General features: G+C 65.0%; 108 protein-coding genes and 1 pseudogene (2 of these 109 cut by a window edge). 59 read left to right on the top strand and 50 right to left on the bottom strand.

Annotated elements, in window-relative coordinates; all coding sequences use genetic code 11:
* The 4 genes from pyrE to AB4099_RS12900 all read right to left on the bottom strand — a co-directional run.
* Positions 1–582 carry the 5' portion of an orotate phosphoribosyltransferase gene (pyrE, locus tag AB4099_RS12915; protein WP_113518167.1) on the bottom strand. Its footprint begins 3 nt before the window's first position, so 582 of the gene's 585 nt are visible here — the first part of the coding sequence; it begins with the start codon at positions 580–582; its stop codon lies beyond the left edge, outside the window.
* 216 nt (positions 583–798) lie between these two features.
* Positions 799–3,006 (bottom strand): RelA/SpoT family protein, encoded by a 2,208-nt coding sequence (locus tag AB4099_RS12910; protein ID WP_113518230.1) that lies wholly within the window; start codon positions 3,004–3,006, stop codon positions 799–801.
* A 148-nt stretch (positions 3,007–3,154) separates the two neighbouring features.
* Positions 3,155–3,547 carry a DNA-directed RNA polymerase subunit omega gene (gene rpoZ, locus AB4099_RS12905; RefSeq protein ID WP_069877018.1) on the bottom strand — a complete coding sequence of 131 codons (393 nt, stop codon included), beginning with the start codon at positions 3,545–3,547 and terminating at the stop codon, positions 3,155–3,157.
* A gap of 109 nt (positions 3,548–3,656) precedes the next feature.
* Positions 3,657–5,372: an ATP-binding protein gene (locus tag AB4099_RS12900; RefSeq protein WP_441478370.1), complete on the bottom strand. Its 1,716-nt coding sequence runs from the start codon at positions 5,370–5,372 to the stop codon at positions 3,657–3,659.
* A gap of 228 nt (positions 5,373–5,600) precedes the next feature.
* On the opposite strand from AB4099_RS12900, the gene AB4099_RS12895 reads away from it, so the two are divergent.
* The 3 genes from AB4099_RS12895 to AB4099_RS12885 are packed head-to-tail and all read left to right on the top strand — an operon-like array spanning position 5,601 to position 7,843.
* Entirely contained in the window at positions 5,601–6,353 is a 753-nt protein-coding gene (locus AB4099_RS12895; RefSeq protein WP_441478369.1) for a pyridoxine 5'-phosphate synthase, read from the top strand.
* A 9-nt stretch (positions 6,354–6,362) separates the two neighbouring features.
* Positions 6,363–6,767 (top strand): holo-ACP synthase, encoded by a 405-nt coding sequence (acpS, locus tag AB4099_RS12890; RefSeq protein ID WP_441478368.1) that lies wholly within the window; start codon positions 6,363–6,365, stop codon positions 6,765–6,767.
* A 14-nt stretch (positions 6,768–6,781) separates the two neighbouring features.
* Positions 6,782–7,843 carry a DUF2332 domain-containing protein gene (locus AB4099_RS12885; RefSeq protein WP_441478367.1) on the top strand — a complete coding sequence of 354 codons (1,062 nt, stop codon included), beginning with the start codon at positions 6,782–6,784 and terminating at the stop codon, positions 7,841–7,843.
* 103 nt (positions 7,844–7,946) lie between these two features.
* Here AB4099_RS12885 and aqpZ read toward each other — a convergent pair whose 3' ends face one another.
* The gene (gene aqpZ, locus AB4099_RS12880; protein WP_113518172.1) at positions 7,947–8,645 is read right to left on the bottom strand and encodes an aquaporin Z; all 699 of its coding nucleotides are present in this window, start codon (positions 8,643–8,645) and stop codon (positions 7,947–7,949) included.
* 334 nt (positions 8,646–8,979) lie between these two features.
* On the opposite strand from aqpZ, the gene lepB reads away from it, so the two are divergent.
* The 3 genes from lepB to era are packed head-to-tail and all read left to right on the top strand — an operon-like array spanning position 8,980 to position 11,379.
* On the top strand, positions 8,980–9,747 hold the full coding sequence (gene lepB, locus AB4099_RS12875) for a signal peptidase I (RefSeq protein WP_441478366.1): 768 nt from the start codon (positions 8,980–8,982) through the stop codon (positions 9,745–9,747).
* Positions 9,744–10,475, top strand: coding sequence for a ribonuclease III (rnc, locus tag AB4099_RS12870; RefSeq protein ID WP_441478365.1), 732 nt, complete (start codon positions 9,744–9,746; stop codon positions 10,473–10,475). The genes lepB and rnc overlap by 4 nt, the downstream gene beginning before the upstream one ends.
* Entirely contained in the window at positions 10,468–11,379 is a 912-nt protein-coding gene (gene era, locus AB4099_RS12865; RefSeq protein ID WP_113518175.1) for a GTPase Era, read from the top strand. The genes rnc and era overlap by 8 nt, the downstream gene beginning before the upstream one ends.
* Here era and AB4099_RS12860 read toward each other — a convergent pair.
* Positions 11,376–12,242, bottom strand: a complete 867-nt coding sequence (locus tag AB4099_RS12860; protein WP_441478364.1) for a LysR family transcriptional regulator — start codon at positions 12,240–12,242, stop codon at positions 11,376–11,378. The genes era and AB4099_RS12860 overlap by 4 nt on opposite strands.
* 115 nt (positions 12,243–12,357) lie before the next feature.
* Between AB4099_RS12860 and AB4099_RS12855 the strand changes: the two genes are divergently transcribed.
* The 4 genes from AB4099_RS12855 (at position 12,358) to AB4099_RS12840 (ending at position 17,978) form a co-directional block, all read left to right on the top strand.
* Positions 12,358–12,738, top strand: coding sequence for a tautomerase family protein (locus tag AB4099_RS12855; protein ID WP_441478363.1), 381 nt, complete (start codon positions 12,358–12,360; stop codon positions 12,736–12,738).
* 101 nt (positions 12,739–12,839) lie between these two features.
* The gene (gene recO, locus AB4099_RS12850; protein WP_113518178.1) at positions 12,840–13,568 is read left to right on the top strand and encodes a DNA repair protein RecO; all 729 of its coding nucleotides are present in this window, start codon (positions 12,840–12,842) and stop codon (positions 13,566–13,568) included.
* A gap of 122 nt (positions 13,569–13,690) precedes the next feature.
* A complete protein-coding gene (gene parC, locus AB4099_RS12845; RefSeq protein ID WP_441478362.1) occupies positions 13,691–15,937 on the top strand; it encodes a DNA topoisomerase IV subunit A in 2,247 nt (748 codons plus the stop codon).
* Positions 15,938–16,487: 550 nt separating this feature from the next.
* Positions 16,488–17,978 carry an amino acid permease gene (locus AB4099_RS12840; protein ID WP_441478464.1) on the top strand — a complete coding sequence of 497 codons (1,491 nt, stop codon included), beginning with the start codon at positions 16,488–16,490 and terminating at the stop codon, positions 17,976–17,978.
* Positions 17,979–18,238: 260 nt separating this feature from the next.
* On the opposite strand, the gene AB4099_RS12835 is transcribed toward AB4099_RS12840, so the two are convergent.
* From AB4099_RS12835 to hemB, 14 genes are all read right to left on the bottom strand, one after another.
* Positions 18,239–18,844: an outer membrane protein gene (locus AB4099_RS12835; RefSeq protein WP_441478361.1), complete on the bottom strand. Its 606-nt coding sequence runs from the start codon at positions 18,842–18,844 to the stop codon at positions 18,239–18,241.
* A gap of 204 nt (positions 18,845–19,048) precedes the next feature.
* A complete protein-coding gene (locus AB4099_RS12830; RefSeq protein WP_441478360.1) occupies positions 19,049–20,068 on the bottom strand; it encodes a DUF2336 domain-containing protein in 1,020 nt (339 codons plus the stop codon).
* A 160-nt stretch (positions 20,069–20,228) separates the two neighbouring features.
* Entirely contained in the window at positions 20,229–21,581 is a 1,353-nt protein-coding gene (locus tag AB4099_RS12825) for a PepSY-associated TM helix domain-containing protein (protein WP_441478359.1), read from the bottom strand.
* Between the two features lie 35 nt (positions 21,582–21,616).
* The gene (locus AB4099_RS12820; protein WP_441478358.1) at positions 21,617–22,138 is read right to left on the bottom strand and encodes a hypothetical protein; all 522 of its coding nucleotides are present in this window, start codon (positions 22,136–22,138) and stop codon (positions 21,617–21,619) included.
* 722 nt (positions 22,139–22,860) lie between these two features.
* The gene (locus AB4099_RS12815) at positions 22,861–23,730 is read right to left on the bottom strand and encodes a hypothetical protein (protein ID WP_441478357.1); all 870 of its coding nucleotides are present in this window, start codon (positions 23,728–23,730) and stop codon (positions 22,861–22,863) included.
* Positions 23,727–27,158 (bottom strand): hypothetical protein, encoded by a 3,432-nt coding sequence (locus AB4099_RS12810; RefSeq protein WP_441478356.1) that lies wholly within the window; start codon positions 27,156–27,158, stop codon positions 23,727–23,729. Before AB4099_RS12810 ends, AB4099_RS12815 begins: the two co-directional genes overlap by 4 nt.
* A 540-nt stretch (positions 27,159–27,698) precedes the next feature.
* Complete coding sequence (locus tag AB4099_RS12800) at positions 27,699–28,898, bottom strand: UxaA family hydrolase (protein WP_441478355.1); 1,200 nt, start codon at positions 28,896–28,898, stop codon at positions 27,699–27,701.
* Complete coding sequence (locus tag AB4099_RS12795; protein ID WP_113518183.1) at positions 28,895–29,212, bottom strand: UxaA family hydrolase; 318 nt, start codon at positions 29,210–29,212, stop codon at positions 28,895–28,897. The genes AB4099_RS12800 and AB4099_RS12795 overlap by 4 nt, the downstream gene beginning before the upstream one ends.
* A gap of 66 nt (positions 29,213–29,278) precedes the next feature.
* Positions 29,279–29,929 carry an RraA family protein gene (locus AB4099_RS12790; protein ID WP_244523334.1) on the bottom strand — a complete coding sequence of 217 codons (651 nt, stop codon included), beginning with the start codon at positions 29,927–29,929 and terminating at the stop codon, positions 29,279–29,281.
* Between the two features lie 141 nt (positions 29,930–30,070).
* The gene (locus AB4099_RS12785; protein WP_113518185.1) at positions 30,071–30,826 is read right to left on the bottom strand and encodes an arginyltransferase; all 756 of its coding nucleotides are present in this window, start codon (positions 30,824–30,826) and stop codon (positions 30,071–30,073) included.
* Positions 30,827–30,902: 76 nt separating this feature from the next.
* Complete coding sequence (locus AB4099_RS12780; protein WP_113518186.1) at positions 30,903–31,376, bottom strand: RDD family protein; 474 nt, start codon at positions 31,374–31,376, stop codon at positions 30,903–30,905.
* 68 nt (positions 31,377–31,444) lie between these two features.
* Positions 31,445–32,689 (bottom strand): threonine ammonia-lyase, encoded by a 1,245-nt coding sequence (locus AB4099_RS12775; RefSeq protein ID WP_113518187.1) that lies wholly within the window; start codon positions 32,687–32,689, stop codon positions 31,445–31,447.
* A gap of 14 nt (positions 32,690–32,703) precedes the next feature.
* Positions 32,704–34,035, bottom strand: coding sequence for a branched-chain amino acid ABC transporter permease (locus AB4099_RS12770; protein ID WP_113518188.1), 1,332 nt, complete (start codon positions 34,033–34,035; stop codon positions 32,704–32,706).
* An 81-nt stretch (positions 34,036–34,116) separates the two neighbouring features.
* Positions 34,117–35,190, bottom strand: coding sequence for a porphobilinogen synthase (gene hemB, locus AB4099_RS12765; RefSeq protein ID WP_113518189.1), 1,074 nt, complete (start codon positions 35,188–35,190; stop codon positions 34,117–34,119).
* A 181-nt stretch (positions 35,191–35,371) separates the two neighbouring features.
* Between hemB and AB4099_RS12760 the strand changes: the two genes are divergently transcribed.
* The 4 genes from AB4099_RS12760 to AB4099_RS12745 all read left to right on the top strand — a co-directional run bounded on the left by AB4099_RS12760 (position 35,372) and on the right by AB4099_RS12745 (position 39,272).
* Positions 35,372–36,427, top strand: a complete 1,056-nt coding sequence (locus AB4099_RS12760) for an enoyl-CoA hydratase/isomerase family protein (RefSeq protein WP_113518190.1) — start codon at positions 35,372–35,374, stop codon at positions 36,425–36,427.
* 3 nt (positions 36,428–36,430) lie between these two features.
* A complete protein-coding gene (locus AB4099_RS12755) occupies positions 36,431–36,889 on the top strand; it encodes a DUF6163 family protein (protein ID WP_162768425.1) in 459 nt (152 codons plus the stop codon).
* Between the two features lie 320 nt (positions 36,890–37,209).
* Positions 37,210–37,710: a transcriptional regulator LdtR gene (ldtR, locus tag AB4099_RS12750; protein WP_441478354.1), complete on the top strand. Its 501-nt coding sequence runs from the start codon at positions 37,210–37,212 to the stop codon at positions 37,708–37,710.
* A 320-nt stretch (positions 37,711–38,030) separates the two neighbouring features.
* Positions 38,031–39,272 (top strand): L,D-transpeptidase family protein, encoded by a 1,242-nt coding sequence (locus AB4099_RS12745; RefSeq protein WP_113518193.1) that lies wholly within the window; start codon positions 38,031–38,033, stop codon positions 39,270–39,272.
* Between the two features lie 111 nt (positions 39,273–39,383).
* Here the strand turns inward: AB4099_RS12745 and AB4099_RS12740 are convergent, their stop codons facing one another.
* Together AB4099_RS12740 and AB4099_RS12735 are read right to left on the bottom strand one after the other, a co-directional pair.
* Entirely contained in the window at positions 39,384–40,493 is a 1,110-nt protein-coding gene (locus AB4099_RS12740; protein WP_441478353.1) for an isocitrate/isopropylmalate dehydrogenase family protein, read from the bottom strand.
* A gap of 72 nt (positions 40,494–40,565) precedes the next feature.
* Positions 40,566–41,543 (bottom strand): Bug family tripartite tricarboxylate transporter substrate binding protein, encoded by a 978-nt coding sequence (locus AB4099_RS12735; protein ID WP_441478352.1) that lies wholly within the window; start codon positions 41,541–41,543, stop codon positions 40,566–40,568.
* A 173-nt stretch (positions 41,544–41,716) separates the two neighbouring features.
* Here AB4099_RS12735 and AB4099_RS12730 point away from each other — a divergent pair, with 173 nt between their 5' ends.
* On the top strand, positions 41,717–42,376 hold the full coding sequence (locus AB4099_RS12730; protein ID WP_441478351.1) for a GntR family transcriptional regulator: 660 nt from the start codon (positions 41,717–41,719) through the stop codon (positions 42,374–42,376).
* Positions 42,377–42,403: 27 nt separating this feature from the next.
* On the opposite strand, the gene nhaA is transcribed toward AB4099_RS12730, so the two are convergent.
* Positions 42,404–43,612, bottom strand: a complete 1,209-nt coding sequence (nhaA, locus tag AB4099_RS12725; protein ID WP_441478350.1) for a Na+/H+ antiporter NhaA — start codon at positions 43,610–43,612, stop codon at positions 42,404–42,406.
* Positions 43,613–43,827: 215 nt separating this feature from the next.
* On the opposite strand from nhaA, the gene glyA reads away from it, so the two are divergent.
* From glyA to AB4099_RS12670, 11 genes are all read left to right on the top strand, one after another.
* Positions 43,828–45,129, top strand: coding sequence for a serine hydroxymethyltransferase (gene glyA / locus AB4099_RS12720; protein ID WP_113518233.1), 1,302 nt, complete (start codon positions 43,828–43,830; stop codon positions 45,127–45,129).
* Between the two features lie 39 nt (positions 45,130–45,168).
* Complete coding sequence (gene nrdR, locus AB4099_RS12715; protein ID WP_113518197.1) at positions 45,169–45,666, top strand: transcriptional regulator NrdR; 498 nt, start codon at positions 45,169–45,171, stop codon at positions 45,664–45,666.
* Positions 45,659–46,789 (top strand): bifunctional diaminohydroxyphosphoribosylaminopyrimidine deaminase/5-amino-6-(5-phosphoribosylamino)uracil reductase RibD, encoded by a 1,131-nt coding sequence (ribD, locus tag AB4099_RS12710; protein ID WP_441478349.1) that lies wholly within the window; start codon positions 45,659–45,661, stop codon positions 46,787–46,789. Before nrdR ends, ribD begins: the two co-directional genes overlap by 8 nt.
* Positions 46,789–47,436, top strand: coding sequence for a riboflavin synthase (locus AB4099_RS12705; protein ID WP_441478348.1), 648 nt, complete (start codon positions 46,789–46,791; stop codon positions 47,434–47,436). The genes ribD and AB4099_RS12705 overlap by 1 nt, the downstream gene beginning before the upstream one ends.
* A 34-nt stretch (positions 47,437–47,470) precedes the next feature.
* The gene (gene ribH / locus AB4099_RS12700; protein WP_113518200.1) at positions 47,471–47,980 is read left to right on the top strand and encodes a 6,7-dimethyl-8-ribityllumazine synthase; all 510 of its coding nucleotides are present in this window, start codon (positions 47,471–47,473) and stop codon (positions 47,978–47,980) included.
* Complete coding sequence (gene nusB, locus AB4099_RS12695; RefSeq protein ID WP_441478347.1) at positions 47,977–48,444, top strand: transcription antitermination factor NusB; 468 nt, start codon at positions 47,977–47,979, stop codon at positions 48,442–48,444. Before ribH ends, nusB begins: the two co-directional genes overlap by 4 nt.
* 7 nt (positions 48,445–48,451) lie before the next feature.
* A complete protein-coding gene (gene thiL, locus AB4099_RS12690; protein WP_113518202.1) occupies positions 48,452–49,450 on the top strand; it encodes a thiamine-phosphate kinase in 999 nt (332 codons plus the stop codon).
* A 46-nt stretch (positions 49,451–49,496) separates the two neighbouring features.
* Positions 49,497–50,702 (top strand): MFS transporter, encoded by a 1,206-nt coding sequence (locus AB4099_RS12685; RefSeq protein WP_441478346.1) that lies wholly within the window; start codon positions 49,497–49,499, stop codon positions 50,700–50,702.
* 76 nt (positions 50,703–50,778) lie between these two features.
* Positions 50,779–51,576: a (S)-ureidoglycine aminohydrolase gene (gene allE, locus AB4099_RS12680; RefSeq protein ID WP_441478345.1), complete on the top strand. Its 798-nt coding sequence runs from the start codon at positions 50,779–50,781 to the stop codon at positions 51,574–51,576.
* Between the two features lie 251 nt (positions 51,577–51,827).
* Positions 51,828–53,984 carry a sodium-translocating pyrophosphatase gene (locus AB4099_RS12675; protein WP_113518204.1) on the top strand — a complete coding sequence of 719 codons (2,157 nt, stop codon included), beginning with the start codon at positions 51,828–51,830 and terminating at the stop codon, positions 53,982–53,984.
* A gap of 220 nt (positions 53,985–54,204) precedes the next feature.
* Positions 54,205–55,149 (top strand): DMT family transporter, encoded by a 945-nt coding sequence (locus tag AB4099_RS12670; RefSeq protein ID WP_441478344.1) that lies wholly within the window; start codon positions 54,205–54,207, stop codon positions 55,147–55,149.
* 82 nt (positions 55,150–55,231) lie between these two features.
* On the opposite strand, the gene AB4099_RS12665 is transcribed toward AB4099_RS12670, so the two are convergent.
* Positions 55,232–55,744, bottom strand: coding sequence for an outer membrane protein assembly factor BamE (locus AB4099_RS12665; RefSeq protein ID WP_113518206.1), 513 nt, complete (start codon positions 55,742–55,744; stop codon positions 55,232–55,234).
* 124 nt (positions 55,745–55,868) lie between these two features.
* Between AB4099_RS12665 and AB4099_RS12660 the strand changes: the two genes are divergently transcribed.
* The 6 genes from AB4099_RS12660 to AB4099_RS12635 all read left to right on the top strand — a co-directional run bounded on the left by AB4099_RS12660 (position 55,869) and on the right by AB4099_RS12635 (position 60,202).
* On the top strand, positions 55,869–56,414 hold the full coding sequence (locus AB4099_RS12660; RefSeq protein WP_441478343.1) for a ubiquinol-cytochrome C chaperone family protein: 546 nt from the start codon (positions 55,869–55,871) through the stop codon (positions 56,412–56,414).
* Positions 56,407–56,967: a YceD family protein gene (locus tag AB4099_RS12655; RefSeq protein WP_441478342.1), complete on the top strand. Its 561-nt coding sequence runs from the start codon at positions 56,407–56,409 to the stop codon at positions 56,965–56,967. The genes AB4099_RS12660 and AB4099_RS12655 overlap by 8 nt, the downstream gene beginning before the upstream one ends.
* 112 nt (positions 56,968–57,079) lie before the next feature.
* Complete coding sequence (gene plsX / locus AB4099_RS12650; protein ID WP_069876979.1) at positions 57,080–58,135, top strand: phosphate acyltransferase PlsX; 1,056 nt, start codon at positions 57,080–57,082, stop codon at positions 58,133–58,135.
* Positions 58,136–58,146: 11 nt separating this feature from the next.
* Positions 58,147–59,124 carry a beta-ketoacyl-ACP synthase III gene (locus AB4099_RS12645; RefSeq protein WP_441478341.1) on the top strand — a complete coding sequence of 326 codons (978 nt, stop codon included), beginning with the start codon at positions 58,147–58,149 and terminating at the stop codon, positions 59,122–59,124.
* A 188-nt stretch (positions 59,125–59,312) separates the two neighbouring features.
* Entirely contained in the window at positions 59,313–59,627 is a 315-nt protein-coding gene (locus AB4099_RS12640; protein ID WP_043239290.1) for an integration host factor subunit alpha, read from the top strand.
* On the top strand, positions 59,624–60,202 hold the full coding sequence (locus tag AB4099_RS12635) for a MerR family transcriptional regulator (RefSeq protein ID WP_441478340.1): 579 nt from the start codon (positions 59,624–59,626) through the stop codon (positions 60,200–60,202). The genes AB4099_RS12640 and AB4099_RS12635 overlap by 4 nt, the downstream gene beginning before the upstream one ends.
* Positions 60,203–60,253: 51 nt before the next feature.
* On the opposite strand, the gene AB4099_RS12630 is transcribed toward AB4099_RS12635, so the two are convergent.
* Entirely contained in the window at positions 60,254–60,697 is a 444-nt protein-coding gene (locus AB4099_RS12630) for a translation initiation factor 2 (RefSeq protein WP_441478339.1), read from the bottom strand.
* 340 nt (positions 60,698–61,037) lie between these two features.
* On the opposite strand from AB4099_RS12630, the gene sugE reads away from it, so the two are divergent.
* On the top strand, positions 61,038–61,352 hold the full coding sequence (gene sugE / locus AB4099_RS12625) for a quaternary ammonium compound efflux SMR transporter SugE (protein WP_069876975.1): 315 nt from the start codon (positions 61,038–61,040) through the stop codon (positions 61,350–61,352).
* A gap of 23 nt (positions 61,353–61,375) precedes the next feature.
* On the opposite strand, the gene AB4099_RS12620 is transcribed toward sugE, so the two are convergent.
* The 3 genes from AB4099_RS12620 to AB4099_RS12610 form a co-directional block, all read right to left on the bottom strand.
* A complete protein-coding gene (locus AB4099_RS12620) occupies positions 61,376–61,537 on the bottom strand; it encodes a hypothetical protein (protein WP_162768428.1) in 162 nt (53 codons plus the stop codon).
* A 57-nt stretch (positions 61,538–61,594) separates the two neighbouring features.
* Positions 61,595–62,527 carry a LysR family transcriptional regulator gene (locus tag AB4099_RS12615; RefSeq protein ID WP_113518212.1) on the bottom strand — a complete coding sequence of 311 codons (933 nt, stop codon included), beginning with the start codon at positions 62,525–62,527 and terminating at the stop codon, positions 61,595–61,597.
* 212 nt (positions 62,528–62,739) lie between these two features.
* Positions 62,740–63,165, bottom strand: a complete 426-nt coding sequence (locus AB4099_RS12610) for a DoxX family protein (RefSeq protein ID WP_113518213.1) — start codon at positions 63,163–63,165, stop codon at positions 62,740–62,742.
* A gap of 209 nt (positions 63,166–63,374) precedes the next feature.
* Here AB4099_RS12610 and AB4099_RS12605 point away from each other — a divergent pair, with 209 nt between their 5' ends.
* Both AB4099_RS12605 and AB4099_RS12600 read left to right on the top strand, forming a co-directional pair.
* Positions 63,375–64,307, top strand: coding sequence for a ring-cleaving dioxygenase (locus AB4099_RS12605; RefSeq protein ID WP_441478338.1), 933 nt, complete (start codon positions 63,375–63,377; stop codon positions 64,305–64,307).
* An 81-nt stretch (positions 64,308–64,388) separates the two neighbouring features.
* Entirely contained in the window at positions 64,389–65,012 is a 624-nt protein-coding gene (locus AB4099_RS12600) for an alpha/beta hydrolase (protein ID WP_441478337.1), read from the top strand.
* 158 nt (positions 65,013–65,170) lie between these two features.
* Here AB4099_RS12600 and AB4099_RS12595 read toward each other — a convergent pair whose 3' ends face one another.
* Both AB4099_RS12595 and AB4099_RS12590 read right to left on the bottom strand, forming a co-directional pair.
* Positions 65,171–65,395 (bottom strand): hypothetical protein, encoded by a 225-nt coding sequence (locus AB4099_RS12595; RefSeq protein WP_113518216.1) that lies wholly within the window; start codon positions 65,393–65,395, stop codon positions 65,171–65,173.
* Positions 65,396–65,487: 92 nt separating this feature from the next.
* On the bottom strand, positions 65,488–65,919 hold the full coding sequence (locus tag AB4099_RS12590) for an Lrp/AsnC family transcriptional regulator (RefSeq protein ID WP_113518217.1): 432 nt from the start codon (positions 65,917–65,919) through the stop codon (positions 65,488–65,490).
* Between the two features lie 74 nt (positions 65,920–65,993).
* On the opposite strand from AB4099_RS12590, the gene AB4099_RS12585 reads away from it, so the two are divergent.
* The 9 genes from AB4099_RS12585 to AB4099_RS12545 all read left to right on the top strand — a co-directional run bounded on the left by AB4099_RS12585 (position 65,994) and on the right by AB4099_RS12545 (position 77,244).
* Complete coding sequence (locus AB4099_RS12585) at positions 65,994–67,166, top strand: saccharopine dehydrogenase family protein (protein ID WP_441478463.1); 1,173 nt, start codon at positions 65,994–65,996, stop codon at positions 67,164–67,166.
* Between the two features lie 222 nt (positions 67,167–67,388).
* Entirely contained in the window at positions 67,389–68,861 is a 1,473-nt protein-coding gene (locus tag AB4099_RS12580) for a M81 family metallopeptidase (protein WP_441478336.1), read from the top strand.
* A 69-nt stretch (positions 68,862–68,930) separates the two neighbouring features.
* The gene (locus AB4099_RS12575; RefSeq protein WP_113518220.1) at positions 68,931–70,595 is read left to right on the top strand and encodes an amidohydrolase; all 1,665 of its coding nucleotides are present in this window, start codon (positions 68,931–68,933) and stop codon (positions 70,593–70,595) included.
* Between the two features lie 143 nt (positions 70,596–70,738).
* A complete protein-coding gene (locus tag AB4099_RS12570; protein WP_441478335.1) occupies positions 70,739–72,328 on the top strand; it encodes an ABC transporter substrate-binding protein in 1,590 nt (529 codons plus the stop codon).
* Positions 72,329–72,417: 89 nt separating this feature from the next.
* Positions 72,418–73,353, top strand: coding sequence for an ABC transporter permease (locus AB4099_RS12565; RefSeq protein WP_113518237.1), 936 nt, complete (start codon positions 72,418–72,420; stop codon positions 73,351–73,353).
* Between the two features lie 8 nt (positions 73,354–73,361).
* Positions 73,362–74,183 (top strand): ABC transporter permease, encoded by an 822-nt coding sequence (locus AB4099_RS12560; protein ID WP_441478334.1) that lies wholly within the window; start codon positions 73,362–73,364, stop codon positions 74,181–74,183.
* On the top strand, positions 74,180–75,160 hold the full coding sequence (locus tag AB4099_RS12555; protein WP_441478333.1) for an ABC transporter ATP-binding protein: 981 nt from the start codon (positions 74,180–74,182) through the stop codon (positions 75,158–75,160). The genes AB4099_RS12560 and AB4099_RS12555 overlap by 4 nt, the downstream gene beginning before the upstream one ends.
* Positions 75,153–76,148 carry an ABC transporter ATP-binding protein gene (locus AB4099_RS12550; RefSeq protein ID WP_441478332.1) on the top strand — a complete coding sequence of 332 codons (996 nt, stop codon included), beginning with the start codon at positions 75,153–75,155 and terminating at the stop codon, positions 76,146–76,148. The genes AB4099_RS12555 and AB4099_RS12550 overlap by 8 nt, the downstream gene beginning before the upstream one ends.
* Positions 76,149–76,251: 103 nt before the next feature.
* Positions 76,252–77,244 (top strand): succinylglutamate desuccinylase/aspartoacylase family protein, encoded by a 993-nt coding sequence (locus tag AB4099_RS12545; protein ID WP_441478331.1) that lies wholly within the window; start codon positions 76,252–76,254, stop codon positions 77,242–77,244.
* Between the two features lie 151 nt (positions 77,245–77,395).
* On the opposite strand, the gene AB4099_RS12540 is transcribed toward AB4099_RS12545, so the two are convergent.
* The 5 genes from AB4099_RS12540 to AB4099_RS12520 all read right to left on the bottom strand — a co-directional run bounded on the left by AB4099_RS12540 (position 77,396) and on the right by AB4099_RS12520 (position 80,152).
* Positions 77,396–77,740 carry a hypothetical protein gene (locus tag AB4099_RS12540; protein WP_441478330.1) on the bottom strand — a complete coding sequence of 115 codons (345 nt, stop codon included), beginning with the start codon at positions 77,738–77,740 and terminating at the stop codon, positions 77,396–77,398.
* A 191-nt stretch (positions 77,741–77,931) separates the two neighbouring features.
* Entirely contained in the window at positions 77,932–78,939 is a 1,008-nt protein-coding gene (locus AB4099_RS12535) for an ABC transporter substrate-binding protein (RefSeq protein WP_441478329.1), read from the bottom strand.
* A 167-nt stretch (positions 78,940–79,106) separates the two neighbouring features.
* Positions 79,107–79,283: a hypothetical protein gene (locus AB4099_RS12530; protein WP_162768430.1), complete on the bottom strand. Its 177-nt coding sequence runs from the start codon at positions 79,281–79,283 to the stop codon at positions 79,107–79,109.
* A gap of 3 nt (positions 79,284–79,286) precedes the next feature.
* A complete protein-coding gene (locus AB4099_RS12525; RefSeq protein WP_441478328.1) occupies positions 79,287–79,784 on the bottom strand; it encodes a hypothetical protein in 498 nt (165 codons plus the stop codon).
* Positions 79,785–79,837: 53 nt separating this feature from the next.
* Positions 79,838–80,152 (bottom strand): hypothetical protein, encoded by a 315-nt coding sequence (locus AB4099_RS12520; protein WP_441478327.1) that lies wholly within the window; start codon positions 80,150–80,152, stop codon positions 79,838–79,840.
* A gap of 325 nt (positions 80,153–80,477) precedes the next feature.
* On the opposite strand from AB4099_RS12520, the gene AB4099_RS12515 reads away from it, so the two are divergent.
* The 8 genes and pseudogenes from AB4099_RS12515 to AB4099_RS12480 all read left to right on the top strand — a co-directional run bounded on the left by AB4099_RS12515 (position 80,478) and on the right by AB4099_RS12480 (position 86,387).
* Entirely contained in the window at positions 80,478–80,723 is a 246-nt protein-coding gene (locus tag AB4099_RS12515) for a hypothetical protein (protein WP_113518228.1), read from the top strand.
* A 152-nt stretch (positions 80,724–80,875) separates the two neighbouring features.
* The gene (locus AB4099_RS12510; RefSeq protein ID WP_441478326.1) at positions 80,876–81,319 is read left to right on the top strand and encodes a hypothetical protein; all 444 of its coding nucleotides are present in this window, start codon (positions 80,876–80,878) and stop codon (positions 81,317–81,319) included.
* Entirely contained in the window at positions 81,316–81,624 is a 309-nt protein-coding gene (locus AB4099_RS12505; RefSeq protein ID WP_441478325.1) for a hypothetical protein, read from the top strand. Before AB4099_RS12510 ends, AB4099_RS12505 begins: the two co-directional genes overlap by 4 nt.
* Before the next feature lie 375 nt (positions 81,625–81,999).
* Entirely contained in the window at positions 82,000–83,364 is a 1,365-nt protein-coding gene (locus AB4099_RS12500) for an FRG domain-containing protein (protein WP_441478324.1), read from the top strand.
* A gap of 76 nt (positions 83,365–83,440) precedes the next feature.
* Positions 83,441–83,598 (top strand): annotated as a pseudogene (locus AB4099_RS12495) (aminotransferase); the annotation flags it as partial.
* A gap of 301 nt (positions 83,599–83,899) precedes the next feature.
* On the top strand, positions 83,900–84,541 hold the full coding sequence (locus tag AB4099_RS12490) for a hypothetical protein (RefSeq protein WP_441478323.1): 642 nt from the start codon (positions 83,900–83,902) through the stop codon (positions 84,539–84,541).
* Between the two features lie 461 nt (positions 84,542–85,002).
* Positions 85,003–85,839, top strand: a complete 837-nt coding sequence (locus AB4099_RS12485) for a DUF4145 domain-containing protein (RefSeq protein ID WP_441478322.1) — start codon at positions 85,003–85,005, stop codon at positions 85,837–85,839.
* Positions 85,840–86,069: 230 nt separating this feature from the next.
* On the top strand, positions 86,070–86,387 hold the full coding sequence (locus AB4099_RS12480) for a hypothetical protein (RefSeq protein WP_441478321.1): 318 nt from the start codon (positions 86,070–86,072) through the stop codon (positions 86,385–86,387).
* A gap of 5 nt (positions 86,388–86,392) precedes the next feature.
* Here the strand turns inward: AB4099_RS12480 and AB4099_RS12475 are convergent, their stop codons facing one another.
* Entirely contained in the window at positions 86,393–86,614 is a 222-nt protein-coding gene (locus tag AB4099_RS12475) for a hypothetical protein (protein WP_441478320.1), read from the bottom strand.
* A gap of 231 nt (positions 86,615–86,845) precedes the next feature.
* On the opposite strand from AB4099_RS12475, the gene AB4099_RS12470 reads away from it, so the two are divergent.
* The gene (locus AB4099_RS12470; protein WP_441478319.1) at positions 86,846–87,091 is read left to right on the top strand and encodes a hypothetical protein; all 246 of its coding nucleotides are present in this window, start codon (positions 86,846–86,848) and stop codon (positions 87,089–87,091) included.
* Positions 87,088–87,396, top strand: a complete 309-nt coding sequence (locus tag AB4099_RS12465; protein ID WP_441478318.1) for a hypothetical protein — start codon at positions 87,088–87,090, stop codon at positions 87,394–87,396. Before AB4099_RS12470 ends, AB4099_RS12465 begins: the two co-directional genes overlap by 4 nt.
* Positions 87,397–87,716: 320 nt before the next feature.
* On the opposite strand, the gene AB4099_RS12460 is transcribed toward AB4099_RS12465, so the two are convergent.
* Genes AB4099_RS12460 through AB4099_RS12445 form a run of 4 tightly spaced genes read right to left on the bottom strand, consistent with a single transcriptional unit; the run spans position 87,717 to position 93,339 of the window.
* Positions 87,717–88,544: a hypothetical protein gene (locus AB4099_RS12460; RefSeq protein ID WP_441478317.1), complete on the bottom strand. Its 828-nt coding sequence runs from the start codon at positions 88,542–88,544 to the stop codon at positions 87,717–87,719.
* Positions 88,541–89,638 (bottom strand): hypothetical protein, encoded by a 1,098-nt coding sequence (locus AB4099_RS12455; protein WP_441478316.1) that lies wholly within the window; start codon positions 89,636–89,638, stop codon positions 88,541–88,543. The genes AB4099_RS12460 and AB4099_RS12455 overlap by 4 nt, the downstream gene beginning before the upstream one ends.
* Positions 89,631–91,799: an ATP-binding protein gene (locus AB4099_RS12450; protein WP_441478315.1), complete on the bottom strand. Its 2,169-nt coding sequence runs from the start codon at positions 91,797–91,799 to the stop codon at positions 89,631–89,633. Before AB4099_RS12450 ends, AB4099_RS12455 begins: the two co-directional genes overlap by 8 nt.
* The gene (locus AB4099_RS12445; protein WP_441478314.1) at positions 91,792–93,339 is read right to left on the bottom strand and encodes an N-6 DNA methylase; all 1,548 of its coding nucleotides are present in this window, start codon (positions 93,337–93,339) and stop codon (positions 91,792–91,794) included. Before AB4099_RS12445 ends, AB4099_RS12450 begins: the two co-directional genes overlap by 8 nt.
* 228 nt (positions 93,340–93,567) lie before the next feature.
* Between AB4099_RS12445 and AB4099_RS12440 the strand changes: the two genes are divergently transcribed.
* From AB4099_RS12440 to AB4099_RS12425, 4 genes are all read left to right on the top strand, one after another.
* Positions 93,568–93,720, top strand: coding sequence for a hypothetical protein (locus AB4099_RS12440; protein WP_441478313.1), 153 nt, complete (start codon positions 93,568–93,570; stop codon positions 93,718–93,720).
* A gap of 121 nt (positions 93,721–93,841) precedes the next feature.
* A complete protein-coding gene (locus AB4099_RS12435; protein WP_441478312.1) occupies positions 93,842–96,664 on the top strand; it encodes a xanthine dehydrogenase family protein molybdopterin-binding subunit in 2,823 nt (940 codons plus the stop codon).
* A complete protein-coding gene (locus AB4099_RS12430) occupies positions 96,661–97,206 on the top strand; it encodes a (2Fe-2S)-binding protein (protein ID WP_441478311.1) in 546 nt (181 codons plus the stop codon). The genes AB4099_RS12435 and AB4099_RS12430 overlap by 4 nt, the downstream gene beginning before the upstream one ends.
* Before the next feature lie 5 nt (positions 97,207–97,211).
* Positions 97,212–98,489, top strand: coding sequence for a c-type cytochrome (locus tag AB4099_RS12425; RefSeq protein WP_441478310.1), 1,278 nt, complete (start codon positions 97,212–97,214; stop codon positions 98,487–98,489).
* A 243-nt stretch (positions 98,490–98,732) separates the two neighbouring features.
* On the opposite strand, the gene AB4099_RS12420 is transcribed toward AB4099_RS12425, so the two are convergent.
* From AB4099_RS12420 to AB4099_RS12410, 3 genes are read right to left on the bottom strand one after another with little or no spacing between them, the layout of a single operon-like run.
* A complete protein-coding gene (locus tag AB4099_RS12420) occupies positions 98,733–99,383 on the bottom strand; it encodes a TetR/AcrR family transcriptional regulator (RefSeq protein WP_441478309.1) in 651 nt (216 codons plus the stop codon).
* Between the two features lie 5 nt (positions 99,384–99,388).
* Positions 99,389–102,583: an efflux RND transporter permease subunit gene (locus AB4099_RS12415; RefSeq protein WP_441478308.1), complete on the bottom strand. Its 3,195-nt coding sequence runs from the start codon at positions 102,581–102,583 to the stop codon at positions 99,389–99,391.
* A 15-nt stretch (positions 102,584–102,598) separates the two neighbouring features.
* Complete coding sequence (locus AB4099_RS12410) at positions 102,599–103,708, bottom strand: efflux RND transporter periplasmic adaptor subunit (protein ID WP_441478307.1); 1,110 nt, start codon at positions 103,706–103,708, stop codon at positions 102,599–102,601.
* 428 nt (positions 103,709–104,136) lie between these two features.
* Here AB4099_RS12410 and AB4099_RS12405 point away from each other — a divergent pair, with 428 nt between their 5' ends.
* A complete protein-coding gene (locus AB4099_RS12405; protein WP_441478306.1) occupies positions 104,137–104,769 on the top strand; it encodes a LysE family translocator in 633 nt (210 codons plus the stop codon).
* A 71-nt stretch (positions 104,770–104,840) separates the two neighbouring features.
* Here the strand turns inward: AB4099_RS12405 and AB4099_RS12400 are convergent, their stop codons facing one another.
* The 7 genes from AB4099_RS12400 to AB4099_RS12370 all read right to left on the bottom strand — a co-directional run.
* Positions 104,841–105,848, bottom strand: a complete 1,008-nt coding sequence (locus tag AB4099_RS12400; RefSeq protein WP_441478305.1) for an ABC transporter substrate-binding protein — start codon at positions 105,846–105,848, stop codon at positions 104,841–104,843.
* Positions 105,849–105,933: 85 nt separating this feature from the next.
* The gene (locus tag AB4099_RS12395; RefSeq protein ID WP_113516447.1) at positions 105,934–107,574 is read right to left on the bottom strand and encodes an ABC transporter permease; all 1,641 of its coding nucleotides are present in this window, start codon (positions 107,572–107,574) and stop codon (positions 105,934–105,936) included.
* A complete protein-coding gene (locus AB4099_RS12390; protein ID WP_113516446.1) occupies positions 107,571–108,629 on the bottom strand; it encodes an ABC transporter ATP-binding protein in 1,059 nt (352 codons plus the stop codon). The genes AB4099_RS12395 and AB4099_RS12390 overlap by 4 nt, the downstream gene beginning before the upstream one ends.
* 57 nt (positions 108,630–108,686) lie before the next feature.
* The gene (locus AB4099_RS12385; RefSeq protein WP_441478304.1) at positions 108,687–109,511 is read right to left on the bottom strand and encodes an inositol monophosphatase family protein; all 825 of its coding nucleotides are present in this window, start codon (positions 109,509–109,511) and stop codon (positions 108,687–108,689) included.
* A gap of 246 nt (positions 109,512–109,757) precedes the next feature.
* The gene (locus AB4099_RS12380) at positions 109,758–110,759 is read right to left on the bottom strand and encodes a 4-hydroxyproline epimerase (RefSeq protein ID WP_441478303.1); all 1,002 of its coding nucleotides are present in this window, start codon (positions 110,757–110,759) and stop codon (positions 109,758–109,760) included.
* Between the two features lie 12 nt (positions 110,760–110,771).
* A complete protein-coding gene (locus tag AB4099_RS12375) occupies positions 110,772–112,013 on the bottom strand; it encodes an NAD(P)/FAD-dependent oxidoreductase (protein WP_441478302.1) in 1,242 nt (413 codons plus the stop codon).
* A gap of 87 nt (positions 112,014–112,100) precedes the next feature.
* Positions 112,101–112,649 carry the 3' portion of a dihydrodipicolinate synthase family protein gene (locus AB4099_RS12370; RefSeq protein WP_441478301.1) on the bottom strand. 414 nt of this gene lie beyond the right edge of the window, so 549 of the gene's 963 nt are visible here — the last part of the coding sequence; the start codon falls outside the window, past its right edge — the gene reads right to left on this strand; the stop codon is at positions 112,101–112,103.

The following is a 112,649-nucleotide window of genomic DNA, read 5'->3' as shown; positions in this document are numbered from 1 at the left end:
ACTGGCGAGCCCCCGGCTGCCCGGCTTGACTGCTGGGATGGCGGCAAGCTCGGGCGGTAGCGCGTCGGGGGCATAGGCCGGGATGTCGAGTGCGACGAGGCTGACCAGTCTGACGCCAAGATCGGCCTTGCCGGCTGAACGGTCGACCAGGCAGGCGGCGCCGAGAATCTGGCCCGGCTCACCGGCGATCGAGGCAAGGCATTCCCGCGAGGAGAGGCCGGTGGTGACGATGTCCTCGACCATCACCACGCGCGCGCCGGCGGGGATGGCAAAGCCGCGGCGCAGCTTGAACTGCCCATCCTCGCGTTCGACGAACACCGCCTTGGCCTTGAGGTGCCGTGCCGTTTCGTAGCCCGGCACGATGCCGCCCACCGCGGGTGAGACGACATAGTCGACCTTGCCGAATGTGGCTTCGATCTTGGCGGCAAGCGCCTTGCAGAGCCGCTCGGTGCGAACCGGATCCTGGAAGATGAACATCTTCTGCAGGAAAACCGGGCTGCGCAGTCCGGAAGACAGGATGAAATGACCCTCGAGCAATGCGCCGGCATCGCGGAATTCGGCCAGGACCTCGTCGTCGGTCATCGGTGCGCCTCGCAGATGGTGTGATCCCATTGCCTGCGACGGGCACAGGCGAGTGCTTTTGCGCCGGAACGGCCCGCGTTTCAAGCGCGGTCCCAAGCGGAGCTGTGGAAGGCTGCTCGCTCCTCGGCCGGGATCTCCCATCCGGCCCGGTGATCTCACCTTCCGTGATGGCATCGGCTTTCCCGAAAACCGCAATCCAGCGTTCAGGCCGATGCCTTAGCCGACGACGCGCTCGACCCGGCTGATCACCCGTTTCTCGCGCAGCTCGCTGATGATGGCGCTGAGATGCTTCAGGTCCCAGACCGTGAGATCGATGGTGACATCGGTGAAGTCCGGCGTCGGCCGCACCATCGTCACCGCATCGATATTGCCGTCATGCTCGGCGATCGTGGTGGTGATCTGCGCCAGCGAACCGGGCTCGTTGATCGAGTTGAGCGCGATGCGCGCCGGAAAGCGCTGGGGCGTCTTGTCGTCGAGGTCCCAGCGCACATCGAGCCAGCGATCGGGCTCGTTGTCGAAGGCCGCCAGGGAAGGCGACTGGATCGGGTAGATCGTCACACCTTCGCCCGGCGTCAGGATTCCGACGATGCGATCGCCCGGCACGGCACCGCCATTCGGCGCGAAGCGCACCGGCAGATCGCCGCCGAGGCCGCGGATCGGGATGGCATTGGCGCCCGGCGTCTCGCCGGGCAGCTTGAACTTGAGGTTGTCGCCCTTGCGCAGCTCGAACCAGCCCTTGCCGTTGCTTTCGCCACGGGCTTCGGGCGTGGACCGCTTCTCCGGCTCGAGATCGGGATAGACCGCCTTGACGACGTCGCCCGAGAACATCTCGCCGCGCCCGACAGCAGCGAACACGTCGTCGACGGCGGTGCGGGCCAGCCGCTTCAGCGCCGCCTTGAGCTTTTCGTCTGTGAAGACACGCTCGGCGCGCATGAAGGCGCGTTCGAGGATCTGGCGGCCAAGGCCGGCATATTGCTTGCGCACCGCCGCGCGCGTCGCCCTGCGGATCGCGGCGCGCGCCTTGCCGGTAACGACGAGCGATTCCCAGGCTGCGGGAGGCACCTGCCCGTCGGCGCGGGTGATCTCGACCTCGTCGCCATTCTGCAGCTCGGTGAGCAGCGGCGCGATGCGGCCATTGATCTTGGCGCCGACTGCGGTGTTGCCGACATCGGTATGGACCGCATAGGCGAAGTCGATCGGGGTCGCCCCGCGTGGCAGGGCGATCAGGCGGCCCTTGGGCGTGAAGCAGAAAACCTGGTCGTGGAAGAGCTCGAGCTTGGTGTGCTCCAGGAACTCTTCGGGATTGTCGCCTTCGGCGAGCAGGTCGACGGTGCGCCGCAGCCATTGATAGGCCCGGCTTTCATCGGCTGCGCCGGAGAGTTCCGTGGTCCGTCCGTCCTTGTAATGGGCATGGGCCGCGATGCCGTATTCGGCGATGCGGTCCATCTTGTCGGTGCGGATCTGCAGTTCGACGCGGCTATGGCCGGGGCCGACCACCGTGGTGTGGATCGAGCGATAGTCGTTCTGCTTCGGCGTCGAGATGTAGTCCTTGTAGCGCCCGGGAACCATCGGCCAGGTCGTGTGGACGATCCCGAGCACCCGGTAGCAATCCTCCAGCTGGTCGACGATGACCCGGAAGCCGAAAATATCCGAAAGCTGCTCGAAGGAGACCGATTTGCGCTCCATCTTGCGCCAGATCGAATAGGGACGCTTGCGGCGCCCGGCGACCTCGGCCTGGATGCCGCGCGCCGCCAGCTTCTCCTTGAGATCGATCTCGATCGCGCTGATCACGGAGCCTTCGCGCTCGGTCACCTCTTCCAGGCGCTTGGTGATGGTGGAATGGGCTTCCGGCTTGATATGGCGGAAAGCCAGTTCCTCCAGCTCCTCGCGCAGCTCCTGCATGCCCATGCGCCCGGCGAGCGGGGCATAGATCTCGGCCGTCTCCTCGGCGACGCGCAGCCGCTTCTCGGGTGGGACGAAATGCAGGGTGCGCATGTTGTGCAGCCGGTCGGCGAGCTTGACCAGGAGCACCCGGACATCTTCGGCGATGGCCAGCAGCAGCTTGCGGAAATTCTCGCCCTGCGCCGCCTTCTTCGAGACGAGGTCGAGCTTCTTGATCTTGGTCAGCCCGTCGACGAGCCGGCGGATATCCGGCCCGAACATGCTCTCGATCTCTTCGAGAGTGGCGGCCGTGTCCTCGACGGTGTCGTGCAGCACGGCGGCGACGATGGTCGCATCGTCCAGCTTGAGATCGGTGAGGATCGCCGCGACTTCGAGGGGATGTGCGAAGAAGGGGTCGCCCGAGGCGCGCTTCTGTGTGCCATGCGCGCGCATGGCATAGACATAAGCCCGGTTGAGCAGGTCTTCGTCGGTGTTCGGATTATAGCTCCGGACCCGGTCAACAAGCTCGTATTGCCGCATCATGCCCATGCGGGCCCCTGTAACGCCTGCCAAGAATTGCAAAGTTTCAATATCGGCACGGCGTTCCGGCGGAGCAAGGCGAATCTATGCAGGGTAGGCATGAAAAAGCCCGGCAATGCCGGGCTTTAGCGTGGACTGGTGAACGCTTTGATCAGTCTTCGTCGTCGGCGCTCTCGGTCGGCGGGACGAGGCCGTCGAGGCCGCGCAGCAGATCTTCCTCGCTCATGCGGTCGAACTGGACTTCCGAATCGGGCGTCGCTGCGCTGGACGGGCCGCTGGTCAGGAGCGGCACGGTCTCGGCCTCAGGCTCGTCGACCTCGACATGCTTCTGCAGCGAGTGGATCAGCTCTTCCTTCAAATCTTCGGGAGTGAGCTTCTCTTCGGCGATTTCGCGCAGCGCCACGACGGGGTTCTTGTCGTTGTCGCGGGGAACGAGAATCTGCGTGCCCGAAGCGATCATGCGGGCGCGGTGGCTGGCCAGCAGAACCAGCTCGAAGCGGTTCTCGACCTTGTCGATGCAGTCCTCAACGGTAACGCGAGCCATTGAACGGCTCCTTCTGATCTTGGCGATGCAGGGAAAGATTGATGTGAGCCGGCCATACAGGCAAAGCCGGGCGGATGCAAGATTTTGCTGAGCGCTCCAGGCTCAGGCCTTACCAGCCCTCGCCCTGCATCCGGCTGACCAGTTCGTCGAGCCTAGGCTCACGATGGGCCAGGCCGTCGAGGATCGATCCCCCGGCCATCGCGGGCAGCTCATGCGGCGCAAGCTCGGCAAAGCGCATGCGCATCGGCGTCGCCACGCCCTCGCCGAAGGCGATCGCCTCGCGATTGCCGATGGCCGAGAGGAAGCCGATCGTGCTCGCCGAGGCATCGGCAATGGCCGAGCGGATGATCTGCTGGTCGCGGTCATTGGCGAGCCGCATCGCAAAGATGGTCGAGCATTGCGAAAGGATCGTGGGGTCGAGTTCGCCCGGGCGCTGGGTCACGACGCCGAGATAGGCGCCGTATTTGCGGCCTTCCTTGGCGATGCGGGCGATGGCCTGCCGGGTCGGCGCGAAACCGAGCGACTGATCCGCCGGCACATAACGATGGGCTTCCTCGCAGAGCAGCAGCACCTCGTAGCCGCCATGGCTGAACATGGCGAGGTCGAAGGCGATGCGCGACAGCACGGAGGCGACAGAGTTGACGACATCGGCCGGCAGGCCTGCGAGCTGGAACACGCAGATCGGCCGGCCATGCTGCGGAATCCGGAAGATCTGGCCGATCACCTGGCCCATGCCGTCGATCATGTTCGCGCGTGCGAACATGAACTGGTAGCTCGGGTCGCCGTAGAGGGCTTCGAGGCGGACCTTCAGCGATCGCAGCGCGGCCCGCGGATAACGGATCTCATGGAGTCCCATCAACTCGTCCAGGACCGCAATCGCGTCGACCATTCTGTAGGGCAGGGGGGCGTCGCCGCTGGAGGCTGCGCCACCGGCCAACGACCGCCGCGCCGTCGGATCGAGCGGCCGCTTCAACAGCGAGGAGCCGAGGTCGCGGGCGAAATCCTGGGCTGCGGGCTTGCGATAGCGGGCGCGGGCCGCGGCGATGACCTCGCGCAGGATGTCGATCTCGTCGAGATCGGGGCGGCCGCGAAAGACGACATCGGCAAACTCTTCGAGGCGGAACATCCAGAAGGGCAGGTCGAGGCTCTGCGCATCGGTGACCACGGCCTTGTCGGGAAAGGCGTGGGCGTATTCGTTGTGCGGATCGAGGATCAGCACCCGCAGATGCGGTTTCGCGGCAATCGCCTTGCGCAGCAGCAGCGAGACGGCACTGGATTTGCCGACACCGGTCGTGCCGACCAGCGCGAAATGGCGCGACAGCAGATCGTCGATGCAGACCGTCGCCGGAATGGCGGCATCCTGCGTCAGGTGGCCGATGGCGACGCCGGCCCTGGCGCCGAGGTCATGCACCAGGGCAAGATCATGGGCCCGGATGCGGTGCGCGATCGCTCCGACCGGCGGATAGGTGGTGATGCCGGTCTGGAAATAGGCGCGGCCGCCTTCGGCCTCCAGCACTTCGCCGAGCAGCTCCACCTCGATATGGACGGGATTGTCGGCCAGTTCGTCCCAGAATTCCCTGACGGCCTTGATCTCATAGACCATGCCGACGATCCGGTTGCGCCCGAGATTGATCGAGATCATCCGCCCGACCGTCCAGACCTCGGGCGTTGCCGTGCCGCCGCGTGGCATGATGGTGCCGATCGTCGCGCGCGCGCCAGTGCATGACAGAACGCGGCCGATCGACCGGTCGGCAACCTGGCCGGCCGTGCGACGGTCCGGCACGATGTCGTTCTCGAACTGGCCCTGATTGACGGAAATTTGCACGGCCCTGGGCCTCTCGATCTGATCTGGCTCAGGAATGAAAGGGCGTGCGCGCTTAAGATTGGTTTCCAGGCTGCGTTAGCTTGTCGGCGCGGTTAGCAAATCACGAAGAAATCCGGGAAGGCTCTCGCGATATCCATCAGCGAACGTGGTCTTGCCGATCAATTTCCGTGCCTTGAGCCGGACCGGGCCAGGCGGTATGCACGCTGGCAACGGGCGAGGGGACTTGAGATGACAAATGGCCGGTTGCGACTGGGCGTGAACATCGATCACGTTGCTACGGTGCGCAATGCGCGCGGCGGAGCCCTGCCCGATCCGATCCGCGCCGCGCATCTTGCGGTCGAGGCCGGAGCCGACGGCATCACGGCGCATCTGCGCGAAGACCGGCGCCACATCCGCGATGCCGACATCGAGCGGCTGATGGCCGAACTCACCGTGCCCCTGAATTTCGAGATGGCAGCCACGGCGGAGATGATCGCGCTGGCTGAGCGCCTGAAGCCGCATGCGGCCTGCCTCGTGCCCGAGAAGCGTGAGGAGCGCACGACCGAAGGCGGGCTCGATGTCGTCGGACAGGAGCGTGCTTTGGCGCCAGCGATCGCGCAGCTCAACGCGGCGGGCTCCAGGGTGTCGCTCTTCATCGAGCCGGATGCTGCTCCGATCAGGATGGCGGCCAAGCTCGGCGCGCCGGTGGTCGAGCTGCATACCGGGACCTGGTGCCATGCCGTCATCGACGGCAAGCGGGACAAGGCCGATGCCGAGTTTCGCCGTCTTGCCGAAGGGGCTGCGCTTGCGGCCTCGCTTGGCCTCGAAGTTCATGCCGGCCATGGGCTCGATTACGACACCGCGCGCGAACTGGCGGTCGTTCCCGATTTCGTCGAGTTCAATATTGGCCACTTCCTGGTCGGCGAAGCGCTCTTCATCGGCCTCGAGCAGGCGATCGTGCAGATGCGTGCAGCCATGGACGAAGGGCGCGCCGCCAAGTAGACCGGCTGCATGATCCTCGGCATCGGCTCCGACCTCTGCGATATCCGCCGCATCGAGCAATCGCTGGAGCGATTCGGCGAGCGCTTCACCCATCGCATCTTTACCGAAGGCGAGCGTGCCAAGTCGGACCGCCGTGCCACCCGTGCGGCCTCCTATGCCCGCCGCTTCGCTGCCAAGGAGGCCTGCTCGAAGGCGCTTGGCACCGGTCTGAGCCGCGGCGTGTTCTGGCGCGACATGGAGGTGGTGAACCTGCCCGGCGGCCAGCCGACCATGCGGTTGACCGGCGGCGCCGCCGAGCGCCTCGCGGTGATGCTGCCGCCAGGGCACGAAGCCTTCGTCCATGTCTCGCTGACCGATGATCCGCCAATGGCGCAGGCTTTCGTCGTGATCGAGGCGCGGCCGCTTCTTCCCTGACAGGGAGTATGGGCATGGCAGGTGTCGTCGGCGCGGAACGCGAGGAGCGTATTCGTGCGAGTTTCCGGGGCCAGGCGGAGGCCTGCCGCAGGCTTGGCTCGCCCTTCACGGCGCTGTTCTGCGAGGTGATGGCAAGAGGGCTCGATCAAACCAGCGGTTTTGGCCGGCGCGCCCTTGGCTGGCCGGGCGACCCGGTTGCCGATGCGCTGCCCTTGCGGGCAGCCGGCGCCTTCAACGCCCTGGCGCGTTCCGGAAAAATGCCGTCACTGCAGGCGCTCTACCCGCCGGCTCTTGCCAGCGCGGATGCATTGTGGCGCGGCCTTGCCGCGGCCATCGACGCCCATGACGCGGATCTTGCCGCTTATCTCGACAGCGCCCCGCAGACCAATGAGGTGAAGCGCTGCGCCGCGCTGCTCGGTGGGGCCCTGATCGTTGCCCATGATACCGGCCTGCCGCTCGATCTTCTGGAGATCGGCGCCAGTGCCGGGCTCAATCTCGGTTTCGAGCGCTATCGCTACGCACTCAGTGCCGCCAGCTGGGGACGCGATGATGCGCCGGTCACGATCCGCAGCGAATGGCGCGGGCTACTGCCCCGGCTCGATGTCGCGCTTCGCGTGGCGGCACGGCGTGCCTGCGACCTGAATCCGCTCGACCCATCGCGGCCGGCCGATCGCGCTCGCGTCCTCTCCTATATCTGGCCGGATCAGGCCGACCGCCTGCACACGACGGAAGCTGCCTTCGATGCCGCGTCTGCTGCCCCATGGCGCGTCGAACGAGCCGATGCCGCCGTCTGGGTCGAGGCACGGCTGGCCGAGGCGGCAGTGCCGGGCAGCGCCCGCATGCTGATGCACACCATCATGTGGCAATATCTGCCGGAGCCGACCAAACAGCGCATTATTGCGGCCATGGCCGCAGCCGGCGCCGCGGCGACCGTCGAGCGCCCGCTGGCTTGGCTCCGCATGGAGCCGGACGGCAAGCCGGGCCATGCAGCGGTGACCCTGACGCAATGGCCGGGAGGCGTGGAGCGTGAGCTCGGGCGCGCCGATTATCACGGCCGCTGGGTCGAGTGGCACTGAGGCGGGTTAGCCGACGATGGAAAACGGGCCGGCGCTGCGTGCGCCGGCCCGTTCGATCAGAGAGATACGAGACGCCGGACCGAGCCGGCGCCGTCTTGACCGCTTACGCAGGCTTGTCGGACTTCAGCCAGCGATAGAGCACGCCGCCGAGAGCGCCGCCGATCAGCGGTGCGACCCAGAACAGCCAGAGCTGCTGCAGCGCCCAGCCGCCGACGAACAGCGCCGGGCCGGTGCTGCGCGCCGGATTGACCGAGGTATTCGTCACGGGAATGCTGACCAGGTGGATGAGGGCGAGGCCAAGGCCGATGGCGAGCGGTGCGAAGCCGGCCGGTGCCTTGCCATGGGTCGCGCCCATGATGATGAAGAGGAACATCATCGTCATGACGACTTCCATCAGGAAGCCGGAAAGCAGGCTGTACTGGCCCGGCGAATGTTCGCCATAGCCGTTCGAGGCAAAGCCCTTGGCGAGATCGAAGCCGGGGGCGCCCTTGGCGATCAGATAGAGGATGAAGGCGCCGGCGACGGCACCGATCACCTGCGCAATGATATAGGGGATCACCTCTCCGGAGGGGAAACGCCCGCCGGCCGCGAGTCCGACGGTGACTGCCGGATTGAGATGGCAGCCGGAAATATGGCCGATCGCATAGGCCATGGTGACGACCGTCAGGCCGAACGCAAGTGAGACGCCGAGCAGCCCGATACCGACCTGCGGGAAACCTGCGGCGATGACCGCGCTGCCGCAGCCGGCGAAGGTTAGCCAGAATGTGCCGATGGCTTCAGCCGCATATTTCTTCGAGCTCATACTGATTCCCCCAGAGGTTGTGACCAACTATCAGTGAACCTGGGCTCGGAATGCGTCAATTACGCTACTGCGGGGCTGCCCTTCACCAGCGGCAGGGGTCAATCTTCACCGGCTGGCGCGCCGCCTGGGGCAATGTCGGGCCGGCCGGATTGCGTCGCCGCAGTTGCGGCAGGTCCGGACTGCAAGCAGCCGGGGAAATTCGCGATGGCAGAACCAATGTTGCATTGCGAGGCCGGGCGGCCCTGTTCGCGCCATCTTGTGCGAGGATATCGCGTTGTCCCCGGCCGTACATTCCGCTATGCCGCGCCTCGGAACCGATGAAGGAGCGCCCCGGGTGGCCAACGACGCCGAAATCAAGAGCAAGACGGCCAAGGACGAGGGCGGCATCCTTGAGACGATCAAGGTCGTCGTCCAGGCGCTTCTCATCGCGCTCGTCATCCGCACGCTGTTGTTCCAGCCCTTCAACATTCCGTCGGGCTCGCTGATCCCGACATTGCTGATCGGCGACTATCTCTTCGTCTCCAAATACACCTACGGCTATTCCAAGCACTCGATCCCGTTCAGCCCGCCGCTGTTCAAGGGGCGGGTTTGGGCTGCCGAGCCGAAGCGTGGCGACATCGCCGTCTTCAAGCTGCCGAGCGACAATTCCACCGATTACATCAAGCGCGTCATCGGCCTGCCGGGCGACCGCATCCAGATGATCGACGGCATCCTCCACATCAACAACCAGCCGGTGAAGCGCGAGCGCATCGCCGACTTCGAAACCACCGACAACTGGGGCCGCAGCACCAAGGTCATCCAGTATCGCGAGACGCTGCCTGAGGGCGTCAGCCACAACATCATCGAGCGCGAGGGCGACACCGGCACCTTCGACAACACGCCGGTCTTCCACGTGCCCGAGGGCCATTTCTTCATGATGGGCGACAACCGCGACAACTCGCTGGACTCGCGCGACCGCAGCGTCGGCTACGTGCCTTTCGAGAACTTCGTCGGCCGCGCCGAGATCATCTTCTTCTCCATCGACGACGGTGCCTCCGCCTGGCGTGTCTGGGAATGGCCCTGGACCGTGCGTTGGAACCGCCTGTTCAGCACGATCAAGTGACGAAGCCGGGAGACAGCGGGCGTAAGACGCCCGATCTCGCTCGGCTTGAGGCGAAGCTTGGCCATGTCTTCGCCAATCGCTCCCTGCTTGACACCGCCCTGACCCACATGAGCGCCGAGAGTTCGCGGCTCGGCAGCTATCAGCGGCTTGAATTCCTGGGCGATCGCGTCCTGGGATTGAGTGTCGCCGACATGCTCTTCGAGCGCTATCCGCAGGCCGAGGAAGGCGACATGTCGCGCCGTCTGGCCGATCTCGTGCGCAAGGAGACCTGCGCCGAAGTCGCTCTGGGCTGGGACATCGGCAGCTTCCTGAAGCTCGGCGATGGCGAGATCCTGGGCGGCGCCCGCAAGAACAAGGCGATCCTGGCCGATGCCTGCGAGTCGATCATCGGTGCGGTCTTCATCGATGGCGGCTATGCTGCAGCAAGAGGACTGGTCGAGCGCGCCTTTGGCGAACGCCTGCTGAAGCCGGTGCGCCCGTTGCGCGATGCGAAGACCGCGTTGCAGGAATGGGCGCAGGGCAAGGGCTACCAGACGCCGACTTATACCGAGCGCGGCCGCTCGGGCCCGGACCATGCCCCGCTCTTCCGGGTTGCGGCCCGGATCGCGGGATTGATCGACGCCGAAGCCGAAGGGCGCTCCAAGCGCCTCGCCGAACAAGCTGCTGCCGAGGCGTTCCTGCGCCGCGAGGGGCTCTGGAACGAAACCATGGGAGATGACAATGGCTGAGGCCGACAAGCCCACACGCTGCGGCTTCGTTGCGCTGATCGGCGCGCCCAATGCCGGCAAGTCGACGCTGCTGAACAAGCTCGTCGGCGCCAAGATCTCGATCGTCTCGCGCAAGGTGCAGACGACGCGGACCCAGGTGCGCGGCATCGCGCTCGCCGGCACGGCGCAGGTCATCTTCGTCGACACGCCCGGCATCTTCGCACCCAAGCGCCGGCTCGACCGCGCCATGGTGACGAGCGCCTGGGGCGGCGCGACCGATGCCGACCTGATCGGCGTGCTGATCGATGTCGAGCGCTTCGACAATGAGGAGAACACAAGGCTGCTGGAAAAGCTCGCCGAGCTGAAGCAGCCCAAGTTCCTGATCCTCAACAAGATCGACACGATCGAGAAGGAGAAGCTGCTCGCCATCACGACGCAGCTGAACGAGCGGGGCAAGTTCGAGACCACCTTCATGGTCGCGGCACTGACCGGCTATGGCGTCAAGGACATCCTCGACTGGCTCGAGACGCGTCTGCCGTTCAGCCCCTGGCTCTACCCGGAGGATCAGATCTCGGATGCGCCGCTGCGCTTCCTCGCCGCCGAGATCACGCGGGAGAAGATCTTCGAGCGCCTGCACGACGAATTGCCCTATCGCTCGACCGTCGAGACCGAACAATGGCAGCAGCGGCCCGATGGCTCGGTGCGCATCGAGCAGACGATCTATGTCGAGCGCGAGGGCCAGCGGAAGATCGTGCTTGGCGAGGGTGGCCAGACCATCAAGGCGATCGGTCAGAAGGCCCGCGTCGAGATTGCCGAGGCGGCCGAAGCCAAGGTCCATCTCTTCCTCTTCGTCAAGGTTCGCGAGAACTGGAGCGACGATCCGGAGCGCTATCGCGAGATGGGGCTGGAATTCCCCAAGGGCTAAATCCGTAAGGGCTGAACCGGTCCGCGAAACGCTGCTGCCAGCTCCCTGACGAAGGCGTTGGCGCGCGGGGTCGCGACATTGCTGCGCAGCACGACCTCGGATGAGCCCAGCACTGGGAGGCCCCAATCCGTGCCGACCTCGACGGTTCCGGGTGGGGCGATGCGCGCGGCGAGCGGCGTGACGCCGAGCCCGCCCTGGACGGCCGCCACGACCGCAGCCATGCCGCCGCCGACAAAGGCCTCGCGCCAACTGAGCCCGCCTTCGCCCAGCGCCTCGATGGCGTGACGCCTGAGCGCGCATTCCGTCATCAGGCTGACGAGCGGCAGCGGCTCAGACGGATCGCGCGTCAGCGTTGGCGCGGCGAACCAGCCAAAGGCGTCGCGGCGCAGCGTTTCGCCCGTTCGCCCTTGTCCAATCCGTAGCATCACGGCGACATCGATCTCGCCGCGTTCGAAGGCCGTCTCGAGCAGGCTCGAGCGTTCGATCCGCAGGCTGATCACCAGCGTCGGGTCATGGCCAAAGAGACGCGCCAGCAGGGCCGGGGCATCGGCGCCGACCGCCTGCTCGCTGATCCCGACTGAGATGCGCTCCGGTGCCTCGGTGAAGGCGGCCCACGCCCGTTCATGTGCGGCGAGCAGCTCGCGCGCCGCCGGTACGAAACGCTCGCCCTCGGCGGTGAGCTTGACGAGACGCGGGTGGCGCTGGAGCAGGGCCCGGCCGAGAACCTCCTCGAGCCGCTTGACCCGGGTGCTGACCAGCGACTGGGTCGTGCCCAGCGCCTCGGCGGCGCGCGTGAAGCTGCGCAGATCGGCCGCACTGAGAAAGGCGGCGACCGCATCGATATCGAGCGTCGTAGCCAACATGAATCAAAAATCCATATGATTGATATCTACAATCATACACTACAACGATGTTTCGAGCGGCGCTAGCTTGATCTGGACAGCGAGGCCAATGCCCTCGCAAACCGGAGATCCAACCATGCCCCTGATCCGCATTTCCATGAGGCGCGGCCGTCCCGCCTCCGAGCCGGCCGCCATTGTCGACGGCGTCTATCGGGCGATGCGCGAGACCTTCGAGGTGCCGGAGGACGATCTCTTCGCCGTGATCCACCAGCACGACCCCGACGAGTTCATCTTCAACGCCCGTTATTTCGGTTTCGAGCGCACGGCGGGTCTCGTCATGATCCAGATCACCTGCAACAGCAGCCGCGGCGTCACCCAGAAGAAGGCGCTCTTTGCCAAGATCGCCGAGAACCTGCGCCGGGAGCCGGGGCTGAAGCCCGACGACATCTTCATCAACCTGATCGAGACAGCGCGTGAGAACTGGTCCTTCGGCGGCGGCATCGCCCAGTATGTCTGAGATCAGCTGCCCGCCCTCACGCATCGGCCGCTGACGCGAGCTGTCGGGAGGGCGCGCCTGCGGAAATTGACCCGGCCGGGTGCGCCGCCTAACTCCTAGCCATGGAGTGGAGCGATGACGGCACCATCATCGGCGTCCGGCATCACGGCGAGAATGCCGTGATCCTGGAGGTGCTGACGCGCCTGCATGGCCGCCATTTCGGGCTCGTGCGCGGAGGGCGCTCGGCCCGGGCGCAGCCGGTGCTGCAGCCCGGCAATGCGGTCTCGCTGACCTGGCGGGCCCGACTCGACGAGCATCTCGGCGAATACAAGGTCGAGCTCATCACCTCGCATGCGGCGCGGCTGATCGCGGCGCCCGTCGCCCTCTATGGGCTCGCGGTGATCTCGGCCCTGCTGCGCCTGCTGCCGGAGCGCGATCCCCATCCCGCCCTGCATGAGGGGCTGGCGGTGCTGATCGAGCATCTCGACGAGCAGACGCTGGCGCCGGCTCTGATCGTGCGGTTCGAGGTCGCCATGCTGTCCGAGCTCGGCTTCGGACTTGATCTGACGCGCTGTGCCGTTACCGGCTCGCCCGATGATCTCACCCATGTCTCGCCGAAATCGGGCAAGGCGGTCAGCCGCAAGGTCGCCGAGCCCTATCAGGATCGTCTGCTGGCGCTGCCGCGCTTCCTCAGCGAAGGGCAGGGCGCGCGGCAACCCTCGGCGGCCGATATCGCGGCGGGCTTCGCCCTGACCGGCTTCTTCCTGCGCCGCCATCTGCTTGAGCCGCGCGGATTGCTCGAGTCGCCGGAGCGGGCGCGGCTGCTGGAGCTGGTCGCACGAATTCACTGATTTCTGGCGCGTTTGCGGGTATGACGCTTTGCGCGGCTTGCATCGGGCCGGCATCGTCATAGGAAGTGATTCGCGGCCGGCGTTTCCCGGCGGCCGCAACGTAGATCGAGGTTGAGTGACACATGGGAAAGCCGGTCGAGCCGCCACCGGAGGACGAGACCGAGCGCATCGATCTGAAATCGGCGCTCGAAGAGCGCTATCTCGCCTATGCGCTGTCCACCATCATGCACCGTGCCCTGCCGGATGCGCGTGACGGCCTGAAGCCCGTCCATCGCCGCATCCTGCATGCGATGCGGCTGCTGCGCCTCGACCCCGGCCAGGTGCACAAGAAATGCGCCCGCATCGTCGGCGACGTCATCGGTAAGTTCCACCCGCACGGCGACCAGTCGGTCTATGACGCGCTGGTGCGCCTCGCCCAGGATTTCGCGCAGCGTTACCCGCTCGTCGACGGCCAGGGCAACTTTGGCAATATCGACGGCGATAACGCCGCTGCCTACCGCTATACCGAAGCGCGCATGACCGAGGTCGCGCGCCTCCTGCTCGACGGGATCGAGGAGGACGCGGTCGATTTCCGCGAGACCTATAACGGCGAGGACGAAGAGCCGATCGTCCTGCCGGCGGCGTTCCCCAACCTGCTGGCCAATGGCTCGCAGGGCATCGCGGTCGGCATGGCGACCTCGATCCCGCCGCATAACGCGGCCGAACTCTGCGATGCCGCGCTCTATCTGATCCAGCATCCGGAGACCACCTCCGAGCAGCTCATGACCTTTGTGCCCGGGCCGGATTTCCCGACCGGCGGCATCATCGTCGAGACCCGGGCCTCGATGGCCGAGACCTATCGCACCGGGCGCGGCGCCTTCCGCACCCGGGCGCGCTGGCATGTCGAGGACCAGGGCCGCGGCACCTGGCTCGCAGTGGTCACCGAGATCCCCTACATGGTCTCGAAGGGCCGGCTGATCGAGAAGATCGCCGAGCTGCTGAACGATCGGAAACTGCCGCTGGTCGGGGACCTGCGCGACGAGTCGGCGGAAGACATCCGCGTCGTCATCGAGCCGCGCAGCCGCGCCGTCGATGCCAATCTGATGATGGAATCGCTGTTCAAGCTCACCGAGCTCGAATCGCGCATTTCGATGAACATGAACGTGCTGACCGGCGGGCTGGTGCCGCGGGTGCTCGGCCTCAACGAGGCTCTGCGCGCCTGGCTCGACCATCGCCGCGAAGTGCTGCTGCGCCGCTCGCGCTTCCGCCTCGGCCAGATCGAGAAGCGGCTCGAGATCCTGCGCGGCCTGCTGATCGTCTATCTCGACCTCGATCGCGTCATCAAGATCATCCGCGAGGAGGACGAGCCGAAGGTCGAGCTGATGCGCTATTTCGAGCTCAGCGAGGTCCAGGCCAATGCGATCCTCGACACGCGCCTGCGCGCCCTGCGCAAGCTCGAGGAGATGCAGCTCAAGACCGAGCTCGACGAGCTCACCACCGAGAAGGGCCAGATCGAGGGGCTGCTGGCCTCCGAGGCGACGCAGTGGAAGACCATCTCCTGGGACATCCGCGAGGTGAAGAAGCTCTTCGGCCCGGAAACCGCGATCGGCAAGCGCCGCACCGATTTCGCCGACATGCCGGAGACGACCGATATCGACCTGACGCAGGCCATGGTCGAGCGCGAGCCGATCACGGTCGTCGTCTCCAAGAAGGGCTGGATCAGGGCGCTGAAGGGCCATGTTCAGGACCTCTCGACGCTGTCCTTCAAGGGTGATGACGCGCTGCAGCTCGGCTTCCACACCGAGACCACGGCGAAGCTCCTGGTGCTGGCCTCGAACGGCAAGGTCTTCACGCTGGAGGCGTCCAAGCTGCCGGGCGGCCGGGGCTTCGGCGATCCCATCCGCCTGATGATCGAGCTGGAGGAGACGGCCGACATTGTCTCCGCCTTCCCTTATCGGCCGGGCCTCAAGCTCCTGATGGTGACGACAGATGGGCGCGGCTTCGTCGCCCCCAGCGACGATGTCGTGGCCAATACCCGCAAGGGTCGCCAGGTGCTCAATGTCACCGAGCCGGTCAAGGCCCTGCTCGCCGTTCCCGCCGAGGGCGACCATGTCGCGATCATCGGCGAGAACCGCAAGCTGCTCTGCTTCCCGCTCTCCGAGGTCGCGGAGATGGGGCGCGGCAAGGGCGTGCGCCTGCAGCGCTACAAGGATGGCGGCGTCTCCGACGCCAAGACCTTCAAGCTGGCCGAGGGCCTGACCTGGCTCGACACCTCGAACCGGACCTGGACGGTCGGGGCTGCCGAGCTGATCGAATGGCTCGGCCATCGTGCGGAATCGGGCCGCCTGCCGCCCAAGGGCTTCCCAAAGAACAACAGGTTCGGCGGCTGAGGCTGCATAATGCCCGGGTCCGAGCCCGGGCATGTCAGGCCGCCGTCGATCGAGCCCGGGGCGTCGGACCTCTCGACGGGGACGGACCAGTGGCTCGACGTCGGAGATCGGCGTGACTAGGACACAACTTTGGAAAACCGGCGACCGCCACGGGGGCGGCGAGGCGCAGCGGCCCCCTACTGGATCAAGGCCGTGCGCAGGAAGGGGAGTTATTGGTCCAGCCGCCTGACGTAAGATATCTCAAGACCTCGCCCGCAGGTCACCTCAACACGACTTCGCGATCGCGACCGGACGCGCGAAATTTCCATGATTAGGGCGAGTTGATGGGCGAAGATGCGCAATATGTGACGCGGGTCCGCCAAGATCTATCACTGCCCGAGCCGGCAACCCGTTATTTTCGAGAGCGACCCGGGTATCGAATGGCCCGAACTGGGAGACCGGCATCTTCCAGGGCAGGCTGTTCGAAGGGCGATTGCAATCGGCGACCGCGCCTGAACGGGTGAGCATGATTGTTTGTGCATGCGCAGCCTACCTCGGGGAGGCACCGGCCATGTCAATGACCGATTATATGCAAAGGAAGCCGTTAGCCGACATCATTCGCGGCGCGGAAGAACACGTGCTCGCACCCAGCCTGGGTGCATTGAGTATCACCGCCCTCGGCATAGGCTGCATCATCGGGGCCGGCATCTTCGTCCTGACAGGAACGGCTGCGGCCCAATATGCCGGGCCGGGCATCATGCTTTCCTTTGTGCTGGGCGGCGTCGCCTGCGCTTTCGTAGGCCTGTGTTATGCTGAACTGGCGGCGCTGCTTCCCGTTTCGGGCAGCACCTATACCTACACCTACGCCACCCTCGGCGAACTGGTTGCCTGGATCATCGGCTGGGATCTCGTGCTTGAATATGCCATGGGCGCCGCAACGGTCTCCGTCGGGTGGTCAGGCTACTTCGCGAGCCTGCTGAAAAATCTGGGCATCGTCATTCCACCAGCCTTTGCGGCAGCGCCGGGAACCGTCGCCGAAACCCTGGCCAACGGCACGGTGGTCTACGGTATCGTCAACTTGCCGGCGGCGTTCATCGTTGGTTTGCTGACTTTTCTCCTGATCATGGGAACCAAGGAATCAGCGCGTCTCAACAACATAATGGTCGCGGTGAAACTGACGGTTGTGCTGGCCTTCATACTCATCGGCGCAGCCTACGTAACGAGGGCCAATTGGCATCCGCTCATTCCCGCCAATACCGGGGAGTTTGGCCATTTCGGCTGGAGCGGCATACTGCGCGGTTCGGCAGTGGTGTTCTTCGCCTTTATCGGCTTTGACGCGGTTTCGACCGCGGCGCAGGAGGCGAAGAACCCCCAGCGCGACATGCCGATCGGTATCCTGGGCTCCCTCATCCTCTGCACGCTGCTCTACATCGCTGTCGCGGCGGTGCTGACGGGCATCGTTCCCTATGCGCAGTTGAACGTCGCTGACCCGATCGCCAGAGCCGTCGATGTGATCGGACTGACATGGTTCTCCGTGCTGATCAAAATCGGCGCGCTGGCCGGCTTGACGACGGTCATACTGGTGCTTCTCTACGGTCAGAGCCGCATCTTCTTCACCATCGCACATGATGGCCTGTTGCCGCCGGTGTTCGCGCAGGTCCATCCCGTGCGAAAGACGCCGTGGAAGAGCCAGATGATGATCGGGACGATCGTCGCCATCGTCTCCGCACTGACCCCGATCGGCATTCTGGGTGAAATGGTGAGCATCGGCACGCTGTTCGCCTTCGTGCTCGTCTGTGGCGCAGTCATCTATCTCAGGAAGAGCGACGCGGAGGTGACGCGACCGTTCCGCACGCCGGGCGTTCCGGTCGTGCCTGTCCTCGGCATCCTGTTCTGCCTGCTTCTGATGGCCGGCCTGCCGTTCGACACGTGGTTGCGGCTGATCGTATGGCTGGTCATAGGGCTTGCGATCTATTTCTTCTACGGGCGCAATCACTCGGTCCTGCGCGGTGGAACGGGATCCGCGGCGCTGCGCCGCGCGCCCAGGCTGAACCGACATTGAGCGCATGCGCAGATGGGCTCGCGCTGCCGAGCACCGTGGGATCGAAGAAGGCTTAAAGCATCGGCCCGAACAGTGGATTGCGGTTTTCGGGGAAAGCCGATGCAATCACAGTTGGTCAGATCATCGGATCGGATATCCGGTCCGATGATCTCGCGGTCGCGGCTGACACCGGGTGGTCGCACGGCAGGGCGCCGTCGATGTCGGCATCACAGGCTGGGAGTGATCGTGTCTCGAGGCGTGGCGACCTGAGAGGCTCGGCTCTACCTGATCGACTGGCCGACCACGCCGACCTCGAGGCCGAGCGTCAGGTTGTTGGTCACGGCCCATTCGACACCGGCGCGCGCCTCTGGCCTGACCGCGATGTCGCTGCGGTTGAACGGCGAACTGAAGGGCGTCGGACCATAGCGCCAGGTCTCGTTCGCGGCAGCGAGCCCGACCTTGGTGTAGAGCAGCACGTTCTCGGTTGCGAACACGCCGGCCTTGAGCTGGAAGGCGCCGACGACATCGCGCGTCCAGGCCGCCGTGTTGAAGCTCGGCGTGCCGTAGCCGCCGATCGCAGGGGCGTATTCGAGCGCGCCGATGACGCCGTAGAGGAAGTCGCCGTCGCGCCACATCTTGCCGCCTTCGAGCCCGATCGTCGGGCCGGCCGACGTGCCCAGTCCCTTGGCGCTGGTCACCTGGAAGCCGGAGGAGATGCGGGCATAGGAGCCTTCCCACTTCACGCCGCCGGGCGCCAAAGTCGGCTCTGACCAGGCGAAGGACGGCACGGCGGCAAACCCCGTGAAGGGCAAATAGGCCTGGGCCTGCGAGGCGCCAGCGCTGAGCGCAAGCGCGCAGAGCGCGCCGGAAAGGATCGGTAGTCTCACGTCGAAGGCATCCTCTCGGCCAAACCCCTGTGCGTAAGCCTAGCAGAAGGTCGCGTGAATGTCGCGGATTTGTGGCGGGAGTGGCCCCAGGCCGCCCATCCCTGGATCTTCGGGCCGGATATCGTATCCCGTCCGATGATCCAGCCTTCTATCTTTGCATCGGCTTTGCCCCGAAAACCGCAATTCAGTTTTCGGGCCGATGCTTCAGCCGATCTTCGTCTTCAGCTTGAGGAAACGCAGCGTGCGCTCGGCGGTGGCGATGTCGAGGCTGGCATAGTTCTTCAGGTCGCCCTCGGCATCGCGCGCGCCGAAGAGCAGCCGCCGCGAGCGCAGCTCCAGCACGGGTTTGAAGGCCTCGGTGCCGAGATTCAGCGAGCGGCAGGTCACGGCGATGCCGCTGACATCGCGCTGCAGCAGGACGCGCAGCGCCTGCTCATTGGTGATGCCCGAGGCCTGTGCGATCACCTCGGCAAGGTGATAGGCCCGGTCCTCCTCGGCCAGCATGGTCACGATCTCGTCGAGCTCGCGCTTGCCGGCGCCGAGATCGGCGAGCAGGAGCTTCACCTCCAGCCGCTGCTGGCGTGCACGGCGGGCGAGCGTCGCGGCTTCGTCGGCAGGCTTGGACCAGGCACCGCCGCTGAGCCCCTCGACGATCTCCAGGACGCGGCTGGCCCGGTTCGGCGTCAGGTCGGAGCGCCTGGCCAGCGCGCCACCGATCTCGGCATCCTTGCCGCCGCGTTCCAGCAGCGTGTCAAAACCCTTGTCGGAGAAATGCGCGCCCTCGTTGGCGCTGACCGTGTGCAGCACGGTGCGATCGCCGCGCTGGACGAGAATGTCGGTGACGCTTTCCGAGAGGCGGGCGCGTTCGGCAATCGCCGCGAGATGGTGCTGCGACTGGCTCACCGCGATGGCGGCGAGGTCGGTGTCGGTCAGTACCGGAGAGAGTTTCAGCACGAGGCGTGCGACCTCGGAATCGGCATCGCCGGCAAGCGTGACCGCGACCTCATGCGGCAGGCTCGGCACCGCCGCGACGTGGCCGGCATAAGCCTTGCGGGCCTCGTCCTCGAGATGCGGCAGCGAACGCAGCGCGATCTCGCCGTAATGGGCCTTGGAGGGCTCGGTCGGATCCTGGTCGAGCAGGAACAGGTCCGTGACCGCATTGAGCAGCTGCCGGCGTGCCTCCGAGGACATCTCGGAGGGCATCCGTGTCAAGGAACTCAGCATTGGCCCCCCAGATAGGCGTCAGGCAAGAACCGGCAACCTGCGCCGGCTCCGTTTGATTTAGTCTTAAATCCGTCGCCGATTTTCCCGGGAAACGAAGAATTTTCTTCTGTGCGATCAACGGGCCGGCATGCCCCGGATGCATGCCGGCCCGGGCATGCCGCTAGCGCGCGGTCTTCGGCCAGAGGCAGCGGTCGACGACCAGCATGACGATCAGCGACGCACCGACGAGCGGAAAGACCAGCCCGCCGATCGCCAGGATGGCGAAGACGCCGTAGAGCGTCCGGCGCTCCGGCGGCAGCGGCGGCACCCCGAGCGATCCGGCCGGGCGTCGCTTCCACCACATCACCCCGGCGGAGACCGCGAGCAGGATGATCGCCAGGCAGACGGCCAGCATGAAGAGCTGGTTCGTCAGGCCGAATTCCTGCCCCATATGGACGTTGATGCCCCATTCCAGCCATTTCCCGAGCGGGCCGTAATCCGCGAAGGACATGTCGAGCAAGGGCTCGCCGCTATACTGGTCGAGATGGATGACGCGCTGCTGCGACAGGTCGTTCGGATAGACCGAACCCGTGAAGACGCCGTTGGGGCCGGCCGGCAGGTTGATGGCGTAGCCGCGGGCCAGGCCAAGCGCATCGAACCGCGCCACCGCCGTGTCGAGGCTGACCGGTGCTGCCGCTGTCGCGATGGATTCCGGCACGCGCGCCTGTTCCAGCGACCATGAGGTCGGCCCGGCATGGTGCAGATGCTCATCCGACATCGGCAGGTTGACGCGGATGCCTGCGGGATAGCCGAAATTATGCCCGTTCGCCCAGCGATTGACCTGGTCACCCCAGAGCACGGACCAAGGCATGCCGGTGATCGCCAGGAAGACGATGAAGACGCCGGCGAAAGCGCCGGTGACGGCATGCAGGTCGCGCCAGAAGACGCGCTTGCCGGCATCGCCACGCAGCGAGACCACGCCGCCCCTGCGACCGCGCGGCCACCACAGATAGAGCCCGGTCCCGACCAGCAGGATCGACCAGCCGCCGGCGATCTCGATCACGCCATTCGCGACCGGCCCGAAATAGGCGAGGCTGTGGATCTGCCGCACCACCCACATCACCGTGCCCTTGTCGGGAATCTGGCCAAGCACACGCCCGTCATAGGGATCGACATGCACGACCTTGCGCGCACCAGTGGCGTCCCGGACGGTGACCTCCACAGCCGATGACGCTGTCGCCGGCGGTACGAATTTCACGGCCTTGCCGGGAAAGGCTGCGAGCGCGTTGGCGACCAGTGTCGTCGCAGCGGCTGGGGCGGTCGATCGCATCTCCACCCGCTTGAGATCGCGATGAATGAGCCCGTCGATCTCGGTGCGAAAGAGATAGAGCCCGCCGGTGACCGCGAGCAGGATGAGGAAGGGCAGCGTCAGGAGCCCGGCATAGAAATGCCAGCGCCAGACGGCGCGGTAGAGGGAGGCGGCGCGTGTATCCGCGCGCGCAGGCGCGGCCTGCGTCGATGCAACGATGGTCATGGAAATGTCCTGTCCTGAAGGGGAAAAGTCTGGCTTCAGGTCAGGGCAGGCGGGGCGCGCGCTCCAAGCGGGTAGAGGCTGCGGCTGGTCGCGACGCGTGCTGCGGGCGGGGCGATGACGCCTCTCGCAACACTGATGCTGCGCTGGAGCGGAAGGGCCGCAGCTGCGACAGGAGGGGCGCCGCTGGCGCTCGCAAGGCAGCCGAGCGCGCAGCAGGTCTTGGATTGCTCCGGGCTCGCCGGCGCCGTCGGTTCGGACGAGCCGCCGGGCGCGCAGAGGACATGCCGCGGAAAGGGCGAGGGGCCAGCCGAGAGGCCGGCCCCGATCGAGAGCAGGACTGCGCTGAGGATCAGCGCATAGGCGCAGAGCACGGCAACGATGCCGCGCCCCCATCTCGCCCCTGTCGCCGTCGCGCCCATGGTTTCCGCGCTACGGCGCGGCAGGCCGCCGGTCAATGACCCAAGGACACGAAGCGCCTGCGCTCTCTCGTCACGCCGCCGGCAGGCAGGCGGGGCCGAGCGGTTCGAAGCTTTTGTCGGATAGATGTGCGCCTTCATGGGCGCTGACCGCGTGCAGTACAGTGCGGTCGCCTCGTTGGGCGAGAATTGCGGTGACGCTTTCCGAGAGGCAGCACGTTCGGCGATTGCCGCAAGATGGTGCTGCGACTGGCTCAGTGGGATCGCGGCGAGGTCTGTGTCAGTCGGCACCGGGGAGAGCTTCAGCACGCACGAGGCGGGCGACTTCTGAATCGGTCTCGCCCCTAAGCGTGACCGCGCCCTCATGCGGCAGGCTTGGCATGGCCGCGACCGACCCGCACAGACCTTTCGTACTTTGTCCTCGAGATGCGGCGCCGAACGCAGCGCGATGTCGCCGTAATGCGCGTTGGAGGGCTTAGTCGGGTCCTGGTCGAGCAGGAACAGGTCTGTGGCGGCATTGAGCAGCTGCCGGCGTGCTCCGAGGACATCCCTGTCAAAGAACTCAGTATTGCCTTTTCTTCTGTGCGCTCAACGCGCCGGCATGCTGCTGGCCCGTGGCGCTGCTATCGCGCGGCGCCGGGCCAGAGGCAGCGGTCGACAACCAGCATGACGATCAGCGAGGCGCCGACGAGCGGTTGAAGATATCGTGCCAGCGAAATTGCGCGCGCACCATGGCATTGCCAGTGCGTACTGGTGGTTTATCGGCGGTGAGCCTGGGTCCCCCGGCTCACGACTTCGACTGCACGGATGCTGCGGCCTATCCAGTTTTAATTTAATGCACCCAACGTTCGGTGCGGCTCCGGTTACGTTTTTGAACCTAGTACCTCACTACCGACACGATCTATTATTTCGCTCACAGTTGCTGGCGCAAATCGGCGAACGTCGCGTAAGATCACCATGGCAGCTATAACTACCTCCTGGCCTGCCAAAACAAGCCGTTCCGATATCTCTTTGGTCGTCAACGGCAGTGTGTCGGCAATTGCAGCGATAACGGTTGCTTCGATCTTTAATCTAAGCGCTCGTTCGCGATCAGCCTCGTTCGCTGTGGCTAACGTTTTGCGCCAAGCGTCAAGGTTCTTGGAGCGGATTGAAAGTAAATCAAGGCCGGGATTTCCGAATTCTGCGGCGATTTCTGTCAATATAGGGTCAAAAAGATGCGCGTCCCACTGCAGATTTATTCGACTTTGAAGGTCGGTCACCAGTGATGGACCATCTTCAAGATGATCCAATACGTCGCATGCAGCTATTGCACCTTGGAGGGCTTCATCGATTTTCTTGCCTAAGTATTCACTGCATTTTGAGAATTGCGAGTTTTCTGTCGGAGTTCCTACGCCGCACGCCTCCCGGAACCAGCTGTGTGCGAAAGCATAGGTCTTTCGATCGTGCGGACTCGTTACGTCGAGATTGTGCGCCACAAAGGTGCGCATTCTCCCAACCTCCGTTCGCAGGCCGTTTCCAGCTTGGAGTGGCGGCAGCGCCATCAGGAACGCGAGCGGCACTTTCGCAGCTTCATTGAGAACAATGTAGGCCCAGTTCACGAGACGATAGAATGCCATCTCGTCTTCGAGATTGGCTGGCAAGAGGACTGACACCTCGCCGCATGCGTTCGGGACGTGCATCGAGACGCGCTGGCGGAGCCGTGTATAGCGGTTGGCCAAGTCGACCGGAGTCATCGACGACTCACTGGCCGAGTGAGGGGATCCGCGACTGGCCCCACGTAGTTGAACGCGATTCCAAAATCCCGGAGTTCACGTCCATGGGCGAGATCATGCTCCGAAAACTCGTGGCCCAACAGATTGATGGAGATATTGAGGCCCTCAACGCGAATTTTCCAATCATTCTTCCCCTTCACGCCTTCCACTCGGCCTCTGTACTTTATAGGAGCTCCCGCAGCATCAGATGCCAACAGCCGTCGGATCACGCGAGATCGGTCCTCAAATTCACTGTCGCGCGAAAGCGACTTCCACATATCTATCGCCCGGCCGGTGTCCTTTGCCAGCCAAGCTAGAACCGCCTCAAGATAGCGCTCGGTATTTCGACTGGCCAAGCCAGATCGATCATTAATTCCGGATACAATCGAGAGAATATCGCTGATCTGGGCTGGATCGGCGGGGGTGATGCCTCGCTCGCTGCGGAGCAGGCGCTCGCCAGTAGCTTGAGCCCAGCGAAGGCGTAACAGTAGACGTTGGCAACGCGCGTCATCTGATACGTCAGCCGCTTTTCGGCTGGCTATGTAATCGGCGGCCGATGCTGCGAGCTTCCGCTGATCGCTAGTGTATGGTGGGTCGACCTTTTCGAGAGGGGAGGCAAGTTGCCGGGCCACTAGAAAGGTCGCTGCCGCAGGAGCTACGCTCTCAAGATTAGCCAGTGCTGCGGCCGAAAGTTCGCTGTTTCCGATAGCAACACCAATTCTCGCTTGGCGATCAAAGTACCGGACTTGCTGATCGGCGCCTAGTAGATTTGGATCTACCAGGTCCAAAGTGGCGTACAAATCTGCAATGACGTCCGCGCGCTTGTCGTCGGGTAAATCGGAGCCTTTAAGCATATCGCTTGAGGTCCAAAGAGCGATATCAATGGGATAGTATTCATCGGTCATAGCCATAGCTCGGGCGCTCGCGGCCTTTGCTGCCAGATAGTCCGACCATGAGCCGTCTTCGTCATCCAGCCGGCTACGCTGCACCGCGAGGTAACCGTAAATGGATGCTCGCTCGGACGCTAAGCTTTGCCGAGTACGTTTGCTGGCGTGCAATTCCCCTGCATCGATAAGGCGAAAAGCCTCCTCAACGATCGACCGCGCAGCATCCAAGATTGCAAGTCTCTTGTCCTCGCCAAGGGTGACAGTCGTGTTTGCGCCATCTTGAGACCAAACTGCTTGCCGCCTAAAAACGCACTCGCGCACCATTAGAGGGCCATCGATTACACCGTGGCGTTGCCGCAAGGTTGTGAGTGCTTCGCCGAAGGCGAGATAGCCTTCGCGGTACTCATCTCCGCGCGGGCCATCTCGGTCTATTTTTTGCAGAAGGTCGAGCAGGAAGCTGCGTTCAATCTGCCGATCGACACCGCCACTTCGAACGGCGCTGATGAGTTCGATCAGGCGCTCGATCTCATGCCTTCTGTCCCCAAAACGGCTCCGGCAGATTAGTTCTGCCTCGAGCTGAAGACGGGGAGAGATCAGCAATTCGGTGCCTTCTGCATTTGCGGTATGCCAACGGAAAATGTCTAATCCAGAAAATAAATGAATTGCTTGGTCTATTTCAATTGATCCTGAGTTTTGACTAAGAATTCTTATGATTAAATTCAATGGAACTGGGCAATTTAATCGCCCTGCGACCATAACAAAATCTATTAGACGGCCGGCTGCATCGAGGCCTAGTGTGGCTCCATTGCTGTCAGATGCAAAGATCTGTGAATTTTCATCAGCAATGCCTGCGGCTATTAGCTGATCGGCCAAATGCGACCGCTTTGCTGGCGTCGGCACCTTCGCTGCGCGCTCGCGTACCGCTCCTTCTGCGGATCGCGCCTCAGCATTCATGCGCGCCCTAATGTGTTCACGCCCATGCGATATAGAGCGGTATAGCATCGCAAGCGCACTCGGGCCCTCTCCAGGTGAGGCACTCGAAACAACGAACCGCGGCTCGTACCGCCCAAGAATGTTCTTAAGCTCGGCAATCTCTTTCGTTGATATCGTCGAGGGAGCCTCAACATATTGACGCGAGCCGCCCTGGAGGCGTGGCTCGACCCTGTAGCTAGTACCGACGATTAACAATTTGCGTCCTCGGCTCTGAAGTGCCGAGGCAAGTTCTCTATATCGATAGAGGGGATGGTTTGTATCGCATAGCAGCACGGTCGCCGTCGCCCCCATGCGTTCAGCTTCGACGCAGAAGCCGTCAATATCTGCGTGAGTAGGGATGCGCGTCGTCGCCACGAGAACGGGCAGTTGGAGCCGTTCTCGAATTTCACGGGCGAGGCGGGCGAGCGCAATGCTCTTGCCGGTGCCAGATTGTCCATGCACCAAAACCACGCCGTCTGTCTGAGCCAATCGCCGGAGCGTTAGCTCGACAACCCGCAGCAGATCCGCTTCAAAATCGCGCTGCATCGCGTAACCACGGGCGATGCCCTCTACTCGGGTGCGGAATCCACCTAAGTCTCCGTGGAATCTTCGAAATGCTTCCTCATTGGCGGACGTATCGAGTGGGTCAGGCTCTGCCGTCCAGCCATCGTCCACGACCGCAGCCGAGGCCTCGACTCTAAGCCTCAACGCTGGCGTTACATCGAGTAACCCTCCCGTTACGGAGACGACACTCGGTTCATCTGGTGCTGCCGATGCGCTAAACTCCGCCCAGCCAATGGCCCCAGCGCTTGCAAGGGCGTTTGCGAAGCTATTCGATTCGGGGATTAGAGATCCGGCAGCCACCATCTCGGTGGCGAAGGCCGACTTCTCCAAATCAATTCCCCCGAACAACAGAATTTTGATGCCAGGCGCGTCCGAAAGGGGGGCTAATAACTCGTCCAGCGGCAGCCAGTCGGAGGCTGGATCGTATCCCGCAATTACGATTACGCCCCGAGCCGTAGCTGTTTCCGCCACACGGTTAAGCAACTCCGTTGTGTGAAGCGAAGTCCGTCGTTTCAAATCGGCCCGGCTCTTGGGCGCGCTCGCGTCCGGTGCCGTGTCCCCCGCTCGCCCAAGCAAATAGTAAATAGGCGGCCTTGAGCGGCTACGGGAAACGCGTGCGTATGTCCCTCCCGCCAAAACCGCTTCAGGCTGACGCCCTCGCGTTTCGAACTTGCGAGCGAAGTTAGGATCTATGGAGGAGGTAAATACCGCGCTCCAGGGTAAATCATAGGCCATCTGCGCGGCTTCTGATGAAACGCTACGGCTAAAACGCTCGGAAAGCCAATCCATATCGGACTGGCTCAGCTTTGCATCGAGCGCGGCAGACCAGCTTTGATGGTCCGCTTTAACTTTAAGCCGCGAAAGCAGTGATTCTAATACGGGGTCGCGACTGGCAGCCAGCATGTCGAAATTTTGGCCCGCGAAAAGTACGACGGGACGAGCTTCCTGAAAGGCTTCAGTCAGTGTGTTAGTCAGTTCGTCCGACAAATTGAGCCCCATCGACGAGAGTCGCACCTATTGCGTTCTGCCAAACCCTCGCAGGCTTAGCAATTCGCGGGAGAAGCCCTCGCGAGGTGGGCTCGCGCATGTACCGCAATGATCTCGCCGAGGTGAGTAATGGAGCGAGCTAATCGGCTAAGCATTGTGACGACCGCCGTGTTGCCCTCGCGTACTAGCTTAGGTGCTACTTCTAGCTTCGCTCTCTGCACGATCGAGCTGGCCCGACCTCGGAAAATCCTATCGTATTCCAAATAGTTAAGGTGCCGTAGCTGTGCCTCTAGGTCTGCCTCCTTCCCTAGGGCTCGTACGCGCGTTCATCCCGAGCACCAATACCGGAGTCATTAGGATCACGTCCTAGTCGACGTACCTAGTTCCATTGAAACAGAATCTGCAGAACGACATTAAACCTGCCCGCGACAAGTTCCGTCTTGAGCGAAGGGGCCGCAGAGACCAGCGAAACGCGGCTGCCACCGCAGCCTAAGCCGACAATGGCGCTCCCCGGGGCGACGAAGCCCCTGCGTTCTCTCGTCACGCCGCCGGCAGGCAGGCGGGGCCGAGCGGTTCGAAGCTCTTATAGGTCAGGATGAACTCCTGGTGGCCGAGCTCCTCTGATTTGGTGCTGCCGCCCTTGGCGAGCGAGACGACGAGGTCGCGGATTTCGCGGCCGACCTCGTCGAGCCCGGCGCGGCCCTCGAGGATCCGCCCGGCATCGACATCCATGTCGTCTGCCATCCGGCGATAGGTTTCCGGGTTCGCGCAGATCTTGACCACGGGCGAGATCGCCGAGCCGACGACCGAGCCACGGCCGGTCACGAAGAGCACGCAATGGGCGCCGCAGGCGATCAGCTCCGCGATCTCGGCATTGTCGTTGATATTGGGGAAGCCGAAGCGCACTTCGCCATCCGGCACGACATCGAGCAGATAGAGACCACCATGGGGCGGGATATCGCCGGGCTTGATCAGGCCCGAGATCGGCGACGCCCCGGATTTGGCATAGGCGCCCATCGACTTTTCCTCGATGGTCGACAAGCCGCCCTCGGCATTGCCGGCGGCAAACGAGCCATAGCCGAGCGTCGCGTAATAGCGGGCGGCCTTGGCGACCGATTTCTCCAGTTCCTCGCCCAGTTGCGGCGTCACGGCGCGCGCCGCCATGATGTGCTCGCAGCCGATCAGCTCGCCGGTTTCCTCGAAGATGCAGGCGGCGCCTTCGGAAATCAGCAGGTCGAAGGCGCGCCCCGCCGCAGGGTTCCCGGTGATGCCGGAGGTGCCGTCCGAGCCGCCGCAGACGGTGCCGACGACGAGCTCACTGAGCGCCATCGGCACGGTCTCCTGCTCGTCGAGACGCGCGCGCTCGGCCTCGACCCAGGCGCGGCCCTCCTTGATCGAGCTGCGCGTGCCGCCCGTGCCCTGGATGATGATGGTCTTTACCGGCCGGCCCGAGGCGCGCACCACCCGCTCGAGCGCATATTTGTTGAAGCTCTCGCAGCCGAGCGAGATCAGCAGCACGGCCCCGACATTGGGGTGGGTGCAGAGCCGCTCCATCATCTTCTCGGCATAGCCATTGGGATAGCAGCCGGGAAAGCCGATGACATGGACGCCGTTCTCGCGCCAGGGCAGGGCGATCTCGCGCGCGACGTGATGCGCGCATTCGACGAGATAGGCGACGGCGATCGTGTTGCGGATGCCCTTGCGCCCGTCGGACCGGAGATAGCCGCGCATGTCGTTCATTGGGCGGCTCCCGCCTTGCGCTCGTCTTCGAGATGATAGGTCGGGGTGTAGTCGCTCTTCATGTTCTGAACATGGACATGCTGGCCGGCCGCGATCGCTTCGGTCGCCACGCCGATCGGCGCCCCGTATTTCAGGATTTTTTCGCCGGTGACGATCGGCTTTCGCGCGACCTTGTGGGCGAGCGCGATATCACGGTCGAGCACGGCCGGGCCTGAACCGGTTTCGACGGTCTCGCCGGCGGCGAGCCGCATCCGCGCGACAAAGACGTTGTCGCGCGGGTCGAGCAGGATGAGCCGGGGATCGTGCTGAGCCATGGGCGTCACTCCTCGAGGAACTGGCCGGATCGGTCGGGCTGACCGGGAGAGGCCGGCCGCAGGCGTTCAGAACTTGCCGAACTGGAGATAGGCTTCCTGCGGGTCCGTGCCGGCAAGGATCGCGGTGCGGACTTTGTTCTCGGCCGAGATCGCGGTTTCCGCCTTCTCCAGCACCTCCTCGATCACCTCGACGGGAATGCGCACGATGCCGTCGCGGTCGCCTAGGATGTAGTCGCCGGGGCGGATCCAGACCGCGCCGATCTTGATCGGCTCGTCGATCGTCTTCGGCATCCAGAAGCCGACGATGTCGCGTGGCGTATAGGCGCGGAAATAGGCCTGGAAGCCCATATCCACCATGAACTCGGTATCACGCGACAGGCCGTCGATGACGCAGCCGCGCACGCCCTTGTTCTTCAGCGTCTCGGCGGAAAGCTCGCCCATCAGCGCGACCTCGTCGGTATTCGGCTGGCAGACCCAGACATGGCCGGGCTTGGCGCGCGAGAGCAGGCCGGTCCAGCCGAGCAGGGTCTCATGCGCATCGAAATCCGGATCGGTCTTGCCCTCGACGGTGAAGGCTGGGCCGGCGAGCTTCTGGCCGGGCAGGAGCGGCCTCAGATCGGGCGGGAGCGTGAAATCCTTCAGCCCCATGGCGCGCATGACATCGTGGATGATGCCGGTATAGCAGCGTTCCAGCCGCTCGGTCAGTTGATCGCTCAAGGCTTCCTCCATAGTGGCACGTCGCTGTGCCGGGGGGCCTACCACTGACACCCGGGCACCCTGCCATTGCGGGCAGGGTGCCGGCAGGGAGCATGGGCCGCAAGCGCGTTTTGCGCGCCTCGACGATGCGTTTCAAACGGTTTAAGTGTTCGAGTCGACCCGTTCCCAGCCCTGGGGCGAGAGGCGCTCCTGCGGCAGGAAGCGGGACTTGTAGGCCATCTTGGGCGAGCCATCGACCCAATAGCCGAGATAGACATAGGGCAGGCCGAGCTTGCGGGCCCGCTCGATATGGTCGAGCACCATGAAGGTGCCGAGCGAGCGCTGCTCCAGCATCGGGTCGAACACCGAATAGACCATGGAAAGCCCGTCATTCAGCCGGTCGGTCAGCGCCATCGCGAAGAGATCGCCGACACCGCGCCCGGTGAAGCCGCTATCGGGACCGCGCCGGCGATACTCGATCAGGTTGGTCTCGACATGCGTGTCCTCGATCATCATCGCGAAATCGAGGGCCGACATCGAGGCCATGCCGCCATCGGGGTGGCGTTCGTCGAGATAGCTGCGGAACAGCGAGTAATGCTCGGAGCGCGGCTCCGGCGGCAGCTCCTCGCCGATCAGGTCGCAATTGCGCGTGAGCACGCGCCGGAACCCACGAGACGGTCGGAAGTCGTCGACGCAGACGCGGACGGAGACGCAGGAGCGGCAGGTCTCGCAGGCGGGCCGATAGGCGATGCTCTGCGAACGCCGGAAGCCGCCTTGCGAGAGCACGTCGTTGAGGTCGCGCGCCCGTCCGCCGACAAGGTGGGTGAACACCTTGCGTTCCTCCCGCCCGGGCAGATACGGGCAGGAGGTCGGTGACGTCAGATAGAATTGCGGGGCATCCCGCAACGGGCGCGTCACGTTCGTATCGCTCCGGAAACGACCTGAACCGCGAGTGTAGCAGCAGCGCAGCCGGCAACAAGAGTGGCGATGCGGATCAGGTGCGGACGACGACCAGTCCGGTCAGGATGTCATGGCCGAGCCTGCGGTCATCGCGCACCAATCCGCAGAGGATATCGAGCACCCAGAGCGCGACCGTGCCTGCCGCGACATAGAACAGCAGGGCATGGACGGCGGCTGCGAGCCCGTCCGGACGGCCGCCATTGACGGTCTCGACCCTGAGACCCGCCATGCGCATGCCCCAGGTCGCCTGCTTCCGACCGCCGATGGTCAGCGCCGCATAGCCGAGCGCGGTCGCGACCGTCGCGATCGGCAGGAGCAGCCAGGTCGCGCCGAAGGTGACGAGGCCGAGGAAGATCAGGAGCGCGACCACGAGCCAGCCCAGGATGAACAGGGCGATGATGTCGCCGATCCAGGCGAACAGGCGCGACCCCAGCACGCCGCTGACATTCTGCAGCGGGCGCTGCTCGATCGGCGTGATCGCGGGTTGCTGATAGCTGCGTTCGCTCATCGAAAGTCGAGACCCCTTGTTTCGCGGGCGCGTCCGGTGGTGGTGCGCTCCGCCGCCATAATGTTTGATCAGCGGTCCTGTTCCGCAAGGCCACGCGGAAAGATACGGCGCGGCTGGAAGCCATTGGCCCGCAGCGCCTCCTCGATGGCGCGTGTATGGCTCTCGCCGCGCGTCTCGACGGTGACGTCGAGCGTCACGCCCTTGGCCGGCACGTCGAGGAAGAGCCTGCCATGGCTGACCTCGAGGATGTTGGCGCCATGGTCGCCGAGCAGGCTCGCGACCTTGCCGAGCAGGCCCGGCCGGTCGCTGGCGGTGAGGCGGAAGGCGGCGATCCGGTCCTCGCGCTCCAGCTCGCGCACCATGATCGCGGCGAGCAGCCTGGTGTCGATATTGCCGCCGCAGAGCACGAGGCCGACCTTGCGGCCGCGATAGCGCTCCGGCTCCTTCAGCATCGCGGCCAGCCCCGCGGCGCCGGCGCCCTCGGCCAGCGAATGCTGCAGGCTGGCATAGGCGTTGACCGCGCGCTCGATCAGGTCCTCCCCGACAAGGACGATATCGGAGACCAGGCTGGAGACGATCGGCAAGGTCAGTTCGCCGACGGTCTTCACGGCGATGCCCTCGGCCAGGGTCGCGCCGCCGATCGGCCGGTCCTCGGCATTCACGGCATTGTAGAAGGAGGGATAGAGCTCGGCCTCGACGCCGATCAGCTCGATTTCCGGCTTCAGGGCCTTGGCCGCGATGGCATTGCCCGCCATCAGCCCGCCGCCGCCAAGCGGGATGATCAGCACGTCGAGATCAGGCGCATCGGCCAGCATCTCGCGTGCGACCGTGCCCTGGCCGGCCATCACCACGGCGTCGTCATAGGGATGCACGAAGACCAGGGTCTCGGCCTGCGCCAGCTCGCGGGCGCGCACGGCCGATTCGTAGAGCGTCTCGCCATAGAGCACGACGCGGGCGCCATGGGCCCTGGTGTTCTCGACCTTCACCAGCGGCGTCGTCTCCGGCATCACGATCGTCGCCGGGATGCCGAAGCGGCGGGCGTGATAGGCGACGGCCTGTGCATGGTTGCCGGCCGACATGGCGATGACGCCGCGGGCCCGCTCGGCTTCAGTCAGGGTGAGCAGCTTGTTGACCGCGCCGCGCTCCTTGAAGGAGGCCGTCGCCTGCATGTTCTCGTGCTTGACCAGCACGGTCGCGCCGGTGAGCTCGGACAGGCGCGGCGCCGGCACCAGCGGCGTGCGCAGCACATGCCCCTCGATACGCTGTGCGGCCGCTTCGATATCGGCGGGAGTGATCGAGAAAGGCTCGCTCATGCGTGAAGTTCCGTTCAGACCTGACGAGGCGAAAGCGCGCCCTCGCCGAAGAAACCGCCGGGGCGCAGGATCAGCACCACGGCGAGCAAGCTATAGACGGCGATGTCGCGCTGTTCGATAGGCATGGTTGATGACCAGATGACCTCGAAGAGCGCAATGCTGAGGCCGCCGAGGCAGGCGCCGGCGACCGAGCCGATGCCGCCCAGGATCGCGGCGACGAGCGCCTTCAGCCCGAGCGTGAAGCCGCCGGCAAAGCCCATGCCGCCATAGATCGCGGTGACGATGACGCCGGCCGCGCCGCAGGCCGCGCAGGCGAGGATCAGCGCCCGGTCATGCACGGCACGCGCGTTGACGCCGAAAAGCGCCGCGGTGCCGGCATCGTCCGAGACCGCGCGCCAGGCCCGGCCGAAGGCGGAGTAGCGGATCAGCAGCACGAGCCCGAGCGCGGCGCTGAGGCCGCCGGCCGCGAGCGCCAGCCCGACGGGGGTTGCGGTGAGGATGAAGCTGCCGGAGCGCGCCAGCGGCCAGGGCTCGTTGTAGACCGGCGGCAGCCAGCGCAGATCGGGCCCCTGCGCCAGCCGCAGATATTCAGACAGCGCAATCGCGAGCCCGATCGTCGCGATCAGCATCTGCTGGCCGCTGGCGCGCTCGAGATGGCGCAGCACGAAACGCCCCATGGCGAAGCCGTGAAAGGCCGCGACCAGCATGGCCACGACGAAGGCGACCAGGAGCCCCGAGACCGGCGTCGAGATCGCCGTCGAGACAAGCAGCGCCACGCCGATGACGGCCGAGAGCGCGCCGAGCGCCGCGAATTCGCCAAAGCTCAGGATGATGCGCCCGGTCAGGCCATAGATCAGCGCATAGGCCGAGGCGAGCAGCGCGTAGACCGCGGCCGAGGGCAGGGCGCTCAAGCCTTGCTGCAGGGCATAGGCGAAGCCGGGGGAGAGCTGCGGCAGGCCATCGATGCGGGCTGAGCCCGGATCGACCGGCGGTTCCTCGCGATTCTCCAAATAGAAGCGCCGCAGCAGGTAGAAACTGGCATCGTTCATCGGCCGTCCATCGACCGCGACGCCGAGCAACGCGCCGCGCTGCAGACCCGCGCCCTCGCCGGCGAAGAGGCAATCGATCATGCGTTGGCGCGCCGGGCCGCTGCCTGTCTCGACATGGTAGAGGATGCGCAGGGTATTGGCGCGCGGGCCATTGGTTGCGCGGTCGACGGTGATCCGCGCGTCCTGCGTGTTGAGTGCCGGGATGGCCTGGCGGCAAAGCCGCGTCTGGTCCGTATCGAAGCGTTCGCTGCAGCCGGTCAGCAGCAAGGCCATGAGAATCGGGAGGAGCGCGCGCATTGCGCGAAGGCTAGCGCCAGTTGCGACGCGTTGATACTCGCTGCGACGCGCAATCCATCGCTTTGGCGGGCGCCTGTGGCTTCAGCCGCAAACCTTCAGCTTTTCGGCGACGCGCGGCGCGAAATAGCTCAGCACCCCGTCGGCGCCGGCGCGTTTGAAGGCGATCAGGCTCTCCATCATGGCCTTGTCGCCATCGATCCAGCCATTCAGGGCGGCGGCCTGGATCATCGCGTACTCGCCGGAGACCTGATAGGCGAAGGTCGGCACCCGGAAATGGTCCTTCACGCGCGCGATCACGTCGAGATAGGGCATGCCGGGCTTGATCATCACCATGTCGGCGCCCTCTTCGAGATCGAGCGCCACCTCTGCAATGGCCTCGTCCGAATTGGCAGGGTCCATCTGATAGGTGCGCTTGTCGCCGATCAGCGTCGCATTGGTGCCGATCGCATCCCGGAACGGACCATAGAAGGCCGAGGCGTATTTCGCCGCATAGGCCATGATCTGGACATCCTCGAAACCGGCCTCGTCGAGCTCGACCCGGATGGCGCCGACACGGCCGTCCATCATGTCGGAGGGGGCGATGACATCGGCGCCGGCATCGGCCAGCGCCAGCGCCTGCTGCGTCAGGATGCGCACGCTCGCATCGTTCAGGATGCGCTCGCCCGCCATGACGCCGTCATGGCCGTGCGAGGTGTAGGGGTCGAGCGCGGCGTCGCAGATGATGCCGATCTCGGGCACCTCGGCCTTGATGGCGCGCACGGCGCGGCACATCAGGTTGTGCGTGTTCAGCGCCTCGGACGCCGTTGCGTCGCGCAGCGACTTCTCGACATAGGGAAAGGGCGCGATCGCCGGGATGCCGAGGCTGGCGGCATGGGCGCTCTGGCGCACCGCCTCCTCGATATTCAGCCGGTCGACGCCCGGCATCCACTCGACGGCGGAGCGGGCCTCGCTCGAATCCACCAGGAATATCGGCCAGATCAGGTCGTTCGCGGTCAGGACCGCCTCGCGCACGAGCCGGCGCGACCACTCGGCCTTGCGGTTGCGCCGCATCCGGCGGGTCAGGTCGAGCGAATCCTTGCTGCGCAGGGCCGCCGACGGCAGGTCATCCTGCCGCGCCACGGGCGCCGGAAACGGCCTTACAACCCGATATGCCATAAAATCCTCCGCCGCCTGGGCGCGTGGGCTTGTCCTTTGCCGGATGCTTAGCACATCGGAACCATTCCAAAACAGAGGTGGATGGTCGCAACTGTGGCGGTGGGCCCGCGCAGCACCGCGCGTTGACAATCGCCCGAGCCCCGGCCCAGAACCGGACCCTGTTGTCAGGGATCAGCACGGCATGTCGCAGGAACCAGAGATCATTTGCGAAATCCGGGGCGCGGCGGGTGTCGTCATCCTCAACCGTCCCAAGGCGCTGAATGCGCTGAGCCTGGCCATGGTCCGCGAACTGGCGCGCGCGCTCGATGCCTGGGAGCATGACCCGCAGGTGACGCGCATCGTGGTGATGGGCGCGGGCGAGAAGGCCTTTTGCGCGGGCGGCGATATCCGGTCGCTGCATGATCTTGGCCGCGCCGGCCGCCAGGGCGAGATGCTCGCCTTCTGGGGTGAGGAATACATCCTCAATCACCGTATCAAGCACTATCCCAAGCCCTATATCGCGCTGATCGACGGCATCGTCATGGGCGGCGGCGTCGGCATTTCGCTGCATGGCAGCCATCGCATCGCTGGCGAGCGCTACCTCTTCGCCATGCCCGAGGTCGGGATCGGCTTCTTCCCGGATGTCGGCGCAACCTATGCCCTGCCGCGCCTGCATGGTGCGGCCGGCATCTATCTCGCGCTGACGGGAGACCGCGTCGGGGCAGCGGACGCCCTTGCGCTGGGGCTTGCGTCCCATGCCGTACCGAGCAGCCGGATGGCCGAACTCGCCGACGCCCTGACGGGCCGCGGTGCCGTCGATGAGATTCTGGCCGGATACACGCAGGATCCCGGCCCGCAAAAGCTCGCAGCCGAGCGCGCAACCATCGCCGAGTGCTTTGGTGCCGCAGAGCTGGACGGCATCAGGGAGCGGCTGAAGCTGAAGGCCGAATCCGGCGACGCCTTCGCCGGCAAGACCCTACAGACGCTTGCCGTCAAATCTCCGACCAGCATTGCCATCGCCTTCGAGCAGATGCGTCGTGGGGCACGGCTCGATTTCGCGGAAGCGATGCGCACCGAGTACCGCATCGTCTCGCGGATTGCCGAGGGCCATGACTTCTATGAGGGCGTGCGGGCGGTGGTGATCGACAAGGATCATGCCCCGCACTGGCAACCGGCCACGCTGGATGAGGTCGATCCGCAGGTGATCGCACGCTACTTCGCTTCGCTCGGCGCGAACGAACTCGTCCTGGAGCATTGAGCGATGGGAATGGGGAGGGGAGATGCCGAGCCCCTGCGCGGGCAGCGCGTCATCGGTTCGGCTGGCCCCGAGGAGAAGAAGAGCAAGCTGACCCGCTGGCGGCGCGTGCTGGTCTGGCTGCTCCGCCTGCTGTCGCTCGCCTGGATGGCCAAGGGGCTGATGGCCTGGGCGGTGATCTTCGGTATCGGCATGGAGGGGCAGACGCCATTCGAGTCGCAGTTGCTGAGCTACCAGGCAATCACCGTCTATTTCGCGGTGATCGATCTCGTCGCCGCGGTCGGGCTCTGGCTGACCAGCACCTGGGGCGGAGTGCTCTGGCTCCTGGCCGCGGTCAGCCAACTGCTGCTCGGCTTCTTCTTCCCGCGGCTGCTGCCGGTGACGCCCTATCTGATCGCGACCTATGTCGGGTTGATGGCCGCCTATTTCCTGGCCACCTGGGCGGCGGAAAACGAGGAGACCTGAGATGGGCCGATGCGGGCCTGCCATGCGCGCGGCTCGCGGCCCAGGCCCTGGCAATGGCGCTGCTCAGGCGGGCGCTCGGGCTGTGGCGCGGAGAGCCCCGTTTCGCCCGAAAGCGCCTCGATTGCGTCGAGTCATGGTAACAAACGCTTTAGCTTAAGCGTTTCTGGCTTCACTTACGATTCACCCAAAGGGGTAAATCTCCGATTCATCCTGATATTTAAACTCGTTTTCATCGGTCCGGCCTATGGTGTTTTCAGAAGCGGACCGGGAGATAAATCCTGGCCGGCATGCAACAGGCGGGATATACAATGGCAACGAGCATGAAGACTTTGGCTCCTGTGAAGTCGGAAGAAGTTCAACTCAAGGTGAAGCCCCTTTACCTTGAGTCCCTTACCCTGGTTGAGCGGCTGCATCGCCGCCTGCTCGATGTCATCAAGGATGAATTCGAGCGCCGCAACCGTGACGACGTCAACAGCGTCCAGGCGCTGTTGCTCTACAATATCGGCGATGCCGAGCTCAGCGCCAGCGAGCTCCGGACACGCGGTTACTATCTCGGCTCGAACGTGTCCTACAATGTCAAGAAGCTGGTCGAGCTCGGCTACCTGCACCATGCCCGTTCGCGCATCGACCGCCGCTCGGTCCGCATCAGTCTGACCGAGAAGGGCCATGAGGTGCACAATCTCGTGAAGGGCGTCTACGACAAGCATGTCCAGACGGTCGAGCAGATCGGTGGCATTGCGGCCGATGACTTCGAGCGTATGAACAACGCGCTGCTGCGTCTCGAGCGCTTCTGGACCGACCAGATCCGCTACAAGCTCTGATTTCCGGCCTGAACCGCCAGACAATCGGCGCTGACCTGACCTGAACTTGCAAACTCCCGCCCTCGCTGCGGGAGTCTTTCGGGCCGCTCTTGCTCTCCGGTCCGCTGCTGTTGCAGTTGGGCGACGCAGGGCGCCCATGCTGCATTCCCTGCTTCCCCTTCGTCGCCAATGCCCTAAAAACGCCGCGCTCATCACGAGACGTTAACTGTGGTATTGGATCGTCGCTCGCAACCGGGCCGCCGTCCATGGCGGAGCCGGAGTTGTTGTTTGCGGCGCTGATGCGCGGTCTTGCACCTTGAGGACGAGGGAAGAGGGATACGATGTCGAATTTCAGCCTGACCCGCCGCGAAACCGTGCTGGCACTGCTCTCGGGTGCAGCAACGGCCGCGACCGCGCCAGCCTGGGCTCAGCAGGCGGAGTGGCGCCAGAGCTATGATTCAGGCGCTCGCAATGCTGTTGCCCGTTCCTCGACCCCGACCTTGTCTGCCGAAACGCTGCAGGCGACGGAGCAGGCGATCGTCGCCTATCGCGACCTTGCCGCCCGCGGCGGCTGGACCCCGATCCAGCTGACTGACAAGCTTGGCGTCGGCTCGCGCGGTCCCGGCGTGGTCGCGCTGCGCCAGCGCCTGATCATCACCGGCGATCTCGATTCCGCTGCCGGCACCAGCAATATCTATGACTCCTATGTCGAAGCCGGAGTGCGCCGCTTCCAGTCGCGCGTCGGGCTGTCGACGACGGGCGCCATCAACCGCGCCACCCTGACCGCCCTGAACGTGCCGATCGAGCGGCGTATCCGCCAGCTCGAGACCAATGTGGTGCGCCTGCGCTCCTGGTCGGGCAATCTCGGCAACCGCTATGTCGTCGCCAATATCCCGGCGGCCTCGGTCGAGACGGTCGAGAACGGCCATGTCGCGACCCGCCATGCTGCCGGCGTCGGCAAGGCCGACCGGCAGTCGCCGCTGCTGCAGACCAAGATCCCCGAGGTCAATTTCAACCCGACCTGGACCGTGCCGGCTTCGATCATCCGCAAGGATCTGATCCCGAAGATGCGCAAGGAGCCGAACTACCTCACCGAGAACAAGATCCGCATCATCGGCCCTGCCGGTGAGATCGCGCCCGAGCGCGTCAACTGGAATTCGGACGAGGCGACCCGCTACACCTTCCGCCAGGATCCCGGCGGCGAGTTCAACTCGCTCGGCTTCGTGCGCATCAACATCCCCAGCCCGCACGGCGTCTACATGCATGACACGCCGGCCAAGGGCATTTTCGGCGATGATTTCCGCTTCGTCTCCTCGGGCTGCATCCGCGTCCAGAACGTGCGCGACTATATCGCCTGGCTGCTCAAGGAGACGCCCGGCTGGGATCGCGCCAAGATCGACGAGGTGATCCAGTCCGGCGAGCGCATCAACGCCCGGATCAGCAATCCGGTGCCGTGCTACTGGGTCTACATCACCGCCTGGGCGACGCCCGATGGCGGCGTCCAGTTCCGCGACGACATCTACAACAAGGACGGCCTCGGCCCGGCGCCGGTTGCGGCGTTGCAGGAAGACCAGAACATCTGAGCGCAAACTCTTTCAGCTCCAAACGCTCTCTCACTCACAATGAAAACGGCTCGCCGATTCTGGCGGGCCGTTTTCATTTGGTCTTCGATGGGCTGTGGTCGGGCGCTGCCCTCAGACCGCCGTCGCGGCCTCCCGGAGCACGGCAACGACGCGCTCGGTGAAAGCCTTGGTCCCGAGCGTTCCGCCGAGATCACGCGTGCGCTGCTCCGGCAGGCGGATCGTGCGGTCGAGCGCGGCTTCGATCGCCTGGCCGGCGCGCAGCAGGGCGGGGTCCTGCCTGCGCTCGCCCAGCCAGGTCAGCAGCATCGCGGCCGAGCCGATCAGCGAACAGGGATTGGCGAGGTCGCGGCCGGCGATGTCGGGAGCCGAGCCATGCTGCGCCTGGGCGACCGCATGGTCCTGTCCCGCATTGAGCGAGGCGGCAAGGCCGAGGCTGCCCGAAATCTCCGAGGCCTGGTCGGAGAGGATGTCCCCGAACATGTTCGTCGTCACGATGACGTCGAACACGCCGGCATCGCGGACGAGCAGCGCCGCCATCGCGTCGATGATCTTCTCCTCATAGGCGACGTCGGGATAGCGTTCGGCGACCGAACGCACGCATTCCAGGAACAGCCCGTCGGAGATCCGCAGCACGTTTGCCTTGTGCACGGCCGTGACCTTGCGCCGGCGCTGGCGGGCAAGGACAAAGGCGCTCTCGGCGATGCGCAGCGAGGCCTGCCGCGTCACTTTCCGGAAGGAGAGGGCCAGGTCCGGCGTCGGCATCATCTCGCCGGGGCCGAGATGCATCGAGCGGTCGGAATAGAACCCCTCGGTGTTCTCGCGCACCACGACGAGGTCGAGCGGCTTGCCGCAGCGCGGCTCGAAACCCTCGCGCGAACGGGCAGGGCGGATATTGGCGTAGAGGTCGAGCCGCTTGCGCAGCTGGCCGGAGGGGTTGAGCCCGCCCTTCTCGGCCGGCGGATAGTCGTTATGGGATACGGGCCCCAGGATGACGCCGTCGGCCTGACGCGCGGCCTCGAAGACGCTCTCCGGGAAGGTCGAACCGACCTTGCCCAGCGCAGTGAAGCCGATCTCGGCATGCTCATAGGCCAGTGCGAAGCCGAATAGCTGGCTCGCCTCGTCGAGCACGCGACGGGTGGCGGCGCTGATCTCGGGGCCGATGCCGTCTCCGTCCAGGACGAGAAGCTGCAGGGCAGCGCTTTTCGGTGATGTGTCGGTCATTACAGGGGCTTCGTCCGGGACAGGGTTGGAGTGGCCCGCCCTACGCGTCGCCGCGCGGGCGGGCGGCAGGGATCATTCGACCTTGATGTTGGCTTGCGCCACCACCTTCGCCCATTTCTCGCGCTCCGCCTTGACGAAGGCGGCGAACTCCTGCGGCGTGTTGCCGATCGGCTGCGCGCCTTCCAGTTCGAGATTTCGGCGCACGTCGGGCAGGTTGATGATGGTCGCGACCTCGCTGCGCAGCCGGTCGATGATCGGCTGCGGCGTGCCCTTGCGCACGAAGACGCCATACCAGCCGCTGGCCTCGTAGCCGGGCACACCGGCCTCAGTGAGCGTCGGGACCGCCGGCAGGGCAGGCGCGCGCTCGGAGGTCGTAACGGCCAGCGCCCGCAATGTGCCGCCATGCACATGGCCGATCGCCGAGGGCAGGGTCGCAAACATCATCGGGATATGGCCGCCGATCAGGTCGTTGAGGGCGGGGCCGGCGCCGCGATAGGCGGCATGCTTCAGATTCGTCTGCGCCATCAGCTCGAACAGCGCGGTCGCGATATGGTTGGCCGAGCCGTGGCCGGCCGTGCCATAGGTCAGGCCCTCGGGCTGCGCCTTCGACAGCGCGATCAGCTCCGCGACCGAGTTCGCCTTGACCGACGGGTGCACCAAGAGGAGCAGCGGCGCCTTGGCGATCAGGGTAACGGGCTCGAGCACCTCGGCCGGGTCGTATTTGAGATTCTTGAACAGGCTCGGATTCACGGCCATCGGGCCGATATTGCTGATCAGCACGGTATAGCCATCGGCCGGCGCCTGCGCCGCTGTCGTCGTGCCGAGATTGCCGCCCGCGCCGGCGCGGTTCTCGACCACGACGCCGACGCCAAGGCGCGACTGCAGCTTCTCGGCCACGGCCCGCGCGATCACGTCCGTGCCGCCGCCCGCGGCATAGGGCACCACCATGGTGATCGGCCGGCTGGGCCAGTCCTGGGCCGTGGCAACGCCGGTCATGCCCAGCATCGCCCCGAGCATGGCGCCCAGCCGTCGTCCTGCAAATCTGCGCATCGCAACTCCTCCCATCGATTGTTTCTCGTCGGTCTTTCGCCGACGATGTCTTATTTTGGTATACCGAATTATACTGAAGCAGATTGATGCGAGGCAAGCGTTGATTTCAGCGCTGGCTCACGCGATCACGCGGGACAGGCGGAGCGCGCGCCGGGCGAAGCGAGGAAATGGCCTTGAGTGATTTTGCCGACATGCAGCCCGCGCCCTCGCTGGCAGGCCAGGCCTATGCGCGCTTGCGCGACGCGATCGCCAGCGGCGAGCTTCGGCCCGGAGCTAGGCTGCGCGAGGAGGACCTGGCGAAGCATATGCAGATGAGCCGCACGCCGCTGCGCGAGGCGGTGCGCCGGCTCGAGGCGGAAGGCTTCTTCACGCGCGAATCGCGCAGTCTCGTCGTCGCCTCGCTCGATCATCAGGCGGTCTCGGAACTCTATGCGATGCGCGAGGTGCTCGAGGGCACGGCGGCCGCCTTCGCCGCGCGCCATGCCGCCGAGGTCGAAATCGAGGCGCTGCGCGATCTCCATACGCTGGAGGTCGGCTTGCTGGCGCAGCCGCAGGATCTCGCGCGCCACAACGAGCGCTTCCATTCCGCGCTCTACGGCGCTGCGCATAATCGCTATCTGCTCAAGACCCTGAATGCCTTGCGTGACGCCCGCGCGCTGCTCGGCCCCTCGACCCTGCTGGACCCCGTCCGCGCCGCGCAGGCCCATGCCGAGCACGAGGCCCTGGTCGTGGCTGTCGAGCGCCGCGACCCGGTCGCGGCCGATGCAGCCGCGCGCAGCCATATCCGCTCGGCCCAGCGCGAGCGGCTGCGGCGGCTGGTGACCGGCGAGTAGACGGCTTCCCCCGGAAGGGGAGCGCGCTCAGGGAACGGGCTTCTTGCCGCTCGGGCCCGCCGAAGCCAGCTTCAGCACAAGCGCTCCGGCGAGCGCCGAGAGCAGCGAGCCCATCAGCACACCGATCTTGGTGGCGTCGCCGAGCTCGGGATTCTGTGGAAAGGCCAGCGCTCCGATGAACAGGCTCATCGTGAAGCCGATGCCGCAGAGCAGTGCGACGCCATAGAGCTGCAGGTAATTCGCCTTGGCCGGCATGGTGCCGAGCCCGGTCTTCACCGCCACCCAGGCGAAGCCGAAGACGCCGACCTGCTTGCCGATGAACAGGCCGAGCGCGATGCCGAGCGGAATCGGCGCGAGCAGGCTCGACGGCGACATGCCTGCAAAGGACACGCCCGCATTGGCGAAGCCGAAGATCGGCACGATCAGGAAGGACACCCAAGGGTGCAGTTTGTGCTCGAGCATGTGCAGCGGGGAATGCTCCGGCTCGTCGCTGTCGCTGCCGTCGCCGATCGGGATCGTCAGCGCCAGGATGACGCCCGCGAGCGTCGCGTGCACCCCCGATTTCAGCTGGAAGAACCAGAGCAGCGCTCCGATGGCGAGGTAGAGCCAGAGTCGCGTCACGTTCATCCGGTTGAGAACGATCAGGATGGCAAGGCACAAGCCCGCCATGCCGAGCATCGGCAGCGAGATCTCGCTTGTATAGAACAGGGCGATGATCAGGACGGCGCCGAGATCGTCGAGAATCGCAAGCGCGGTCAGGAAGACCTTGAGCGAAACCGGCACGCGCGGCCCGAGCAGGGCGAGCACGCCGAGCGCGAAGGCGATGTCGGTTGCCGCCGGGATCGCCCAGCCGCGCATCGCGACCGGGTCGCCGCGCGTCAGCGCCAGATAGATCAGGGCGGGCGCGATCATGCCGCCGAGCGCGGCAATGCCGGGCAGGGCGCGTCGCGACCAGGTCGAGAGCTGCCCCTCGATGAATTCGCGTTTGATCTCCAGCCCGACGAGCAGGAAGAAGATCGCCATCAGCCCGTCATTGACCCAGTGCAGGACGCTGAGGCCGCCGACATAGCTGCCGAGCAGCTTGAAATAGGCGGGCGCTGCCGGCGAATTGGCGATCAGCAGGGCTATCGCAGCCACGCCCATGAGCAGGAGGCCGCCGGCCGCTTCACTCGCCAGCAAGGCCTTCAACGGCGAGCGCCGGGCAGGTGGAGCATTCCCGGCGATGTCTTGCGTCACGTTCAACTCCTTGCTGGCTGCTGTCACTGCCCTTTGTGCAGGCGGCGCGCGCTCATGTCACCCCGCATCAGCCCTTGGAATGGCGCCCCCCACCGTGCTACGGAGCGCGCGATAGCGGGCTCGGCCGCGAGATTCCGCAACAGCCAGAACTGCGTGGCTGCCGCATGGCCTTTGCCGGCCCCCTGCGGCAATCCGAAGCGCCGATGGAGCATCCCATGAGCCGTGACGCCGCCGCTGAGAAGCACCTCTCGAACTCCTTCTTCGGTGCTTCGCTCGCCGATTCCGATCCGGAGATCTCGCGTGCCATCGGTCTCGAACTCGGTCGCCAGCGCGACGAGATCGAGCTGATCGCCTCGGAGAACATCGTGTCGCGCGCCGTGCTCGAGGCGCAGGGCTCGGTGATGACCAATAAATACGCGGAAGGCTATCCTGGCCGCCGCTATTATGGCGGCTGCCAGTTCGTCGACATCGCCGAGAAGCTCGCGATCGAGCGCGCCTGCCGCCTGTTCGACTGCCAGTTCGCCAATGTCCAGCCGAATTCCGGCAGCCAGGCCAATCAGGCCGTGTTCATGGCGCTGATGCAGCCCGGCGACACCTTCATGGGCCTCGATCTCGCCGCCGGCGGCCATCTTACCCATGGCGCCCCGGTCAACCAGTCCGGCAAGTGGTTCAAGGTCGTGCCTTACGGCGTCTGCGTCGTCGACCAGACCATCGACTATGACGCGATGGAGCGCCTCGCCGTCGAGAACAAGCCCAAGGTCATCGTCGCCGGTGGCTCGGCCTATGCCCGGCACTGGGATTTCGCCCGCTTCCGCGAGATCGCCGACAAGGTCGGCGCCTATTTCATGGTCGATATCGCGCATTTCGCCGGCCTGGTGGCGGGCGGCGCGCATCCCTCGCCATTCCCGCACGCCCATGTCGTCACCACCACCACGCATAAGACCCTGCGCGGTCCGCGCGGCGGCATGATCCTGACCAATGACGAGGCGCTGGCGAAGAAGATCAACTCGGCGATCTTCCCCGGCATCCAGGGCGGCCCGCTGATGCATGTCATCGCCGCCAAGGCGGTCTCATTCCACGAGGCGCTGCAGCCGGAGTTCAAGATCTACGCCCGCGCCGTCGTCGAGAACGCCAAGGCGCTGGCCGAGACGCTGAAGACCAAGGGCTTCGACCTCGTCACCGGCGGCACCGACAATCACCTGATGCTGGTCGATCTGCGCTCTAAGAAGATTACCGGCAAGGCTGCGGAAGCAGCCCTCGGCCGTGCCCACATCACCTGCAACAAGAACGGCATCCCCTTCGATCCGGAGAAGCCGATGGTCACCTCCGGCATCCGCCTGGGCACGCCGGCTGCGACCTCGCGCGGCTTCGGTGTCGCCGAGTTCCAGCGTGTCGGCGAGCTGATCGCCGAGGTGCTGGACGGGCTCGCCGCGCATGGCGAGGAGGGCAATGCCGCTGTCGAGCAGGCGGTGAAGGCCAAGGCCCACGAGCTGACGGCACGTTTCCCGATCTATTGAAGGCAACGCGACCCGGTCGCCTGAAGGAGAAGAGCCGCGATGCGCTGTCCCTATTGCGGCTCCCTCGAGACCCAGGTGAAGGACTCGCGTCCCACCGACGATCACGCCTCGATCCGCCGCCGCCGCGTCTGCCCTGACTGCGGCGGCCGCTTCACCACCTTCGAGCGCGTGCAGCTGCGCGAGCTCACCGTGGTGAAGCGCTCCGGCCGGCGCACTCTCTTCGATCGCGACAAGCTGCAGACCTCGATCGAGATCGCATTGCGCAAGCGCCCGGTCGCGCCGGAACGCGTCGAGCGCATGGTCAACGGCATCGTCCGCCAGCTCGAGAGTTCGGGCGAGGGCGAGGTCTCGAGCTCCACCATCGGCGAACTGGTGATGGAGGGGCTGAAATCCCTCGACGATGTCGCCTATGTCCGCTTCGCTTCGGTCTACAAGAATTTTCGCGAGGCCCGCGATTTCGAGGAGCTGCTCGGCCAGCTCAGCAGCGACGAGATCGAGGCTGCCGGCGTGGTTCCCCCGATTCGTGGCGATGACTGAGCAGAGCGCGCTCGACCGCGCCTTCATGCAGCAGACCCTCGCCTATGGCGCGCGCGGGCTGGGTACCACCGGCACCAACCCTTGCGTCGGCGCGCTGATCACGCAGGACACGCCGGACGGCCCCGTCGTGATCGCACGTGGCCACACCCAGATCGGTGGCCGGCCGCATGGCGAGGCCCATGCCTTCGACCGGGCGGGCGCTGCCGCGACAGGCGGCACGCTCTATGTCACGCTCGAACCCTGCTCCCACCGCACCATCCGCGCCGCGACGCCTTGCGTCGAGCGCACCATTCGGGCCGGGGTGAAGCGGGTCGTGGTGGCGATGGCCGATCCGAATCCGCGCTTTCGCGGACTGGGCTTCGCGCTGCTCCGCAGCGCCGGCATCAGCGTCACCACCGGCGTTCTGGAAGAGGAAGCCAGGCGGACCCATCGCGGCTATGTCCTGCGCATCACCGAGGGGCGGCCGATGGTGACCTTCAAGGTGGCGCGCACGGCCGATGGCTATGCGGGCACGGCCGCGGGCGGTCCCATCGCGGTTTCCTGCCCGGCTGCGAATGGCTGGGTCCATCTCCAGCGGGCGCATCATGATGCGATCATGCTCGGCATCGGTTCGGTGCTCGCCGACGATCCGATGCTGACGGTCCGTCTGCCGGGAATGGCGGCACGCTCGCCGATCAGGGTCGTCCTCGATTCGCATCTGCGCCTGCCGCCGGGCTCCCGCCTCGTGCAGTCGGCCGGGGAGGTTCCTGTCTGGGTGATCGCGGCGGAATCCGCGCCCGTTGCCAACGAGGCCGAGCTGGTTGCGGCAGGTGTCGAGGTCATGCGCGTCTCCGCCGGATCGGACGGTCATCTCGATCTCCGTGAGGCATTGCAGCTGCTCGGCGCGCGCGGCATCAACCGGGTCTTTTCCGAAGGCGGCCCGACGATCGGCGAGAAGCTGGCTTTGGCGGGCCTGGCTGATGAGGTCATCGTTTCGACCTCGCCGCGTTTGCTGGGTTGCCCCGGCGTCGTCGCCGTCCGTCCGGCCCTTGCCGGATTGCTGGCCGACCCCGATCTGTACCGGCTTGCGGAGAGCGGCCTGATCGGCCACGACCGTTTCGAGCGCTATGAGAGGATTGCCTGATGTTCACCGGCATCGTCACCGCCATTGGCACGATCGTGGAGGCCCAGAACAAGGGGCCGAGCCTGAAGCGGCTAGCAATAGCGAGCCCGTTCGAGGCTCAGGGAATCGAGATCGGCGCATCGATCTGCTGCGCCGGCATCTGCCTGACGGTGACGGCTCTGAAGCCTCGCGAAGACGGTGAGGCCGGCTGCATCTTCCAGGTCGAGGCCGCTGCCGAGACCCTGTCCAAGACCCTCGCCGGGGCGTGGGAGCCGGGCACGAAGGTCAATCTCGAACGCTCGCTGAAAATGGGCGACGAGCTGGGCGGCCATCTGGTGACCGGCCATGTCGACGGCGTCGGCACGATCCTGAAGATCGAGCCGATCGCGGCCGATCCCGACGAACCCTGGGGCGCAACCGCGCGCTTCCATATCCGCGCGCCGCAGGGCCTGCCGCGTTTCATCGCGACCAAGGGCTCGATTTGCCTCGACGGCACCTCGCTCACGGTCAACAGCGTCGAGGACGATGTCTTCACCGTCCTGCTGATTCCGCACTCCTTCAGCGTCACCACCTGGGGCGAGCGCAAGCAGGGGGACCGCATTCATGTCGAGGTCGATCTGATGGCGCGGTATGCCGCGCGGCTTGCGGAGGCGAGCCCGGGGGGGTAACCAGCCGACTTGAAATCCAACAAGGATAAGAACGATGGCCGGACCCCGGCAGATCTCGGCCGACAAGGCCGCAACTCCCGCCGCTCCCCTGGACGGCGCACGCGTGCTCGTCGTCGAGGCGCGCTTCTATGACAAGCTGGCGGACGAGCTGCTGGAAGGCGCGCTCGCGGTGCTCGACAAGGCCGAGTGCCGTGTCGACGTCGTGACCGTGCCCGGCGCGCTCGAAATCCCAGCAGCGATCGTCATCGGCCTGCGGGCCGCCGACGAGGCGGTCGACCCCTATGAGGCCGTCGTCGCGCTCGGCACCGTCATTCGTGGCGAGACCGGCCATTACGATATCGTCGCCGGCGAAAGCTCGCGCGCGCTGATGGACGTCTCGGTTGCCTATGCCATGCCGCTCGGCAACGGCATCCTGACCGTCGAGAACGATGCCCAGGCCTGGGCCCGCGCCAATCGCGCCGATATGGACAAGGGCGGCGGCGCGGCGGAAGCGGCGCTCGCCGTCCTGCGTTACAAGCGTTCGCTCGCGGACAAATCCTCATGAGCCGCGCGGAACTGCGTCGCGGTGCACGACTTTCTGTCGTGCAGGCGCTCTATGAGATGGAGATCGGCGGGCGCGGCGTCATCGAGGCGATGGCCGAGTTCGAGGCGTTCTGGATCGGCAAGGAGGTCGAGGATATCGAGCTTCCCAAGGCCGAGATCGCCTTCTTCCGGGACCTGCTCGGCGGCGTCGTCCGCGAACAGCGCCTGATCGACCGCTCGGTCGATGATGTTCTTGCCGCCGGCTGGCCGCTCAAGCGCGTCGAGGCCGTGGTGCGCGCCATCCTGCGCGGCGGCGCCTATGAACTCGCCTTCCGCAAGGATGTGCCGGCGCGCGCCGTGATCTCGGAATATGTCGCGGTCGCCCGTGCCTTCTACGAGGGCGAGGAGATCGGCATGATCAACGCCGTGCTCGACAAGATGGCCCGCGACTTCCGCGCCGACGAATTCGACACGCCGGCCGCCTGACACGCTGATGGCCGGCGCTCCCCAACGACCCGGCGAGTTCGAGCTAATTGCGCGTTATTTCGCGCCGATCGCCGGTGCGGGCGGCCTCGGCCTGCGCGACGATGCCGGGCTGCTGCGCCCGGCGCGCGGCTTCGAGCTTGTGGTCACGACGGATGCGCTGGTCGCAGGGGTGCATTTCCTGCCCGACGATCCGCCGGCCTCAATTGCCCGCAAGGCGCTCGCGGTCAACCTGTCGGACCTGGCGGCCAAGGGGGCATCTCCCTTGGGCTTCGTGCTCTCGCTGGTCCTGCCCAAGGGCTGGACAGAAGCGTGGCTCGCCGGCTTCGCCCAGGGGCTAGGCGAGATCGCGGCCGAGAGCGCCTGTCCGCTCGTCGGCGGCGATACCGTTTCGACGCCGGGGCCGCTCACGCTCTCCATCACCGCCTTCGGCAGCGTTCCGGCCGGACGCATGGTGCTGCGCTCGGGCGCAAAGCCAGGTGATCTCGTCCTCGTCTCCGGTACGATCGGCGACGGTGCGCTCGGCCTCAAGGTCCATGCGCCGGGCAAGCCGGACTGGGTCGCAGGCCTCTCCGAGGCCGATCGCGCCCATCTCGCCGACCGCTACCTGCATCCGCGTCCGCGCCTGGCGCTTGCGGCTGCCCTGCAAGCCCATGCCTCGGCCGCTATGGATGTCTCCGACGGGCTCGTCGGCGATCTCGCCAAGCTGGTTGCGGCGTCTGGAATCGGGGCCGAGATCGACCTCGATACCGTTCCGCTCTCGGCTGCGGCCCGCGCCGCGATCATGGCTGACCCTGCTCTGACGGAACTGGCCTGGACCGGCGGAGACGACTACGAAATTCTCTGCACGGCCTCGGAAAGGGAATTTCCTGCTATGGCTGCTGCGGCCGAGGCGGCGGGTCTTGGACTCGCCTGCATCGGCCGGGTCACGTCCGAGCTGGGCGTGGTGCGTTTTCTCGAACGGGGCAGGGCGCGCAGCTTCGCGCAAGGCTCCTTCGCCCATTTCTGAGGGCCGCCCGCTCAGGCCGCCCGGTATGTGAACGACGGCCCCAGCGATGAACCAGCATGTTTCCGTGGCCGAGGGCGATGCCCTGGCGAAACGCAATGCCCTCGTCCTCGCCTGCGCCCAGGCGTTTGGCGGCGCGAACCCGGCGATCGTGGTCTCGCTCGGCGGCATCGTCGGCTCGCAGCTCGTCGCCGACAAGACCTTCGCCACCGTGCCGGTCAGCCTGATGCAGCTCGGCATCGCCTGCGGCGTCATCCCCGCTGCGATGCTGATGCGCCGGCTCGGCCGCCGCAACGGCTATCTCATCGGGGCGCTGACCGGCGTCATCGCCTCCAGCATCGCGGCTGCCGGCACGGGGAGCCGGATCTTCTGGCTGTTCTGCCTGGGCACCTTCATGTGCGGCCTCTACGGCGCCTTCGTGCAGAGCTATCGCTTCGCGGCGGCCGACACCGCGAGCGAGAGCTTCAAGCCGCGCGCCATCTCCTGGGTGATGATCGGCGGGCTCGCCGCGGGCGTCATTGGCCCGCAATCGGTCTACTGGACCCGCGACCTGACGCCGGCCGCGCCCTTCGCCGCCAGCTTCATGGCGCAGGGGGTGCTGGCGCTGCTGGCGATCGGCGTCGTCATGATGCTGCGTGCTCCGCCGGTCGCGGCCGTGCGTTCGAGCGGCGGCCGGCCGCTCTCGGAGATCATGCGCCAGCCCAAATTCATCGCCTCGGTCACCGCCGCGCTCGTCTCCTATGGCCTGATGAGCTTCGTGATGACGGCTGCGCCATTGGCCATGGTCGGCTGCGGTCACAGCATCGGCGATGCCGCGCTCGGCATTCAGTGGCACGTGCTCTCGATGTTCGGGCCGAGCTTCTTCACCGGCCGGCTGATCGCCCGATTCGGCAAGGAAAAGGTCACGGCCGCAGGCCTGCTGCTGCTCGCCTGCGCCGCCGTTGTCGGTCTGAACGGGCTCAGCGTCGCGCATTTCTGGATCGCGCTGGTCCTGCTCGGCATTGGCTGGAATTTCGGCTTCATTGGCGCGACCGCGCTCGTCACCGACTGCTATCGCCCGGAGGAGCGCGTCAAGGTCCAGGCCGCCAACGACTTCCTCGTCTTCGGCTCGGTCGCCATCGCCTCCTTCTCGGCCGGCGGGCTGCTGAACACCGGCGGCTGGAATAGCGTCAACTGGCTGGTCTTCCCGCCGGTGGCGGTCGCGCTGGCGCTGGTCGCCTGGCAGGCCACGCAGAAGCGCGTTCAGCTGGCCTGAGGGGCGGCCCGGCGCGTAGCCGACCGATAGGCTCCGCAAACAAGCTTCACCCCCCAAGGACCCGGCAGGAGATACGATGCGCCCGCACCAGTTGCCCGTCACGACAGGCCGGTTTCCGCCCGGCGCCATCGGCCATAATCGCGGTGTGGTGCGGCCGAACTATGCGTTCATGCCGCCGGAAGGCGTGCTGATCAGCCGGCTGCCGCATTTCAGCGGGACGGTCGTGCGGATTCTGGCCGCGCCCGTCCTGGGTGCGAAATTCGCGCAGTACCTGCTCGAGATTGCGCCCGGCGGCGGCACGCCCGAGGCCTTTCGCGAGGAGGGCATCCAGCATTTCTATTATGTGCTCTCCGGCCAGGGCCGGTTCGTCATGGCGGATGCGCCGGCGCTTGACCTGCGACCGGGCCACTTCGCCTATGTCCCCCCCGGCACCGCCTTCACGCTGAGCAATACCGGTTCCGAGCCCTTGCGCGTGCTCGGGCTGCGCAAGCGCTTCGAGGCGATTGGCCTGCCGGCGCCCGAGCCGATCCTGTCCCATCGCGACGAGATCCCGGTCACCAACCATACCGGGGCCGAGGGACGCGGCTTCCAGTTCCTGCTGCCCTGGGGCGACATGCGCTTCGATTTCGAGATGAACCTGATGTGGTTCAAGCCCGGCGCACATTTCCCCGATGTCGAGACCCATGTCATGGAACACGGGCTCTATATGCTGGAAGGGCAGGGGCTCTATTTCCTCGGCACCGAATGGCACGAGATCTGGGCCGGCGATTTCATCTGGATGGGCGGCTACTGCCCGCAGCAATTCTACCCGACCGGCTTTGCCGACGCGGCCTATCTGCTCTACAAGAACGTCAACCGGGACGTGGCGCTCTGACGCCCGCATAGAGCTCCCGAACGGCCGGCCGCGCCTCAAGGCGGGCCGGCACACCCTGACATCTGCGTAAAATTGTCAGCCTCCGCGTTTGCGATTCTGTCGAAAGCTTGGCAGAAAGTTGGCCGGTACTGGCGATGCGCGACGCGGGCGCGATTCCCTCGACCCGTATTCTTCGTCTCCGGACCCAAGAAACCGAATGAATTCGGGGTCTGAAGCCCCGTTGGACGGAAGCTCGAGGTCAGGAATCCCGAATGTCAGCCTTGCTCATCATCATAGTTTTGAGTGCGCTATCGATAGCCTACGGCATCTGGGCCTATGGCGATGTCATGAAGCGCGACGCCGGCAACCAGCGCATGCAGGAAATCTCCGGCGCGGTGGCCGAGGGCGCGCAGGCCTATCTGAAGCGTCAATATGTTACGATTGCCATGGTCGGCGCGGTGCTTTTCGTGGTCCTGACCTATCTGCTTGGCCAATGGGTCGGCATCGGCTTCCTGATCGGCGCCGTCCTTTCCGGCGCGGCCGGCTTCATCGGAATGAACGTCTCGGTCCGTGCCAATGTCCGCACCGCGCAGGCGGCGATGAAGTCGCTCGGTGACGGGCTCGACGTCGCCTTCAAGGCGGGCGCGGTCACCGGCATGCTGGTCGCCGGCCTCGCCCTGCTTGGCGTCGCCGTCTATTACGGCGTCCTGACCTCGTTCCTCGGCTTCTCCCCGTCGAGCCGCACCGTCATCGACTCGCTCGTGGCGCTGGGCTTCGGCGCCTCGCTGATCTCGATCTTCGCCCGTCTCGGCGGCGGCATCTTCACCAAGGGCGCAGACGTTGGCGCCGATCTCGTCGGCAAGGTCGAAGCCGGCATTCCCGAAGATGATCCGCGCAACCCTGCGACCATCGCCGACAATGTCGGTGACAATGTCGGCGACTGCGCCGGCATGGCCGCCGACCTGTTCGAGACCTATGCCGTGACGCTCGTCGCCACCATGGTGCTCTCGGCGATCTTCTTCGCCGGCCAGCCGGTGCTCGGCACGATGATGCTCTATCCGATGGCGATCGGCGCAGCCTGCATCGTGACCTCGATCATCGGCACCTTCTTCGTCAAGCTCGGCGCCAACCAGTCGATCATGGGTGCGCTCTACAAGGGCTTCATCGCCGCCGGGGTGCTCTCGGTCGGCGCGATCGCCATCGTCAACTGGCTGATGTTCGGCAGCTTCTCCACCGCGTTCACGACGGGGCAGGGCGTCAGCTTCACCTCCGCCAACCTGTTCGGTTGCGCGCTGGTCGGCCTGACCGTGACGCTCTTCATCGTCGTCATCACCGAATACTATACCGGCACCGGCAAGCGCCCGGTGGTCTCGATCGCCCAGGCCTCGGTGACCGGCCATGGCACCAACGTCATCCAGGGCCTCGCGGTCTCGCTGGAATCGACCGCGGCGCCGACCATCGTGATCATCGCCGGCATCATCGTCTCCTACACGCTGGCCGGCCTGTTCGGCATCGCCATCGCCACCACCGCCATGCTGGCGCTGGCCGGCGTCGTCGTCGCGCTCGATGCCTTCGGTCCGGTCACCGACAATGCCGGCGGCATCGCCGAGATGGCGGGCCTGCCCAAGGAGGTGCGCCACTCCACCGATGCGCTCGATGCGGTCGGCAACACCACCAAGGCCGTCACCAAGGGCTATGCGATCGGCTCCGCCGGCCTCGGCGCCCTGGTGCTCTTCGCGGCCTATACCTCGGACCTGAACTTCTTCATCGCCGAGGCCAACAAGGCAGGCTCGACCAGCTTCCAGTACTTCAAGGGCGTCACGGTCGATTTCAGCCTGTCCAACCCCTTCGTCGTCGTCGGCCTGCTGCTCGGCGGCCTCATCCCCTTCCTCTTTGGCGGCATGGGCATGACCGCGGTCGGCCGCGCCGCCGGCTCGGTCGTCGAGGAGGTGCGTCGCCAGTTCAAGGAGAAGCCCGGCATCATGCTGGGTACGGACCGGCCGGATTACGGCCGCGCCGTCGACATGCTGACCAAGGCCGCGATCAAGGAGATGATCGTGCCCTCGCTGCTGCCGGTCCTGGCGCCGATCGTCACCTTCTTCGCCATCAACGCCATTGCCGGCCGCAACCAGGCCTTCGCCTCGGTCGGCGCCATGCTGATGGGCGTCATCGTCACCGGCATCTTCGTCGCCATCTCGATGACCTCGGGCGGCGGCGCCTGGGACAACGCCAAGAAGAGCTTCGAGGACGGCTTCGTCGACAAGGACGGCGTGCGCCACATGAAGGGCTCCGAGGCGCATAAGGCCTCAGTCACCGGCGACACCGTCGGCGACCCCTACAAGGACACCGCCGGCCCGGCGGTGAACCCCGCGATCAAGATCACCAACATCATCGCGCTGCTGCTGCTGGCGATCCTGGCCCATTCCTGAGCCGGTTCGCACGGTACGCCGACATGGCCCCGCGGAGCGATCCGCGGGGTTCTTCTTTGATGCGGGTTTTCCTCGATGCCGCAACGGCTTGGCGTGCCAACTTGAATCAAGCTGGCGGCGACTTGAATCAGGATGTGAAGCTGCGGCCGGGACCGTAGCGTTCCTGCAAGCTCCGGGCGGTCCGCGATGGCATGGTCTCTCCAACAGAAGGAGAGCCACCATGACGACCCCAGCCGCTGCCGCACCCGCCGAGGTCAGGTCCGGGCAGGTCAGGTCCGGGCATGCCGTCGAGCTTGCCCTGCTGCTCCTGCTCGCCACCCTCTGGGGCGGCTCCTACACTTTCATCAAGATCGGCGTGGAGACGATTCCGCCGCTGACCCTGATCGCCGGGCGTACCCTGATCGCGGGCGCGATCCTGCTGGCCGTCATCCGCTGGCGCGGCCTGAGGCTGCCGCGCGACCTCGACAGCTGGCGCAAGTTCCTGTTCCAGGCCTGCCTGAACAGCGCCGTTCCCTTCACCCTGATCGCCTGGGCTGAGCGCAGCGTCGATGCCGGCCTTGCCGCGATCCTGAATGCGACGACCCCGGTCTTCGTCTTCCTGATCACGCTGGCGCTGACCCGGAGCCGCGAGGTCGACCTGCGCAAGGCCTTCGGCGTTGCGGCCGGGCTCGCCGGCATCACCCTGGTGGTCGGGATGCAGGCGCTGGGCGGGGTCGGCAGCGAGCTGGTCGCGCAGCTCGCCATCGTGCTCGCCACGGTCTGCTATGCCTGCGCCGCCCTGTTCGGCCGCAACTTCACCGGCTTTGATCCGCTCATCCCTGCCGCCGGCTCGCTGATCTGTGGCGCGGCGCTGCTCACGCCGGTCGCGTTGGTCGTCGACCGGCCCTGGACGCTGAGCCCCTCGCAGGATTCGCTCTACGCGCTCCTGGCGCTGGCGGCGGTCTCGACCGCGCTCGCCTTCGCCATCTATTTCCGCCTGATCCGCACGCTCGGTCCCGTCGGCACCACGGCGGTGTCCTATCTGCGCGTGCCGATCGGCGTCGCGATCGGCATCGTCTTCCTCGGCGAGCGCCTGAGCCCGACGGCCTGGGCGGGGCTCACCCTGGTCATCCCTGGCGTGATCGCGATGACGCTGCCCGGGCGCAAGCCGGAGCAGCCGGCCTAGGCAAATTCTCGTCCCAAACAAAAACCCCTGCGGCGTGGGCCGCAGGGGTTTTTCGTATTCGGTCGATACGGTCGGGTGCCGCTCAGTTGCTGGGGCCGCCCAGGCCGCCGAGCGGCGAGAACTTGGTGACGCCGCGGAAGAGGTTGCGCAGGAAGCTCTGCTCCTCGCCGCCGGTGACGGTGGTGCGGCTGATGAAGTCGAAGATCACGCCGTCCTGGAGGCCGTACTGGGCGATGCGCTCGACCTTGAAGGACTTGTTGAAATAGATCACCAGCACCTTCTGGTCGATGACGCTGGGTTCCTGGAACTGGAAGCGGCGGCGCACCGTCTGGCTGATATAGTAGAAAGTCCGGTTCCCGACGGTCGAGGTCGTCGAGGGCGTGCCCAGTATGGTCAGCACCTGCTGCACATCCATGCCGGTCTTCACCTGCGAGACCAGACGCTCGTCCATGACGAAGCCGCGGGTGTATTGTTCGTTCAGCCCCGCCGATGTCGGCAGCACGAAGCCGCCCCGATCTGCTCCGCATCCGGCTAGAGCGAGTGACGAGGTCGCGAGAAGGCCGAGGAGGGCCGCGCGGCGGGTCATGTCGATCATGCGGGAGAATCCAGGAGCAGAGTGGGCAAGGAGGTATCCGAAGCCGCTTGTCAAACGGGTAGAGGTTGGCGTAACGCCCGAGAATGGCTTTGGCAAGGCAGTGGCGGCGAGCGGAGATGCGCTGGTGATCTTCGGCTTGTTCGGAAAACGCGCAAAACGGCTCGCGCCGGTCGAGGCGCTGCTGGCCCGCGTGGCTGACGCGTCGCGCCAGCCGGGCCTCTATATCGGCGGCGGCATCCCCGACACATTCGAAGGGCGCTTCGAATCGCTGACGCTGCATGCCTTCCTGATTCTGCGCCGCCTGCGCGAACTTCCGGCGCCGGCCGGCGATCTGGCACAGGATTTCGTCGATGCCTGCTTCGCCTATCTCGAGCTCGGCTTTCGCCAGGGCGGGATCAGCGACATCGCCGTGCCCAAGCGCATGAAGAAGATCGGGCAGAGCTTCTACGGACGCATCAAGGCCTATGAGAGCGCGCTTGCTGCGCCTGAGCCAGGCGCGCTGGCCGAGGCTCTGCGCCGCAATGTCAGCCCGGGCGAGGGGGCGACAGCCCTGGCCGATTATGTCGGCCAGGCACAGCAGCGCCTGTCGCAGCTCGATCTTGACGCAATTTTGGGGCAGGAGACTCTCTTTCCTGCATTCCCGGTTCACGAAAGTACCCCCAGTGTCTGATTCCGCTCGTGCCTTGCCGCTGAGCCAGCCCGTCCGCGTCGAAACGATCAAGCCGCGCGGCACCCATGTCGTGGTCAGGCCCGAGGGCTCGGCGCTCGCCGGGCTCGCCCGTGCGCTCGACCTGCCTTCGATCGAAGCGCTCGAGGCGCGCTATGAGCTCGCGCGCAATGGCGAGCGCGTGAAGCTGGAGGGCGAGATCGCGGCGCAGCTGCATCAAACCTGCATCATCACGCTCGAGGCCTTCCCCGTCAGCATCAAGCTGCCCGTGAAACTCGATTTCGCGCCGGAGGCCGAGGCGCTCGCCGCCGCCCGCCGCGAGGAAGAGGAGGCGGAGAAGGGCGAGATCGACATCGAGGTCATGCTCAACGAGGAAGACCCGCCGGAGCCGATCATCGACGGCATGATCGACCTTGGCGCGATCACCCTCGAGTTCCTGGCACTCGGGCTCGATCCCTATCCGCGCAAGCCCGGGGCGAGTTTCGAAGCGCAGGTCGACGACCCGGCGCTTGCATCGCCCTTCGCGGCCCTGGCCAAACTGAAACGCGGCGAATGACGGCTTTGCCGCCACGCGCAGTGGCTTGCGGCGGCTCGCCAAGTCGCTATTGTCCGCCGCCGCCCTATTTTGCGCCACAGCGGCCGAGCCCCTCGGGAACAATCAGCACCCAATGAAACGACCAGTTACAATCGCGCTCGATGCGATGGGCGGGGACCATGGCCCCGCCGTCGTCGTGCCCGGCGCGGCGCTGACCCTCGAGCGGCGGCCTGACGCGCGCTTCGTCATCTTCGGCGATCAGGCCCAGGTCCTGCCGCTTCTGGAGGCTCACCCGAAGCTCAAGGCGGTGACGACCTTCCACCACACGGAAGTGTCGGTGAAGATGGACGACAAGCCGAGCCAAGCCCTGCGCTATGGCCGCTACAAGTCCTCGATGTGGCGCGCGATCGACGCGACCAAGACCGGTGAGGCCGACGTGACCGTCTCGGCCGGCAATACCGGCGCCCTGATGGCGATGTCGAAATTCTGCCTGAAGTCGATGCCGCAGGTCGACCGCCCGGCGATCGCGGCGCTCTGGCCGACGGTCCGCGGCGAGAGCGTCGTGTTGGATGTCGGCGCGACGATCGGCGCCGATGCGCGCCATCTCGTCGATCTCGCGGTGATGGGCGCTGCCATGGCCCGCGTCGTCTTCGATCTCGACCGGCCGACCGTCGGCCTGCTCAATGTCGGCGTCGAGGAGATCAAGGGCGTCGAGGCCGTCAAGGAGGCCGGGCGCATCCTGCGCGAGGGCAACCTGCCGCATCTCGACTATCGCGGCTTCGTCGAGGGCGACGACCTCGGCAAGGGCACGGTCGACGTCGTGGTGACCGAGGGCTTCACCGGCAACATCGCCCTGAAGACGGCCGAGGGCACCGCCCGGCAGATCGGCGAGTATCTGCGCGCCGCGATGAGCCGGTCGCTGATGGCCAAGATCGGCTATCTCTTCGCACGTGGCGCATTTGCCGCGTTGAAGGACAAGATGGATCCGCGCAAGGTCAATGGCGGCGTTTTCCTCGGGCTCGAAGGCATCGTCATCAAGAGCCATGGCGGGACGGACGCGATCGGTTTCGCCAGCGCGACCGAACTGGCCTATGAGATGGCGCGCGATGACCTGATGGCCAAGCTGCGCGAGATGGTGGCTGCCTCGGTGCAGCCGGAGACGGCGCCTCAGGCCGCTGCCGTCGAATAGGGATCCCTGACTTGTCCATTCTGCGATCTGTGGTTTGCGGATGCGGCTCCTATCTGCCGGAGCGCATCGTCACCAATGCCGAGCTTGCCGAGCGCGTCGACACGACCGACGAGTGGATCGTCCAGCGCACCGGCATCCATCAGCGCCATATTGCGGCCGATGACGAACCGACCTCGGTGGTCGGCCTCAAGGCGGCGCAGGCGGCCCTGGCCGATGCCGGCATGGATGCGTCCGAGATCGACCTGATCATCGTCGCCACCGCCACGCCGGACCATACCTTTCCGGCAACCGCGACCCAGATCCAGGCTGCGCTGGGCATCACCGAAGGCGCGGCCTTCGACCTGCAGGCGGTCTGCTCCGGCTTCGTCTTCGCCCTCGCGACCGCCGATAATTTCATCAAGGCCGGGGGCGCCCGCGCCGCGCTCGTGATCGGTGCCGAGACCTTCTCCCGGATTCTCGACTGGGAAGACCGCACCACCTGCGTCCTGTTCGGCGATGGCGCCGGTGCCGTCGTGCTCAAGGCGGAGCAGGGAGAGGGCACGCTCGCCGACCGCGGTGTTCTCGCGACGCATATCCGCTCCGACGGGCGCTACAAGAACAAGCTCTATGTCGACGGCGGCGCAGGCTCGACCAAGACGGTCGGCTTCCTGCGCATGGAAGGCAAGGAGGTCTTCCGCCACGCGGTGCAGAACCTGGCCGAGACCGTCCGCCACACCTTTGCCGCGACCGGGCTCAGCGGAAACGATATCGACTGGTTCGTGCCGCATCAGGCCAACCGGCGCATCATCGATGCCACGGCCGACAAGCTCGGCATCGCGCATGACCGCGTCGTGGTGACCGTCGACAGGCACGGCAACACCTCGGCCGCCTCGATTCCGTTGGCTCTGGCGGAGGCCCATCGCGACGGGCGAATCCAGCCCGGCCAGCTCGTCCTGATCGAGGCGATGGGCGGCGGCTTCACCTGGGGGTCGGCCTTGATCCGCTGGTGAGCATTTCGGCTGAGAACGCTGGCACTTAGGACAGTTTCTCTTCCCTTTTTTTGCCATTTCGACCAAGCGCGCCACTAAACGGCGCTCGAGGATTGACCGGACCGTCCGGGACGCATAGCGTCCGGCGTCCGTAATGGCGCAAGGCTGGTGACGAGGTCGCCGGCCCATGAACGCCTTGGAGGCTATGAATGGCGGGGCAAACGGTCACTCGCGCCGATTTGTGCGAGGCTGTGTATCAGAAGATCGGTCTGTCGCGGACAGAGTCGTCGAAACTTGTCGAAGCGGTGCTCGACGAGATCTGCGACGCCGTTGCGCGCGGCGAGAATGTGAAATTATCGTCCTTTGGCTCGTTCGTCGTGCGAGACAAAGGCGAGCGAATCGGGCGTAATCCGAAAACGGGCGTTGAGGTCCCCATCGAGCCGCGTCGCGTGATGGTGTTCAAGCCTTCGAATGTGATGAAGGCGCGCATCAACGGGCAAACGGGCGAGGGCGACGAGGAGTGAGTCTGGAGTTCCACACCGGCAATGTAGAGGCCGAATTGGACACCAAGAGCCCAGATGCCTTCCGGACAATCAGCGAGGTCGCAGACGACCTCGACATCCCCCAGCACGTCCTGCGTTTCTGGGAAACGCGCTTTACCCAGATCAAGCCGCTCAAGCGCGGTGGCGGCCGGCGCTATTACCGGCCGGACGATGTCGCCCTCCTGAAGGGCATTCGCCGACTGCTTTACGGCGAGGGCTATACGATCAAGGGCTTGCAGCGGATCCTGAAGGACCAGGGGCCCCGCCATGTCCAGGCCATTGGCCGGGGCGGGCCGATCGGCGGGCAGGCTCCTGCTGCGGCTGCCGCGCCCGTGCCGGCGCCGCGTCGGCCCATGCCGGAGAACGCCGCAGACGGCGCCGATGACGAATTGCCCTGGCAGCTCGATAGGGAACCGGCGCAGCCGGAGGAGCCCGATCACCGGGCCGAGTTCGGCGACGATCTGATCCTGCTGAGAGCCGCGCTCGTCGAAATGACGGAATGCCAGCGCGTCCTGCGCGGCGTGCTGCAGCCGGAACTCGGTGGCGACGCGGGCTGAGAGGCCCGCATCGCGATTGGCTGTCTTCCCAGAGATCAGGAAACACTGGAATCAGGAAACGGGCGTGGCCCTTGCCGCACGCAGGCGGCGGCTGAAGCGCGAGCTGCGCGTGCGGGATTCGATCCTGGCGGTCGGCACCAGCGTGGCCACGACCGGATTCGGATAGTGCTCCAGCGTCGAGCCGGTCACGGCATCGACGCCCATTCCGACGACGCCCCCGACGATGACGTTTCCGGCGAAGCCGGCAGCTCCTGCCCCGGCGATCCGGGTCGAGACCGGGATCTGGGCATCTTGGAAGCCGCGCTTGCTGTAGCTGACCGTGAATTCCGACTTGCGGCTGACCTCGATCGTGCAGGGCGTCGAGGGGCAGCTATGCCCCGTCGAGGTGCGCGCGTCCGCGCCCGGCGGAATGCTGTCGATCGTAACCTGGCTTGTCGTACCCCGTGTGACGGTGGCGCAGCCGCCGAGCAGCGCGGCGCCTGCGATCAAACCCACCCATGTCCCCAGATTCATCTTTGCTTGGCCCCTTGTTGCCCCCACCGGCAATGCCGGTGCAATGCCCGTAGTCAGCGCCTGTGCACGGCGCCACGCCGCAGGCCGAACTCCTGGGGTCGGCAAGCGCCTTATGCACAAGACTTACGTAGGGGTGGGTTGGCAGGGGGCGCCAAGGGAGTTGGTCATGAGAGCCGCGCGGGGGGCGGCGGCGACGCCCTCCTTCCCAACCGGCAGAGGCGCGGCCTAGTTTGGGCGAAGGGCGGCGTCTTCTGCCGCGTCCCGGGGCGCGGACGCGCTTGCCCTGTCCCAACTGGCCCCTTCTCACGCGGAGCGCGCTGCCATGGCCTGGCTCTATCTCTTCGTCGCAGGCCTGTTCGAGGTCGGTTGGGCGATTGGTCTCAAATACACGCAGGGCTTCACCCGCCTGGTTCCGACCCTGCTGACGCTTGCCAGCATGGTCGTCAGCCTCGGCCTGCTCGGGCTGGCGCTGAAGACGCTGCCGGTCGGCACTGCCTATGCGGTCTGGACGGGAATCGGCACGATCGGCACGGCGGCGCTCGGCATCGTGCTGCTCGGCGAGCCGGCCGGCGCGCTGCGGCTCGCCTGCATCTCGCTCATCGTGGCGGGAATCGTCGGGCTGAAGCTGGTCTCCTGACCGGCGTCACCTTCTGACTGGTGTCATCTGCGGAACGCGTCAGGCCAGTTGCCGCTTCGTTCGAGCAGCACGATCAGCAGGACCACGGCGAGCGTGATCGCCAATGTGATCAGCTTGGCGTTCCAGGGCGCGCCGCGGCCGATCAGCCAGATCAGGCTGAGCCCGATCGCGAGGGGGATAAGCATCTCCATGACCAGAGACTAGCGCCGGCTGCGCCGTAAGGGAACCCGACTGCTCCCGGCTCAGCCGCCGCGCGCCGCGACCGCCCGGTCGCCCTCGATCAGGGGTTTCATCCGGCCGATCTCGGCGGCCATGAAATCGAGGAACAGCCGCACGCGTGGCGCGTGCCTGAGATCGGGATGGGTCAGGAGCCAGAGATCGGCCGCAAATTCGGGATCGGGCGCCGCCAGGCGGACGAGGGCCGGCTTGGTGTCGGCAATGAAGCAGGGCAGGAAGCCGATGCCGATGCCGGCCTCGACGGCCTCGGCCAGGCCGAGCACCGTGTTGACCTTGTAGACGATGCGCTCGGGCGGCACGTAATCCTGCAGGAAGCGGACGGCCTTCAGCCAGGCGAACTGGTCGCCGAGCGAAATCCAGTTCTGATTCCGGAGCGCGTCCATGCTGGTATCGGCATCGGGCGGGAAGTGGCTCGCCAGCCCATAGAGCGCCCAGGCGATGCGGGCGCCGCGCCGGCCGACCAGGGTCTCGGGTGGATTATCGGTCGCCCTGATCGCGACATCGGCGTCGCGCTTGGAGAGGTTGAGCGCCTGGTTGCTGAGCAGGATGTCGAGGCGGATTTCGGGACATTGCTTGAGGAAGGCCGCGAAGACCGGGGTCAGCAGGTCGACCAGCAGGGTGTCGTTGGTGGTGACGCGCAATTCGCCGGCGGGCTGGATTTCCTGCCCGGCGAGCTTGCGGGTGAAGGCGGTGATGTCCTCGTCCAGCCGCCCGGCGAGCTGCACCATCTCCTCTCCGGCGGGCGTCGGCACATAGCCGCTGCGATGCCGCTCGAACAGTTTCAGGCCGAGCCCGTCCTCGATCTGGCCGAGGCGCCGGAACACCGTGGAATGATTCAGTCCGATCAGGCTGGCGGCAGCCGGCAGCGCGCGGGCTTCGGCGATCGCCTTGATCAACCGGAAATCGTCCCAGGCGAGGGTCTTGCTCGTGCCGCTCATCCGCTTTTCGTCCTTTCATGCGTCCGCCGCCGTGATGGCGCCAGAGCATCGGCCCGGAAAGTGGATACCGGTTTTTGGAAAAAGCCGATGCAAGAACAATGCGCTACAGCATCCGGCCGGATGCCCGGTCGGATGCTGTAAGCCATGCGGTGGCGATCGGGAAGACGTGGCGCGAGCCTTCTGGCCGCGCTCACCGATAGTCTCACCGCCACTCAGGCGGTGGCGACCGCAGCGCGGGGGCTGAACCGCACCGGGCGCAGAGCCAGCGCGCCGTCGCCGATCAGGCCGTGGGCCAGCGCCGTCAGCGCCAGGAAGGCGGGATATTCCCAGCCGCCATTGGCAGCGGTGAACAGCCAGCCATTCGGAGCATGCACCATCAGGGCGCCCAGCAGGACCGGCAGCAGCGCCAGCGAGACGAGACGGCCGTAGAAGCCAGTCAGGATGGCGACGCCGCCAATGAACTCGGCCAGGATGATCGGCCAGGCGAGGAAACCGGGCAAGCCGACCTGGCCCAGAAAGCCGGCGAAACCTGCGGGGGTGAATACGGCAAGCTTGAGATAGGCATGGGCGATGAACATCAGGCCGAGCGCGACACGCAGGCCGAGGGCGCCGTAGGGGGCGAGGCGATTGTCGATCATGATTGCATCTCCAGGGCAGGGGGACCGGGTTTGGGGACCGGGTTGGTCTTGGCCCTGAAAATGCCGTCTCCTGTCTGCAATGCAAATTGTTAGATGCCAAGATATTCATTGCTTCCATGCAATGATGTCGGGCTGGCGCTTTGCCTGCCGCACTCCGATCTTTGGCCGGAACGAGGCGCCCCGCCTCAAGCCATTTCGGAGGACCGGCCATGCAGATCAGCGGCATCCACCACGTCACCGCCATTTCCGGCCCCGCGCGCCGCAACCTTGATTTCTACGGACGCGTGCTCGGGCTGCGCCTGGTCAAGAAGACCGTCAATTTCGACGATCCGAGCAGCTATCATCTCTATTATGGCGACGAGGGCGGCTCGCCCGGCACGATCCTGACCTTCTTCCCCTGGGAGCATGCGGCTCCGGGCAGGCTCGGCGTCGGCGAGACCCAGGAAACCGCCTTCCGCGTGCCGGAGGGGGCGATCGGCTACTGGACGCATCGCTTCGTCGCGCTTGGCGTCGCCCATGAGGCGCCGCAGAAGCGTTTCGGCGAAACCGTTCTGCCCTTCCGGGACCCGGACGGGATGCGGCTCGCTTTGGTCGGCCTGCCCGGCATTGCCGCCGAGCCGGCCTGGACGGGCGGTGATATCCCGGCCGAGCATGCGCTCCGCGGCTTTCACTCCGTCAGCCTGCTGCTCGAGGAGGCGGCGGCGACCGGCGCGATCCTCGGCGATATCTTCGGCTTTGCCGAGGTCGCCAGGGAAGGCAGCGTGACCCGTTTCCGGGCTGAGGGCGCGGCGTTCGGCGGGATTGTCGACCTGCGCACCGCGGGGGGCTTCCTGCCGGCGCGCCAGGGCGCGGGCTCGGTGCACCATATCGCCTTCCGGGCGGCGGGTGATGCCGAGCAGGCTGCGATGGTGCACCGCCTGAAGGAGAACCATGGCATCCGCGCCACGGAGCAGCGGGACCGGAACTATTTCCGCTCCGTCTATTTCCGCGAGCCCGGCCGGGTTCTCTTCGAGATCGCCACCGAGGTGCCGGGCTTCGGCATCGACGAGGCGAGCGACAGCCTCGGCCAGGCGCTGAAGCTGCCGCCGCAATATGAGGCGCAGCGCAGCCGTATCGAGGCCGTGCTGCCGGAACTCGCCTGACGAGACCTGACCAAACAAGACGCCTTGCCTCGCCGCGCTGACGGGGCAGGGCCGTTCCTTATTGTCATCGAGGAGATAACCATGCTGGACGCCGTCGCGACCACAGCCTTCATCCATGCCTTCGAGCCGGGCACTGATTCCGCCCGCAAGCCCCTGCTGCTGCTCCATGGCACCGGCGGCAACGAGCATGACCTGCTGCCGCTCGGCCGCATGGTCGCGCCCGGCGCCGCCTTGCTCTCGCCGCGCGGCCAGGTGCTGGAAGGCACCATGCCGCGCTTCTTCCGCAGGCTCGCCGAAGGCGTCTTCGACGCGGCAGACCTGCGCCGCCGCACCCACGAACTGGCGGATTTCATCGGCGATGCGCGCCGGCGCTATGATCTTGCCGCGCCGATCGCCGTCGGCTTCTCGAACGGGGCGAATATCGCGGCGAGCCTGCTGTTGCTGCGCCCCGAGGTGCTGGCCGGTGCGGCCTTGCTGAGGGCGATGTCGCCCTTCAAGGAGCCGCCGCAAGCCGATCTCGCCGGCAAGCGCGTGCTGATGCTGTCTGGAGCGCAGGACCCGATCATTCCGGCCACCGATGCCGCACGGCTTGCCGCGACCCTGACGGGGAATGGTGCGACGGTCGAGCACCGCATCCTGCCGGCGGGCCATGGCCTCTCGCAGGCCGATATCGGGCTGCTCAGTGCCTGGCTCGACCAGGCCTGAACGCCTCGGCGAATCGGCGTTCCGCACTTGGGGCGCCGTTCGCGCACAGACAAAAACCCCGGATCCATCGCAACACCTGCGGCGTTCGATGGATCCGGGGTCGAATCTCGTCAATCCAGGGCGTCCACAAGCCGGCCCTGCTGCCGTTCGGACCAGTCCTAGGGCGCCGTCGCCTTCGGCTTGCCGCGCGCTGCCGGCTTGGGCTCGGGCGGAGGTTCGGCTGCTTCCTTCGCCAGCCGCTGCGCCCGCAAGGCCTCGATCTTCTTGCGCGCGGCAGCCTCTTCCGCTGCGATTCGTCCGCTGGCCTTCTGCCTCTCGCGCGGCGCCTCCTGCACGCTGTGTACGTCATGCCAGACGCGTGGCCGACGGTCGTCACCTGCCATCTTCTTCTCCCACCGCAGTTTTCCCCAGCCGGTGAGTGTACGCTTGATTGTGGCGGGATACGAGCGCGCGATTGCCGGGAGCAGGCGAGGGCTCAGCGTTCGACGCGGGTCGAGAGAATGATCGACGACATCGTCCGCTCGACGCCGTCGAGCGCACCGATCCGGTCGATCAGCTCGTCGAGTTCGCCGATCGACGGCGCGATCACGATCGCGATCATGTCGAAATGGCCGCTGACCGAGTGCAGGGTCCGGACCTCCGGAATGCGGCGCAGTTCCGCCTCGACCTTGGGAGCGAGCTTGGTCAGCGCGGTGATCAGGACATGGGCCTTGACCTGGCCGCGCTCATGCTCGTCGGAGAGCCGCGCCGTGTAGCCGGTGATGACGCCGCGGCGTTCCAGCCGTTCGATCCGGCTTTGCACGGTGGTGCGCGAGAGGCCGAGCTGGCGGCCGAGCTCGGCCACCGGCGCCCGGGCGTTCTCGGTCAGCAGGATGAGGAGCTGTCTGTCTGTGCGGTCGATCGGCATAATGCAGAGTACTTACGGCAGATCGCCGTAAAATCCCATATGAATCGTCGTGATGGCCGCTTCTATTCGACGAAATCGTCAGCCAGCATAAGGCATCAACGAACGCACGGAGCGCCACAATGAAGGAAATCGTCGTTATTGGCGCGGGTAAGATCGGCCAGACCATCGCCGACATGCTCGGCAGCACCGGGGATTACCGCGTCACCGTCGCCGACCGCTCCGAGACGCAGCTCGCCGGCATCCGCACCAGCGCCACGGTTTCGACCCGCAAGGTCGACATCGCCGACAAGGAAGCGCTGACCGCGTTGCTCGAAGGCCGTTTCGCCGTGCTGAGCGCCGCCCCCTACGATCTGACGACGCGGATCGCCGAAGTGGCGGCCCCGCTCGGCGTGCATTATCTCGACCTGACCGAGGACGTCGCCAGCACGCGTCGCGTCAAGGAGCTCGCCAAGACGGCGAAGGCCGCTCTCATCCCGCAATGCGGCCTGGCGCCCGGCTTCATCTCGATCGTCGCCGCCGATCTGGCGCGCGATTTCGACACGCTCGACAGCCTCAGGCTGCGCGTCGGCGCCCTGCCGCAATACCCCTCCAACGCGCTCAACTACAACCTGACCTGGAGCACGGACGGGGTCATCAACGAGTATTGCGAACCCTGCGAAGCGGTGGTCAACGGCGAGCTGACCCTCGTCCCGGCGATGGAAGAGCGCGAGGAATTCTCGCTCGACGGCGTCACCTATGAGGCGTTCAACACCTCTGGCGGCCTCGGCACGCTCTGCGAGACGCTGGCGGGCAAGGTCCGGACGCTGAACTACCGCACGATCCGCTATCCCGGCCATTGCGCGATCATGAAGGCGCTGCTCCAGGACCTGCGCCTGGCCGATCGTCGCGACGTGCTGAAGGACATCTTCGAGAACGCCCTGCCGAGCACCCTGCAGGACGTCGTGGTGATCTTCGTCACCGTCAGCGGCATGAAGGATGGCCGCCTGCTGCAGCAGACCTATGCCAACAAGGTCTACAGCGCCAATGTCGGCGGCGTGACGCGTAGCGCCATCCAGATCACCACCGCCTCGGGCATCTGCGCGGTGCTCGACATGCTGGCGCAGGGCAAGCTGCCGCAGCAGGGCTTTGTCCGCCAGGAAGAGATCACGCTTGATTCCTTCCTCGCCAACCGCTTCGGCCGGGCCTATGCGCGGGCCGAGGACGGCACCCCGGGCAAGGGCGAAATCGAGCGCAGCCGCGCGGCCTAGAGCATCCTGCGAAGAAGCGGCACCGGTTTTTCGCATGACTATGAGAGTCGATCACGTTTTCTGCGTCTGGGCGATTTCGCCCAGACGCAGCGCGGCCTGAGGCCGCGCTTGCGACGAACGGCAGGCGCTCCACGCAGGGAGCGCATGCTGTATACACATCTGGCATAGACCCGAACGACCGTTAAAAAGAGTCGAAAAGGGTCCGGGAGGGACACGAGGATTATGGCACGACGCGTTCTGGTCGCAGAGTTCATGCATGAGACGAACACATTCAGTGTTCAGCTCACCGGGGAAGAGGTCTTTCGCAACGCCGGCCTCTATCTCGACAACGAGATTCCCCCGGCTTTCACAGGCACGCGGACATCGCTAGGCGCAGCCTTCGAGGCGGCCGAGAAGTTCGGCTGGAGCCTGACCCACCCCATCGTCGCCCATGCCAATCCCTCAGGCCGCGTCACCGATGCGGCCTTCGAGCTGTGTGCGGGCAAGATCGTCGCGGCCTGCGCCGGCGTCGACGGCGTGCTGCTGCATCTCCACGGCGCCATGGCGACGGAAAGTTCCGATGACGGCGAGGGCGAGCTGTTCTCGCGCATCCGGGCCAAGGTCGGCCCCTCCGTGCCGGTCGTCGCGGTGCTCGATCTGCACGCCACGCTCACCCAGCTGATGGCCGACAGCGCCAATGCGCTGATCTCCTACCGGACCTATCCGCATATCGACCAGTATGAGCGGACCTGGCAGGCGGCCGAGCTGCTGCAGAAGGCGATGGATGGCGAGATCACGCCGACCGCCGCCGTCGCCCGCCGACCGATCCTCTACGCTCTCGATGGCGGGCGCACGACCTCGCCGCCGTTCAAGGAGCTGCTGCGCCGCGGCGACGAAATCGAGGCGAAGGGCGAGGCGCTGGTGGTCAGCGTCCAGGCCGGCTTTTCCTCGGCCGACGTCCACGATATCGGCCCTTCCATCGTCGTCACCGCCAATGACCGGGAAAAGGCCCAGGCCATCGCCGAAGAGCTGATGGATTATGCCTGGGAGCAGCGGCATTTCTCCTCGATCCATTTCACGCCTGTGGCCGAAGCCATGGTGAAGGCGAAGAATGGCGAGGGTAAAGGCGGCAAGCCGCTGGTGATCTCCGATTATTCCGACAATCCCGGTGCCGGCGCCTATGGCGATGCCACGAACCTGCTGCGCGCAGTCCTGGCGTCGGGCCTGGAGAATGTCGCCTTCCACGCGATCTGCGATGGCGAGGCCGCCCTCCAGGCGCAGGCTGCCGGCGTCGGCAACACCGTGACGCTGATGCTCGGCGGCAAGGTCGACCCGAGCATGGGCGGCGGCCCGCTCCAAGTCACCGGTCGCGTCGTCTCGATCACCGACGGCCATTTCATCGCCTATGGCCCGATGGGCGGCGGTGCATGGCGCAGCTACGGGCTCAGCGCCATGCTGCGTATCGGCGGCGTCGAGCTCATCATCATCACCCATAACGGCCAGGCCACCGACCTCGCGCAGTTCACCTCGCTCGGCGTCGACCCGACGCGGAAATCGACGGTGATCGTCAAGTCGATGCAGCATTTTCGGGCCGCCTTCGAGCCGATCGCCCGCGAGGTGGTCGAGGTCGATACCGGCGCGCTGGCGACGCGCAATTTCAAGGAGCGCCCCTACAAGAGCGTGCGACGGCCGATCTTCCCGCTCGACGACATCTAGCGCCCGGCCGGGGGCTTGGCCTCCGGCGTGACGTTCGGACTAAAGCCCTGACAGGAATTCGGAGTTTCCATGACGCTCTCCGCTCAAACCCCGGCCAACCGCGCCCGGCCGCAGGCCGATCTCGTCCTCAGGAACGGCCCGATCTGGTGCGGCCGCGAGGACGGGGTCGTCGAGGCCCTGGCGATCTGGCAGGGCCGGGTGCTCGCCGCCGGCAGCGATGCCGAGATCGCCGGCCTGATCGGCCCCGGGACCAAGGTGATCGATCTCGAGGGCCGGCTCGCCACGCCCGGCCTGAACGATTCCCACCTGCATCTCGTCTCGCTCGGCATGACCATGGACTGGGTCGACGCGCGCCCGGCGGTCGCGCCCGATCTCGCCTCTCTGCTCGATGCCATCGCCAAGCGCGCCGCCGGCACCAAGCCCGGCGACTGGATCCTGTCGCGCGGCTACGACCAGACCAAGCTCGACACCGGCCGGCATCCCTATCGCGAGGAACTCGACCGCGCCGCGCCGAACAACCCGGTCATGCTGATCCGGACCTGCGGCCATGTCTCGATCTGCAACTCGATGGCACTGGAGCTCGCCGGCATCGACGAGGCCTCGCCGACCCCGCCCGGCGGCCTGATCGAGCAGCAGAACGGCCGGCTCACCGGCATGCTGGCCGAGAATGCCCGCGCTCCGGTCTGGGCCGCGATTCCGCGCCCGACCGAGGAAGATCTCGTCGCCGGCATCGAGCGCGGCGGCCAATATCTGCTCTCGCTCGGCATCACCAGCTGCATGGATGCGGCGGTCGGCCAGCGCGGCGCCTTCGGCGAGATTTCCGCCTATCACCGCGCCAAGCGCGACGGACGCCTGCCGGTGCGCACCTGGCTGACCCTGCTCGGCGACGAGGGGCGCTCGGTCGTACCGCAATGCTATGAGGCCGGGCTGATTTCCGGCACCGGCGACGACATGCTGATGGTCGGCGCGGTGAAACTCTTCCTCGACGGCTCGGCCGGCGGCCGCACCGCCTGGATGAACGCGCCCTATCTCGGCGAGGACAAGACCACCGGCGTGCAGATGTGCTCGAACGAGGATGTCGAGCGCCAGGTCATGGACGCCCATGTGAAGGGCTACCAGCTCGCCTGCCACGCGATTGGCGATGCCGCGATCGAACAGCTGATCACCGCCTATGAGAAGGCACTCGCCGCCCATCCCGATCCGGACCGCCGCCACCGCATCGAGCATTGCGGCTTCTCGACGCCCGAGCAGCATGAGCGCATGGTCGCGGCCGGCATCTATCCCTGCCCGCAGCAGGTCTTCATCTACGATTTCGGCGATGCCTATGTGAAGGTGCTCGGGCCGGAGCGGGCGCTGTCGAGCTATCCCTTGCGGACCTGGTTCGATCTCGGCCTGAAGCCGGCGACCGGAAGCGACGCACCGGTCTGCGACCCCAATCCGTTCCCGAACTTCTACACCATGCTGACCCGCAAGACCTGGCGCGGCACGGTGATGGACGAGGCCCAGTGCGTCTCGATCGACGAGGCGCTGCAGGCCTATACCGAATTCGGTGCCTTCTCGCAGAAGCAGGAGGCGGTGAAGGGTCGGCTCGTGCCGGGCTATCTCGCCGACGTTGCCGTGTTCTCACGCAACCTTTTGACCGCAGCGCCCGAAGAGATCCTGAAGGACACGCGCTGCGATCTCACCATCCTGAACGGCAAGGTCGTCTTCGACCGCGCCGCGCAGAAAGCCTGACCGGATAATTGCTCGGGGACAGCCGGCTAAACGACGGAGACAGACCGGAAAAACCAAGTAAGGTTCCGCACGGGACTGACCGGCGTCGCCCGAAAAGGGGCGGCGCCACCAAAAAATCAACGGTAAATTTGGGAGGATTTGACGTGTTGAAACGACTGGCTTTGACCACTGCCCTGACGCTGACGACGGCGTTCTCGGCCCAGGCGCAGGAACCGCGCCGCGGCGGCACGATCCGCTTCACGGCGCCCTATGCCGCATCCTTCGTCAGCAATGACAGCCATGTCTCGAACCAGATCCAGGACGAGATCTACGGCAATGCGCTGCATCGCGCGCTCTACAAGTGGGACTCGACCAACAACAAGCCGGTGCTGGAACTCGCCAAGAGCGTGACCGCCTCGGCCGATGGCACCGTGCATACCTTCAAGCTGCGTGACGACGCGCTCTTCCATAACGGCCGCAAGATGACGGCTGACGACATCATCTGGACCTACACCCGGCTGATGGATCCCACCAAGAACTATCCCGGCGCGGCCTTTGTCCGGCGGGTCAAGGGCGCCCAGGAGTTCCAGAAGGGCGAGGCCAAGGAAATCTCGGGCCTGAAGAAGATCGATGATTTCACCCTCGAGATCACGCTGATCGAGAAGGCCGATCCCGGCTTCCTGTTCCGCACCGCGCTGACCTCGATCTTCCCGGCCAAGGAAGCGCAGGAACCCGATTTCTTCAACAAGCCGATCGGCCTTGGCCCGTTCAAGTTCGTCGAGCACGTTCCGGGCTCGCGCATGGTGCTGGAGCGCTGGGAGAAGTTCTACCAGGCCGGCAAGCCCTATGCCGACAAGCTGGTGATCTCGCCGATGGGTGAGGCGGCTGCCCGCGACATCGCCTTCCGCAACAAGGAAATCGACGTCTCGATCCTGGGACCGACGCAATATGTCGCCTATCAGGCCGATCCGAACCTGAAGAAGGGCATCCTCGAAGTCGCGGAAGTCTTCACCCGCAACATGGGCATGAACCCGAACTTCAAGCCCTTCTCCGACAAGCGCGTGCGCCAGGCGATCAACCACGCGATCGACAGCGACCTGATCATCAAGCGCCTCGTCCGTGACAAGGCCTACCGCGCCACCGGCTGGCTGCCGCTCTCCTCGCCGGCCTATGACAAGGACATGAAGCCCTACGACTTCAATCCCGAGAAGGCGAAGAAGCTCCTGACCGAGGCCGGCTATCCCGATGGCTTCGAGTTCGAATGGACCGCTTCCCCGAACGAGAGCTGGGGCGTTCCGATCGTCGAGGCCGTGATTCCGATGCTGGCCAAGGTCGGCGTCAAGGTGAAGATCAAGCCGGTCGAAGGCTCGGCCTTGGGCGGCATCGTCTCGAAGGGCGACTTCCAGGCCTATATCTGGTCGAACACCTCTGGTCCCGATCCGCTGACCCAGATGAAGTGCTTCTACTCGCAGACGCCCCAGAGCGCCTGCAACTACACCACCTACAAGAACCCGGCCGTCGACAAGCTGATCGACGAAGCTGCCGCGACGGACGATGCGGCCAAGCGCATCGACCTGCTGAAGAAGGCCAACGGCATCGTCTATGAAGACGCCCCGGTCTGGTTCTTCAACTACAACAAGGCGGTCATGGCCTATCAGCCCTGGCTGAAGGGCCTGCAGCCCAACGCGACGGAACTCGCCCTGCAATACTACGAGGATCTCTGGGTCGACCCGTCGTCCCCGGCCGCGAAGTAATCTCTAAGAGCCTGGCGCCCGGCGGCCTTCGCTGCCGGGCGTTCGCGGCCACGAGTTCGCGGCCAAGAGTTCGCGGCCAGGAGTTCTGCATGCTGTCTTATGTTTTTCGGCGCCTGCTGCAGGCGATCCCGATTCTGCTTGCCGTTGCGGCGCTGATCTTCCTGCTGTTCAGCGTCATCCCGGGCAGCTTCGCCTCCAGCCAGATGGCTGACGGGCGCACTGTCATGGATGCGGAAGCCGTCACCCGCATGAACCAGCAATTCGGGCTCGACCAGCCCGTCGCGACGCGGTTCGTGAAATATATCGGGCAATTGGTGACGCTCGATCTCGGCACCTCGTTCCGCACCCGCCAGCCGGTCTGGCACCTGATTGCCGAACGTCTCTGGCCGACCCTGCAGCTCGCCTTCGCCTCGATGCTGTTTGCGATCGCGATCGGTGTTCCCTTGGGCTTCCTGGCGGCGCTGCGGCCGGGCAGCTGGATCGACATGGTCTCGATGGTGGCGGCCGTCTCCGGCCTCAGCCTGCCGAAGTTCTGGCTCGGCCTGATGCTGATGTATCTCTTCGCGCTGACCTTGGGCTGGCTGCCGAGCTTCGGCTATGGCGACGGCGCGATGAAGAACCTGATCCTGCCCTCGATCGCGCTTGGCGTCGCGCCGCTCGCCCTGCTGGCGCGCACCACGCGGGCCTCCGTGCTCGAGATCATGAATGCCGATTTCGTCCGCACCGCCCGGTCCAAGGGCATGAGCGAGCGCCGTGTCGTGCAGTGGCATCTGGCGCGCAACGCGCTCGTCATCGTGCTCACCACGGTTGGCCTGCAATTCGGCTCGGTGATCGGCCAGGCCGTCGTGGTCGAAAAGCTCTTCGCCTGGCCGGGCCTTGGCTCGCTGCTCGTCGACAGCGTCTCGCTGCGCGATATCCCGGTGGTGCAGGGCTGCATCCTAGTGATCGTGCTGTTCTTCCTGCTGGTCAACATGCTCGTGGACGTTCTCGCCGCGATCATCGACCCCCGCATCAGATACACCTGAGGGTGCCGATGAAATTCAGAGCCAATCTCGTGATCGGGGGCGTGCTGTTCGCGGCCGTCGTGGTCGCCGGTACCTTCGCCCCCTTCCTCGCCCATACCGACCCGGTCATGGACGCCAACCTGATGAATGCCGAGATTCCGCCCGGCAGCGAATTCTGGTTCGGCACCGATGCGCAGGGCCGTGACATCTACAGCCGCGTGCTGCACGGCGCCCGCATCTCGCTGACGGTCGGCATCGTCTCGCAGCTGATCAACACGGTGATCGGCGTGGCGCTTGGCCTGTCGGCCGGCTATTGGGGCGGCTGGTGGGACGATCTCGTCAGCGGCCTGACCAATATGATGCTGGCGATCCCCTCGCTGATCTTCGCGCTGGCGATCATGGCGATCCTCAGCCCCGGCCTGACCAGCCTCCTGATCGCGCTCGGCCTGACCAACTGGTCTTATACCTGCCGGCTCTCGCGCGCCTCGACGCTCTCGCTCAAGAACCAGGGCTATGTCCAGGCCGCCAAGGTGCTGGGCTACAGCGATATCCGCATCATGGTGACGCAGATCCTGCCCAACATCCTGGGGCCGATCATCGTCATCGGCACGCTCGGCATGGGCGGCGCGGTGCTGGCGGAAGCCGCGCTCTCCTTCCTCGGGCTCGGCATCCGTCCGCCCTTCCCGAGCTGGGGCAGCATGCTCTCGGACGCGCGCGACCAGATCACCACGGCACCCTGGATCTCGGTCTTCCCCGGCTTGGCGATCTTCGTCACCGTGCTCGGGCTGAACCTGCTCGGTGACGGCCTGCGCGACATCCTCGATCCGCAGTCACGGGCGCGACGCGCATGAGTGGCGAGGCACTTCTCGAAGTCGAGAACCTGCGGCTCGACCTGATCGTCGGTGCGAGGCGCTTTCCGGCGGTGAAGGATGTCTCCTTCACCATCGGCCGCGGCGAAACGCTCGGCCTCGTCGGCGAGTCCGGCTGCGGCAAGAGCATCACCGCGCTCTCCCTGATCGGCCTGCTCAGGCACCCGCTCGCGATCGGTGGCGGCACGATCCGCTTCAAGGGCCGCGAGATCCAGAACCTGTCGGCGGGCGAGATGCGCAAGCTGCGCGGCAACGCCATCTCGATGATCTTCCAGGAACCGATGACGGCGCTGAACCCGCTCTCGCCGGTCGGCCGCCAGATCGCCGAGATGTTCGTGCTGCACAAGGGCGCGACCTGGCACGAGGCTGAAGCCAAGGCCGTCGAGGCGCTCGCCAATGTCCGCGTCCCGGCGCCGGACCGGCGCGTCAAGGATTTCCCGCACCAGCTTTCCGGCGGCATGCGTCAGCGCGTGATGATCGCGATCGCGCTCGCCTGCCGGCCGGACCTGCTCTTGGCCGACGAGCCGACGACCGCGCTCGACGTCACCGTCCAGGCCGAAATCCTCGACCTGATCCGCGACCTCTCGGCGGCGCAGGGCACGGCCGTGCTGATGATCAGCCATGATCTTGGCCTGATCGCCAATATGTGCGCCCGCGTCGGCGTGATGTATGCCGGCCGCCTCGTCGAGCAGCGCCCGGCGCAGGAGGTCTTTCGGACGCCGAGCCACCCCTATACCAAGGGCCTCGTCGCCTCCTTGCCGCTGCTGGGCGCACGCGCCCGCCATGGCCGCCACAAGCTCAAGGAGATCACCGGTGTCGTGCCGGCGGTGACGGCTTTTCCGGACGGGTGCCGCTTCAATCCGCGCTGCTATGCCAGGACCGAGATCTGCGTGGCGCAGGATCCCGGAGTGACAGCGTTGCCGCATGACGGCCTGGTGAGGTGCCATCATCATGAGTGACACGGGCGACCAGACCATCCTCAAGGTCGAGGACCTCGAGGTGAAGTTCGATCTCGGCGGCGGGCTGTTCGGCGGCAAGCGCCGCACGGTCCATGCCGTCGACGGTGTCGATCTCGTGCTGCGCAAGGGCGAATGCCTCGGGCTGGTCGGGGAATCCGGCTGCGGGAAATCGACGCTGGCGCTCTCGATCCTCGGCCTGCAGGCGCCGACGCGCGGCCGCGTCATCCTCGACGGGCAGGACATCGCCGCGCCCGGCGTCGACCGCAAGGCGCGGGCCCGCATCGCGCAAATGGTGTTCCAGGACCCGTATTCCTCGCTGAACCCGCGCCAGTCGGTGCGCCGGACGCTGGAAGCGCCGCTGCGCATGCATGGCGTCACGACCAAGAGCGAGGTCGAGGACCGTATCGCCGAGATCATGCGCCATGTCGGCCTGCGGGTGGAGCAGGCCGAGCGTTATCCGCATGAATTCTCCGGCGGCCAGCGCCAGCGCATCGGCATTGCGCGTGCGCTGATCCTGAAGCCGAAGATCGTGGTGCTGGACGAGCCGGTCTCGGCGCTCGACGTCTCGATCCGGGCGCAGATCATCAACCTGCTGCTCGAGCTCAAGGACACGCTCTCGCTCTCCTACATCATGATCAGCCATGATCTCGGTGTCGTCGAGCATATGAGCGACCGCGTCGCGGTGATGTATCTCGGCCGGATCGTCGAGACCGGCGACTGGCACACGATCTTCACGCAGCCGCGCCACCCCTATACCCGCGCGCTGATCGCCGCGATCCCCGACCCGTTCAACCACGGGCTGGCGGTAAAAATGTCGGGCGAGGTGCCGAACCCGCTGGAGCCGCCCTCCGGCTGCCGCTTCCACCCGCGTTGCCCGGAGATGCGGGAGGGCTGCCGCGCCCTGCCGACACCGCCGCTGGCCTCGATCGGGCAGGGGCATGCAGTCCCGCACGAGGTCCGCTGCATCAGGGCAGCCGAACTCGTCTGAGCGGCCCTCAAGCATCGGCCCGAAAAGTGGATTGCGGTTTTCGGGACAAAGCCGATGCAAACAACCGCGACGGCATTGTTGATCATTCGAAGGACAAGAAACCATGGCGAAACCCATGCCAAACCATTCCGCCCCGGCTCAGGCCGCTGCCGGCCTCGATGACGGGCCGCTGGAGAGCATCCGCTTCACCGGCCTCAACGCCGGCCCGAAACTGATCGTGCTCGGCGCCGTCCATGGCAACGAGACTTGCGGCCCCAACGCCATCCGCCGCGTCATCGAGGAGTGCCGCTCCGGCAAGCTGGTCATTCGCCGCGGCGAGGTCACCTTCCTGCCGATCGCCAACCCCAAGGCCTACCGCCTGAAGACCCGCGAAGGCGACCGCAACCTCAACCGCGACATGCGCGAGAAGCCGCTGCCGGCGAATTACGAGGACCGGATCGGCAACCACATCTGCGCGCTGCTGCGCCAGCACGAGGTTCTGCTCGATGTCCATTCCTTCCGGGGCGAGGGCGAGCCCTTCGTCTTCTTCGGTCCCGAGGACAACCGGGGCGAGCTGGAGCCGTTCAGCCAGGCTGAGGCCGAAGGCGCCTTTGCCGCCTGCCTCGGCGTGCCCGTGGTGATCCATGGCTGGCTCGACAATTACGCCAGGCTGATCGCGGCGCGCGAGGAGCTGAACCTGCCGCGCCTCTCGGTGACCGAGGGCTATGGCACGACCGAATATATGCGCTTTGCCGGCGGCTATGGCGTGACGCTCGAATGCGGCTCGCATGACGACCCGGCCTCGATCGAGATCGGCTATGCCGCGATCCTGAACGCGCTCGCCCATCTCGGCCTGATCGATGCCCCGGCGCCGACGACCGCCGGCCGGACCGTCATCCACATCACTGAGGTGATCATCTGCGAGGCAGAGGGCGACAAGGTCGAGGGCGACTGGAAGACCGGCGACGCGCTCGCCAAGGGCCAGGTCATCGCGCGCCGCGCCAATGGCGAAGCCGTGACGGCGCCGGAGGCCGGCTACATCATCTTCCCCAGCGCCACGGCAAAACCCGGCGAAGGCATCTGCTATTTCGGGGTGAAGAGCACCCGCACGCTCTGAGCGCAGGCTCTGTCGGCGGGGCAGGGGCGCTAAAGCATCGGCCCGAAAAGTGGATTGCGGTTTTCGGGAATGCCGATGCAAACACAAATGGCCAAAGCATCGGACCGGATACGATTTCCGGTCCGATGCTTTGGCCGCCTTCTGCCCGGCCTCAGAAGCAGGTGAAGGAATAGGTCTTCTGGGTCTGCAGCAGGCGGTCGGTCAGCCCGCCCGGCGGATCGGAATTGTCGTTGAAGTCGAAGCCGAACGGACAGATCGTCGACGCATAGCGGTTCGCGAAGGAATCCATGCGCAGCACCACCGAGGCGCGCGGCTCGTCAAACTCGCGCTTGGTGTGGATCTTCAGGAGATAGCTGTAGAGGCCGAGTTTCTCGACCGAGTACTTGATCGGCCCGGTCGGGGCATTGATGCCGTCGGGAATATCGATCAGCACGGAATTGGCGCAGCCCGACAGGGCCGCCCCCAGCGCCAGCGCGAGCAAGGCCTGACTTCTCATGGCGACTCAAGCCCCCGCGACCCGACAGCGACAAGCTCAGCATAGTCCGGTGCAACTGTCGATTTTCAAAGCGGCTTCAGGGGATCCACGACGCGGCCCTTGATCCGGCCGGAGCCTTTGCAGCCCTGCCGGGAGCGTCAGTGCGTGCCCGCTTCAGGTCGTCCTCACCGCGTGGCAGCCCCGCTGCGACGTCATTCGATGACCTCGTCAGCCAGGGCGATCAGGGAATCGGGCAGGGTGAGACCGATCTGCCTTGCCGTCTTGAGGTTGAGCACGAGTTCGAACTCGGAGGATCGTTCAACCGGCAGTTCGGAGGGCTTGGCGCCCTTGAGGATGCGAGCGGCATAATAGGCCAGCCTCTTGAAGCTCTCCTCGAGGCGGGGACCAAAGGTCAGGAGCCCGCCGCTTCGGGCAAACATGCTCCAGCCGGATAGGGCCGGGATCCGGTGCTCCGAGGCGAACGCGGCAACCTGATTCCGGCTCGCCAGCATGACGCTGTCAGGCAGCACCACGAGGGCGTCCGGCGGATTCTTGGCAAGGCTCGCAAGAAGCTCGCTGACCTCCTGGACATTGCGGGTCGGCACCCACCGGAGCTCCATCCCGAGCCGGCGTGCCATGGCCTGGGACGCGGCAATCTCAAGATCGGCACCGGGATGGACGGGGTCGCCCATCAGCACGACCCTCCTGGCCTGTGGCGCAGCCATCCGCAGCAGATCCAGCCGCTTCTCATTCAACTCGATCGCCATGAAGCTGACACCGGTCAGGTTCCGGCTCGGGCGGGCCAGGCTGTCGGTGAGTTCAGCCGCGACGGGGTCGCCGCTGAAGCCATAGACGACAGGGATCTCGGTCACCCCCAGCAGGCCGAAGATGGCCGTGCCCTGGGAGATGATCACATCGGGCTTGAGGCCAACCAGCTCGTCGACGACGGCCGAGAGCCGTTCCGGCTTCCCGTCGGCCGAGCGGGCGAGGACTTCGACATCCCGGCCTTCGACATAGCCTTCGGCCGCAAGACCGCTCCGGAAGGCGCCAAGATAGCTCGCCACTTGAGCCAGCGGGAACACGGAGACCCAGCCGATCCGGGCGGGCTTGCGCGCCGCCTGCTGCGCCTGAGCGGAGCTGCCGAAGAGAACAAGACTGATCACCAGAACAAGGCTGACCAGGAGGATGGGGCTGAAGACGAGACGCCAGCTTGGCTTCATCGGTCCCTCCACAGGGCCTGTCGCTGCCGCGCTCGGCCAGTCCGAGCCCAGAGCAGAAGAGGCTCTCTCGTCGAAGGATATGCCGGACACGGGCGGCCCCTCATCATACGCTTCGATGCGCCATTGGATAGCAAGCTCCGCCGGGTGCCGCTCTGCGCGCCGCGGCATCATTCGCCCGCGTCGCGATAGCGCTGCTCGAACCGTCGCTCGTCGCTGTGCTGCGACCAGTCCTCGTCCGGGATCGGCTTCCAGAACAGCACGCGGATGAACAGCATCATCAGCGCACCCAGAAGGATCAGGGCGACAAAAGCGGCGATCAGATATTCCAGGATGGTCGGAGCCATCGCTCAGCCTCCAAGCGGCAGGTCGTGGGTGATGTCGGCGCGCAACGGCGCGAGCAGGCCGGCGGCTTGCGCATTCGCGCCCGTGATCGTGATGATCCGGAACGGCCCGCCGGCGGCGAGCCGGGTCGCCTCCGAGCAGGCCAGCGCGCCAAGGCGCGCGATCTGCTGCTGGTCGAAGCCGGCGCCGCGCAGCGCCGCATCAGCGCATTCGCCCTGGTCGCCGGTGATCTCGATGATTGCGAGCGCCATCCTGCGGATGCTGTTTTTGTCCGTGAGCGCACGGGCCTGCGCCCAGTTGCTGCGGAGATCGTCCAGCGCCTCGGCAAAACCCGGCCCGCGGCCATGGATGCAGTGGCCGGCCGCGATGCCCTGGGGGTAGAGCACGCCGCGCACGGCAGATTCATCCGGGTGCTCGGTGCTGACCGAGAGATCGGCCCAGGCCGCCGGCCCGGCTTCCCCCGCGATGCTGCGCAAGGCCTCCCTGATGGCGATCGGTGTCATCTGCGAATCCTCGGAAGCGGTGGGTTTGGAAAGGCTCGTCATGGCCATGGCGCTCACTCCGCGGCCTCAAGGCGCCGGGCGCGGCTGAAGTCGGCATAGGCTGCGGCGCGGGCGTCAGGGCTCGTCGCCTCGATCATCGCCTCATGCAGCTGGCTGAATTTCCGCAGCGCCTGGATCGCGATCCATTCCTGCGCCATGCCCCAGCGCCACTCCCCGGAGCGGACGGTCTTGCCGTCGCTGGTCATCGCCTGGAGATCGAAGAAGGTGGCGTCCGCGTCGGTGCCGATCACCAGCTCGTAAAATCCCTCCGACCGGTCGTCATGGCCGAGCTCCAGCGTCTCGATGCTGATGGGGAAGCTGCGGGCCATCTCAGGCCCCCGGCAGCGCGGTTGCGCGCCCGGTGCAGCACGGGGAGGCATGTTCCGCCGGCCGCCCGATGCGCGCCCCCGCGCCTTCCGTGCTTGCGAAGCTGATTTCGCTCATCCCCGTCATCCCGCTCTCCTCCGGGGAGGGCGCTGCCAACCCGATGGGTGGCGCGCCTCTCCGTTCGATGCAGGAACGATAACTTAAATTATCGTCCTGTCAATAATGAAAGTTATCGAAATCGCCCGGGGCGAGCCGTCGATCGAGACTCGACTTGTCCCCCGCCCTCTGGCTTAAATGAGAACGAAACAGGAACGAAAGGGATGTGTGATGAGCCTGGCCTATTCGGGAAGTGGTGAGCGGCCCGAACTGTCTTACGTCGCGTCGCTGGACATCCAATGCGAGGATTGCGGGCGCACGAAGCGGATGTGGCCGGGCGCGATCCAGGAGGTGATCGGGCAGGGGACGCGCACCCTGATGGGCCTCCACAACCGGCTCTCCTGCTCGGTCTGCCGCGAGCGCGGCGGGCTCGGCAAGAACATCAACCTCGTGCCGATTTTCAGGAGGAGCGCATGACTATTCCAGCGAACCGACTGCAGGCCATCCAGGATCGGACCACGGCCGGCGGCGCCCCGGCGCGCCCTACAACAGGATCGTTAGATACTGTTGTATGTGATTGTGATTGTGATTGGCATGCCTGGAGCATATGCCGGAGGCATGCCCCGGCCATGCCGCAGCATGTGCCCCGGCATATGCCGCAGCTATGCTGCAGCATCCCGCCGATCGATCAGACACCCCTCGCGTTTGCGCCGTTCTTCCGGGGCTTCGTGCTCGGGACGCTGGGCGTGTCCGGCGAGGCGCGAAACGCCATCCGTGAGCGCATCCGGAACAGCCTCAGTCTCGTGGGCGAGGATGCCAGCGGAGGGCTGAAGACGCCGACGGCACTGGCGCGGCTGCTGGAGATCAGGGCGGCGGCGGGGGCGTCGCTGGACATCCCATGCGAGGATTGCGGGCGCAGGAAGCGGATATGGCCGGGCGCGATCCAGGAGGGGATCGGGCAGGGCACGCGCATCCTGATGCGTCCCGACAACCGGCTCTCCTGCTCCTGCCGCGAGCGCAGCGGGCTCGGCAAGACCATCAATCTCGTGCCGACCTTCAGGAGGAGCGCATGAACTGCCATTGGACCGACGGGCTCGAGCAAGCCACGCAGTTCGTCATCTTCCCACCGCTCGGCCGCGAGGCGGAATTCGGAGCCGCCAAGCCACGCCTGCTCGCCCATCTCAAGGCGCGCTTCCCCGATTACAGCTTCGGCCTCACCGCGATCGCGATGGACGACGAGATCAGCATCCTGCCGGTCTGCGGAACCGTCGGTGACGATGCCAACGGCAGGCTGAAGAAGCCGCCGGCAATGGCGAGGATGCTGGAGATCAAGGCGGCGGTGGGGGCGTTTGATCCGGCGGGGGCGGGGCTGAGTTAAGGGGGGCGGGCAGTGGAGAGGTCTGGTTTATCTGAGACTCTTGAGGAACGGTGTCTGGTGGCCGGAGTTGGCCCGTTCCGGACCTCCAGGGAGTCTACTTTCGAGCAGTCTAGTCAGGGCCAAGAGTGGCCCTAACCTGACTCGCGGAAGATCCGCTTTCGGGCAGTCCAATTGGCGGCTTTGGGACGAGGCCGGAGCTGGCCCTTTGCGAACGCTCGGAAGGCCCGGTTACGGGATGCGCAGCCCTAGACGTTACACGCTTGTAGTATGGATTGGGGCTAGTTTATCGGATGATGGGGTAGGCAATTTTCAAGACTTTGCCGCTCAACGTGAGGCGCTAACGGGGGCGCGGCACCGGACCTTAGACGAGGAATGATGGCCGACAACTTCAATTACATCTCGTTCGGAAATCGAGCGTGGCTGGAGGACGATCAAGCCGTGCTCGAAATGGGCCGCGGCCGAATGTTCGAGCACACGCCAACGGATGTTGAACCGGGCTTGGCCGTGCTGGATGCTACGGCGCTCTCCTTTTTAGAAAAGCTGCCGACATTTCTCTGCAGTGAGATCGATACCGGGCCGGAAAAGCCGACGATGCTGGTCCGGTTCGGCTACATCCGCAACACCCGCGCAGAGAAGAAAACCGTCTCGACTGACTTCACCACCCAGGTGAATTTTGGCGAAGTCGAGTTTTCGAGCGTCGAAGGCGCACGTGATGCGTTCGGAATTGTCACCTCTCAGGTCTATCGAACTCATTGGGCAGTCCGGCCGGGAGACTACCGGGACATCCTTGTTCGGCTGGCCAAGCTTGCTCCTCGAGAGCAGGAAGCGGTCGAGCGGTTGCTGCGCGGTCCGCAAGGTCAGGGCGCCGAGCCCCCACCCCATCGAAAGAACAAGATCGGCGAAGCCGGCAGCGTCGAGGCCTTCCTCAAAATTCTGTTCGATGAGGAAAAGAGGCCCGAGACCGAGACATTCTATCGAGGTCATGAAGACGCGACATTCGAGCTGACGCCTTCGCTGCTGAGAAAATGGCCGAACGGCTCATGGAAGTTCATGCCGTCGGAGGACCGCCTCTGCAAAGAAGTGCTTATCGCCCACCATGAGGAGTTTCATGCCGATCAATACTGCTTCGATCGACTAGTGCGCATGCAGCACTACGGCCTTCCCACACGCTTGCTGGATATCTCGGGAAATCCTCTCGTCGCTCTCTTTTTCGCGTGTCACTCCAAAAAGGAGCTGATGGAGAAAAATGGCGAGGTCATCATTTTTCGGATCAAGCAAGGTAAGGTGAAATACTTCGATTCCGATACCGTCAGCTGCCTTGCGAACCTCTCGAACCTGACCCACGGGCAAAAGAGCCAGATCGACCTAAGCAAGGACGTTGCCGACTTCAATGATCAGGATGCCGTCCGCAAACTCCTTCACCACATCAAGGCGGAGAAAAGCTATTTCGAGGATTGCATAAAGCCTGACGATCTCGGCTCCGTCGTATGCGTGAAAGCGAAACGGACGAACTCCAGGATCAAGTCGCAGTCCGGCGCATTCCTCCTGTTCGGACATGAAGCCACGCTGCCCGAAGGAGGCAATGAGGGTATCGAGGTTGCTCGGATCACTGTCACAAACAAGGCTCACATTCTGGGCCAGCTCGACGCGATCAACATAAACGTCACGACGGTTTATCCGAGCATCGACCAGACCACCGTGCATCTTCGTGATGAACACCTGTTGCAACCGGTAGATTAAGCGCATGTGACCTGTTGGGGGGGCAAGCTATCGAAAGCCTCGTTGATAGCCTCGCGGCATGCAGTTCGAGAGGGTGGGCATCGGCGACTATAGCGGCAAGGCATTCCGCATCGCTCATATGGGCCATTTCAACGCTGCAAGCTTGCTGGGCAGGCTCGGCGCCGTCGAGATGGCGTCCAGACCAAGGAAATCGCGCACGGCACCGGCGGTAGCGAGCCTTGCGGCTGCTGCTAGCTGAATTCCACTTGCGTTGGATCATTCGGGAGGACCTGGAGGCCGTGATGCCAAGTCAGGTAACTGAGAAGCGAGTGAGCCAGCCGGCTTCGCGAAGCTTCTCGATGATGGCGTGCAAGCGTGATGGCAATCCGCGGCGATGGATTCGAAGCGAACCTATCAACACCCTTCCAATTCCAGCAGCAAAACGATCGAGAGTGGGGCATCTAAGCTCCGCCGATCGCGCTGGCGCAGTGAAGTCTTTAAATCTTATTAGGTTTTTTTGGACTGGAATGCGGGACGAATTGGAGGTTTTGGATTTATGCAGACTGAGTCTGACGAGCGCCGTTCCCAAGTTGTGATTTTTTCATTCGATAAGCCGGAAATGGGATGGAAGCCCCTCGACGCGGCGAAGCTATTTCTAGAAATTCAGACCTTTGCTATTCGTTTAGTGGAAATTCAGACACAAATTTCTGTTGGTTCTTATGTCAATGTCGATTATGGGAATCTGCTCGCAGAATCCACAGATTTCAGAGGCGATCTGGAAAATAAGATAAGCGGTATATCCGAATTCATTCGCGCCGTATCTCCTAAAAGTTTTGATACTGAGCTAATAGCGTTTCGATTTAACAGCCCTATCGATGTCGCATTAAAATTTGGAACCGCTATATCTCAAAAGACTCTTAAAACAATCATGTCGGCACATGATTATCTGCTCCACCGGGAGGCAACTAGCCGATTAAAGCATGCGCAAGCCGCATCGGCAGAGCAGGATACCCTGGCCAAAAAGCTACAAAACCTGAAGACTGCAATTAAACTTCATCAGGGTATTCAAAATGCTGATCTTCAGAAGAAATTTGAGGAGTCGATGCTAAATGCGCTGCTGCCGCTCACTCGGGAGGACGTTCCCAATCTAAAAATGATCGAGCTCAGAGATCCGGCAATGAATCCGCCGGATACTTGATCGTGCCGCCAAGCGCTTGCGCCGGAATAGTGCTTGTCGAATTGTAGCGCGGCCGATCGGAGAAGGCTGGCTATCAAATAATCGTTAGGAACATCCGGCCAAGGAGCGTTTGGTCATCTGCCCATGTTGCTCTTGATGTCTCGCATCGTCGCGGTGTGGGAATAGAACTAGCGCAACGCTACTATCCCATAGAGCTAAGCGATAAGGACGCTTCTGCTGCGTGTGTCCCAGGATCCTGCAATTGCGTCGGGCGGCCGTTGGGCAATTTCGAGCGGCTGTATCGGAAGGGATAATTTAGCCAGCCATCGGCCGCTGAAGTTCTCCACTAGGAGGCGACTATCCAAGCATCCAGGGCGATGAGATCGGCTCTGATCGCGGCCACCGCTTCCGTAAGGCGAGCGTCGAAGATAGCCTCGACCGATTCCCGGACTTGGTCCGGCGACGCTCTCTCTGAGGTCCGCATGGCTCTGCTCCAGGTTTCACATCGCTGCCCGCATTGCCGCGAGCTCAAGGATTTTGTGATTTCGCAAGCAAGCGAGAACCGAGAACGCCCGATCAATGACGACCTGCCGCCGCTGTGGACTGAATTCACTCGGAGGACTGGGGGCCTTTCGCGCGGTGGCCTAAGGCCAAGCGAAAGCGCCACCGAGTTTGTTGCTCTGTCTCGCTGCCCGAACTGCGGCCATGCCGTACTGTTCGTGATGCTGACGGATTCGCTCGAATTCGTTTATCGGCTCCAGAATTTTAACCTGGAGCGCCATCGCGAAGATCGGATTCCTGCGAAGGCGTTTCACGTTCTGGTCAGCTACCCGCGACCAGTGCAGTTCGACGCACACCCGTCCTGGCCCGAAAAGATCCAGGCTCCCTTCATTGAGCTCCAGGAAGACGTAGTCCGCGGCCGTACGGCCGGTCGGATCATCGCCGGATGTCGCTCAATCCTCGACGTGGCTACCAAGGACCTTCTGCGAAAATACCGGCCCGACGATCCGGATCCCGAACGGCCGAATGGCAAGCGGCCAAAGGAAGACATCTTCACCCGAGTGAACGCCCTGGCCGAGCTAGGCTTGCTGACAGGCGCGCTCGGCGAATGGGCACACAAGCTTCGCAAGCTAGGCGCCGACGCCACCCACGATCTTGACGGGGACCCTGACGAGGCCAAGCAGTTCGTCGAGTTCCTGAAGCTCTTCCTGCACGTCGCCTATGAGCTGCCTCAGGCGATCAAAGATCAGTGGCCGGATGCGCCTGACCCTGACCCCCTCGAGGCTCTTGCCAGGCTCACGGGCGCTGCATCGAGATAGGAGGTGCGAACAGCAAATGAGCATTGAGCAACCGGGGCCTGGGGTCGTCAGCGAAGTGGCTTGTGCAAAGCCTTTTCGCGCGCGCGAATTCAGATTTCCCGGCTCCGATGCAAGCGACAGTTGCGCAAGGTCAGGGCGGCGAGAATGGGCCTCGCGGAGATGAAACGTGCCCCCTAGCTGAGGTGTGACGCGGACCTCTGAGGCCGCCTGTCTAAACAAAGGGGAACGCTATGGCCCACTACCTCATCACCTACGACACGAACGGCTTCCAGTCCGAGTTCGCAACCACTCTCGCCGAGAAGGGATGGGACGATCACTATACCAACGCAAGCGGCGAAGAGCGCCGGCTTCCTAATACGACCTTTGTGAGCCAGAAGTACAATGATCAGGCTAGCGCGGTTGCCTCGGTGGCTGCGGCCCGGGACAAGATCAAGGCCGACCATGGCCAACGATTTGCCGTCACGCACTTTGCGATCGGCCAATACTTGTCTAGCCAGGGCGGCGAGTTGCGGGACAAGCAGACCAAGTCCGCGCCGACCAAGAAGTAGCACCCTCAGCCGAAGGGCGGCGGCTCCTGCGGCTGTCGCGCCTTCGCCTCGCACTCGGCGGGCCAGGCGTCGAGTGTCACCTTGCGTATCCACACGCGGCGGCCGCTCTTGACCAAAGGCATGCCTTCGGTGCGCACCCTATATCGAGCGGCCTCGGTGCCGATCCCGATGTGAGCAGCGATGGCATCGTAGCCGTGCAGGATGCCAGCCTCGTTGTCGCTTTCCATGTTGCGTCCTTGTCGCGTCCGCTCGCCGCCGAGGCGAAACGTTGCTGAGCGTTCTTCAACGAAATCAGAGGGTTGAGGAACGCCACACAACCCTCATGTTGCCAAAGAAAAACCGCCCCGAAATGCGGTTTTTCATTAGCGTTCTCAATGGCTTATGCTGACACCGAATTATAATAGTCCTCCGGCATATGCCCCGGCAATGCAGCAGCATATGCAGCAGCAGCCCTGCGATTGATCAGACCCCGGTCGCGTTCGCTGCTGGAGATCAGGGCGGCGGTGCGGGCGTTGCTGGAGATCCCATGCGAGGATTGCGGGCGCACGAAGCGGATGTGGCCGGGCGCGATCCAGGAGGTGATCGGGCAAGGGACGCGCACCCTGATGGGCCTGCACAACCGGTTCTCCTGCTCGGTCTGCCGCGAGCGCGGCGGGCTCGGCACGACCACCACCCTCGTGCCGACCGTCAGGAGGAGCGCATGAACCGCCATTGGAGCGACGGGCTCGAGCACACCACGCAGTTCGTCATCTTCCCTCCGCTCGGCCGGGAGGCGGAGTTCGGCGCGGCCAAGCCACGCTTGCTCGCTCATCTCAAGGCGCGCTTCCCCGATTACAGCTTCGGTCTCACCGCAGTCGCCATGGATGACGAGATCAGCATCCTGCCGGTCTGCGGAACCGTGGGCGACGATGCCAACGGCAGGCTGAAGAAGCCGCCGGTGCCGGCGAGGATGCAGGAGATCAAGGCGGTGATGGGGGCGTTCGATCCGGGGTGGGCGGGGCTGAGTTAGGGGCGCGGGGAGCCGAGGTTCGCGCTCCTCTGCCCATCTCCTGTCAGCGGTGGAGGCTACGGAATCCAAGTGTTTCCCGTTCCGTGCCGCAACGGCTTCCGACAAAGCCTGTCGTGGAGTGCCGATCTAGGCCGCAATGCGCGGAACTGACGACAGAAGCTGGTCTCTTGCTGAAGTTTGGGCCGTTTGCTGGAGGTGACCTCATCCAGCGGACAAAAATGTGCACTGCGATGAAGTTGTGGAGTGCTCCATATCTCAAGCTAAGCCGGTCTCACGGCGCCATTGCTCCACAGGCAGCCCTTCGAGCAGCGAGCCAACAATTACCTTGCTGCTCCGGGATTTGGAGATCCATAAAACGGCATGAGATGCCGGCGATGCTGCCTATCGTTCAGGGCGGCAAACCAAGGCTCCCACAAGCGGTTCTGGGCGTTTTTTATCAATCCAGCATAGTCAACGTCAGACCATAAATTAGCCCAGAGCGAACCACGATGCTGCGCCAAAACGAAATCAATCGCGCATATGGGGTCAAGAGGAGGCGTGGCGATCCGTGGCGCAGGGGATTGCATCAAACCCGTCAGCGGTACATCCGGATCGAAGAGTGATTCAGTGAGGCACTCGCCCGGTAGAAAGCCAGCGATTGCTGCGAACTCGTCTTGCGCATGACCGCCTCGCTGATAATGGATCCAAGGATGTGGATCGGCAGAGGGCTGTCCGAAGTAGTGAGTATCAACCCGCCAATGATCCTCAACCGATACGGTCCTGCTACCATATGTTACGACGCCACTAACCCGAACTTGCATGTCTGCTTTACGGAGGCGGTCTAGCGGGTCGTTGTTGAAGCGGACGAACCCGTTGGTCTCTTCCCAAAGTTCGTAAACGATCGAGACGGTTGCGGCGGACAGCTTTGCACCGGTTGGGTGCAGGCCTTGATTCGTAGGGCAGGGAACCGGAATGTTGCGCAACCGCATGCGCCGGTAGCGCCTATTGTTATCCGGGTCGGTTAGCATCTGCGTCGCCGCTGCCTTGGCGCCGCTCGTTTCAGACCGAAGCGCGGCGCCGGTGTGTACGGTTTCCGAGCGGGCCTCCAATCTGATCGCAAGGCGTTCGAGCTCGGTAAACGCACTGGACCACCAAATAGGCAGGCTCATCTGATTACTCTGGCTAGTTCGTCAGGGTCGACGCGAGCATCGCCTCGCATCATCGCTGCGACGTCGGGAGCGGCCTGCTCCGGATCGATCCAAGGATCCTGAGGTACGCGTTGAAGGAGCGTGAGCGCACGTGCCGGGTCGATGGGTCTCAACTCCCCCCTGCGCCGAGACAAAGCGCACAAGCGCCAGTATGCCGCTGACGGCTCAAGATGTACTAGTTCTGCGCCAGTTGCGGCACGAAGCTTCTCAACGCGCTCACGAGACGTCCGTTGGTGGAGATACTCATCCTGATCATGCGTCAGCCAATAGGCGTTTATGCCGCGCGCCCACCATCGTGTGAAGCCATTAGCGCCGAGGCCGTTGTACTTGGCCCCAGCGAGGGAATCGCGAATGATAGGCCATCCTGGGGAATTAGCCCGATCAATGCCCATCCGGACAGCCATGACCTCCTCGCCAACCAGCAATCCTTCAGGAAGCAAGAACGTGCGAACGAAGGTTCCCGCCGCGACGTGTGTCGTGGAGGTATCTGCCAGCCCGAGCCTTAGTTTCTGCCAAAGGCGTACATCGCCCCACACTTCGAATTGATCGAAATCGAGGCCGCAGGCTTGAGCGAACTGGGCCAAATCGGCAGGCGGTGAGGCACTCAAGCCGTCGTAGACGGAACGGACCGCGGTCGCCTGTTCGGCGACCGCCCGTAGGTTGCCGCGGGCATAATCCTTGGACACTAGCAAATCGAATAGATCGTCGCTGGCGGGGTCGTCGCCAATGTATTCGCGGACAGGGTCAGGGTTCGCGAATCGAAAAATAGGGTAATCTGGTACCTTTTCCTTTTTGTTCTTTTGCCGTGCTCTGACATTCTGCGCCAGTCCGAGCCCTGTCCCGATAACTTTGCCATCGCTCGACAAATCAACGTCTACGAAGACGCCCGCGATATCTTGTCTATTCCCTCGAAGAAGATCGTTTTGGGCGTCGGCGGCCTGCGCCGCTTTCCAAACGTACCCCTCTACTGGGAATGCACGCTCGAAACTAGCGGCAAAGGTTTCAGCATCTCTGAGCTGATCATCGACAATCATCCAGACTCGGGCGTCAGCCATTCTCAGCCTCTTCGTCGGGAAGGAGTATCTCAAATGTGGTCGCGAATCCGGTAGCGGGATCGACCACCGCGACCTCGCCGCCAAGCTTTTCGATGATCTGACTTAGAATCCATAGGCCGAGCCCGGTGCCGATGGCATGTCGCAATTCAGAAGCAATTGCTGGAGCAGCCGTTTGCGTCGTTACGAACGGTTCGAAGATCTGCTCCCGAAGCTCCTCTGCTACTCCATCGCCCGAGTCCGAGAATCGAAGCGCCAGCCGTTTGTTGGACTCTCGCTTCGCTTCAATGAGTATCTCTCGCTTGCCACCGTTCCGCTTGATTGCCTTGATCGAGTTGGTCAGCAGATTCAGCAGAATTGACGACAGTTCAGCTTCGTGGATGGGGGCGGTAAATAGTGGGTCTAAGTCCGGAACTCGGGAGCTGACGATGATATCTTGCCGATCGGTGATCGGCTTAACGCCGCGCACGAAATCCAGGACGGCTAGTTTAAGACTTACGGGTGTTCGAGTGCGAAGGTTCCGCGATGCCATCGCTTCGCTGAAGTAACCGGTGAATGCCTCCACCCGTTCGCGTGCGCTGTCGGCACGTGCGGCAGCTTCCGCTACTGCCTCATTCTCTTTAGATGCATTTCGGGCGAACTCGATTATGGCGTCCATGTCCAAGCCGAAGGCCTGAAACGTCATTCTGATCTCGTGTGTGAATTCGGAGCTGGCGAGGCCGATGCTCGCCAGAAATCTCAGCATTTCGGCTTCTTGTACGAGCGCCTGCTCGCCCTGGACTAGGTCCTGCTCAATTTCCCGCAGGCTCTCGACGATTGCCTTCGATGGCGGATGGGGCCGCGCCTCTACATTGACGATCAAGCTGGCGAGTTTCTCTATGCTGCGCTCGACAATGCCGCCCGCAGTCGGCTTTGACTTGGTCTGGCGGGAAGCGGGAGAGCCGATCCGCCCGCGATCAGCTGCTATGGTATTGACTGCAGAGATTAGGACGGTTGGCAGAAGTCGGCGAAGTTCCTCAAACTCCGGTGTATCGACTAGTCCCTCTCGCGAAGTCCGTTCCTCAAAATGTGTGCCGTCAGAGTCCTGAATCTCTACGACACCGAAGAAGTTGCGGTTGGCCACTGGCGCTAACGTCTCACTCCGTCGCGCATATAGATTGTTGAGATTTAACCAATCGTCGTCTGGATCGCCGTACGGCGCTACGCGAAAGCCGTTTCTATAGAGGCGAACGCCCCCAAACTCACCAAGCAGGGCCCGAATGCGCGAGAAGACGAGTGCTGGCAGCGTCTCCGCTGAAAGAACGAAATAGTACGCACGCATTTGGGCGCTACGGAGATGTTCATACCTCTGCACCGGGCCTGAGGCATGATAAATCGCCGACCAGTCCCGGTCGGGCCCGAATTTATTCTTGGTAATACGCCATTCGGCGAGACCTTTTGCATCGACACGCGCATCGATAATCGCAGTAGCGTGAACTTGGATTTGTGACTGAAGGTCCGCAATGACCGTGTCTTCCAGGAGTTCTCCGCCACGGCGGAATTGAACGTCGAATCCAGGATCTGCGTGTCGATCACCGGCGACTGGAGCGACGGGAAATGGTTGAAGGATTCCACTCAGGTTCATAAGGCAGCGGCGCAGTTGCGCGTCCGTCCAGCCGTCGCGCAGGCCTTCGATACGAAGTGAGGTCCCTCGTGCTCGTGCCGGCGCGCCGCTCACTGCTACCTGAACGCTGCTCAACTCGCGGCCCGCGGCGAAGTCGTCCCAATTTATGTCCAGCTTCAGACCCGGAGCGTCGTCTTCGACCTGGGTGACCAACTCAAGAGAGCTGCCCAGCCGTTCAGTCGCAAAACGCCCGATGCCCTTGCGACCAGCACGTTTTCGCCCGAAGATTGTAGAGCGAGGTTGCTCGACCTTTGCATTGCTCGCGATCCGCAGGAACCCCCGTACGAGCTCCTCCTTCGACATCCCGGTGCCGTTATCGGTAATCACCAAGGCGGTTGCGCGAGATCCCTGCGTCTCGAGCAACACGTCTACTTGTGTGGCATCGGCGTCGTAAGCATTTTTCACGAGTTCGGTCAGTGCGGTTTCCTGCCGTCCGACCAGTTCGCGGCCAAGGCGCGCGATGACGCCTGCATCGGCACTGAAGCTGTGGCTCTCAGACACGCGTGCCTCTTCTGCTCTTATCAGCGTGGGAGCCGCGCATCTCGCGCCGTCTCATCAAGCTAACCTTCATTTGCGATTGCGCCTCACGCCAACCCGGACCGTAGAACTCTGGAAGGATCGCGGCATCGGCCAATTCGCGGGCCGTGTCGAAGGCACCGGCTTTCAATGCGGTGTCGATACGCGCGAAAACGGCAGCCGAAATCGGAGCCGTGGGCAACAGTAACTGTACCCGACGGGCATCTTTGATCTCGAACTTGAGGACGCCGCCACCGTAAATTCGTCCGATCGTCTCTGCGTGCAATTGGCTGTAGGTGCTTAGGAGAGACACACATGCTGTACGGTGTTCTTCTATGTTCCGAGAGTAAAAAGTCACCTTGTGAAGGGTGTTTGTCGCGGCGATCTTCGGTCCGACTAAGGCCAAGCGAGGGCCCGTGTGGTTCATGTAGGTGAGGACAGCGTCGAACGCGGGACCGAGCTGCACTTTCCACCATGGTGTCCGCTTGTTGAACCACGCAGTGCTGCGACGTCTCGCCTTTCCGACTTGAGCGAGATGCGATCGGACAGCGTTGCCACGCTCACCCAGCTCTTCAGGGCTAAAAAGTAAAGTGCGTTCGCCCCGATCGGCCAGTGACTGCAGATCATCGGCGCTGACGGAAATGCCGCGTACGTGGCGAGCGCGCGCCACCGCGAGTGTAAAGTCGGTTGGCTTGTGGCCTGCTTCTTCAATATCCGTTTGACGGAGTAGGAATACGTCGTTTGCCCCAGTTACGGAGCCGATTTCAATTTTTGCCAAATCGCCCAGGGTTGTATGCGCTGCTAGGAGAACATCCCCTGACCCCGCCCCCTTTGAAGCAATTAATCCTTGCGTGGTCGCGCAGCGACGAAGAACGGTGGCTGCCTCACCCCGACGATATCCTGAAGCCAATAAGACGCATGCTCTCTCCTGCGCCGCGCCCTCCCACGCAATAGCTCCGTCGATCGCAACGATCTCAACTACCCCGAATGTGGTTCGAAGATATTCGAGCACATACTGAGCATAGTCAGCGAACTCAACGGCACCGGGCACGATAAACGCGAGCCGTCCTCCCGGGCGCAAATGTGGCAAGCACGCGAGCAAAAAATAGACCCAGAGCCCAGAGGCGCCGCGCACGACGCTCTGAATCTCCTTCCTGCTGCGCAGACCCCGCTTCGCGTTCTGAGAAAGCTGGTGATTCCTTGTGAACGGCGGATTGGCAATGACGAGATCGTAAGTAGGCTTGGCTGGGACATCAAAGAAATCAGCCTGGCTTATATGCACCCTCGGGTCCGACCTGAAGCGGTCAAGCCGACATACAGTCGCCTCATCGATCTCATAGCCGGTAACGGTGCCGTCACCGACCTGCTTAAAACGTGCGAGTACAGCGTCAACAAGCGCGCCAGAACCGACACTCGGCTCTAAAATTTCCATGCCCGGTTGATCAATAGCCCATTGTGTGAAGAGGGCGGCGAGATCTGCGGGGGTGTAGAAGGCCCCCAGCGCTTTTCTCGCTTCAAACTGCACGCCGTCCCCCCCCATTATCGCTCAATCACCATAGGTCGCGCCGCCAGCGGTGAGCAAGGCGATGGAGAAGATGCGTTGTGCGCAATGTGGATGGTTTCCTGAAGCCGGCCCCCGTGTGACCTGCCATGGCCCGCGGAGGTCGGTTCCGTGCCCCTTTCGGGCCTCGATCTTGCCGTTGTGGGTGACGTGCGAGTGCCGGCTCGGCGATGATCTCGTGCAAGATGATCCATGTGTCGGGCGAAGCTGACGCTGCGCCTGCTGGAGACCGACCTGCCCATCCCGCCGCACAATTTCTGCGCGATGGGGTGGAGCAACGTCTCCGCCGACGCATGCGGCCATCTCGCCAAACGCGCGGGCGAGATCCCGGCCCAAGACTCCTGATCCGCGAAACGCTCCCCATCCCTGAAACCAGACCAATTCGAATATCGATATACGCGCCCGCGCTGTGCTCATAGTATCGGCGGGAGAGCAGAGTCGGCTCGTCAGCGAGCGGGGTGTCGGCGTGAAGACAGGTCTTACCCGCAGAACCGTCCTCCAGGCCGCCGCGGCCGGCGTCGCCATCAGGATTTCGCTGCTGTCGTCTGCCACCCGGGCGGAGCTGATCGAGACGCCGCCGCATCCCGGAGCCGATTGGCTTGGCCCCGGCGGCAAGCCGAAATACCGGCTCGACGCCATCGCCAAGGTCACCGGCGGCAAGACTTTTACGCGCGATTACCGCGCCCGCGACCTCGCAGGCTGGCCGAAGGAGCAGGCGCATGCCTTCATGCTCCATGCGACTCGGGTCGACCGCGTCTTCGACAGCGTCGATCTCAGCCTGCTCGGCGACGATCTCAAGCCGGATCGGCTGGTGCTGCACGAGGACCTCGTCGCCGACGGCGTCGCGATCCCGGTGCCCGGCTTCTATGGCGATGTCTTCTTCGTCCCCAAGGGTGAGACCGCGCGCCTGCTCGGCCAGCCGGTCGCGCTGCTGATCTATCACGATTTTGCCCGCTATGACGCGGCCAAGCGCAGGCTGCGCTTCAACGACACAGTCGTGCGCTACGGCGCGGAGGGCCCGTCGACCACGCCCGGCCCTTACGGTGCGGCGCGCTATGTCCGGATCGACGGCGGAAGCCCCGAGGCCGAAGACCGCTATTCCGCGCTCAAGGACACGACGATTCGCACCGGCTTCAAGGGCGATGAGCCGCAATGGCCCGCCGCCGGGGACGGGGACGCCATGGCGCGCGGCATGGCGGCCGCGGCCGAGATCGAGCGCGAGATCGCCAATGCCGGTGACGACGTGCTGGTGCTGCGGCGCTCCTTTACCAGCCAGTCGGCCGATGCCTCGGCCATGGAGGCCGATAATGGCAATGTCTGGTACGAGCGCGCGACCGGCATCCTGCATGCCCTAATCGCCACGCAATCCCCGCACGAGGTCGCCGAGATGGCGGCCCATATGGTGTCGAAGTCGAGATTCCCGCTGAACAGCATCGATCTCAAGATCGGCTACACCGTCGGCTACGGCACCAAGGACCACGCGATCTTTCCGTTCTACTGCGTGCTTGCCGGCCTTTACGCTGAAGGGCGGCCGGTGCGGCTCGCCAATGACCGTTACGAGCAGTTCCAGACCGCGCTGAAGCGCCATGCCTTCGAGATGGACAAGGTCATGGTCATCGACCGCAAGACCGGACAATTCCGGGCGATGACCGGGCGCTATCGCAACGATGGCGGCGGGCGCGAGAATTTTTCGGTCTCGGTCGGCACGGTCGGCGCGACGGCGGCGCAGTCGATCTATTACCTGCCGAAGAGCGATTTCTCCGCGACGATCCTGTCGTCGCGCGCCGTCGATGCCGGCTCGATGCGCGGCTACGGCACCTTGCAGACCATGGCGGCGACCGAGATGATGGTCGACGAGGCGGCCGAGGCGCTCGGCCTCAATGCCATGGAGTTCCGGCGGCGCAATGCGCTGAAATCGGGCATGAAGAACTCGCAGGGCGCGATCCCCTCAGGCGCGCTGCGGCATGACGAGATCCTGGCGCGGGCGGAAAGGCACCCGCTCTGGGCCGGGCGACAGCAGCGCAAGGCCGCTTTCGAGGCCGCCAATCCCGGCAAGAAATACGGCGTCGGCTACGGCCATGTGCACAAGGATTACGGCACCGGCGCCGAAGCGGCGCTCTGTGCGCTGGCATTCGATTCCAGCGGCCGCCTTAAGCTCTCGCATGTCGCCCACGAGATCGGCACCGGCGCCACGACCTCGCAGGCTGTGATGGCCGCCGGCATCCTCGGCCGGCAACCCGACGAGACCGAATTCGGCAAGGTGCGCTGGCCGCAGATGCCGCTCGAGACCAGCGACGAGCCCTATACGCTCTCCCAGGAGGAGGAGGACCGGCGCATGGTGAACCCGCGCTGGACGCCGAGTTTCACCTCGCCGATGAGCGCCTCCAACAGCGTCTACTATCTCGGCCATGCGACGCGCGAGGCGGCCCGCGCCCTTGTCGACCTCGCGATCTGGCCCGCCGCGCGCTCGCTCTGGTCGCGCGGCATCGGCGGCGGCCAGCTGGCGCCGGAGGCGGTGCGTCGCGAGGACCTGCGCATCGTTGGCGGCAGGATCAACGCGGCCGCGATGCAGCCCCTGTCCTTTGCCGAGGTCGCGGCCGAGGCGCACCGGCTCGGCCTCGTCACCGGCGTCACCGTGCACAGCTTCAACCGCTGGCAATGGGCCGAAGCGGAGTTCGAACTGCCGGGCGCCGGGCGCCGCCGCTTCGCCATCGATGCGCTGGCGGTCCAATATGGCCAGGGAGCACCGGCCGAGCGCAAGGCCATGATGACGGAAGGGGGCTGGCATTTCGTCGAGCGGGCCTCGGTTTCCTACCCGCCGACGCAGCGCAACAATGCCGGCGTCACCTATTACGCGCCGATGGCGACGCTCGCCGAGATCACCGTCGATACCGGCAGTGGCGAGGTCCGCCTGCTCTCGCATCACTCCATCCTCGAATGCGGCAACCAGATCGTGCCGGAACTGGTCTCCGGCCAGATCCAGGGCGGGCTCGCCATGGGCATCGGCCACGCCCTGAAGGAGTATCTGCCGCTCTACGAGGACGGGCCGGGCAACGGCACCTGGAACTGGAACCGCTACGAGCTGCCGACCTCCAGGGATGTCGCGGTCTGGTCGCAGACGGCCGAAATCCTGCCGCCGCTCTCGGAGACCGATCCGCCCAAGGGCATGGCCGAGGTGGTGATGATCGCGGTCGTGCCGGCGATCGTGAACGCGGTCGCCCACGCCATCGGCAAGCGCTTCTACAGCCTGCCGATCACGCCCGAAAAGATCCGAGAGGCGCTGGCATGAGCATCGCGACCCGCACGCTCTCCCTGACCATCAACGACGAGGCCGTCGGTCCCATCGACGTGCCGGAGACGATGATGATGCAGGATTTCCTCTACGAGTATCTCAACCTGACCGGCTCGCGCATGGGCTGCGGCCAGGGCATCTGCCATGCCTGCACCGTGATCGTCGAGAAGGGCGACGGCTCACTCGAGGAGATGCGCACCTGCATCACCGGCGCCCACTGGTTCGCCGGGCGCAAGGTGAGGACGGTGGAGGGGCATGCCAGGCGCGACGCCGCTGGCGCGATCACGCAGCTCTCGCCGGTCCAGCAGGCCTTCATCGAGCATTTCTCCTTCCAATGCGGCTACTGCACCCCCGGCTTCGTCACCGGTGCCACCGTGCTGCTCGACCAGCTGAAGCGTAACCCGGTCCGGCGCGAGGCGCTGGAGGGGGTGATCAGCGAGGCGCTCGACCGGCATATCTGCCGCTGCACCGGCTATGTCCGCTATTTCGAGGCGGTGCGCGATCTCGTCCTCCGGACACCCGGCTTGGTGAAGGCGTAGCGCGCATGGCGAGGAAGCTGCTTCTGGCCGTCCTGGCGGTCGCCTTCATCGGTGCGCTCGCAGCAGGAGCCGTCTTCCTCGGCCTGTTGGAGCGCAGCGTCGTGTCCCGGGAGATCGAGCAGCCGCTGACGCCTGAGCAGATGAAAGCGCTCGTCAAGCGCGGCGCCTATGTCGCCGTCGCCGCCGATTGCTATGCCTGCCATGTCACCAAGGGCGGCGCGCCCTGGGCCGGCGGGCTGCCCTTCGAGACGCCGTTCGGGACGATCTACTCCACCAATATCTCGCCCGACAAGGAGCATGGCATCGGCGCCTGGACGCGCGCAGAGTTCCACCGCGCGGTGCGTGACGGTGTCGGCAAGAACGGCCATCTCTATCCGGCGATGCCCTACGCCTCCTATCGCAAGCTGACGGCGGGGGATGTCGACGCGGTCTACGCCTACCTGATGAGCCGCGAGCCGATGAAGGTGGTAAACCGCGTCAACCATCTGCCTTTCCCCACGAATATCCGCCGGGGGCTGACCTTCTGGAACCTCGTCAACCTGTCGAGCGACACCAGGACGGAGGTGGCCGGGCGTTCGGAGGTCTGGAACCGCGGCCGCTACCTCACCGACGCGCTCGCCCATTGCGGCGAATGCCATACGCCGCGCAACCTGACGATGGGCATGAAGGAGAGCGCCTATCTCCAGGGCGCGGAGCTGGAAGGCGTGGTCGCGCCCGACATCACCAAGGCCGGGCTGACGCGCATGGGTTTTGATCCGCTGGTCTTCGCAAGCTTCATGAAATCGGGCATCTCGGCGCAGGGCGCCATGACCAACCAGATGTTCGAGGTCGTGCATTTCTCGACGCAATATCTGAGCACTGATGACCTTGCGGCGATGTCGGCCTATCTGTTCGACCTCGACACACTGCCGGAGCGCGCGACCCCGCCGGCGCCGCCACAGCCGGTTGCGGTTCCGGCCGCCACCGCAGCTTCTGCCCGCTCTACCTATCTCGCCGTCTGCGCCAGCTGCCATGGCGTCGATGGCGAAGGCATCCCGCATGTCGTGGTGCCGCTGGCGACCAACGCCTCGCTGCGCCTGGCGGATGCGCGCAACCTGAACCGGGTCATCCTCTCCGGCATCCCGGCCCAGCGCTTCCCCGGGCTCGAGCGGATGCAGCCCATGCCGGGCTTTGCCGCGCAGCTCACCGACCAGGAGGTCGCCGACCTCTCCAACTGGTTGCGGGCGAACTGGGGCGGCCAGAAGCCGACCGTGACAGTGGACGAGGTAAGGCGGCTGCGCTGATCGGTCAGCGGGGTGCAGGGATGGTCGCCCTGTCGCGAAAGGCTTAGAGCATCGGCCCGAAAAGTGGATTGCGGTTTTCGGGGAAAGCCGATGCAAACACAGGAGGTTAGATCATCGGACTGGATACGATATCCGGTCCGGTGATCTAGACTGTTTCGCCGGAATGAGGCGCGGGCTCGGGGCCGAGCCTGCGCAATCTGCGGGCGACGAACCGGGCGTATAGGCCGAGGCGGGCAGCGGTCCTCAGCGAGTTGGCTTGGCTCCGAGCCCCCGCAGCGCATAGGCGATGACCTGTCCGATCTCGGGCCTCGCATGCTCCGCGCTCAGCGCCATCATCGTCGGGTGCATGAAGCAGACCATGGTCGTCTTCACACAGGCTGCGCCGGCTGCCGCATCCTCGATGCTGAAATCGCCTGAAGCCTGGCCGTCCTCGACGATTGTCCTGATCATGCCTTCGACGCGCTGGATGTAGCGAAGACAGACGCCCCAGCTTTCAGCCATCGCGTCCTCGACCATGTCGTTCACGCGGCTATTGGTCATGAAATGCCGCTCGCTGAGCTCGGAGAGCGCAAGCAGGAAGGCGGCAAGACGCTCGGAAGGGGACGATTGTCCGGCGGCGATCACCGCGAGCTCGTCGCCAATCTGACCCAGCAGAAGCTCGGCGACGGCCTCGTTGATGGCCCTCTTGCTGTCAAAGAAGCGGTAGACATGGGCCGGGCTCTTGCCGAGTTCGGCCGCGATCTCGGCGACCGTGGTCTTCTGGTAGCCAATGGTCGTGAAGAGCCGCCGGGCGACCGCGAGAATCTCCTGCAGCGGCTCGATGTTGTCCTGCCGGCGGCTCGCGTTCTCGCTCTGGGCAGTCACGCGCGCCGTGTAACGGGATGGATGTGTCACCAAGGCTACTCCGAGACAGTCGTGAGGTTCGATCGTCGAGCCGGATACGATGCCGGTCCGATGATCTGATGGGCAACCGAGGTCGCGAAACTCGGCACAAGCGTGACTGGCTCCGGCCCTGCCGGCGCGCCACGCTCATCCAGCGACTTGCGGAACCATAGCGCGTAGAGCGCCGGCAAGAACAGGATCGTGAGAAAGGTCGCGACGAAGAGCCCGCCCATGATGGTGACGGCCATCGGGCTCCAGAATGCGCTCGACGACAGCGGGATCATGGCCAGGATCGCCGCAAGCGCCGTCAGCACCACGGGGCGCGCCCGCCTGACCGTCGCGTCGACGATCGCCTCGCGCCGGCTGTGCGATCCCGATGCGACGTCGCTCTCGATCTGGTCGACGAGGATGAGCGTATTGCGCATGATCATGCCGGCGAGTGCGATCAGCCCCAGCAGCGCGGTGAAGCCAAAGGGCTGGTGGGCGAGATTGAGACCTGCCGATGTCCCGATCAGGCCAAGCGGAGCCGTCATGAAGACCAGGGCCAGGCGGGAGAAGTTCTGCAGCTGGATCATCAACAGGGTCAGCATCGCGAGAAACATGATGGGGAAGAGCACGAACAGCGCGGCGTTCGCCTTCTCCGACTCCTCGACTGCGCCTCCTGTCTCGATACGGTAGCCAGGCTCCAGGCCATTCTTGATCGACTGCAGGCGCGGCAGGATCTGCCCCGTCACATCCGGCGGCTGGACACCGTCCACCACGTCGGCGCGCACGGTGATGACGGTGTCGCGATTGCGCCGCCGCAGGATCGGATCCTCATGGACATAGTCGAGCCTCGCCACCTGGGAGAGCGGAACGGCGACGCCGTTACGGGCGACGATGGTCAGGTCGCCGATATGGCCGAGATCCAGCCTCTCGCTTTCGCCAGCCCGCGCGACCACCGCGACCTGCTCGACGCCGTCGCGAACGGTCGTAACGGTCGCCCCGGAGACGAGGGTCTGCAGCGTCTGCGAGACGTCCTGCACGTTCAGCCCAAGGGCACGGGCCCGTTCCTGATCGACCACCAGCCTCACCGAGGGCGACATCTCGTTCCAGTCCAGATGCGGGTTGACCGCGTTCTTGTTGGTGCGAACGGCGTCGCGGACCTGGTAGGAGATCTCGCGCACCTTCATCGGGTCCGGGCCGATCACGCGGAACTGGACGGGAAAGCCGACAGGCGGTCCGAAGGAGAAGCGGTCGACGCGCGCGCGCGCCTGGGTCAAGGCGCCGGCGCCGATCGCGGCATCGAGACGCGACTTGACGCGCTCTCTGCCCTCGATCGACTTCGTCAGGATCACGATCTCGGCGAAGGCCTCGTTCGGCAACGTCGGATTCAGGCCGAGCCAGAAACGCGGGGAGCCTTGGCCGACATAGGCCGTGAAGGTCTGGATGTCGGGATCGGACTGACCGATCAGCGTCTCGGCCTCGGCGACGACGCCGGATGTGGCTCCGATCGACGAGCCCTCGGGAAGACGGAGCTGAAGAAACAGCTCCTTGCGCTCCGACAACGGAAAGAATTGCTGCTGGACGAAGCCGAAGCCGACGACTGAAACAGCGAAGATGCCGACCGTGACGACGACCGTCGTCAGCCGCCAACGCACGCAGGTCTGGATCGCCCGGCGCAGGGCGCGGTACAGGCGGGTATCGTAGATCGCGTCGGGATCTGCATGTGCGCCGCCCTTGGACAGCGACGACGGCAGCAGCAGGACCCCGAGATAGGGCGTGAAGACCACCGCTACGATCCAGGACAGGGCGAGCGCGATACCGACGACCCAGAAGATGCCTCCGGCATACTCGCCCGCACCTGACTTCGCGAAGCCGACGGGCAGGAAACCCGCGACGGTGACCGCGGTGCCAGTCAGCATCGGGAAGGCGGTCGATCGCCAGGCAAAGGCTGCGGCCTGGATGCGGTCGTAGCCCTGCTCCATCTTCACCACCATCATCTCAACCGCGATGATGGCATCGTCGACCAGCAGCCCGAGCGCGATGATCAGCGCACCGAGCGTGATCCGGTGCAGGTCCATGCCGAGCATGTACATGACGACGAAGGTCGCGGCGAGCACCAGCGGCACCGAAAGCGCGACCACGATTCCCGTGCGCCAGCCAAGCGAGAGGAAGGAGACACCGAGCACGATGGCGAGCGCTTCCACGAAGGAGCGCTCGAACTCGAAGATCGACTCCTCGACGATCTCGGGCTGGTCGGCAATCTGCTCGAACTTGACCCCCTGCGGCACGTCCAACTGGAACGCACGGGTCGCGGCGGCGACGTCCTTGCCGAAATTCAGGATATTGGCGCCGCGCGCCATGACGACGCCCACGCCGAGTGCGGGTTCGCCGCGTTGGCGGACAAGAAAGGTCGGTGGGTCGACGAAGCCGCGCGTCACGGTTGCGATATCGCCCAGCCTGAAGGTGCGTCCTCCTGCATCGACCGGGGTTTCGGCCACCGCCTTGACGCCGTCGAGCGCTCCGGTAACGCGAAGCGGAATGCGTTGCGCGTTCGTCTCGACGGTCCCGGCGGGCGTCACGTCGTTCTGGCGGGCAAGCGAGTCGAAGAGCGCCTGCGGCGCCACGCCGAGCGTCGCCAGCTTGGCATGGCTGAACTCGACATAGATGCGCTCCTGCTGGACGCCGTAGATGTTCACTTTCGCGACGCCGGGAACCCGGAGCAGCCGTTGCCGCAACGCATCGGCGACCTTCTTGAGCTGAGCGTAGTCTGCGCCGTCGCCTGTCAGCATCGTGAGGATCGAGTCGACATCGCCGTACTCGTCATTGACGTTGGGGCCGATCACGCCCGCCGGCAGGGAGGGCCGGACATCGTCCATCTTCTTGCGGAGCTGATAGAACAGGCCCGCGACCTCGGCCGGCGGAGTGCTGTCCTTGAACGAGATCTGCATGGCCGCAAAGGACGGCTTCACATAGGTCTGCACCTTGTCGAAATAGGCCAGCTCCTGGAGCTTCTTTTCGATGGGGTCGGCGACCTGGTCCTGCATCTCGCGCGCGGTGGCGCCTGGCCACACCGCCGTCAGCACGGCGTCCTTGATCGTGAAGTTCGGATCCTCCGAACGCCCGAGCCGCATGAAAGACAACGTTCCCGCTACCGCGATCACGATGATCAGGAAGAGGACGAGCGCGCGGTGCTCGACAGCCCAGCGCGAAAGGTTGAATTCCTTCATGGCGTCCTGGCCTTCTCAGAATGAGAATTGATCGACGGCGCGAACCGTCAGACCGGCGTCAAGCTTCTGCGCGCCAAGCAGGACCACGCGGTCGCCTTCCGCGAGCCCGGCAGAGACGATCACGTCCTTCGCTTCGTAGACGGCGACGGTGACCGGCTTGGCTGCGAGCTTTCCGTCCGGACCGACGGTCCACACCGACGGCCCAGCACCCTGGTTGACGAGCGCTGTCAGCGGCAGGCGAACGATGCGCTCGGGATCGGAATCGGTCAGGGTTACGGTCGCCGTCATGCCGAGTTGCACTTCCGGGCCTGCTGCAGCGACCGGAAAGCGCGCGAGATAGGTCCGCGTCGCGGCGTCGGCGGCAGGCGACAGTTCCCGCAAGGTCGCGCCATAGCGGACCCCGGCATTCGACCAAAGCGTTACGACGGCTTTCGCCTGTCGCGCGCGTTCGACCGAGGCCTCCGGGATCGCCACGACGGCTTCCTTTTCTGCTGTGCGGGCAAGCCGGATCGCTGCGTATCCCGGCTGGACGACCTGGCCGGGCTCGACCGCAGTCGCCGTGATGACACCGTTCGCGTCGGCGCGCAGGACGGCGTAGGACGAGGCGTTCTTCGCGAGGTCGAGCGCACGCTCGGCGCGGGCGAGGCGGCTCCGCGCCTCTTCCGAAGCGGCGCGCCTGGCGTCGAGCGTGGCGGCCGTCGTCCACCCCTGCTTGATCAGCGACCTGGCGCGATCGAAATCGGCCTCGGCCTGCGCCCGGCTGGCGGCCGCTGCCGCGCGTTCCGCCTCGGCCTGCGCGACCTGGAGCCCGAAATCGGCCTCGTCGAGCGTGGCGAGCACGTCTCCGTCCCGGACCACGTCCCCGACAGTCACGAGCCGCTTGGCGACCTTCCCCTGCACGCGGAAGCCAAGATCGCTTTCGACGCGGGCACGAATGACGCCGACGAGGCTGCGCTCGCCGGTCCTTGGCTCGAAGGCGACGGCCGGAGCCAGGACGGGGCGGGCTTGGTCGTGAGTTTCGGCGCGCTCTGCGCCGTCCGAAGGCCCGCAACCGGCGAGCACCGCGGCGAGCCCCGCAATGGAGGTGGCGCGAAAGACGGTGGAAAGCAGTGGTGATCCGCGCATGGCGCCCTCGAACTGTTGTGAGGCCGGACAGGGTGCTGCGGAGGGTTTGGATCGCGGGTTTGACGCGCCGATCGCACCTTCGGGAACACCGTTAGCGCGAAGATCATCGGCTAACATCTGACGAATGTCAATATTCGTCACACGTTGTTCGTCATCTGATTATCGTCGAGGCGTGGCCTTCCGCTGGGCCGTCCCGGCGCTCGCCGCGTTCGGGGGCGGTCTCCGCGAAGTGTCAGTGTTCGCTGAAAGGGGCCATCGCGCGCACCGCGCGTCAGCTCGAGCGTGGTCATGAGCGCGCTGACGGTGAGCCCGATATCGCCGCGCGCGTTCGATCTGCCGCTGGCGCCGGTCGCACCGGGGAGGGCGCCTTGCCCGATCGCCGAATCCTGATAGAGCGGAATTCCGGCTCCCTTTTTAAGGATTTTGCGATGCCGGACCTTTCCACCCTCATGCTCTTTGCCGCCGCCTGCCTGGTGCTCACCGCCACGCCCGGCCCCGACATGCTGCTGATTGCGTCGCGCAGCATCAGCCAGGGGCGAAGCGCCGGGTTTTTGACCTATGCCGGCATTGCGCTCGGCACCTATTGCCACGCGCTGGCCGCCGCTCTCGGGCTCTCCCAGCTCTTCCTGACCGTGCCCGTCGCCTATGAGATCCTGCGCTGGGCCGGCTGCGCCTATCTGCTCTCTCTCGCCTGGAAGACCTTGCGCGCGGACGGGACGGGCTTTTCCCCGACAGCGACGCTGAAACGGCTCTCGGGGCGGCGGATTCTTGGCGAGGGCTTGGCGACCAATCTGCTCAATCCAAAAATGGCGCTCTTCGTCCTGGCGCTGTTTCCGCAATTCGTGACGCCCGAAGGCGGCTCGATGGTGGCGCAGATGCTGGTGCTCGCCACCATCATCAACGGCATCGGCTTTCTCGTGAACGGCGCGGTGATCCTGCTCGGCACCCGGCTCCGTAGCCTGCTGGCTGGCCGGCTCCGCTTTCCCAGGTTGCCCCAGTATCTGCTCGCGAGCGTGTTCGCGGGGCTCGCCTGCCGTCTCGCGCTCGGCGCCAGGAACTGAACGCGAGGCACGAAAACGCCCGGCCGCGGAAACCGTGGCCGGGCGTTTTCAAGAGAGGGGAGCTTTTACCCCTACTTCGCGGCGCTCGCGAAGGACTGCCAGCGCTTCAGGAACTCGTCGCGCTTGGCGGCGGCTTCGTCCTCGTCGATGCCGAAGACCTTGACGCTGTCCATCGCCGGCAGCTCGACATGTTTGGAGACGTCGATGTCGCTGCGGCTCGGCCGGCGGAAGGCGTTCTCCAGCAGCGCGATCTGGGCCTCCTTCGACAGCATCAGGTCATAGGCGGCCTTTGCCGTGGCGCCGCCCGGTGCGCCCTTGATCAGCACCTGGAATTCCGGCGTGCTGAAAGTGCCCTCACTGGGATAGACCAGCGAGATCTCGCGCTGGCCGCCGGCGACATAGGCATAGGCATTCGACTCGAAGGTCAGGCCGATCGGGTATTCGCCCTGGCCGACGCTGCGCAGCACCGTCGAGGCGGCGCTGGAGACGGTCAGGGTCGCGGCGAGCGCCTTCAGCCCGTCCGGTCCCAGCAGCTTCTCGACGCCCCAGAGGATCGTATAGGCGGTCGAGCTGTTGGCGGGATCGGCGATGATGATCTTGCCCTTGAAGGCCGGGTCGAGCAGCTCTTTCCAGGTCTTCGGCGCCGGCTTGCCGCCGAGCTGGTTCTTGTTGACCATGGCCACGACGAGATGGACGTTCGAGGCCGTCCAGAGATTTTCCGGCTGGCGCAGCGCGGCCGGAATGGCGGCTGCTTCCGGCGAGGCATAGGGCTCGAAGAGCGGCTTGAAGGCGCCGAGCGTATTGGCGCTCGAGCTCCAGAACAGATCAGCCTGGGGCTTGGCGGCCTCGGCCTCGATCCGGCGCAGCAACTGGCCGGAGCCGCCGGTGATCGTGCTGATCTTGAGTTTTGCCTGCTTGTCCTTGGCGACGCCGAGCACCGCGTCCACGGCCTGGGCATTGTTCGAGGTGTAGAGCACGACGGTGCCCGCAGCACCCTGAGCCAGGGCCGGTACGGCCGGCGCGGCCGCAAGGCCGGCGAGCCCGGCCAGCACGGTGCGGCGGTCGATCAGGTTTGTCATGGTCGTTCCTTTCTCTCCGCCTTCCCCTTGGGATATCCGGGCGGCGAGGCGGAGCCGGCCCGGCTTTGTCGTGTGCTGGAACCGTTCAGGCCTTCGACGAGAACAGGTCGATCTTGAAGACGCGGGTCGCGACGATGATCGGGATCAGGATCACTGCGACCAGCACGAGGCCATAGGCCGAGGCCGAGGCCATCAGATTGGAATCGATCAGCTTGTAGATCTGGATCGGCATGGTCTCGCGCCCGCCGGAATAGACGATGATCGAGGCCGAGAGCTCGGCGACGGTGGTCGTCCAGGTCAGCACGGCTGCCGCCGCAACGGCCGGCAGCATCAGCGGCAGCACGACCTTGAAGAAGGTCGCGACCGGCGGCACGCCGAGGCTGACCGAGGCCTCCTCGATCGAGTTCGGGATATTGTAGAGCGTCGAGGAGGAGTTGCGGATGCCGAAGGGCAGGCGGCGCACGACATAGGCGAGCACGATGATGCTGGCGGTCCCGGTCAGCGGCAGGAAGCCGGTGTTGAAGGACATGACCAGGCCAAGGCCGATGATCGTGCCCGACAGCGCCAGCGGCAGCGCCGTCAGGTAATCCAGCGCCGGCGTCAGGATGTTGCGCTTCTTGACGATGAGATAGCTGACGAGCGCGCTGAAGGTGATGCCGATCACGGTGGCGACCGCGGAATAGGCCAGTGTGTTCAGCACCGGATCGGGCGCGATCCGCACCAGCCGCTCGACATGCGCCGTCGTCCATTCGCCCCAGCGCATCACCGGGCCGCGCGAGACGGTGAAGGCGCCGATCACGATCGAGCCGAGCGGCAGCAGCGAGACGACGACGAGCAGTCCGGCGAGCAGGCCGATGAAGAGACCGGGCAGGCCGCGCAGCCGCTCCGCCCTGGCGCCGCGCCCCTGCGTGACCTCGTGGCGGCCGCGCGAGACGATCCAGCGCTGCACAAAGAGCACGATCATCACGAGCGCGATCGAAACGGTCGCCAGCGTCGACTGCATCACGGGGTCGGAGCCGCCCTCGGCGACCGCCGCCTGGTAGGTCAGCACCGAGAGCAGCGGCACGCGGCTGCCCAGAATGGTCGCGGTCGCGAAATTGCCGACGACGAGGGTGAAGACGAGAAGCGCGCTCGCCAGCACTGAGGGCAGGACCACGGGCAGCATCACGCGCAGCCGCGAGCGCGCCGGCGAGGTGCCGAGGCTCTGGGCCGCTTCCTCGAGCTGGACATCGAAGCCGCGGATGGCGGCGAGCGTGCCGATATAGATGTAGGTGTAGTAGGTGAAGGTCATCACCGTGATCAGGCCGGGCCAGCCGTAGAAGCTCGGGATGTCGATGCCGCGCGCGCCGAGATAGCGGGTGATGAAGCCGTTATTGCCGAGCATCATCAGCCAGGTCTGGGCCGCGATGACCTCCGGGATGACCAGCGTGATCAGCGGCAGCACCGCGACGATCGACTTGCCCGGGAATTCGAAGCGCGCCGTGAAATAGGCGAGCGGCACGCCGATCAGCGTCGTCGTCAGGGTGACGGCGACGCCGAGCACGATGGTGTTGAGGATGGCGGCGAAATATTTCGGGTCGGCTGCGAGCAGCGCCCAGCCGCTATGGCTGCCGCTGCCCAGGCTGCCGGTCAGCACCCTGAGCAGGGGATAGAGCAGGAACACGGCCAGGATCCCGAGCGCGAGCGCCGAGAACCAGAACCAGACCGAGCGGAACTGCCGGCTCATGATGCGAGCACCAGCGTCCGGGCCGGATCGAAGCCGAGGCCGACCTTGGCGCCGGGCTCGAACCGGTCATGGGCGCCGCTCTGGAGATCGACCGCCAGCACCCGCCCGCTATCGAGCACGACCTTGTAGCTCGTCTTGCCGCCGAGATATTGCCGGTGGGCGATGCGGCCGGGCAGGGTGCCCGCAGTGCCAGGCTCGGCGAGCAGGATGTCCTCCGGACGCGCCACCAGCGTCGCGCGGCCGGCTGCAAGCGCCGCAGGCGCACGGGCCGCGATCGCCGTGCCGTCGAGCACGACCGGGCCGGTCTCGCCGGCCTGGCGCGCCATCGTCTCGACCTCGACCAGATTGGCGCCGCCGACGAAGTCCGCGACATAGCTGGTGCGGGGCTCGCGATAGATCTGGGCGGCGGTGCCGACCTGTTCCAGCCGGCCCTGGTTCATCACGCCGATGCGGTCGGACATGGCCAGCGCCTCCTCCCGGTCATGGGTGACGAAGACCGTGGTGATCTTCGCCTCGCGCTGCAGCTCGACAATGGTCTCGCGCACCTGCAGGCGCAGCTTGGCATCGAGATTGGAGAGCGGCTCGTCCATCAGCAGCACCTGCGGCTGGATGACGAGGGCACGCGCCAGCGCGACGCGCTGGCGCTGGCCGCCTGACAGCGCGGCCGGATGGCGCTGGCCGAGATGGCCGAGGCCGACGCGCTCCAGTGCGGCCTGGACCTTGCTCTTGATCACGCCCTCCGCCTGTTTGCGGGCGCGCAGGCCATAGGCGACATTGTCGAACACGGTCTTGTCGGGGAACAGTGCGTAGTCCTGAAAGACCATGCCGATATCGCGCTTATGCGGCGGCAGATGCGTCACCTCGGTGCCGCCGAAGCGCAGATGCCCGCGCTCGGCCGGGACGAAGCCGGCAATCGTGCGCAGCAGGGTGGTCTTGCCGCAGCCGCTGGGGCCGAGCAGGGTGAAGAATGAGCCCGGCTCGATCGTCAGTTCGAGCCCGTCGATGACGCGCTGGCCGCCATAGGCGACGGCCAGATTCTCGATCGCGATACCCATGTCTCCCCCTCAGTGCTGGAACTCCGGCGGATCGGCGCCGTCTCGGAGCGGGTTGGCTCAGTGTTTCATGCTGGTCTCGACGAGCCGCAGCATCTCGCGGTGGCGCTCGGGATCGCCCGCCGCCATGATGCGCTTGCCCGTCTTGTGGGTGAGCGGCTGGCCCTCCCAGTCGGTAATGACGCCGCCGGCACCCTCGATGATCGGGCGGAAGGGCGCGAAGTCCCAGAGCTTCATTCGGGTGTCGAAGGCGGCATCGGTTCGCCCGCTCGCCAGCAGGCCAAAACTCATGCAGGCGCCGCCCCAGATGCGCCAGGCGGTCGCGGCGCGCATGGCGTCGAGCGCCGGGCGCTCCTCATCATCGAAGAAATCGGGATTGCTGGCGGAGAGGATGGCCTCATCCAGCGCGCCGCAGGCGCGGGTGCGGCAGGGGGTGCCATTATGCAGGGTCGGCCGGCCCTTGACGCCGATCCAGCGGTCGCCGGTGACGGGATGGTCGATGATGCCGATGATCGGCTCGCCCTCGCGCATCAGCGCGATCAGCGTGCCATAGACCGGCAGTCCGGCGATGAAGGCAGCGGTGCCGTCGATCGGATCGAGCACCCAGACCAGGTCGGCATCGGAATTGGCAGAGGCTTCCTCCTCGCCGATGATGCCATGGCTGGGAAAGCGATCGGCGATGCGCTCGCGCAGGCGCCGTTCGATGCGCGCATCGAGCGCGGTGACGAAGCTGCGGTCGGGCTTGACCTCGACATCGGGCCGGACGGTTGCCGCCTCCCGCAGGATGCTGCCGCTCTCCTGCGCCAATTGCCAGGCGAAGGCGAGCCAGCTGTCTTCCTCTTCCTTGGAGCGCATCCCCGCCTCACCACCGGTTCGAGATGTCATCAGAATGTCATGATACAAGAAAAATACAATAAGTATTTTGTTTCGCCGACTATGGAATTGGGCGGCGCGAACGCTTGGGAGTGGGGCATGCTCCGCCAAAAGCGGCCATGCCGCGCGCTGCGACCCTTGGAAGGGGCGATTCGGCGTCGCGCGGCAGCCCGTCACCCCGCGAAAACTTGTTAGCCGGGAAGCAGGCGCGCGGCCAGCGCGGCTTTCACCCGAGGCCGCGCTCAGTCGTTTCGGACCTTATGTGACGACGAAGCCGTGGGCGAAGGGGTCGCGATCGTCGATGAAGATCGTGTTGATGCCGGTCATCCGGGCCCAGCCGGCGATGGAGGGGATGATGGCAGGCTTGCCGGCGACGGTGGTCGCCGCCTCGACACTGCCCTTGAACAGCGAGCCGATGATCGATTCGTGCACGAACTCGTCGCCGACCTTGAGCTGGCCCTTGGCCGCGAGCTGCGCCATGCGCGCCGAGGTGCCGGTGCCGCAGGGCGAGCGGTCGATCGCCTTCTCACCATAGAACACGGCATTGCGCGCATGCGCTTCCGGCTTCGTCGCCTTGCCCGTCCACTGGATATGGCTCAGGCCCCTGATCTGCGGATGCTCGGGGTGGACGAACTCGTATTTGGCATTCAGTGCGGCGCGCAGTTTTGGCGACCAGCCGACGAGCTCGCCGGCGGTATGGTCGGCCATATCCCGAAAGTTCTTCTGCGGCTCGACGATCGCATAGAAATTGCCGCCATAGGCGACGTCGACGACGATCTCGCCGAGCCCTTCGACCTCCGCCGTCAGGCCCTCGGCCGCGAGGAAGCCGGGCACATTGGTCAGCCGCACCTCCTCGACGAAGCGACCCTCCTGGCGATAGGTGATGTCGACCTTGCCGGCGGGCGCATCGATCGAGAGCTTGCCCGGCTCGCGCGGGGTGATCAGGCCGTTCTCGATGCCCATGGTGATCGTGCCGATGGTGCCGTGGCCGCACATCGGCAGGCAGCCGGAGGTCTCGATGAAGAGCACGGCGACGTCGCAATCCGGCCGGGTCGGCGGATAGAGGATCGAGCCCGACATCATGTCGTGCCCGCGCGGCTCGAACATCAGGCCGGTGCGGATCCAGTCGAACTCACGCAGGAAATGCGCGCGCTTCTCCAGCATGTCGGCGCCTTCCAGCCGCGGGCCGCCGCCCGAGACGAGGCGGACCGGATTGCCGCAGGTATGTCCGTCGATGCAGGAGAAGGTGTAGCTGGCCATGGTCCGGGCCCTTCAGAAGCGCTGCGGGGAAAAGGGGGCAAGGTCGATCGCGGGCTCGCGCCCGGTCAAGAGATCGGCAACGAGCCGGGCGGTCCCTGCCGATTGGGTCAGGCCGAGATGCCCGTGGCCGAAGGCGTGGATCACGCGCGGCGTGGCCCGCGCCCGTCCGATCGCCGGCAGGCTGTCCGGCAGCGAGGGGCGAAAGCCCATCCACTGCACGCCGCCTTCGGGTTTGAGACCCGGCAGGAAGAGGCGCGCCTTCTTCAGCATCGCGTCGGACCGGGCAAAGTTCGGTGGCAGCTTCAGGCCGCCGAGCTCGACGGCGCCGCCGACGCGGATGCCGGTCGAGAGCCGGGTGGCGACGAAGCCGTGCCCGCCAAAAGTGATCTGCGTGCGCAGATCGAAGGCATCGGAGGGGAGGGTGGTGTTGTAGCCGCGCTCGGTTTCGAGCGGAATGTGCTCGGCGAGGCTGCGGGCGATCAGATGCGAGAAGGCGCCCGCCGCGATCACGACCTGCGCCGCGCAGCGTGTGCCGCCGTCGCGCGAATGGATCCCGACGGTGTCGCCGAGTGGTGTGAGGCCGGCGACGTCGAGACGCTCGATCACGCCGCCCTTGCTGCGAAACGCCTCCGCGAGGGCCAGGGTGTAGAGCTTCGGATCGGCAATCGAGTACCAGCCAGGCGTGAAGGTGCCATGCGTGAAGCGCGGCGCCAGCCCGGGCTGGATCTCGGCCATGTCAGCGGCATCGAGATGGCGGAATGCGACGCCATGCTTCTCCCGCGCCTGCCAGCCGGGAAGCGAGGCTTTCAGCTCGGCTTCGCTCTCATAGACCTGGAGGTTGCCCTCCTTGCGCAGCATGAAGCTGGTGCCGGTGGCCTGCAGCAGCGGCTCGAGCTCGGCTTTCGACAGGTCCATCAGGGCCGTCTGCGCGGCCGTGGATTGCGCGACACGCGCAGGCGAGCAGGCCCGCCAGAACCGATACATCCAGGGCGCGATCTGCAGGGCATAGCGCGGCGGCACCGAGAGCGGCCCGAGCGGGTCGGCAAGCCAGTGCGGCGCCTTCCGGAGAATGCCGGGCGATGCGAGCGGCAGGATATCGGTGAAGGCGAAGGCGCCGGCATTGCCGGCTGACGCGCCGGCCGCGGGTCCTTCGCGATCAAGCACGATGACCGACAGGCCGCGCCCCTGCGCCGCGATCGCTGCGGAGAGGCCGACGACGCCGGCGCCTATGACGATGACATCGGGATCGGCCATCAACGAAGACCTGCTTGGCTCAATCGGCGAGCGGACGCAGCGTGGCCGCGGACAGTTCCGCCGCCACGCCCGACCTTAGACCCGCCCTCAGGCGGCATATTTCTGGACGGCGCCGGGAAGCGTGTTCCAGGCCGCATACCAGCTGTCGAAGAGCGCAAGCTGCGCCTCGGCATAGCCGCGCTGGCTCGCGGTCAGGGCATCCGTCTCGTTGAAGTGCAGGGTGTATTCCTTGGCCCCCTTCAGCACCATCATATGCTTGAAATAGAGCACGAGATCGGGACCCTCGTCGAAGGAGGAGAGCACGCCGAGCGCCTGTTCCAGCTCCAGCGCGCGCTGGCGCGCCTCGGCATCGCCGGCCGCCGCCGCCTGGGAGAGCTTGCAGAGATGGATCACTTCCTTCGGCAGCACATTGCCGATGCCGGTGATCGCGCCCGTTGCGCCGCAATTCACATAGCCATGGACGACGGCGGTATCGACGCCGATCATCAGCGAGACGTCGTCATCGCCGCTGGTGATGGTCTCGGCCGCATAGCGCATGTCGGCCGGGCCGCCGAATTCCTTGAAGCCGACGAGATTCTTGTGCTCGGCCCGCAGGGCGAAGAACAGGTCGGCCCGCGTCGCGAAGCCATAATAGGG

The organism is Allobosea sp. 2KB_26 (assembly GCF_052115715.1).
GTDB lineage: Bacteria > Pseudomonadota > Alphaproteobacteria > Rhizobiales > Beijerinckiaceae > Allobosea.
Note: the sequence above shows the minus strand (reverse complement) of the source record. Positions and strands in the feature narration are given on the sequence as shown.

What these genes read in the sequence shown, in the direction of transcription:
- AB4099_RS12910 (WP_113518230.1), bottom strand. Translation starts at nt 3,006, where the DNA reads ATGATGCGGCAATACGAGCTTGTTGACCGGGTCCGGAGCTATAATCCG.
- rpoZ (WP_069877018.1), bottom strand. Translation starts at nt 3,547, where the DNA reads ATGGCTCGCGTTACCGTTGAGGACTGCATCGACAAGGTCGAGAACCGC.
- AB4099_RS12895 (WP_441478369.1), top strand. Translation starts at nt 5,601, where the DNA reads ATGACAAATGGCCGGTTGCGACTGGGCGTGAACATCGATCACGTTGCT.
- acpS (WP_441478368.1), top strand. Translation starts at nt 6,363, where the DNA reads ATGATCCTCGGCATCGGCTCCGACCTCTGCGATATCCGCCGCATCGAG.
- AB4099_RS12885 (WP_441478367.1), top strand. Translation starts at nt 6,782, where the DNA reads ATGGCAGGTGTCGTCGGCGCGGAACGCGAGGAGCGTATTCGTGCGAGT.
- aqpZ (WP_113518172.1), bottom strand. Translation starts at nt 8,645, where the DNA reads ATGAGCTCGAAGAAATATGCGGCTGAAGCCATCGGCACATTCTGGCTA.
- era (WP_113518175.1), top strand. Translation starts at nt 10,468, where the DNA reads ATGGCTGAGGCCGACAAGCCCACACGCTGCGGCTTCGTTGCGCTGATC.
- AB4099_RS12860 (WP_441478364.1), bottom strand. Translation starts at nt 12,242, where the DNA reads ATGTTGGCTACGACGCTCGATATCGATGCGGTCGCCGCCTTTCTCAGT.
- AB4099_RS12855 (WP_441478363.1), top strand. Translation starts at nt 12,358, where the DNA reads ATGCCCCTGATCCGCATTTCCATGAGGCGCGGCCGTCCCGCCTCCGAG.
- recO (WP_113518178.1), top strand. Translation starts at nt 12,840, where the DNA reads ATGGAGTGGAGCGATGACGGCACCATCATCGGCGTCCGGCATCACGGC.
- parC (WP_441478362.1), top strand. Translation starts at nt 13,691, where the DNA reads ATGGGAAAGCCGGTCGAGCCGCCACCGGAGGACGAGACCGAGCGCATC.
- AB4099_RS12840 (WP_441478464.1), top strand. Translation starts at nt 16,488, where the DNA reads ATGTCAATGACCGATTATATGCAAAGGAAGCCGTTAGCCGACATCATT.
- AB4099_RS12830 (WP_441478360.1), bottom strand. Translation starts at nt 20,068, where the DNA reads ATGCTGAGTTCCTTGACACGGATGCCCTCCGAGATGTCCTCGGAGGCA.
- AB4099_RS12825 (WP_441478359.1), bottom strand. Translation starts at nt 21,581, where the DNA reads ATGACCATCGTTGCATCGACGCAGGCCGCGCCTGCGCGCGCGGATACA.
- AB4099_RS12820 (WP_441478358.1), bottom strand. Translation starts at nt 22,138, where the DNA reads ATGAAGGCGCACATCTATCCGACAAAAGCTTCGAACCGCTCGGCCCCG.
- AB4099_RS12815 (WP_441478357.1), bottom strand. Translation starts at nt 23,730, where the DNA reads ATGACTCCGGTCGACTTGGCCAACCGCTATACACGGCTCCGCCAGCGC.
- AB4099_RS12800 (WP_441478355.1), bottom strand. Translation starts at nt 28,898, where the DNA reads ATGAACGACATGCGCGGCTATCTCCGGTCCGACGGGCGCAAGGGCATC.
- AB4099_RS12795 (WP_113518183.1), bottom strand. Translation starts at nt 29,212, where the DNA reads ATGGCTCAGCACGATCCCCGGCTCATCCTGCTCGACCCGCGCGACAAC.
- AB4099_RS12780 (WP_113518186.1), bottom strand. Translation starts at nt 31,376, where the DNA reads ATGAGCGAACGCAGCTATCAGCAACCCGCGATCACGCCGATCGAGCAG.
- AB4099_RS12775 (WP_113518187.1), bottom strand. Translation starts at nt 32,689, where the DNA reads ATGAGCGAGCCTTTCTCGATCACTCCCGCCGATATCGAAGCGGCCGCA.
- AB4099_RS12770 (WP_113518188.1), bottom strand. Translation starts at nt 34,035, where the DNA reads ATGCGCGCGCTCCTCCCGATTCTCATGGCCTTGCTGCTGACCGGCTGC.
- hemB (WP_113518189.1), bottom strand. Translation starts at nt 35,190, where the DNA reads ATGGCATATCGGGTTGTAAGGCCGTTTCCGGCGCCCGTGGCGCGGCAG.
- AB4099_RS12760 (WP_113518190.1), top strand. Translation starts at nt 35,372, where the DNA reads ATGTCGCAGGAACCAGAGATCATTTGCGAAATCCGGGGCGCGGCGGGT.
- AB4099_RS12755 (WP_162768425.1), top strand. Translation starts at nt 36,431, where the DNA reads ATGGGAATGGGGAGGGGAGATGCCGAGCCCCTGCGCGGGCAGCGCGTC.
- ldtR (WP_441478354.1), top strand. Translation starts at nt 37,210, where the DNA reads ATGAAGACTTTGGCTCCTGTGAAGTCGGAAGAAGTTCAACTCAAGGTG.
- AB4099_RS12745 (WP_113518193.1), top strand. Translation starts at nt 38,031, where the DNA reads ATGTCGAATTTCAGCCTGACCCGCCGCGAAACCGTGCTGGCACTGCTC.
- AB4099_RS12740 (WP_441478353.1), bottom strand. Translation starts at nt 40,493, where the DNA reads ATGACCGACACATCACCGAAAAGCGCTGCCCTGCAGCTTCTCGTCCTG.
- AB4099_RS12735 (WP_441478352.1), bottom strand. Translation starts at nt 41,543, where the DNA reads ATGCGCAGATTTGCAGGACGACGGCTGGGCGCCATGCTCGGGGCGATG.
- glyA (WP_113518233.1), top strand. Translation starts at nt 43,828, where the DNA reads ATGAGCCGTGACGCCGCCGCTGAGAAGCACCTCTCGAACTCCTTCTTC.
- nrdR (WP_113518197.1), top strand. Translation starts at nt 45,169, where the DNA reads ATGCGCTGTCCCTATTGCGGCTCCCTCGAGACCCAGGTGAAGGACTCG.
- ribD (WP_441478349.1), top strand. Translation starts at nt 45,659, where the DNA reads ATGACTGAGCAGAGCGCGCTCGACCGCGCCTTCATGCAGCAGACCCTC.
- AB4099_RS12705 (WP_441478348.1), top strand. Translation starts at nt 46,789, where the DNA reads ATGTTCACCGGCATCGTCACCGCCATTGGCACGATCGTGGAGGCCCAG.
- ribH (WP_113518200.1), top strand. Translation starts at nt 47,471, where the DNA reads ATGGCCGGACCCCGGCAGATCTCGGCCGACAAGGCCGCAACTCCCGCC.
- nusB (WP_441478347.1), top strand. Translation starts at nt 47,977, where the DNA reads ATGAGCCGCGCGGAACTGCGTCGCGGTGCACGACTTTCTGTCGTGCAG.
- thiL (WP_113518202.1), top strand. Translation starts at nt 48,452, where the DNA reads ATGGCCGGCGCTCCCCAACGACCCGGCGAGTTCGAGCTAATTGCGCGT.
- AB4099_RS12685 (WP_441478346.1), top strand. Translation starts at nt 49,497, where the DNA reads ATGAACCAGCATGTTTCCGTGGCCGAGGGCGATGCCCTGGCGAAACGC.
- allE (WP_441478345.1), top strand. Translation starts at nt 50,779, where the DNA reads ATGCGCCCGCACCAGTTGCCCGTCACGACAGGCCGGTTTCCGCCCGGC.
- AB4099_RS12675 (WP_113518204.1), top strand. Translation starts at nt 51,828, where the DNA reads ATGTCAGCCTTGCTCATCATCATAGTTTTGAGTGCGCTATCGATAGCC.
- AB4099_RS12670 (WP_441478344.1), top strand. Translation starts at nt 54,205, where the DNA reads ATGACGACCCCAGCCGCTGCCGCACCCGCCGAGGTCAGGTCCGGGCAG.
- AB4099_RS12665 (WP_113518206.1), bottom strand. Translation starts at nt 55,744, where the DNA reads ATGATCGACATGACCCGCCGCGCGGCCCTCCTCGGCCTTCTCGCGACC.
- plsX (WP_069876979.1), top strand. Translation starts at nt 57,080, where the DNA reads ATGAAACGACCAGTTACAATCGCGCTCGATGCGATGGGCGGGGACCAT.
- AB4099_RS12640 (WP_043239290.1), top strand. Translation starts at nt 59,313, where the DNA reads ATGGCGGGGCAAACGGTCACTCGCGCCGATTTGTGCGAGGCTGTGTAT.
- sugE (WP_069876975.1), top strand. Translation starts at nt 61,038, where the DNA reads ATGGCCTGGCTCTATCTCTTCGTCGCAGGCCTGTTCGAGGTCGGTTGG.
- AB4099_RS12620 (WP_162768428.1), bottom strand. Translation starts at nt 61,537, where the DNA reads ATGCTTATCCCCCTCGCGATCGGGCTCAGCCTGATCTGGCTGATCGGC.
- AB4099_RS12615 (WP_113518212.1), bottom strand. Translation starts at nt 62,527, where the DNA reads ATGAGCGGCACGAGCAAGACCCTCGCCTGGGACGATTTCCGGTTGATC.
- AB4099_RS12610 (WP_113518213.1), bottom strand. Translation starts at nt 63,165, where the DNA reads ATGATCGACAATCGCCTCGCCCCCTACGGCGCCCTCGGCCTGCGTGTC.
- AB4099_RS12605 (WP_441478338.1), top strand. Translation starts at nt 63,375, where the DNA reads ATGCAGATCAGCGGCATCCACCACGTCACCGCCATTTCCGGCCCCGCG.
- AB4099_RS12600 (WP_441478337.1), top strand. Translation starts at nt 64,389, where the DNA reads ATGCTGGACGCCGTCGCGACCACAGCCTTCATCCATGCCTTCGAGCCG.
- AB4099_RS12595 (WP_113518216.1), bottom strand. Translation starts at nt 65,395, where the DNA reads ATGGCAGGTGACGACCGTCGGCCACGCGTCTGGCATGACGTACACAGC.
- AB4099_RS12590 (WP_113518217.1), bottom strand. Translation starts at nt 65,919, where the DNA reads ATGCCGATCGACCGCACAGACAGACAGCTCCTCATCCTGCTGACCGAG.
- AB4099_RS12580 (WP_441478336.1), top strand. Translation starts at nt 67,389, where the DNA reads ATGGCACGACGCGTTCTGGTCGCAGAGTTCATGCATGAGACGAACACA.
- AB4099_RS12575 (WP_113518220.1), top strand. Translation starts at nt 68,931, where the DNA reads ATGACGCTCTCCGCTCAAACCCCGGCCAACCGCGCCCGGCCGCAGGCC.
- AB4099_RS12565 (WP_113518237.1), top strand. Translation starts at nt 72,418, where the DNA reads ATGCTGTCTTATGTTTTTCGGCGCCTGCTGCAGGCGATCCCGATTCTG.
- AB4099_RS12560 (WP_441478334.1), top strand. Translation starts at nt 73,362, where the DNA reads ATGAAATTCAGAGCCAATCTCGTGATCGGGGGCGTGCTGTTCGCGGCC.
- AB4099_RS12555 (WP_441478333.1), top strand. Translation starts at nt 74,180, where the DNA reads ATGAGTGGCGAGGCACTTCTCGAAGTCGAGAACCTGCGGCTCGACCTG.
- AB4099_RS12550 (WP_441478332.1), top strand. Translation starts at nt 75,153, where the DNA reads ATGAGTGACACGGGCGACCAGACCATCCTCAAGGTCGAGGACCTCGAG.
- AB4099_RS12545 (WP_441478331.1), top strand. Translation starts at nt 76,252, where the DNA reads ATGGCGAAACCCATGCCAAACCATTCCGCCCCGGCTCAGGCCGCTGCC.
- AB4099_RS12540 (WP_441478330.1), bottom strand. Translation starts at nt 77,740, where the DNA reads ATGAGAAGTCAGGCCTTGCTCGCGCTGGCGCTGGGGGCGGCCCTGTCG.
- AB4099_RS12535 (WP_441478329.1), bottom strand. Translation starts at nt 78,939, where the DNA reads ATGAAGCCAAGCTGGCGTCTCGTCTTCAGCCCCATCCTCCTGGTCAGC.
- AB4099_RS12530 (WP_162768430.1), bottom strand. Translation starts at nt 79,283, where the DNA reads ATGGCTCCGACCATCCTGGAATATCTGATCGCCGCTTTTGTCGCCCTG.
- AB4099_RS12525 (WP_441478328.1), bottom strand. Translation starts at nt 79,784, where the DNA reads ATGACACCGATCGCCATCAGGGAGGCCTTGCGCAGCATCGCGGGGGAA.
- AB4099_RS12520 (WP_441478327.1), bottom strand. Translation starts at nt 80,152, where the DNA reads ATGGCCCGCAGCTTCCCCATCAGCATCGAGACGCTGGAGCTCGGCCAT.
- AB4099_RS12515 (WP_113518228.1), top strand. Translation starts at nt 80,478, where the DNA reads ATGAGCCTGGCCTATTCGGGAAGTGGTGAGCGGCCCGAACTGTCTTAC.
- AB4099_RS12510 (WP_441478326.1), top strand. Translation starts at nt 80,876, where the DNA reads ATGCCGCAGCATGTGCCCCGGCATATGCCGCAGCTATGCTGCAGCATC.
- AB4099_RS12505 (WP_441478325.1), top strand. Translation starts at nt 81,316, where the DNA reads ATGAACTGCCATTGGACCGACGGGCTCGAGCAAGCCACGCAGTTCGTC.
- AB4099_RS12500 (WP_441478324.1), top strand. Translation starts at nt 82,000, where the DNA reads ATGGCCGACAACTTCAATTACATCTCGTTCGGAAATCGAGCGTGGCTG.
- AB4099_RS12490 (WP_441478323.1), top strand. Translation starts at nt 83,900, where the DNA reads ATGCAGACTGAGTCTGACGAGCGCCGTTCCCAAGTTGTGATTTTTTCA.
- AB4099_RS12485 (WP_441478322.1), top strand. Translation starts at nt 85,003, where the DNA reads ATGGCTCTGCTCCAGGTTTCACATCGCTGCCCGCATTGCCGCGAGCTC.
- AB4099_RS12480 (WP_441478321.1), top strand. Translation starts at nt 86,070, where the DNA reads ATGGCCCACTACCTCATCACCTACGACACGAACGGCTTCCAGTCCGAG.
- AB4099_RS12475 (WP_441478320.1), bottom strand. Translation starts at nt 86,614, where the DNA reads ATGGAAAGCGACAACGAGGCTGGCATCCTGCACGGCTACGATGCCATC.
- AB4099_RS12465 (WP_441478318.1), top strand. Translation starts at nt 87,088, where the DNA reads ATGAACCGCCATTGGAGCGACGGGCTCGAGCACACCACGCAGTTCGTC.
- AB4099_RS12460 (WP_441478317.1), bottom strand. Translation starts at nt 88,544, where the DNA reads ATGAGCCTGCCTATTTGGTGGTCCAGTGCGTTTACCGAGCTCGAACGC.
- AB4099_RS12455 (WP_441478316.1), bottom strand. Translation starts at nt 89,638, where the DNA reads ATGGCTGACGCCCGAGTCTGGATGATTGTCGATGATCAGCTCAGAGAT.
- AB4099_RS12440 (WP_441478313.1), top strand. Translation starts at nt 93,568, where the DNA reads ATGTGTCGGGCGAAGCTGACGCTGCGCCTGCTGGAGACCGACCTGCCC.
- AB4099_RS12430 (WP_441478311.1), top strand. Translation starts at nt 96,661, where the DNA reads ATGAGCATCGCGACCCGCACGCTCTCCCTGACCATCAACGACGAGGCC.
- AB4099_RS12425 (WP_441478310.1), top strand. Translation starts at nt 97,212, where the DNA reads ATGGCGAGGAAGCTGCTTCTGGCCGTCCTGGCGGTCGCCTTCATCGGT.
- AB4099_RS12415 (WP_441478308.1), bottom strand. Translation starts at nt 102,583, where the DNA reads ATGAAGGAATTCAACCTTTCGCGCTGGGCTGTCGAGCACCGCGCGCTC.
- AB4099_RS12410 (WP_441478307.1), bottom strand. Translation starts at nt 103,708, where the DNA reads ATGCGCGGATCACCACTGCTTTCCACCGTCTTTCGCGCCACCTCCATT.
- AB4099_RS12405 (WP_441478306.1), top strand. Translation starts at nt 104,137, where the DNA reads ATGCCGGACCTTTCCACCCTCATGCTCTTTGCCGCCGCCTGCCTGGTG.
- AB4099_RS12400 (WP_441478305.1), bottom strand. Translation starts at nt 105,848, where the DNA reads ATGACAAACCTGATCGACCGCCGCACCGTGCTGGCCGGGCTCGCCGGC.
- AB4099_RS12395 (WP_113516447.1), bottom strand. Translation starts at nt 107,574, where the DNA reads ATGAGCCGGCAGTTCCGCTCGGTCTGGTTCTGGTTCTCGGCGCTCGCG.
- AB4099_RS12390 (WP_113516446.1), bottom strand. Translation starts at nt 108,629, where the DNA reads ATGGGTATCGCGATCGAGAATCTGGCCGTCGCCTATGGCGGCCAGCGC.
- AB4099_RS12385 (WP_441478304.1), bottom strand. Translation starts at nt 109,511, where the DNA reads ATGACATCTCGAACCGGTGGTGAGGCGGGGATGCGCTCCAAGGAAGAG.
- AB4099_RS12380 (WP_441478303.1), bottom strand. Translation starts at nt 110,759, where the DNA reads ATGGCCAGCTACACCTTCTCCTGCATCGACGGACATACCTGCGGCAAT.
- AB4099_RS12375 (WP_441478302.1), bottom strand. Translation starts at nt 112,013, where the DNA reads ATGGCCGATCCCGATGTCATCGTCATAGGCGCCGGCGTCGTCGGCCTC.